The following is a 115,343-nucleotide window of genomic DNA, read 5'->3' on the forward strand; positions in this document are numbered from 1 at the left end:
GAAGATGTGGTTGCCGATTTGAAGCTTCTGCGGACGCGACCAAATCCATTTGCTTGTCGCTGTTTTTGGATTGAAATAATAAAGCGAACCGTAGGACGGATCCCAACCTCTGACCGCATCCAGTGCAGCTAGATAAGCCGTGCGGTCCGGTGTAAGCCAAATTTGTCCGTCATCGACCGCCGTAAAGGCGCCCGGTTGAAACACGACACCGTTGATTGTATCAGGGAATAAAGACGATTGAATCCGATTCATGACGACGGCACCCACCGCCACTTGTCCGGTATACGGCTCACCTCGAGCTTCACTATAAATCACTCGGGCCAACAGATCCATTTCGCTTTGATTTAGCGAATATTTTCTCAGCGCCGCCCAAGTCTGGGGGCCAGCCACACCGTCAACCTGAAGCCCGTAACGCGACTGGAACGTACGCACGGCTTGTTGCGTTTTTGTCCCGTAATATCCGGTAAGTTGTTCATTGAAGATGCCCAGCGCCTTCAGTCGGTATTGAAGATCCCAGACATCCCCGCTCGTGGAGCCCAGCTTCAGCGTCCCGGAGGCTGCCTGCGTTGGCGCTGCTCCGCCCAACAGGCCTACCGAGAGCACGATCACAAAGAGTAAAAGGAATCCTCGGAATTTGTTCATTTTGGGTGACCTCCTTTCCCTACAACATTGTAGGGAAGACTGTAGAGCGGGACAACCTACAACTTTTGGCATTCAGCGGGAAGTCAGGGAAGGGGTGAGAAAAAAATCCCCCTCAAAGGTTGAGGGGGAGACAGGTTTCCGGCTAACTGGAGCTATGTCTTCTCGATTTGTAATAACCGGATCCCATGTAGCCGTGGCGGTGCTTGTAGTCGGAGGAGGAGCGTCCCATCATCGGCCGAGTGTACCCGTGGCTGCTGCTGTAGCGCTTACCGTAATGTCTAGCCGAGCTGCCGTAATGCCTTCGATGGCTATGCGTAGCGGAATGAAGTAATTTATTCAGAAATCTTCTCAGCATGTCATGTCCCTACCTTTCTGATATGAAATCCTTACATTCTATTGTATTCGTTGTTGGACATAAAAGAAAACGGACGTTCCGCCGCCTGGGACAAAAAGACGCGCATGGCCTTAGCAGCTTCTAAAGCGTCCGCAAAGGGCTGGCGCAGTTGGAGCAGCCGCTCAATGATTTCGATCAGGGAGTGGGAGAGGGGCAGCTCTTCCTGCCAGCTTAGATCCTTAGCGTTTGTGGCGGAGCGAGAGGATTCAAAGGCAGAGTAGAGCAAGAACAGCATAAAATGGCCGACATCCACCAGATCCGATTGCGGCTCCGCCGGGCTCTGTAAACGAGTCACATATGGACTTGACCCGATGGACCCACGAAATGACTTAACTTCCAGCAGTGACAACGGTGGTTCACCCATCGCGCGGGCCAACCCAAAATCGATTAGGCTGAGTTGTCCCTCCTGCAGCAGGATGTTAGGCATTCGCAAATCAAGATGAACGAATCCCTGCTGATGGATGTACCCGATCAGCTCCAGCAGCTGCAGGGTGATTTGGGCACTATCTGCTTCGCCAAAGCGTTGTCCTTGCTCAAAAATCAAATCCTCCAGCGTTGATCCTTCCACCAAGGACATCACCAAAAAGGAATGACGTTTATTCGTAATCCATTCTTTAAAAACGGGGAGCCGCGGGTGATTTAAGGATTGCAGGATCCGTGCTTCTTGCTCCAACAGCTGCCCGGACAATGCGCCTTTGCTGGGCCTGGCTTGCTTCAAGACAACCGGCCGATGCTCCAGCTGATCGAGGGCGAGATAGGTGATTCCGTAGCTGCCTTCGCCGATCACGTCCTGGATCAGATAACGCTGTCCGATCAGCGTGTTCGGATCTGCTCGGTAATCCCGCCATGCTGCGACAAACTCCCGAATATAAGCTGGAAATCGCATGCCCGCGTCCCCTCCTTCCATAAAATCATTCCTAGACCTAAGTCTAGGTTGGATACAGACTATTGCACGTTTTTGACGTTCTGTCGTTTATACTATTATAAAAGATAATGGTCTTGGAAGAAGACAAAAATAAGCCGAGGGATGCAACGATGACGATAATGAAGGCGAACACGGAACAAGCGGATAGGTGGTATCAACGGGCCGAAAGCAAAGCCGCACGTTACTTGGACTTGTTGCAGGAACAGCTCCGCTCGAAGAGCTACGTGTCCAGACTGCTCGATGATTTCATATGGTGGAAAAAAAAGCACCTTCCACGTCAGAAATTGCTCCCGATCTGGCGACGCGGCGCCAAACCGCCCGATTCATCGGAGGGTTCCCGGTTTCTCGCATGGCTGGCCCGTGCAGGGAAGCTGGACGATTATTTGGAGCGGAGCGTTTCCTATATGTATCTGCGGGATCTCGGTCAGGATTTGTCCGATCCCCGAACCCGTGCCAAGATCCAACGCATGGCAGGCGGTTTGAAGAAGTCTCTCGTCTCACCGGATGAAGCAACGGTCGGAACGGGAATCATGGAAGAGATGATCAGCTTAGCTTCCGTCTATCGCTGGGCTCAGCGAGAGGGCGTGGAGGAAGCGGTGATTTGGGGGATGGAGCGGTTAAAGGGCGTTAGGTCCCATCTCCCGCCAGAAATGAATGCCGAGGAAGCCGAGCGCAAGCTCATCAAAATCATCTTGGGCGTCGTGATGCACGTCATGGACGAAATGGAGGGCCACAAAGGCTCTGCGGAGCGTTCCCGCTGGCTCGGAGAGGCAATCAAACTGGGATATTATTACGGGCTGACCTACCCGTTTATTGATGACCTGCTGGATTCCGGAGCCTTAAATGCCGAAGAGCAGGAACAATATTCCCGTATGATTCGCTTGACGATCCGAACGGGTATTGTACCCGAGCTTGGGGAGTGGAGCGGCCGCCATCAAGAGCTGGTTCGATATATCCATACTGAGCTTCGGGAAGCGTATGAATTTATCCGCGGTTATCAGAATCCGGGTACGCAGGACGTATTTTTCGAGCAATCGTATATCTTTTTTGAATCCCAGGACGCCGATCGCTGCAAAACATTACATGATGCGCATTATACCAATGAAGAGTTATACCTGCCCATTATTTTAAAATCCGCCTCGTCGCGGCTGATCGTTCGTTCCGTGATTTCTGCTCCCCAGGATGAGGGGTTTGACCAGCGTGTATTCTATTACGGCCTCTACAATCAGCTGGCTGACGACTTTGCGGACATGGCCGCAGACCTTGATGCAGGAGTGGTCACGCCTTATACGTATTATTTGACCTACCGGCATGAACGACCGGATTTGATCAATCCGTTTGAATTGTATTGGGCGGTCATTTCGCATTTGATCCACCATGTCTACCGTTCGGAGCCCCAAACCCGTGAAATCATTTTAGCGCGTGCCATCAATGGACTCAAACGATATCAAAGACGGGTTGGAGTAGAGCGGTTTCATGAAGTCTTGGCGATTTTTTCGATCGGTCATCCGGAGCTGGAGGATCTGATTCAGCTTCTGGTTCGTCGTGCGGCGGATGTAGATTTCTACGACAAATGGCTGCGGGACCAGTTGCTAATGGCGTTGCGAGCGAATCGGCAAGAGCAAGAAGCATTTGTTGAGCTTGTCCAAACCGCTCGAAAGCATGTAGATGCGATATTGCCAATTACAAGCACAGCATCGTCTTTGATTACGGAAGATCCCCTCCTGGTGGATACGGCCAATTACAGTCTGGAAGGCAGCGGGAAGCGGCTCCGCCCGATCTTAGCATGGGTGATGGGCGTGCAGGTATACGGACTGGATCCGGCTGCGTTATCCCCTTTGTTCCGGGCGCTCGAATACATGCATACCGCCTCTCTGATCTTTGATGACTTACCGTCTCAAGACAATTCTCCATCCCGCCGTGGCAAGCCAACGCTGCATGAAGTGCATAACAGCGCCATTGCCGAGCTTACGGGAATTTTCCTGATCCAGAAGGCGGTGGAAGAGCAGGCATCTTTGAAAGGCTTCGACAACGAGTCCGTGCTGGCGCTGCTGCAATACTTATCCCGGAAGGCCGGGGAGATCTGCATGGGGCAAGCGATGGACTTAAACGCCAAAGGCAAGGTGTTAACCGTAGAGGAGCTCGACCGGATTTGCTTCTACAAGACGGGAATTGCGTTTGAAGCCTGTTTGGTAGCACCGGCGATTTTGGCTCGGGCTAACGAGACGGAAATCGCCGTTCTGAAGAATTTTGCTTATCACACTGGCATCGCTTTTCAAATCAAAGACGATCTGCTGGATGGGGAAGGGGATCCGCGTTTACTCGGCAAACCAACGGGGAAGGACATTGAAAACGGCAGTTCCACCTATGTGACTGTACTGGGGACGGCTGAGGCAAACAAAGCGATGTGGGAGCATTATTGCCTGGCGATGGAAGCGCTCATGGAGCTCCCGAAACCTCCGGTTTTTCTTAAACACTTACTGCACTACATCATTAACCGGGAAACTTGAGCATGTCATCCTAAGATCGATTTGAATTGCTGTGGTGTGCCTTGCACTCATGTCAGCAGTATGTTAGAATACGACTATCTTAAATGAGGGAGCTGAAACGGATGGATATTTCTTGCTAAGAAGATGGAACCGTAATGCGAGCTTGAATCGCATGGTTTATTTCTTATGCAAGAAAGATACTTCATCCTTTCACTCCAATCGTATATATTCTAAATCCATCCCCGCCGGCAGGGTTGGATTTGTTGTATATTTTTGGGCTGCAGGAAAGGTATCTTTCTTGCAGCCCATTTTTTTATGCAGGAGGGATGTTGTTCATGTCATTAATTCATGTGAACCATCTAACGTTTGCCTATGAAGGCAGTTACGATAACATTTTCGAGGATGTGAGCTTTCGCATCGATACCGATTGGAGGCTGGGCTTTACCGGCCGGAACGGACGGGGGAAGACGACCTTCCTGAATTTGCTGCTCGGCAAATACGAATACAGCGGACAAATTTCCGCGGATGTCAGCTTCGATTACTTCCCGTTTGAGGTCAAGCATCCGGAGAAGAATACGCTGGATGTTGTAGAGGAAATTGTTCCGGTCTATGAGTTGTGGGAGCTCATGCGTGAGCTTTCTTTACTGCAGGTGTCCGATGATGTGCTGTACCGTCCTTTCGAGTCTTTGTCGAACGGGGAGCAGACCAAGGTAATGCTTGCCGCCTTATTTCTGAAAGAGAATCACTTCCTGCTGATCGATGAACCAACGAACCATTTGGACATGGAAGCCAGAGAGCTCGTGGGTGATTATTTAAACCGCAAGAACGGGTTTATCCTGGTTTCTCATGATCGCGCCTTTTTGGATCGCTGCGTGGATCACATCCTGTCCATCAACAAGACAAACATTGAGATTCAGAAGGGCAATTTCTCCGATTGGTGGGAAAATAAAAGGCGCCAGGACAACTATGAGTTAGCCGAAAACGAAAGGCTGCAGAAAGACATTAAACGCCTGTCGGAAGCGGCGAAGCGGACGAGCAACTGGTCGCATAAGGTGGAAAGTACGAAAAACGGCACACGAAATTCCGGCTCCAAAGTGGATAAGGGCTACATCGGTCATAAATCGGCCAAGATGATGCAGCGCTCCAAATCGATCGAGCAACGACAACAGAACGCGATTGAGGAAAAGTCGAAGCTGCTCAAGAACATTGAAACCTCAGAAAGCTTAAAAATCGCCCAGCTGCCTTACCATAAAACGCAGCTTGCCGAATTTGACCGCGTTTCGATCCACTACGGCGAGAAGCAGGTGTGCCGCGATATCAGCTTTACGATCGAACTAGGCGACCGGATCGTGCTGATGGGCCGTAACGGCTCGGGAAAGTCAAGCATTCTGAAGCTGCTTTGCGGGGAGGATATCCGCTATACCGGCACGGTACGTCAAGGGAGCCAATTGAAAATCTCTTATGTGTCTCAGCAAACCTCTTGGCTGCATGGGAATTTAACCGATTTTGCCAGAGAGCATGACATTGATGAAAGTTTGTTTAAAGCGATTTTGCGGAAATTGGATTTCTCCAGATTGCAGTTTGAGAAGGATATCGCGGATTACAGCGGGGGCCAGAAGAAAAAGGTGCTTATCGCGAAAAGCCTCTGCGAAAAAGCGCATTTGCTGGTATGGGACGAACCGCTGAATTTCATTGACGTGATCTCGCGTATGCAGATCGAAGATTTGCTGCTAACCTATGAGCCTACGATATTGTTTGTTGAGCATGATCGCGAGTTTTGCGAGCGGATTGCGACCAAACAGGTACAACTATAACATACTTTCAACCGCGTTCATCGCGGTTTTTTTATTTAAAAAATTTTCAAATTTCGGATTGTAATTTTATGAACAATGTCTTATTATCATATCTATGATAATGATTCTCATTATCATGATCATCGTTTTATGGGAGGTGAAATTCTGAATACTACAGCCGCGAATCAAAAAATGGGGAGTCTCTATTACCTCTTAATCCTCCTATTAATCGTACTGATTGGGGTATCCGCGGTTTATTCCGTATCCATTGGTCAAGTCCATATTCCATTTAAACAAGCAATAACCATTATGCTGAACTTCTTGTCACACGGTCGATGGGGGTCGCTGGAGCATATCGATAACCAATCCTACCTGAACATTATTCTGCAAGTTAGGATGCCTCGTGTCATCTTTGCTCTTCTTATCGGCATGGGACTCGCATTGTGCGGAGCCGTCATGCAGGCCGTGGTGCAAAACCCGCTCGCGGATCCATACATACTTGGCATCTCGTCCGGCGCTTCGCTTGGAGCCACCTTCGCCATACTGATCGGGTTCGGAAGCGGTGCGCTATTGTCCCAGTTCGGCGTAGCTTTTGGTGCCTTTGTTGGCGCGATGATCGCGTCGATCGCCGTGCTGATTCTATCCAGCATTGGAGGCAAAGCAACATCGGTGAAGCTCGTGTTATCCGGGGTTGTCCTCGGCGCTTTGTGCAGCTCCTTCTCCAGCTTGATCATCTATTTCGCCAACGATGCAGAGGGAATTAAATCCGTGACCTTCTGGGCGATGGGCAGTTTGGCTTCCTCCAGTTGGGACAAAACACCGATCCTGGCGGTGATTGTGATTCTAGGGTGCGGGCTGTTTCTATTTCAACATCGCGTGCTGAACACGATGCTGTTAGGCGATGAATCCGCGATTACCCTGGGGATTAACTTAAGCATTTTTCGCAAATTGTACATGGTCTTGACCGCGCTAATTACCGGTACGATGGTGGCTTACGCTGGGATGATCGGATTCGTAGGTCTGATCATCCCGCATATCACCCGAGGTCTATTTGGCGCAGACCACAAGCGATTGATGCCTGGAACCCTGCTTCTAGGCGGACTGTTCCTGATCTGGTCGGACATTTTGTCCAGAACGCTCATCCATAACGTCGAATTACCCATCGGGATCATTACTTCGGTGATTGGGTCGCCCTTATTTATCTATATGATCGTGAAAAAAGGCTACAATTTCGGAGGTTAAAGCATGGAATTGACCGCGAAACACTTGGAGATCAAGATCGGAAAAAGAGAAATCGTCAAAAATGTTTCGATCCACGTCAAAAACAAGCAGTTTGTTGGACTGATCGGCCCCAATGGATGCGGAAAATCGACGTTGCTAAAAAGCATCTACAAGAGCTTGGTCCCGCAGAACGGCACCGTTTTTCTGAATGATATGGATGTATTAAAGACTTCAGAAAAAAAGGTGTCGCAACAATTAGGCGTGGTCGGTCAATTTAATGAGATGCATTTTGATCTAACGGTGCAACAAATGGTGATGTTGGGCCGGACACCCCACAAAAAATTGCTGGAGTCCGATAAGCAAGAGGATTATGAAATCGTAGAGGAAGCCTTAAGAAGAACGAATCTGCTCGAATACAAAAACCGCAGTTATTTGTCTTTGTCCGGGGGCGAGAAGCAGAGGGTTATTTTAGCGAGAACCATTGCCCAACAGCCCAAGTTCATGATTTTGGATGAACCTACGAATCACTTGGATATTCGTTATCAGCTAGAGATCTTAACCTGTGTGAAGTCGCTGCAGATCGGTGTGTTGGCAGCGCTTCACGACTTGGAAATGGCCGCCCATTATTGCGATTACCTATATGCGATCAAGGACGGCGAGGTTTATGCACACGGAAGACCGGAAGAAGTTCTGACACCGGAAGTTATCGAGTCACTTTATCACATCAGATGCCAGACATATATCAATCCGATTACGAACGGATTAAGCTTCGCATATGGAATTTAGAAGGGGAGAACGAAGGATGAAGAAGAAAATATGGCTTGCCTTAAGTTTAACATTCCTGCTGACATTAACGGCTTGCGGAGGGGCAAACACGAGCACAAGCACAAGCAGCGGCACGGCGTCAGCGCAAAATCAAACTGAAAATCAAACTCAAAACCAAGCTCAAAATCAAGAAGCAGCTACCAGCCAGTATCCCGTAACGATCGTTAACTACGCGAAAGCGGAAGGCGGTACGGTGTGGGATGAGAAAGAGCAAGTCTTCGACAAAGCGCCTGAACGGATCATGGCAAATACAAGACCAGCCGCTGAATTGCTGTTGCATTTAGGGTTAGGCGATAAAATTGTTGGGGTCGGAGCAAACTTCGGTGCACCGGATCCATCGGTGGAAGAGGAATACAACAAACTGAACATTTTGAGCGATGGATACGTTGGGAAGGAAGTTACCCTTGGAACGGATCCGGATCTGGTCTTTGGGCGCGGCGGTTTATTTGAGAACGCCGATTGGGGTGTCGGCACCGTTGACGTATTAAATGATATGGGCATTAAAACTTATGTTTTAGAGTCTTCGATTACCGGAGGAACCTATGAATCAGTCTACAAGGATATCGAGAATTTAGGGAACATCTTTAATGTGCAAGATAAGGCAAATGAATTTATTCAAGAATTAAAAGCAAGACAAGAAGTCATTAGCTCCAAACTGGCGGGCATTACCGAAGAAAAAACCTTCGCTTTATTATTTATGAGCGATCCAAATGAAGTCAGCGTCTATGCCGCCCATGCTGAAACCTTCTTTAACGATGCGTTCCATATGGTGAAGCTTAAGAATGTCTTCGAAAATAATACCAGCGACGAGGTAAGTGTGGAATCGCTGATCGGGGCCGACCCGGACGTCCTGATCGTCCCGGATTGGAGAACCTATGACGGATCGGATCCCAACACGCTCAAAGAAGCGCTTTATAACAATCCGAAATTATCCAGCATGAAGGCGATCAAGAACAAACAGATCTACGCGGTCGACTACAACTATATGTTTGGCTATGGCTACAACACGATTGATGGGATGGAGCAGTTGGCGAAAGAAATGTATCCGGATTTGTTTAAATAAACGGTGGGATATAAAAAACAAGGCAAACCGCAAAAGCGGATTGCCTTGTTTTTTTGTTAATTATTGTAGCTTTCTACGCCTCGACGTTATCTAACTGCGCAGCTTTGGCAGCTTGTTTGACATGCATTGTTTTCATAACGAATCGAGCGATCGGTTGGGCGAGCAACATTTCGATCCAGAAAGCGATGCAGAAGTTTTTAGGCCAATGATAAAAGAACTCATGGATTGGATCTACACTGATATGACGCTGTACAACCCAAGATTCAATGACCCCTATATGATGACGACAAAGAAAGCTATTGGGTGCTTCCCGGCTATATGAAAGGAATCGAGGAGGGCGGTGGAATCCCTCGAAGGGAGAATAGGGGAGCGTCATCAGTCTCAAACCGCTTTTTTCAGGCTAAGGATGCAAGCTGGGCAGATGAGGCATATACATATAGTTAAGTTCATCGGAAAGGGGTGGCTCCATGAGATTTACGGTGCAATATATCCCTCTTAACAAGCTTAGACCCGGCATCTCTGTTCAACTTACCCAGCGAATCAAGTCGCTTCGAAAGGCCGCGCACGATTGCATGCATCTGATGGTTGTCCGCAAAAGCCGGAAGCACGGAGGATACATCATCGTTAGCGGAAATCACCATTACGAATTTTTGAGAAAGCATACGAAAAATACAGTGGCTCCATGCTTGGTGGACCAAGGTAAAACCTCCGAGCGCGTAGAATCGTTGATCCATTATTTTCGCAAACCCAATTTGCCCTATGAAGTCCCGCGTGTTCAACGGGATCGGACATCCGCGAGCAGCTGGTCCATCATCCGTAAATTTTTGCGACAAGAGCCTCGGTTCAGGCAATTATCCCGTACACAGCAGCTGAAGGTACTTCGGCTTGCAATCCAATACCGGAAAACGACCATCCAATCGATGAAAGCCAAGGTCGACGGTTACCTTCGAACCAAGAAAACTGGATAAACCTACCGTGGTGTGCACAGCTAACAAATCGTGTCGTGATTGCGATCCCGAAAGAGGATTTAGTATAATGTTCGTATTCTTTCTAATTCCAAATTTATCTAATCTTTGAAAAGGCAGGTGTATGCCATGAAATTTAGCGAATACCGATATGAACGGCCCGATGTCCAAGCTTTCCAACAGAGATTTAAGGAGCTTCTTCAGGCATTTACAAGTGCGGATTCTTATGAAGAGCAAGACCGGATTATGCGGGAAATCAATCAACTTAGAAGCGGCTTCGATACAATGCAGGAGATCGCCAGCGTCCGGCATACGATCAATACAAACGACGAGTTTTATAAAGCGGAACAGGACTTCTATGATGAAGTGGGCCCGGTTGTGCAGGAATCGATTACAGACTACTACCGGGCTTTAGTTCATTCGAAATTCCGCGGCCAGCTGGAGAAAAAATGGGGACATCAGCTGTTCCGGCTTGCCGAGCTGTCGTTAAAGACGTTTAGCCCGGACGTCATCGAGGATCTGCAGCGGGAAAACAAACTGACCACGGAATACGCCAAGCTGATCGCCTCCGCAAAAATTCCGTTTGAAGGCGAGGACCGCAACTTGTCCCAGCTCATACCGTTCCAGCAATCGACGGATCGGGGGGTTCGCAAGCGTGCGGCCGAAGCGGCGTACGGTTTTTTGGCCGAGCATGAAGATGAGCTTGACCGGATCTATGACGAGTTGGTCCAAGTGCGGACCAAGATCGCCAAGAAGCTTGGATTCCGCAACTTCGTGGAGCTCGGTTATGCCCGCCTGTCGCGGACGGATTACGATGCCGAGAAGGTAGCGAACTTCCGAAGCCAGGTGCTCAATCATATTGTGCCTGTGACCACGAAGCTGAAGGAGCGGCAAAAGCAGCGGATCGGCGTGGACCAGCTGCTGTACTATGATGAGAGCTTTGCTTTCAAATCCGGAAACGCGGTGCCGAAAGGCGATCCCGACTGGGTTGTGAAGAACGGGGCGAAGATGTATCGCGAGCTGTCTCGGGAAACGAATGAATTCTTCACCTTCATGACGGAAAATGGATTGATGGATCTCGTGTCCAAACAAGGTAAACAGGCTGGCGGGTACTGTACCTTTATCAGCGATTACAAGGCGCCGTTTATTTTCTCAAATTTCAACGGGACGTCCGGCGATATCGATGTGCTGACACATGAAGCAGGGCATGCATTTCAAATGTATGAAAGCCGGGGCTACGAGGTGCCGGAGTATCAATTCCCGACGCTGGAAGCCTGTGAAATTCATTCGATGAGCATGGAATTTTTCACCTGGCCTTGGATGGATTTGTTCTTTGAAGAACAGGCCGATAAATACCGCTTTGATCACTTAGCTAGTGCAGTCATCTTCATTCCTTACGGCGTGGCGGTGGATGAATTCCAGCATTACGTCTATGAGCATCCGGAGGCGACGCCGGCGGAACGCAAGCAAGCTTGGCGGGAGATTGAACGCAAGTATGTGCCTTACCGGAACTATGCGGATAACGCCTATTTGGAACGGGGCGGGTACTGGCACAAACAGGGGCATATCTTCAATTCGCCGTTTTATTATATCGATTATACCTTGGCACAGATTTGCGCGTTTCAGTTCTGGAAGAAGATGCATGAAGACCGCGAAGCGGCGTGGGCCGACTACTTGCGCTTATGCCAGCAAGGCGGCAGCCAATCCTTCACGGAGCTGGTCCAAACGTCCGGCTTGATTTCACCGTTTGAAGACGGCTGCGTCACTTCGGTGATCGGAAGCATCGAAGCGTGGCTGGACGGGGTGGACGACACCGTACTCTAAAGCGCAACCGAATTAGACGTTTGCAAGAGATTTGAATCGCAGACGTCTTTTTCTTTGATAGATAATAAAGAGGATCAGACTTCATCGCATGGAGGAATGAACGATGGATTATGTGAAGCTAGGGAATACCGGATTGGACGTCTCGCGAATTTGCCTCGGCTGCATGAGCTTTGGCGAAGTGGTACCAGGATGGCATTCCTGGGTGCTGAATGAGGATAAGGCCCGCCCAATCATTCAAAGAGCGCTTGAGCTGGGCATCAACTTCTTTGATACAGCCAACGTCTATGCAGCCGGGACCAGCGAAGCGATCACGGGACGAATTCTTAAAGAGATCGCGAACCGGGACGAAATCGTGCTTGCAACCAAGGTGTGGGGACGCATGCATCCCGGTCCCAACGGAGCCGGATTATCGCGGAAAGCGATATTGAGCGAAATTGACAAGAGCCTGAAGCGGCTGGGGACCGATTACGTGGACCTTTATATCATCCATCGTTGGGATTACAACACGCCTATCGAGGAAACGATGGAGGCGCTGCACGACGTGGTGAAAGCGGGGAAAGCCCGGTATATCGGTGCTTCTGCAATGTACGCCTGGCAATTCCAGAAGGCCCAGTATGTCGCTGAGAAGAACGGATGGACCCGGTTTGTTTCCATGCAAAACCACTACAACTTGATTTATCGGGAAGAGGAGAGGGAGATGCTGCCGCTCTGCAAAGACCAAAACATCGCCGTAACGCCTTATAGCCCGCTCGCTTCCGGCCGCTTGATTCGCGATGCATCGGTCACCACCCATCGCTCGGAAACCGATACGATTCAAAAATCCAAGTACGATCCCACCGCAGCGGCGGATCGTTTTATTATCGAGCGTGTGGCAGAAGTGGCGGAGAAACGCGGTGTTCCTCGCGTACATATCGCGCTGGCTTGGCTGTTGCAGAAGGAACAGGTCGCAGCACCCATCGTGGGCGCTACAAAACTATCGCATCTGGAAGATGCAGTTGGGGCGTTATCGGTCAAACTCAGCGTGGAGGAAATGGCCTATCTGGAAGAACCATACGTACCGCATCCAGTGGTAGGGGCGGAGTGAGGGTTAACTCGTCTGATCATTTAGTTTACGCAAGCGATACGCGTTCAGAAAACACCTTCGTGTCATACCCGTAGACATGGGCCAATTCGAACAGAAACTTCATTTTAATCGCAATGAATGCCGGAAAATCCACCGCATTCAACACAAGACCGCCAGCTCCGGTTCCTGCGCCTTCGGCAACCGCGATTTTTTGATAAAGGCGAAGCAGTTTGTTCGCTTCTTGAATGTTTGTCAGATTTGCTCATCTGTTTTGGCTGCCGGGCTTATCCTTTCTCCTTTTGCAGGAGGCATCTTGCCGGTGACATCAAAATAGAGATAAAAAAAGTGTGAACAAATCTTAAGAAATGAAAGAAAGAGATAATTTATTTTTTCCCTCTGTCGATATAATTCATATAATAAATATTTTGTGGAGAGGGAATTAAGTAAAATGGCAGAGCACAAGGGACAGGACAATGAAATCACGTCAAAGGATAAATATTCCACAACCCTAGAAATCACCTCATTATCTGGGGAGCGAACCTTCCGACAGATCTCCTTCTTTAAAGAAGTCGGACAAGCTCCAAATATGGGAGACTTTATCCAACTCATTAAAACAGAGCTTGGGGAAGAAGTCGAAATCGAAACTTTACAACCCTATTGGGTGTTTAAAACCGTTCTCGGGCATCCCACGAATATCAAGAATATTCGAGTCGTAAGAACGATGAAGGATAACACTTTTCAAAAGGTGACTTTGCTTTGAGATAATGTGATGATTTATAACCCGTGCGTGCACGGGTTATTTTGTTTTTATAGCCCAAAAACAAGAGCCCTTAAAAATGAGGAGTCAAACATAAGAAATCGAAAGTATCGGTATAATTCAGGCACTTTTATAATGAAATTGGAAGCCGAAGGTGAGAAGTTCATGAACTCTATTTTGCAACCGATTACAGCACGCCTGCGCAACCTGCGCCTGGTCCACAAATTGTTTATCGGCTATATCCTGCTGATCTGTATTCCGTTTGCCGTATTTGGATTGATCTTTTATAGACAAATGTACAATAATCAGCTGGATCACTTGAAAAGCGGCAAATCACAGATGTTAGAGCAGGCATACCGAAATTTGGAGGTTGATCTGACGAAAATCGAAGCGATGTATGCTCTTTTTCAAAACAACACCAGCCTGACGGAGTATTTGGGAGGATTCAGCGCAACCGATTGGGCGGAGGCGTACAGGTACAAGCGGGAGATCAGTCCCACCTTTTCCTTTGCCTACATTTCCAATCAGCTTATCGACGAAATCACCATGTATAAAGCGAATCCAGATCTTCCGATTCTATCCCCTGAAGTTCAGGATATCGCCAGATTTACGGATTCACCGCAGGCTGCAGACGTCCAGCGGCTTGCTCCTAACAAGGGGCTTTGGGCATACGAGAAGTCGGATTCGCCAAACGTGCTGCCCGCGATCCGTTATTTTCACAAGATGTACAATTACAGCTACACTCGTTCCATCGGCATCTTGCAAATCTCGTTAAACGACGGACTTTTTAAACAGTTCTTCGATGCCCAGCAGAGCCCGGAAGACGCATCGAAGATCGTTGTGGATGACAGCGGGAATCTGCTGTATGAAGAGCCGGATAACAAGCTGAATGAGCGGGAGAAAAGGGAGATTCTCAAGAAGCTGCCGCAAGCCGGCATGGCTACCTTATTCACAAAGAATCATCGGTACTTGATAGGTGCAGCGAAAATTGAACGTTTTAACCTGACGGTGGTGAAGGTTTACGATGTGCGGGACGCTTTGGATTTTTGGAAGACGACCGGATTTTCGCTTGGTATAGGGATCCTCCTGCTTACCGTGTTATCCTTGGTCTATTTTACGATTGCATCGTCCATTACTTTGCGAATTGTCCGGTTCTCCCGCCACTTGAGAAGAGTGGAGGATCCTAAGAAAGCCTTATACCCCGGGGAAGGGGGGGCGGATGAAATCGGATTCTTAATTTCTTCCTACAACTTGATGATCGGCCGGGTGGATGAATTGACACAGATGGTAGCGCAAACCGAATTGCTCAAGAAGGAAGCGGAGATCAAAATGCTGCAAGCCCAAATCAATCCCCATTTCCTGTACAACACGCTGGAAACGATGTGTATGCTGGCTACGCTGAACGATGATCATGAGGTTGCGGACATCGGTCAAAAGCTGGGAAAGCTTCTCAGGTACAGCTTGTCCAAAACGAAGGACGTCAGCACCTTAGGAGAGGAACTGGAAAACGTTCGACATTATCTGGATATCCATAAAGTGAGGATGGGGGATAAGCTCCAAATTGATTTTAGGATTGATGAGGAAGCGCTTCAGCTTCCTTGCCCAAGGTTCATTCTCCAGCCGTTAGTTGAAAACAGCCTTCTCCACGGGTTCAAAAACCTCAGAGGGCCCGCAAACCTGCGGTTGGAAATGATCGAGCAGGCAGCCGGTGTGATGTTAAACATATCTGACAACGGAACCGACCTGACGTTCATTGAAATCTCAATGGAAGATGAAGATGCAAATCCCGTGAGAAATGCGAACAATCGAGTAACCGTTGAAGTCGCGGGAGCCGGGCGGTTAATTGGATTGGATAACGGAGACAGCACGGACTATGATCCTTACAAGGGCACGAGTCGGAGATTGTTCAGCGGAAAAGCGATGGCCATCGTAGCAGCAAACACAACACCAGGCACGATTGTCGTGAAAGTCAGCTCGAAAGGGATGGAGAGTCAGAGCATTACTCTTAAATCTCGGTCGGTAGATCAGGGACTCACAGGTGTTTCTGCCCAATTTGGAAACCGTGAGATGCCGATTGTGATGGGAACCTCGGACGAAATTCCGGTGCGAAAAATTGAGATTATTTCTTTAGCTGGACAACAGCTGACTGCCGAGCATCCTGAAATCCAACTGGAAGCCAAGCTTTACCCAGCGAATACCTCCTACACGGAAGTGGAATGGAGCGTGGTTAATGATGCGGGCATACCATCTAACCTTGCTCAAATCGAGGCGGATGGGCATCGGGCTAGACTCCGTGCTTTGGGGGACGGGCGCTTCCGCGTGCGTTGTACGAGCCGCAACGGTACGGACAAAATTAAGCTGATCTCCGAGTTGGAATTTCAAGCAACAGGGCTGGGCGAGGCGCAGAAAGATCCGTATAGCTTTATCTCGGCGGGACTGTACGATTACAGCTTCGGGGAGATCGGAAACGGCAATGAAAGAGGCGTGGCTACCAGCAGAGATGGGGAATCTCGGATCGGCTTCCGGAATCTTGATTTTGGGCTTCAGGGGTCGGATGAAATCACGCTGCCGATTTTTGCGTTGACCAGCGAGCCTTACCTGATTCAAATCTGGGAGGGGATGCCTGGGGAAGAGGGCAGCGAACAGATTGCAGAAGTCATTTACCAGAAGGAAACGCGGTGGAACGTGTATCAGGAAGCAACATTTCGTTTGAATAAGCGCCTTCGCGGCATTACTTCAATTTGCTTTGTGCTGAAGCAGAAGATTCATCTCAAAGGGTTCTCATTCACACGCCAAAATCGGGCTTTGCTACGGAATGCGGCTGCGGATTGTGATCATATCTATGGGGACAGCTTCCGAATCGAAGGGAACAACGTAGAAGGGATCGGAAATAATGTATCACTGGAAATGAAGCAGCTGGATTTCGAGGGAGAGGGCGCATCAAAGCTGTTGATCTGCGGTCATTCACTCATCGATAAAAATACGATCCATGTGCAGTTCACAGCAAATGGCAAAGAAAACCGGCAGTTGATCGAATTTACACAAACCGACGGGTACGAGGTCAAGGAATTCCCATTAAATCGCGTGACGGGCGTTCAGGATGTAACGTTTATCTTTTTGCCGGGCAGCAATTTTGATTTCAGTTGGTTTCAGTTTGTGAAGTAAAAATGGTTATTGGGGGATATAGGCGACGAGAAATTCGAATGAAAGAAAAGGAGCAAAGTGAGATGAAAGTCAGTAAGGATTGGAATACAACGAAAGCGAACCAACCGCCAGTGAGTGTCATCGGCTTAGGTATGATGGGTTCAGCTCTTGCCCAAACGTTCCTGAAGGAAGGTCATCCGACGACCATATGGAATCGTACAAGGCGATATATTGGCCGGTCGAGTGATCGTAAATCTCACCAACACAGAACTCATTGATATCGTAAGCAACATAAGTATCATGGCACTTCAAAATTTCAAGAATCTCCTTCGTCGACAACCCAAGCTCTATATAAATTTGGATGGTTTTGATTCGCTTAATATCAGCCTCGTCGAATTCCCGATAATCATTTAATCATTATCTAAACGCTTTCCTTTCCATTGAAGTAATCCAAATTCTATTATATAGTATCATTACTAATCAATGGATCTAGGACTTCATTTTCTTGGGCTTAGGCTTGTAATATGATCTCATTTTTACAACCGATCTCTTTGATGAGAGCGGAGGGGAGGGGAGAGGGGATTTAAAATGACCGAGTACGTTAAGAAAATGAGAAAATTAATTGGACATGAACCGTTACTATTATGCGGTGCAAGTATTATTTTATTTAATCAGTTAAATCAAGTTCTAATGCTAAGAAGAAGTGATAATGGTTGCTGGTGTTTTCCAGGCGGAGCTGTTGACCTAGGTGAAAATACTGAATATTCGGTTCGAAGAGAACTGTTTGAGGAGACCGGTTTAAGTGTAGAAGAATTGAGTATTTTTGGTGTTTTCTCAGGAAAAGAGTTGCACTATATTTACCCTAATGGAGATGAAGTATATATCGTCGATATTGTTTACTCTAGCAATAAATTTTATGGAGAAATAAACATTGATAACGAAAGCAGAGAATACCGATTTTTTGATATTGAAGATATACCTGCCGAAATTAGTCCTCCCGTAATGCCAGTTGTAAATGAGCTAAAGAGAAGAAACCGGTCAAATAATGTGTAATCATTCCATAAAATAGGCATCCGTAAGTTTCTCACTTATCGCGTGTAATTCCTATTTTTACAGAGGTGATATTCATGACAAACAAAGTCACACTCAGTAACTATAGTGACCTTTGGGCACAGGAATTTGAGAAAGATCGTAATCGCATTCTGGCTTTGCTCGGTGATAAGGTGAAGCGAATTGAACATGTAGGTAGCACTTCAATTCCTGGCATGGCGGCTAAGCCGATTATAGATATTGCGGTGGCGGTAGATCATCTTTCCATTATCGATGATTGTGCGATCGCACTACTTAACCAAATCGGCTTTGAATACGTACCAAAAGAGGATTTCCCCAATCGTATGTTCTTTCGAAGGGGCGAATGGGGGAACGGCACACATCATCTACATGTGTACGAATATGAAAGTGAGGAATGGAAGAACATTATTTTCTTCCGGGACTATCTAATCAAGTATCCCGACGTTGCCGTTAAATACTTGAACTTAAAACGTGAAATGGCGGAGATCTGTCCTGACCGGCAATCATATACGTTGTGCAAGGCACCGTTTATTCAAAAAATACTTGCTCAAGCGAATGAAGAATTCAACAATACGCAGCAGTAACTAAAAGGAGAGAGAGACTTCTAAATCTCTAATCTTGCAGAGAGTTTTGATTCCTCGCCAAGTTATTGAAGCGGATTTAACCTAACAAGGAAAGGGCTTTTATTTAACTTATATACATATGTACAAAATACGGGTTTTGTGAAAAAGTCATACAGAAAAGACCGCAGGAACTGTTTTGACTGTTTCCAACGGTCTTGTTTCCTTATGGTCCTACTTGTCCATATTATTTACGGCTTTACGCATCTCTTCATCCGTTAAGTGCGTGTAAATCATCGTGGTTTGAATCGATGCATGGCCTAATTGATTTTTCAGTCGCGGCACGTCGTTATTCTCCTGGTGATAACGCGTTGCGAAGGAATGGCGTAATGCATGGACGGTCAAGGCGGGTTTGCCAAAAGCCGTTGCGTACTTCTCAATCAGTTTCTCAATCGATCTTGGCGTTAATCGCCGGTTTTTGCCTTTACGTCCGATCGGCGCACCCATAAATAAATATGTTTCTGATTTTTCCGGCTTATACCGCGCTTCGCGAATTTTGATATAATTTTCCAGATCTAACTTCGCTTGTTCGCTAAAATATACATATTGCTCTTTGTTGCCTTTGCGAATGACCCGAACCAAGCCTTTGTTCATATCGAGATCTTCCAGGTTGATGCCGGCAACTTCGGATAATCGCAATCCGGATCCTAGTATTAAGGAAACGATGGCCGTATCCCGTTCGCGGTTAAACTCGTGGAATTGAAATAATCGTTTATTCTCGCGGTTTTGCTCACCAAAATCATAAGCAACAAACTGCCGGAACAGTTCAAAATCATCGGCTCGTAAAATTTTGCCTTCAATCCGATTCGCGATCGTTTCCTGACTTTCTTTCAGCGCATTAAATTCAATCTTGGCCATAACATTTCGCTCAAGATAAGGCTTAAGATCAGCGGTTTCGGCTTTATTCTGTAAATAATCAAACAGCGATTTAAGTGCTGACAGCTTCCGGTTGATTGTTAATTTGGAGTTGCCTAATTGATATTCCAGGAACGTCAGAAAGCTTTCGATTTCTCGAACCGTTAATTTTTCAAGCACGGACAGTTCAACATCTTTACGGCTGGGAGCTGCGAATCGTTCAGCCACGAGCCAATCAAAGAAAATGATGTAATCATGACAATAATTCAGTAACGTGGTATGCGACAGTTTGCGTTTGCGCGTATCGATGAACTCGGTCACGTACCAAGGCAAATCCGTTAATTTCTCATCAATTCGGCTCATATAATGAGCTTTCGTGGTTTTATCCATGTTGAACGCGCACCTCCCGTTTTTAGAATAATCCATATCTATTTATTCGTCAAATTATTATTTTACGTAATAATAAATTTTCTGCAGCGAACTTTTGCGCGTATCATTACAGCCCCCTCAAGTATATTTAATGAGCCTTCTTTCGCTTCTGACGAGGCTTCGGATTCTTTACAGTTTGCTTTTGCTGTTATTCCAAAGTGAATATTTGAGCATTTTAATAGCCCTATCAATCAGTTAAGATTGACAGGGCTTTTTTCTGATTCTACTTTAGTAAATTAACTATATCACTGACAATTTCTTCCTTTTCATATAAGAACCTATCAATAGTTGAGAAAAAAAGTTTGTTTGAACTCTTAGGAATAATATGAATTGGTTGTTTGAATAGTAACATTATATAAAGGGAATTACCTTTAGCAATTGGAATATTCTTCTCGTAAAGCCCTCTATAAATCTGCTCTGTAACTTCTGGCATATATTGGTCTGTAAATTTCTCCATGTAGGCTTTAATACCGTAATCAGGCCACCACCACAACGTAAATGCGTTCCATACCCTTTCAGCTGTGTGGAAGACGGAATCATTTCTAAACAGACTTGCATAGTCATCTCTGAAATGAAGTGTGTCTAGAGGATTGTCCATGAATTGTTGCTGTTCGTACTCCTTCACAATCGTATTCCAACAAGCCTTTAAAGCAACAATAAAACTTTCTGGTTCAAGCAACTCTTGTTGATCTAAAATTAAGTATCTGCCTGGAAAAATCTCTTTTCTCCCAAAGTGGCACTCATAAATGTTTTCGATATATAATAGAAAATTCATATCCATAGGGGATATGTTACTTATTTGCAATTGCTGATAATTTCGAGAAATAGACATGTTAAAAACTAATCCCTATAGTACATGGTGGCACGATCCAACTAAAGAGCCCCGAAGCATCTCTTGCCGTCCCACTTATACTAACACTATAAGTGCCACTTGGTAAACCCAACTCCACGTAATCGCCACACGCCTCACCAAATACGCCGCTGCAAGATATCGGTATAGAATCGTAAAATACAGGAACACCGTTTTGATATCTTAATATTGTCAAAGACCCTGTAAAAACATGAGCCGTGGAAAAACGAGGATTTATCTCCCATCTGACTGCCCCACCCGTACCAAAGACTGAATCTAAACGAGCATATCCTCCATCTCCAGAACAAGTTGTAAGTGGCTTGAACTGTCCATCAACATTATCCACAGTATCATCAACACACACATAATTACCTTCGACAGTAATACTACTAGGAAGTGATGCAAAGTCTTCTGGAACTTCAACCTGCGCTGTATTTTCATTGGGATTATACGCAAAAGTTTGAAATGGAACTAAAAACAAAAAAACAAGAAGCAACCCAGCGACTTTTTTCATCATTCTATTTCCTCCACTTTTAATTTTTATATTTTACTCTTTTTATACCATATATTGCTATATTAGTCAAATAATATAGACAAACCATTCTGGTTTAGTGTCGGTGGAACTGCCTATCCAGCAGGAAAAGCGGCGGAATGGAATATGACCGATACGCTGCGGTTGGTTTTGGCGGAGAAAATATCAGAGTGGCCGGCCTGCATGTGGCGTTTATGGACACGGACATGACCGCCAATGTGAAAGGACCCAAAGCGAGCCCTGCTGAAAATGCGAAGCTTGCCGGCGTTCCCATGAATATAGTCCTTCAAAGTAACTCCTCGTTCCTCGGCTTTCGTCCGAGCCACCTCGAGATGTCGCTTGGACAAATCCAGCAACGTGACCTCATGCCCCTGCTCAGCCAAATAAATCGAATATCTGCCAGGCCCTCCCCCGATATCCAATACGCGTAATCGCTCGCCGGTAATGTATTCGTCGAAATAACGCCTTGTTATGTCATACTCGATTCGATGTCGAACTAACCGTTCCCATTCGTCATATTCCGTATCGTACCATCGCTCGATTTCTTCCATTTCCGATGCCCCCAAACCTGAGAATATTGAAAAGATTATAATCCCTATTCCCCGCAAACACCACAGCAAATATCGCAAGAATCGCCTCTCCGCAGGGGTGAATATTTCGTCTGGACGCGTCCCAAACTATCGCGGAGAAACGTTCATGTTCTTCACCGCACGAATGAAAGGGGGATGTTGATTTATGACCAAATCCAAACGATCAAAAATTAATGCCATGAAAAGTCGAAAGCAAGCGCAAAATCCACATGGTCCTATCAAATCATTGGAAGAATTGGCGGAAGAATACGATCAAAATCCACCACGCAAATCATAAACGGTTATACGGTTAAAAAATACCACCGCCTAACCAGTAACTGGGCTAGACGGTGGTAAACATTTGTGCAAGATTATTTCAGCGCGGATTGAATCAGCAATACCAGGTTGCTGCGCGTCACCTTGGCCTCGGCGGCAAGTCCAGCCAGATTGGCTTTTTTGCCGGAGAGAACAGCAATCGCTTCGGCAGCTTGTTTTGCGGTAAGCGTGCTTTTTGGTTGGAACGTTTCTTTACCAAGCACTTCGAGCGCCCCTGCTTTCTTGAGGGAACTTACCGCAGGCAGAGCCCAGCTTGGCACTTCCGAGATGTCGGTATATCCCGTGTCTTCAGAAGATTCCGATACCTGGAAGGCACGGCTGATCATGACCGCAAATTCAGCACGAGTTACCTCGGCTTGCGGTCGGAAGGTTCCATCCCCATATCCTTCAACAATGCCGGCAGCTGCAGCTTCATTGATAAGCGAAGCATTGGGATCTCCGGAAATATCCGTAAATGCAGGCGCTTCAGGGTTTGTGCTTGGGCCTGCTGGCGTACCTCCAGCTTCAGCTGGCAATGGAGCACCTTTCAGATCGGTAATCCGTCCTTGAGTGGTGGCTTTAACCGTACCCACTTTGTCGAGATACTCATGGAACACTTCATAATCCACGAGGTTCAGCTCATAGAACCGACCGTCGTCCTTCGCTTGCTTCATCGAAGCGTAAAAATCCCCGCCGCTCGCCATAAACGAGTTCGTCGCCACAATGTAGTATGCTTTCGGATCGATATCGGAGTAGGTTCCACCTTCGTTTTGGATTTGGACTTTCACGATGCGTTGTCCGGATTGCGTCTTCTCACCGGTCACATCGTCGATCACTTCACCCGGCTTCGTCGAATCGTAGTAGAAGCGCAGGCCCGAAACTTGCGGGAACCGCCCTTCCCCATTTTCGACACCGCTCACACCGTTCTCCAGTGCAGCCACAATTTCAGCGCCTGTCATCTTCAGTGCCGTTAAATTGTTCCCGAACGGCATTGTGGTGAGCAGATCACCCAGGGTAATATCCCCAGCTTTAATCGAAGCACGAATCCCGCCCCCGTTTTGGATGGTTACATACCCTTTAACATCAGGCACTTTTACGATGCTCATGACCTTCGAGCGCATGCCATCAGCGATCAAGTCACCAAGATTCGTCTCTTGCTTACGTACGCTGCCGCGTTCGCCGTCCAAATCCGTTTCGGTCTTCCCGATCACCGTTTTCTTCAGATCTTCTAGCGGAGCAGCATATTCCTTCAGCTTGGCTTCCGCTGCGGCATCGCTCTTAATCAAAAAGTTGCCGGCATCATCTTTGGCATCCAGGGCAATTAACTCGCCTTTCCAGGTGGTTAGTTTTCCGTCGTGATCAAAGGTGACATCCAGTTGGCCTAAATTTTGGTTATATTCGCCTGTCTGCACGATCAACGTTGGTTCTTCATCGGCATGATGGACTTCCGGGGCATTCAGAACGGTATGGGAGTGCCCCCCAACTATAATATCGATCCCATCGACGGCTTCAGCCAGTTGTTGGTCAACGGTATATCCTAAATGGGACAACACAATGATCTTGTTGATCCCTTCGGCTTCCAAAGCGTCGACTTGCTTCTGCGCGCTTTCGACTTCGTCAGCGAATTTGATGTCAGGACCCGGCGAGGATAACACGGAGGTTTCCGGCGTAGTTAAGCCAATGATCCCCACTTTCTCCCCGGCAATTTCCTTAATCACAGCCGGGTAAATTTGACCAGGCTCTCCCTTGCCTAGCTCGGAATGGCTTAACCCCTTCAGGTCTGCATCCGCACTAAAGTCCAGATTAGCGCTGACAAACGGGAACTTCGCCTGCTTAATGAACTCGGCTAAGGTACCTGGTCCTTTGTCAAACTCGTGATTCCCAAACGTCATGGCATCATACTTCAGCTCGTTCATAAAGAACAGATCGGCCAATCCGTTGAATTGATTGAAATATAACGTTCCCGAAAATACATCCCCCGCATCCAGCAACAACGTGTGATCATTTCTTGCTGTGTGAATGGCCGTCACCCTGCGAGCGATGTTATCCAGGTGCGCGTGCGTGTCATTGGTATGTAGGACGCGCAGCTCGAAGTCCTTGGCCCCTGTGCTTCCGGATTCGGCCGCATTTACGGGCAGCCCGACTGCTCCAGAAGCAAGCCCGACAACGAGGGTACTGATCGCCAGAAACTTGCCGAAAGCTTTGTTTCTCCAAACCATTAATCCGATTCCTCCTCTACCATTTTTTGATATACTACTCTATTAAATATAAGTAGAAGAGTTTTTAAAGTAAATCATTTAAACCAAATTAGCGATTATAATTTACAATTTTATGCGTTTCACGTCATGAAGAGAATAAAACCAGGGGGAACCGGGTATTTTATGATCGGCAGGAAGACTGAACTACATGACAATAGGAGGTTATCCGATGGACAGTCAACGCGCTAAAGAGATTGTCGCTTCCCCTACCATGGTCAACGTAACCTACGATGGCGAACCGGTTTACATTCAACACGTGGACGAAAAGAAAGAAACCGCACGGATCTATCCGTTAGGTCAACCGGAGAACGAAAAAGAAGTACCCTTATCCCAACTGAATGAACAATGAAAATAAAGGCAAAAGGCTCTTTATGAGAGCTCCTTCTGCCTCATTTTTTACGCACCGCTCATTTAGTTTACATAACATTTGTTATGTCGCTTATGGGCGCACCAGCTAATACCATCGCATTGATGCCGTTCACGAAGGCCTGACCGCTCGCTTTGATGATGTCAGTGTCCATGGCGCGTCCTGTGTAGGTTTTTCCTCCTGCTTCCAGCTGAATATTTACCCGACCAATCGCTTCTTTCCCATGGGAAATGCTGTTGATCTTATAGGAAGTCAGTTTGGCGTCGATGCCGGTTAACGACTTGATTGCACTGTAAAGCGCGTCGATCGGGCCATCTCCAATCGCGCTGCCCTTCCGCTCTTGTCCGTTGATCTTTAAGGTAACGGTGGCCGTTGGGCAAATGTCATTCGTCACGACTTGGAACGAAGTCAGCTCGAACAGCGGATGACAGGAATCGCTTTGTTCTTGATGTTCACTAATCAGGTAATATAGGTCATGGTCGTACACTTCTTTTTTCGCATCGGCCAATGTCAAAAACCGTTGGAATAACCGTTCAAACCCCACGGCATCCGACGTATCGAACCCCAACTTCTCCACCGCATGCTTCACCGCATGCCGACCGGAACGGGCCGTCAAAATCAGCTCCATACTTTCAGCCCCCACCTCTTCAGGGGACATAATTTCATACACCTGCTTATCCTTCAACAGACCGTCTTGGTGAATTCCGGAGGAATGGGCAAACGCATTGTCGCCGGTGATCGCTTTGTTCACCTGCACATCGAGTCCCGTCAAATGGGTCAGCAGCCGTGACGTGCGAATCAGCTCCTTCGTATCGATGTTCGTGCGACATCCGTACAGCGCCTCGCGTACCTTCAAGGCCATCACCGCTTCCTCCAACGAGGCGTTTCCGGCCCGTTCACCAAGACCGTTAATCGTGCACTCGATTTTCTCGGCCCCGTTCTTGATGGCGCTTAAGGTATTGGCGGTGGCTAAACCAAGATCGTTATGACAATGGACGCTGAGGATTACAGAATCGTCGAGATTTTTCAGCCGCTCGTGAATGCGTCGGATCAGGTGTCCAAATTCCTCCGGCTCCGCGTAGCCCACGGTGTCGGGGATGTTAATCATCGTGGCTCCGGCTTTGACGACCGCCTCGATCGTCTTCCACAAATACTCAAAATCCGCCCTCGAAGCGTCCTCGGTAGAATACTGGACCTGCGGCAACAGAGTTTTAGCATATTTCACCGCATCGACACCCATTTGCAGAACGGCATCTTTGGAGCGGTTAAATTTCTTTTCCACATGGACGTTCGAAGCGCCAAGCACAATATGGATCAACGGTTGTTCTGCCTCACGGATGCTTTCATATACGGCATCGATGTCGGATTTAACCGCCCGGGCCAACGCGGTAATGCCTACGCTGTCCCCTACACTTCGGGCAATTTGCTGCACCGCCTGAAAATCTCCTTGCGAGGACGCAGGGAAGCCGGCCTCAATAATATCGACACGGAGGCGCTTCAGTTGATGGGCAAACTCCAGCTTTTGCCGTACGTTTAACTTGGCTCCGGGGACTTGCTCCCCATCGCGTAACGTGGTATCCAGAACGATAATGTTGCGGTAACGGTCCATCTGAAAGTTCCTCCTTGATTTTGAAATTTGGATTGGATCTATGTGAAGCGGGGTTGATTAAACCCGGACTTTAATCAACAAAAAAACCCCGTCTCTGCTATAGAGACGAGGTTTAACCCGCGGTACCACTCTAATTCATTTCACATGATGAAATGATCTCTTTCGATGGCTAACACCATCTATCCTTGTAACGGCGGAATCCCGGCTTACCCTACTTATCAGGCAGCTGTTCATAGACGAGTTCAACATGACGGACACTGCCGTTTCGCACCACCCAACGGCTCTCTGAAAGGTCAAATCACGTTTACTATTTCTAATCAACACATTTGGCAATATGGAATTATTGGTTATTATATGCACCTAGTAACGGATTGTCAACATGACGTCATGAAATCCATCATTCTATCTCGAATTTACTTCGAAGCTCTTGGACCTTAAGAAGAGCCAACTGTAATTGTTCTTTGTAGGAGCTCCAATTTTTCTCGTCTTTGATATAACTTGAGGTGACGTTCAGCTCATCACACTGCTCAATCACTTCTTGAATAAGCTCTTGATTATCTTGTGCAACGGAAAGTTTATTATGCGCATCCAACGTTTCGTTCAAGGAATTTAATAACTGATTTGTCTCGCCTATGAGTTCATACATGGTGGAACGCAGTTCTGCAGGCACTGCCTGATCCAGGGACGGACTATCCGTGCGATTCATCGAGTAGAAAACAAACCAACTATTTTCGGAGTACCCGTCAATTTTCCCTTGAATATAAGCCAAATCAGCTTCACTTGGCTTGTTCGTTAAACTCCTAAAAATTTCTGTGAGAAAGTGAAGTTGATTCGAATATTGGTGATAAAAAATATTATTGTACAAGGTGTACGCCTCCGAATTAGGGTCATCCTTCATAGGCTGACTTGTACATGAGGTGAGAATGATCGATAAAACGAAGGCGATCATGAATTTGCGAAACATAGGATCACCTCATGATACCGAAGCGTGCATATGTTTGGGCGCCTCGTCCCACGGTACAGAATACGCTTGCCCCTTTGCACAAAAGATTGAAGACGAGGTATATGCCGGATCGGCATTTTTGTTATAGTTTTTCCGAGCGATGGTCGTCTCGGCTTGATGGCAAGGCTCATAACCGCCGAATTTCAGCATGATCGAACCTTTCCCGTGCGTCATCGATGCAAGCTCTGTCGGATAGTCCATAAACGTGGCGACCGGAACGACACCTGAAATCACCGCCGTCTCTTCTCCCGTCTCCGGTGGATCAAATCGGCCGTGCGCTTGCTGGATGTCGGTTAACACCTTACCGAGCTGATCTAATGGCACCTTGATTTTAAAATGGTACACCGGCTCCAGAAGCACATTCTCCGCCTGCTCCAACGCCTGCCGGATCGCGCGGTAAGTCGCCTCGCGGAAATCGCCTCCGCTGGTATGTTTATTGTGTGAGCGTCCGGTGAGCAACGTAACGCGAACATCCGTCAGCGGCGAGCCGGTCAACAGGCCGTGGTGCTCACGTTCCAACACATGTTGACCGATCAGGTTTTGATATCCTACGGACAAATCATCCGCATGGCAAGCATTTACAAACGTCACCCCGCTGCCCCGTTCCGCAGGCTCCAGCCGCAAATGGACTTCGGCATAATGCCCTAGTGGCTCGAAGTGACCGCAGCCCGTCACCGGTGTAGATATCGTCTCCTTATATAAAATTTCCGGTGGTCCAAACGTAATCTTCATCCCAAAACGTTCCTGCACTACCTGTTGCAAAATTTCCAATTGGATTTTGCCCATGACATGGATATGCAGCTCCTGCAGCGCTTCATCCCAACGGGTTCCTAAAGTCGGTTCCTCGGCGTCCAGCAGCTGAAATACCCGCAGGACTTCCTTCAGATGAAGCGGCGGTTCAAATTGCACCTTCGACTGCAACGTGGGAGCGAGCTCACGGCGAATCGGGTCTACCAATGCCCCGAGGCCTTCACCGGACGATACCGAGGTCAATCCGGTTACCGCGAACAGTTCCCCCGCTTGAACGAAATCCGTCTGCACAAATCGTTGACCGTTGTATTTGCGGATAGCGGTAATTTTCTCCGTCCGTTGCCCCCCTTCCGGGCCATAGGTTAGTTCATCCCTGACTCTTAACGTGCCTTGCAAGGCTTTGATGAAGGTGACCCGTGTCGCTTGCTCATCATGCCGAATTTTGTACACCCGCCCCGCAAACGGAAGCTCTGGATCATACCGAGTAACCGTTAAACGATCCAACGCCTTCATAAACACGTCGATCCCGATATCCAAGAGCGCGGATCCGCGCAGGCAAGGAAACACCTGGCCGTTTTGAACCATCTGAATGAGATGTTCGTTCCACGCTGCGTCGGATAATGTCCCTTCCAAAAATGGCTCAAGCAGCGCCTCATCCCGTTCCGCAAGCCAAGCCTTTTCCGTTTCGTCTAGTTGCTCGACGGCTGCCCAGGTAGTCAGATCCAGTACATTCGCGCTCAGCTCGCGGCGAATATCTTCCAGAACTCGATCCGGGTCAGCTCCGGTGCGATCCGTCTTATTGATAAAGAAAAACGTAGGAATCCCATATGCCCGCAGCAGCTGCCAGACCGTTTCCGTGTGGCCTTCCACCCCTTCCACCGCGCTGACGATGATCACCGCATAGTCGAGCACTTGCAGCGCCCGTTCCATTTCTGCGGAAAAATCGACGTGCCCCGGCGTATCCAACAAAAAGTAGGTGGAATCCCCAACCTTCATTTCCGCCTGGTCGGCGAATACGGTAATGCCCCGCGCCTTCTCGATCTCGTGGCTGTCCAGGAAGGCGTCGCGATGATCAACCCGACCGCGGCTGCGAATCGTTTGCGTATGGTAGAGCAACGCTTCGGCAAAGGTGGTTTTCCCAGCATCGACATGCGCCAGGAGTCCGATCGTTTTGAACATAGCCGCGTCCCCCGCCACTTAGTTCTTAAAGCTGTGGATCGGAGCCGGAATCCGGCCACCCCGCTCGATGAACGGAGCGCAGTTAAAGGCGTTGACCGGCATAATTGGCGCGTAGCCCAGCAACCCGCCAAACTCCACGATCTCGCCAACGTCCTTGCCGATTACCGGGATAATCCGAACCGCGGTCGTCTTGTTGTTGACCATGCCGATTGCCGATTCGTCAGCGATGATGCCGGAAATCGTCGCGGCGCTCGTGTTGCCGGGAATCGCGATCATATCGAGGCCAACGGAGCACACGCACGTCATCGCTTCCAGCTTCTCCAGCGTCAGCGCGCCGCGCTGCACCGCTTCGATCATCCCGTGGTCCTCACTGACCGGGATGAACGCACCGCTCAAGCCGCCAACGTAGGAGGAGGCCATGACGCCGCCTTTTTTCACGTTGTCGTTCAAAATCGCCAGCGCAGCGGTCGTTCCCGGCGCTCCCGCTTCCTCCAAGCCCATCACCTGGAAGATCTCTGCGATCGAGTCGCCGATTTCCGGTGTTGGAGCCAGTGACAAGTCGATAATGCCAAACGGGACGCCAAGGCGCTTCGACGCTTCCTGCGCAACCAACTGACCGACCCGAGTGACCTTAAACGCCGTCCGTTTAATCGTTTCGCACAACGTCTCAAAATCCTTGCCTTTGACTTCCTCCAGCGCGCGTTTCACAACTCCGGGGCCGCTGACGCCCACGTTGATGACGCACTCCTGCTCTCCAACGCCGTGGAACGCTCCCGCCATAAATGGGTTATCCTCGACCGCATTGCAGAACACAACCAGCTTGGCGCAGCCGATCGAAGCCCGGTCCGCCGTCCGTTCCGCGGTACGGAGGATGATGTCGCCCATCTTTTTCACCGCGTCCATATTAATTCCGCTGCGCGAGGAGCCCACGTTCACCGAGGAGCAGACCCGTTCGGTGACAGCCAGCGCTTCAGGAATGCTGTCGATCAGCACCCGGTCGCCGTTCGTAAAGCCCTTCTGCACAAGGGCCGAGAAGCCGCCGATAAAGTTGACGCCAACCTCTTTGGCCGCCCGGTCCAGCGCTTCGGCCACCGGCACGAAAGTATCGGTCTTCAGCCCGCCGGCAGCGATCGAAATCGGAGTAACCGAGATCCGCTTGTTGACGATTGGCACGCCAAACTGCTTCTCCAGGTCCTCCCCGGTTTTGACCAGGTTCTCGGCAGTGCGGGTGATTTTATCGTAGATGTTCCGGTTAAATACGTTCATATCCTCGTGAGCGCAATCCATCAGGCTGATGCCCATCGTAATCGTACGCACGTCGAGGTTCATCTCGCGGATCATCGAATTGGTTTCTTGTACTTCAACGCGTGAGATCATGGTGTCCCCTCCCTTCCTTAGATCCGGTGCATCGTATTAAAAATATCTTCGTGCTGCAGCTTGATTTCTACGCCGATGGAGAGTCCCAGCTCCTGCAGTTCTTCAACCAGCGTCTCGAAGTTTTTGGTGGGTGCAGAAATATCAACGATCATCATCATATTGAAATACCCTTGAATAATCGTCTGCGAAATATCAAGAATGTTCACATTATGATCGGCCAAATACGTGCAAACCTTGGCGATAATGCCCACTTTGTCTTTACCCAGTACGGTGATAATCCCCTTCAACCCAAGCTCCCCCTTTAATGTAAGACTCCCGCCAGCGCGGACGAGTCATCTGCTTCGATTTATTATGGCAAAAGAACGGCGATTCTTCAATAACGGCTTTTACTCGGTGACGCGGAAAAATAACGCCGCTCTGCCGTCGACATGGGCTTACCCGGCATTGCATCCTTCGCGCCGTCAGCACGGGTGCCGTTCATACCCTCCGTCTCACAATCCTCCGGACGGTAGCTCCCTTGCTTCACTCGGATATCCCGGTAAGCTCCGCAACTTGCCGCGGAGGGCATCGAGATTCGGAGTGTTGATCCAGGGAGCAACAACACGTTACGTAAAGGAAGACGCTCGGTTCTTCCGATCTGGCTGAAACCGGTGATGAAACTGTTCTTCTCCCCGCCGCCCCATGGAGCCGGGTTGCTATATGCCGCTGCACGGGGGCAGCATCGCGGGCAAACCGGTGTCTTTTTGATCAAGGATCAGATCGTGGATGTGAAATTCAGTGAACATGCTCAGACGGTGCTTCGCCAGGTTCACACCCTTCATCAAACGGAGTATCTTCGGGAGCGCCGCTAAATTTGCGGTGTTCCCCAGCCTAATTACGGCAATACGTTAATTTCACCTAACAAAAAAACAAGAAGTCCCAGCGTGGTCATTAACTAAAACCAGCCGAAACTTCCGATGGAAAATCAATTTGGAGGTTGCTCTACCGGAACTGCCGGTTCCGTTTCGCTTCATATTGCTTCTTCAGCAACGCGAAGACAACGGCATCCACAAATTGATTTTTCTCGAAGAACGTTTCCTTTAAATACCCTTCCTCATGAAAGCCCGTTTTCTCCAACAAGTACCTGGATCGAATATTATCGGGGTCGATATAGGCCTCGATCCGATTTAGCCCCAGATCCTCAAATCCGAAGCGCAGAATCTCCTGCAGCACTTCCGTCATGACACCTTGGCGCCAATAGTCCGGGTTGAGCTCGTATCCAACCTCTGCTTTGTAATGCTCCTTCGACCAGTTATGAAAACCGCAAGTGCCGATCACCCGGTCGCTTTCGGCCTTAACCGTAATCGCCCAGCGAAAGCCCCGCTTCTCCAAATAGCGGCTGTTCCACTTCTGGATGAGTTCCTCGGCTTCTCGGAGTTCCACGAAACGATCCAGATCGTAATATTTGGTCACTTCGTCGTTGGAGAAATAATGGAACAAATCGGCGGCGTCCTTCGTCGTCAGCCTTCTGAGTACAAAACGTTCCGTTTCCAATTGAGGGAACATTTTCATAACGACCGGTCCTTTCCTAAAATATACGTAAATCTATTATAGGTGAAGGACCGCGCCAAAAGGAAGAGTTAAAATCCGAAGGATCTTCCACTGAATGTTCACTCTTTAGGCAGCAACCGTTAGTCTAATTCCGATGCCAAAAGGATCACTTAGCCGCAGCTCATTCCCCTCTCGCACATAGGCCACCTTGGCTTCGTCCAACCGGCTTACGACGGCTTCCAAGGCCGGAACGTCCGGCAGTTCCACCGTGAAATAATGAATGCCCACCGCATCCTCCGGCGCTGGCGGCGCATCTTTGCCAGCCCACAGGTTCAGGCCGATATGGTGGTGGTAACCGCCAGCGGAGATAAATAAAGCCGAAACCCCAAAGTGGAGAGTGACCTCAAACCCCAATATTCCGCAATAGAACTGTTCAGCCTGCTGTAAATCCCCTACATGAAAATGCACGTGGCCCATGCGAGTACCTTCCGGCAAACCGTTCCACTGCGCACGCTCGGAGAGATGTAACAGGTTTTCGATATCCACCGGATCGGTCGTCATGTGAATTTCGCCGGACGCGGTTTTCTGCCAGGTGTCGCGGGGGCGATCGGCATAGATCTCAATGCCGTTCTGATCCGGATCGCTCAAGTACAGCGCCTCGCTGACCAGGTGATCGCCCTGCCCCACCGGGATTTGATGCCGGATCAAATTGCGAAGTACAAGGCCCAATGTCACTTGACCCGGAACTAAGATGGCAAAGTGGTATAAACCGGACACGGAACGCTCAGGCAGAATGCGATAACGGGGATCTGCCTCCAGAATCAGCAAGGGATGTTGGCCGTCAACGGTTAACTCGGCAACATTGCTGTTTTGGCGTAGCAGCCGAAGGCCGATCACCTCTTGATAAAAGGTGAGCGAGCGCTCCAGATCGCGAACTTTAAGTTGAACAACGCCAAGCTGCGTGGCGGGATGAATCGGCAAGGGATGAGCCATGATGGATTTCCTCCTTCAAAATAAGAACAAATTACAACCCCAGATGAAATAGCAGCTGTAACAGAGGATGTTACATTTAGTCGTTGTAATCAGTATAGTTACAGGGATTCCAGTTGTCAATTTCGGTACAAAAAAAGCCCCCTGCTATCGGGGGCTTCACTCCGCATACCGTCTAGATGCACTTGCGTTACACGGATGGGTTGTTGACCGTAATTTCGTTCACAACGTCCTGCAGCGTTACCGCCGCAAGCGTATTTTCCATCGCCTTTTGCGCCTTGGAGAAGATCGGTTCAATGGCCGATTGAATATTCTTACCGACCAAGCAATCGGGGTTGGTCTGATCATGGACGGCAAACAATCCGTCTTCCTCCACGACATGCACGGCACGGTATACATCAAGCAGCGTAATGTGATCCAGCTTCCGTGACAGCTTGGCTCCGGCTACCCCCGTACGGACTTCCACCAAGCCCGCTTTGCTTAGCATGCCCATAATGCGGCGGATGACAACCGGATTCGTGTTGACGCTGCCAGCAATATATTCCGAAGTGCAAATCTCGTCCTTGCTGATTTCAAGCAGGGACAAGATGTGAATCGCCACAGAAAATCTGGAGCTGATCGTCATGATAAGCCGCTCCCCCTTTTCATCATCATGTAACCATATTAGTTACTTGAGGAGCGGAATGTCAACCGCCTTTCTCACGAAGCAGACCGCGGACATCGCGCACTTCTGTTATCTTCCATCGAGCAGGTTGCCCAAGCCCCCGGAATGCACGAAAGCCAGCCCGTCACCTTCGATTTTCTGCATGATGAAGCCTTCTCCCCCAAAGAAGCCGGTGCCGAGCTTACGCTGGAATTCTATGCCGACGAACACGCCTTTGGCCGCACATAGGAAAGCGTCTTTCTGACAGATCACCTTCCCGCCGAGCATTTGCAGGTCCAGCGGGACGATTTTTCCGGGATAAGGTGAAGCAAAAGTAACGGCCTGCCGTTGATACCCGGCGTTGGTGAAGACCGTCGTAAACAGGCTCGCGCCGGTCAGCAGCCGCTTACCCGCCCCATGATCACATTGCTGAGATTAATGCCATAAATTAATTTTGCTTCAAAAGCGCTCGGATGACAGAATAACTGATCAGACTGCGATCCCGATAGACGGCGGCCACTGAATCGGGGTGCTCGCCGAGGATGCCTTTTTGCAAAATAGCCGCACCAAATCCGCGCTCCACCGCGCCGTTAAACGTAAAAGTGACGCAGTATTCGGCGGCAAATCCGCAGACCACGACGAAATCGGTGTCATGTTCACGCAGAAGCTCCTCCAGGTTCGTCTTCCAGAACGAGTTGCTCCATGCTTTGGAGATCCGCAGGTCCGATTCGAGTATTTTGACTTCTGGGATGACCTCGTATCCCGGAGTTCCAACGCCCCCATCCTGATCCTGAACTACCACAACCGGCCGGCCCGCTTCCCTGAACAAGTCAGCGACGGCATTAATGTACTCACAAACTCCCGGGATTTCACTTTGGATGCGAGGATGGTTCAAAAAGACTTGCTGCATATCGATGATTAATAAAGCCGGTTTCATGCCTGCTCCCCCTTTGCCGCCTGCAAGGCAGACGACCAATTTCTTACATTATACACGATCCCTGAACCGGCCGCCGTAGTTGCTGTGGAATAATTTTTGCAGTTGAACGAGTATAACATACAACCAGCCAGCCGCTGAAAGTTCAGACGACTGGCTGGTTTCTTTGTAAGCATCTTTTCATTCATAGACGAGAATATCGCGGAGTTGCTTCGCTTGCTCAATATAGGGTCCCTCCGCCAAATTGTTAAACGCTAAATGGGTGGCACGCAAGCTGAGCAGCCGGTCGCCCGGCTGGAGGCCAAATTGCTGCCAGGTTGACAGCGGCAGCGTAAAATACCCTTTGCTGTTCAAGTAAACCCAGCAAAACGTGCGTTCTTTAACGATAACCGGTTCCCCTTCCGGGATGGCGAATTGCTGAAGCTGAGGAATGCTGGCGAAGATCGGGGCCAGCGGCGAGTTGGCAATCAGTTCTTTGCACAGGACGCTAAAGCCTTTGGCCGTATTCCGGCCGGTCATCAGAATAATGTTGGAATCCGGTCGAATCTGGTACTCTTGCAGGGCTTGATCCGGAAGGTAAAACGATCCGTCGGGAAGAATCTTGCTCCATGCGTAAAAGTACTTCCCGCCTTTGGCTTGCACTGCCATGTACATCATCCCCCGAGCAAATTGATAGAATAATCATCGCCCAATCGCGGGGATGGGAGATATGATTTTCGTCACCTTGCAGGTTATATGGAAATTTATGGATTCGATTCGGTGAGCTCCTCAATTTTTTCAGCAAAATAAAGTTTATGTGCTTTGAGTACGATAATCTTCAGCATCATATAAACCGGAATCGCCAAGATCATCCCCAGGATGCCGCCAAAATCTCCGGCCACCAGCAACAAGACGATCGTGGTCAACGGATGAATATTGATCGTTTTGCCATAGATGTATGGGGAGATCAAGTTGCCTTCGATTTGCTGCGCAACCACCACGATAACGATAACCCAGAATACCATCGACGGAGACACGGTGAACGCCACGATGACACAAGGAATTGCCCCCAGCAGCGCCCCGAAATAGGGGATGAAGTTAAACAACGCGCCAACCACCGCAAGAAGCAATGGGTAGGGCAAACCAATCAGCCAAAAACCGATAAAGCTCATAAACGCCAGCAGCATCGCACTAATCATGCGGCCGGCGATAAATCCTTTGAGCATGTTGTCAATTTCATGGATGACGCTGGCTCCATCGCGGCGGTAACGACTGGGCAGCATCCGCACCAGCAATGGCGTGACCCGCTCGTCTTCCTTCAGCATGTAATAGAGCAGGATCGGGACGGTACCGACGACAATGACGAAATCGTTCAGGAAAGTCACCACATGGGACAAGTAACCGGAGATGGCTTCCATGGCCGAGTTCAAATATTCCGTGACTTTGCTCATCAGTTCCGGACTGGTTTCATTCGTCACCATGGAGAGATAACGATTGTCGCGGATGTCGTTGAATTGGGTCTGCAGTCCGTTGATCATCTTCGGCACATTGTTCATAAATTCGATGATCTGCCTCCGGAGCGGCGGCCATACAACGATTAAGAAGATCGTAATGACTCCGGCGAATAACACGTAGATCAGCAGGATCGACAGCACCCGGTTCAGTTTCTTCCGTTCCAAGAACTGTACGATCGGCCGCAGCAGATAATATAGAAATCCGGAGATCGTGAGCGGGACAATTAGAATGGACACCAGCGTCACCAGCGGATTAAAGATAAAGCTGACCTTGGACAACAAATAGATAATGGTCAGCACCATAATAATCCCAAGCGATGTGCGATAAAACGGATGTTGCCACACGGTTTGTTCCTCCTCCCCCACTCTTCCGTATCCAACGGAAGTTTACGGTTTAAACCTCCGGCAGCGTATCCAACGCAGCATCCAACAGGGTATCAAACCACTCGTCGTCTTCTTCGATCCGTGCGTCAACTTGAAGGAATTGCTCCTCAATGCCAGGTTCGTTGGCATAATGAAGGCTGTAATCCCAATCGGTTCCCTTCTCACTGTAGAAGGTAATTTCATAAGCTGCCTTATGCGAGCTCACTTCGAAAATGGTTTTGCCGATATAGGAGCCATCCTCCTCCCGGCGCATTTCTGCGTGAACAATGGTCAATTCGCTCATCATTTACGTAACTCCTTTTTATGGGACAGTCTCTTTGCAATATCGTACCATGTTTTGGGGGAATATCAAATGTAGAAACTAAGGATCGCCTTCGCACGGCATTCCAATTTCGCTGGCAAATGGTGTATGATTAAGCATGTAATTAATTCCTAAAGTTTGGAGGAAACCGTAGATGTCCGATTTTCGAAAGAAACTGGAAAAATATGCTGAACTCGCTGTAAAAATTGGCGTTAACGTTCAACCCGGACAAAATTTGATTATCAACACGACCATCGATAGCGCGGAGCTCGTCCGGCTTATTGTGAAACAAGCCTATGAAGCCGGCGCTCGCTTTGTTAAAGTCAACTGGAGCGACGATGTGGTCACCCGTCTTCGCTATGATATGGCTGCCGAAGAATCTTTCCTGGATGAACCAAAATGGTATGCCGGCGAAATGCTGGAATACGTAGAGAACGGTGCAGCGGTGCTGCATGTCATTTCCTCCGACCCTGATCTGCTGAAAGGCGTGTCCACCCAGCGGCTCACCAATCATCAGAAAGCGTACGGCAAAGCGATGAGCAAATACCGCGAAATGCAGATGTCCGATAAATTCAGCTGGTCGATCGTGGCCGTTCCTTCCAAGGCTTGGGCGGATAAAGTATTCCCTAACCTTCCTGAAGAAGAACGCGTACAAGCGTTGTGGGAAGCAATCTTCCGTACGGTTCGCCTGGATCAACCAGACCCGATCGCCGCTTGGCAGCAACATATCCAGAACCTGACGCAAAAATCCGATTACTTAAATGCGAAACGATACAAGAAGCTGCATTACAAAGCGCCTGGGACCGACCTCACCATCGAGCTGCCGGAAGGCCATCTGTGGGTCGCTGCGGAAAGCATCAACGCCCAAGGCAACACCTTCCTGGCCAACCTGCCAACCGAGGAAGTCTTCACCGCTCCGCTCAAAACTGGGGTAAACGGCACGGTCTCCGCAACGAAACCGCTGAGCTACCGCGGCACGATCATCGACCGTTTCTCGTTGACGTTCGAAAACGGCCGCATCGTGGATTACAAAGCCGAAGTAGGCGCCGATGTCCTTAAACAGCTCGTGGATCTGGACGAAGGTTCGCATTACTTGGGAGAGGTGGCGTTAGTTCCGCATAACTCCCCAATCTCGCAATCCGGTATTTTGTTCTACAATACGCTGTTTGACGAGAACGCCTCCAACCACCTGGCCATCGGCAATGCCTACGCCTTTAACCTGGAAGGCGGCAAATCGATGTCCCAGGAAGAACTGGCACAACGCGGTTTGAACTCCAGCTTGGCGCATGAAGACTTTATGGTGGGGTCCGCTGAGATGGATATTTTCGGCATCACTGCAGACGGCAAGGAAGAACCGATCTTCATTAAAGGCAACTGGGCATTCTAATCGAAAAACAATAAAACCGGATGCTCTCTATCAATGAGAGTCATCCGGTTTTATTTTTAAGCGCCCGCTTCTTCCAACGGCAAGAGCTGCTGGCGAATGAGCTTGACGCGAGAGATGCGTTTGTTGTCGGTTTCCTCCACCACGTACGTGATTCCGCCGTATTCTACGGTTTGCCCGACCTGCGGAGGCAGGATATCGATCCGTGAATATAACCAACCGCCAATGGTGTCATAATCGTCGGAATCCAGCTCCAGGCCAAATCGGTCATTGATGGACTCGATCAGCATAAGCCCGTCGATCGAATACACATTCGTGTCCATCTGCTCGATCCCAGGACGTTCCTCATCGAACTCATCCTGAATCTCGCCGACAATCTCCTCGACGATGTCCTCCAACGTAACCATTCCAGAGGTCCCGCCGTATTCATCGATCAAGATCGCGATTTGCGTTCGTCCCCGCTGCATGCGCTTCATCAAATCACTGATCGGGATCGATTCCGGGACGGCCATAATCGGACGAATTAAGTCACGGAAATTCCGGTTTTGGGAGCGGATCAAATCCTTAATATGAATAAATCCGATAATATGATCTTTATCATGATTGCAAACAGGATAACGCGTTCTTGTGCCTTCCAAGGCGATTTCCAGGTTCTCTTCCAGCGAATGCTGAGTATACAAACAGATCATTTCAGTTCGGGGGATCATAATCTCCCGAGCGGTTGTATCGGCAAACTCAAAAATATTGTCCACCAGCGACATTTCCGTGCTGTCGATCAAACCGCTTTCGCTGCTCTCCTTCATCATGACACGGATTTCTTCTTCCGTGTGAAGCGAGTCCTGCTCCGTTACTGGCGCAATGCGAAACAGTCGCAAGAGACCGGCGGAGAGCCCGTTTAACAGCCAGATGAACGGGTACATTAGCCGGTAAAAGATGCGCATCGGCCAAGCGAGCCATAACGTGATGGTCTCGGCTTTACGGACAGCGATCGTCTTGGGGGCCAGCTCTCCCAGCACGATATGCAAGATGGCGATCAGGAGAAACGAAACGGCTAACGAAATAATAAATCCCGGCCTTTCGCCAAAGCCCATCATTTCGAACATCGGCCCTAGAATTCGGGCAACAACGGGTTCGCCGAGCCAGCCGAGCCCAAGCGAACTGAGGGTTATCCCAACCTGGCAGGCTGACAAATAACCGTCCAGCTTGCTTAACAGCTCTTTCGCGATTATCGCGTTCCTTCGCCCCTCCTCGGCTAACGCCTCGATGCGGGAGCTCTTCACCTTCACAATGGCAAATTCAGCCGACACAAAAAGTCCGTTAAGCAACACCAATAACACCATGAATCCTACGGAATAAAGACTCGGTAAAGGGTCACTCAATACGTTTCCTATTCCCGCCGATCCGGCGGCGAATAGGTGCACCTCCTTCGTGGATTAAAATCATCAGTATTCCATTGCATTCCATATAAGAACGACAGCTTTAATTTCCCAAGGGATTCATCTCCTTTATTTCCAAACAGTTACATGCCATATATAAATTCATCTTAATTATATTATTATACACTACACAGTCAAACGCTGCGGTATTCCTAGCGAACAGGCGTGGCAGGCTGGAAAAATAAACAAAAAGGCCCCCTTGGAAGTGCAAGGGAACCTGAATGAATTTAACGAGTTGGCGGCGGGGAACCAATCACGCCAGGGTATTGATATATCAGCGGCTCGTCGAACGTAGCGTAGTCGAAATTGACCATCAGCATCACGGTCCGCACGCCAGTAACCGGATCGCTGATAATGATATGATCGCGTCCGGCGGCTTCCAGTACGCCTTTAAAGACTTTCGCGTTCCATTCGCTGTTGTTCTCGTAGGTCATGTAGAACGTGCCGACTTTGCCTAAATTCAGACGAAAAATATTTTCAATGTAAGATTGCTCAAAAGCCTGCTGCGGCAACGGCATCACCGTTCCACTGGGCGTAATCGGGCTCCCGCTGGCTACTTGCGGCGGCATGCCGGTTCCGGTTGTTTGTGGATATCCTCCTCCTATCGGCATCATCGGATAAGTACTATGGCCTGCGGGATATGCGGCTTGCCGGAATTGTTGAGTAAACATCTAATCCATTCCTCCTTATGATTAATCAAGCAAATGACAGAGTTAATAGACGGCTGGGCAATCTTCCGCGGATGGAGCAAAGAAGCAATGCGCCTTAAAGCGGCCGGTATTTTGTTGGTTGTACCAGGTGGCAGGACAATCTTCTGTCGGCCGGAAAAACCATAACGCATTGGTTGCCGGCCAAATGCGTTCCCCGTTGATCGCGCGCTGCGCCAAGCGGATATCCCGGTCGCGTGCGCGTTGGTAGAAATATCCCCTCACCGTGGCTTCGAACCCGCCGGGTCTCTGAAACACCATCCGATTCATGTCACGAATATCCCGAAAATCCAGGCAATTCGCCAGGATTCGGTTTACGCCGACATTGCCGACCATTAACATGCCCTGTTCGCCTTCTCCTTCCGCTTCCGCGCGCATCAGGCGCGCCAGCAGCCTCACGTCTTCGGAGTTTGCTTTAATGACGGCCAAGTTGGCTCCTCCTCCCTCTTTGCTGAACGGTATATTTTATGTGCATCTGCCTATTTTGGTGCTAGCATCTGGTAAAAATTCGGTGTCAAGTCGTGAATGCAAGGTTTTTACGTGAATGCGATTACAATATCGAACATTTCGTGTCTGTTTCTATGGACGCGCTTACATGAATAGCATATACTGTAGATAAATAATGTTTTTTTATACGGTTTTGCTTGTTTGTTTATAAAACGGTTGCTTCATTTTACCTTTTAGGAGGTTACCTCATGAAAATCGCGATTATTGGCGGCGGCCTGGCCGGGCTTACGGCTGCTGCATACCTGTCGGACAACGGCAATACGTCTGGTACCGTGTTTGAACGGAGCCCCCAGCTCGGCGGACGTGCTTTCACCTATGAGAAATCGGGATTTACTCTGAACTATGGAGCACACGCAGTATACGGCATCGACAGACATACGCTCCATGCTATGGAAGAAGAGCTGCATTTGAAATTCCAGAGCAAGCAGGTCGATAAGCGTAAAGTGATGTACGCAAAGCACGGACGGTTAACCCCTGCCCCGCTCGATTTCATGAACATTATGAAGACGAATGTGTTGACTCCTATGGAGAAAGTCCGGTTTGTCGCCGAAATCGCGGCCGTGATCGGTAACATCCATCATTTGAAGCAGTATCGCACGCTTGGCGAATATTTGGAGCATTCACACGCATCGGCAGACGTGAAAGAACTGTGGGAGCATCTGGTTTGTTCCAACTTCTTCATTACACCGGAGGAAGCGCGCAAGGTGCCGGGTTCGGTCATCTCTGAATATTACCATAACCTCTTCCTCTCCAGCCGGCCGGTCAGCTACATTCTTGGCAGTTGGGCGACAATTACCGACCAATTGATCCATAAAATCCAAGACAATGAGTCCTGGGAGATCACGGTTAAGGAGCCGGTCGAATCGATTACGATGGAAGACGGGAAATTCGTGTTGAACACGAAAACAAGACAGCAGCTTGTGTACGATCAAGTGATCTTCGCCATGCCAGTACAACAGGTGACCAAACTGCTGGAGGAAACGCCTTGGGCAAATGCACTGGAACCGTACAAGAACAACACCTCGACCGAAGTGCTGGTTTATGATGTGGGCTTTTCCAAAGTCGTTGCCCGTCCGTTCCACTATATCAGCGACATCGATCATAAGATCTTTATCAGCGATGTCTCTGCCACGGATTTTACGGTGGCTCCCGTTCATGGTCAGTTATTGCAAGGCATCGCCTACTTGAACGACGACTTCCCTGATGAGGAGCAGAAGAAGCAATACCTGGAACAGAAAACCCAGCAGATGGAAGCCCTGTTTGATACGTACTATCCGAATTGGCGCGAGTTTGTTGAGGTCAAACGCGTGTCGAAGAAAGCGATGGTCGCCAGCGTCAAAAATATTTACACCAATCAACTGCTGCCCAACCGTTTGGCAGGTGTTCCGTTCTTCTTCTGCGGCGACGGCTGTCAAGGGAAAGGTGAGTTAGCTGAACGCGCTTTCTCCAGCGGCCGGGCTGTTGCTCAGATGATCCTGGAACAAGCGGAAACCAAGGCCTTATCCATTTAATCCAAACAAAAAACAGAAGCGTACACAAGAGTCGGGATCGTCCGACGAATTGAGACGCTTCTGTTTTTGTGCTGTCCAGCCTTTATCAACCTTACTCTGCCTGCCTTTCCTGTGATTATCGTGGGTCTATCGATTTTCTCGCTTACCCGGAGCTATGAAATTTTCGGTATTCCTGCAGCTCAGTCCGATAGGTGCGAACAGACCGCTCGAACCCATGATAACGACGGCCCTGGAATGTCAGCTTGCCTTCGTCTCCTTCCGCACATTGCCCGTATTCCACTCCCGACACGGCAAACTCCAAACGGTCACCGCTTTCGACCTCGAAGGTCATATAATACTTCGTGTCAGAACGGTTCACCGAGGTGTCGGTGTCATGGCGGTGGCTGACTTCGGTCCGTTTTCCGACGATTACGGAATGGACGCTAAGTACAGGCTGCCGGTGGTTTCCGATCGCGCGAAGAAGCCCTCCTGCTGCTGTCGCAGCCAGGATTCCGAGGATGACAACAAACAAGATTGGCAGCGCCGTTTCCACTACCCCAAACATTTCCGTCCACGACTGCATCGCTTATCCCTCCTTCGAGAGGTTGCTCCGTACCGCTGTTCTCTCCTTTCCCCCTAAGTATATGCGGACCTGAAAAAAACTTGTTATTCATCGTGTCCGGAAAATATGCCACTCTTGTCCAAGATATCTTAGAGAAAAAGAAAAACCTCCGATTCGTGGTTACGAATGGAGGTTACTATGGTGTGAAGCAAGAACGATCTATATTAAGCATAGTACTCAAACAACAGTTGACGGGTCTCTTCAGCGCCATCGGCTTCCATTTCGAACGCCTCGTCAAGTCCTTTCTCTGCCCAACAAGCTTTGCAAGCTTCTTCTGTCGTGCACAGATGTGCATCTTCACAGGTGTAGCAGAACTGCAGGTAATTGCGGGTTACAAATTCTTCTTGAACAGTTTTCATAAGGCTCCACTCCTATCATTATGGGAGCGTTCGCTCCGATTTTGGCTTGCCTGTGATTGATCTTCCTTACAAGTTAAATATATCACAAAGTCCGAGAATAGTACGTGATAATTTTCACAATATAATGAACATTATCATTCTGCCCGTTTCTACACAAAAGAAGCATGGATCCCACGCCATGCTTGCTTTTATTATCCGTTTATAGCACCTGCCAGGTTCGTCCCCCATCCTTCGTTTGCATCAGGAGCGAACGCTTCTGATTCTCTTGGGCAACTAACAGCCACCCCACTCGGGAATTAAAGAACTGAAGCTTCACAATTTCAGGGTAGTCCTCCAGCGTTTCGACCAATTTTTTGTTTTCCGGCAACGGCTCCCAGCTCGCGCCTTGGTTTAACGTATGATAGACCGTTGAATCCAAAATCGTCCAACCTTCGTTAGGCGTTAAGAAAGTCGGAGCCAGCTTCTCGTTTAGACCGGTTTGCCAGGACAACTGAAACGGCGCTAACGTCCAAGTGCTGCCGGCATCTTCCGTAAAGTAACCGTTGAATTTGGTGGAATCCCCCCGGGTGCAGCCGACAGGAATCCAGCCCTCTTTCACGCTGCCGGAGAAGAAGGACACAGGCCCAACCGTAAAGCTGTCGCAGGTTTTATACTTGTTCGGATTAAAGAAATGAAGATTTTGAGTCCAGGTTAACCCGCCGTTTTGGGTCGTATATAACGTTGGAAGTCCTTGATTGATTTCGGTTACAAAACCGTGCAGCGGGCTCGTAAAGGCCATCGATGTTTGCGTGCCAGGTATCAATGAAGGGCTGTCCTCTGACAGGAGACGCATCGGATCCGTCCCCCCAAGCAGAACTTCAAAGGTTTGGGCTCCGTCATCCGTCTCATATAAAGACCGTGCTCCATTCTCCCGCATGTTAACCTCGGAGAGCAACCATCCATGATCCGGATCGGCAAATACCATGGCCTTCACTTCCCCTTCTCCAGGGAATGAAGTTACCTTCCAAGTGGTTCCGCCGTCGGTTGTACGCAGGACAATCGTATCTCCGGAACCGGCAGAATTTCGTACGATAAAGCCATGATTCGGATCTAGAAAAAAGATATCCTTGGCATACTCCGGCGTGGTAGCAAACGGTACGGAGGCGGCAGGTGAGATATTCGTCCACGTTTTGCCGTTGTCTGCTGTAATATAAAGCCGCAGCTCGTTACGCGTAATCCCCCACGCTAGTCCCGTCGTTTCACTGAGCAATTGAAAATCGGTGAGACGGGTTTGAATCTGGTAGCGGTTATTCGTGTTCTCCGCCGGAGCGGCGGCAGGATTTCCCTGGTTCTCGGAAGCTGCAGGATTAATCACTGTGATCGTTTGTCCATCCTCAGAAGGCTCGTCTAGTACCGGAGTGGCAGCCGGAGGCGGCTCGGAATTGCAAGCCGTCAGAAGCAGCACCATACCCAGGGCGGTTCCGGCAATCTTAAGCCACAGGCTCAACCTGAACCACCTCGCTTTCTGCAGTTAGATATGAATCATTATAACATAGATGTTTTTCTCGCCGTTATAAACGGGGATCGTTCCCAAAATTCACCGTGAAATGCTGATTGGGTTTATAAACGGCAAAGGCGTATCCTTTGCTTTGCAAATATTCGATAATTTGAGGCAAAATCTTTACCGTCTGCGCTTTCTCATGCAACAGAATCACCTCAGTATCCCGGTGCGTTTGACGCTTTACTTCTTTAAGGATTGTGCTCGGGCTGTTCGGGTATTTCCAGTCCATGGAGTCCACCGTCCAGTCCCACATCTTAAATCCCGCTTTCGCAATATCACCGCGGAACTTCTCACCGATTTCCGGTTTGCTGCCGTACGGCGCACGAATCAAGGTCGGGGAAGTGCCGGTAAGCTTCTCCATCAGCTTCTGTTCCTTCGTAAATTCTTCGATGAAGTGAGCCGATCCTTTGCCGTCATATAAAATCTTCTTGTTGTGCGTCATACTGTGCAGACCTATGTAATGACCTTCCTGCAAAGCCTGATTCACGATTTTCTCATTTTTGCTGAGCTGATTCCCAATCATAAAGAAAGTGCCATGTATCTGATAATGCTCCAAAATATCAAGCAACTGCTCCGTATATTTGCTAGGTCCGTCATCAAAGGTCAGATAAATTACTTTTGGCTTCACAGTCGATTTCGTTTTTTTATCCTGCTGCGCTGGGGATTTCGTTTCGACCGCAGGTTGTGCGGCAGGTGTAGCAGGTGCCGGGTCGGATTCAGCTGTCTGGGAAGCACCATCTTCCTTGCTCGGAGTCCCCTTCGGCTCCGCCTGGGTGTTACTTGATTCTGCCGGGGTACTGTTTGAATCCGCCGGTGTAACGGTAGGCTCCGTCGTTTGCTGTGAATTTGCAAGATTAACGCTCTGCCCCTTCTCCGTTTCCCCTGCGGATGCCAATTTTGCCGGGATAACCACCCGGGTTGACGACTTGTGCGGAAGGGATTTGTTGATCAGTGGGGCGACTGCCACCGCAGTCAATGCCAGGGAAGATGCCGTCAGCACGAGCGCAGCTGTGATGATCCATCTCGTACGCCGAATTATTTTGGATTGTGTGTTACGCTCTCCATGCTTTTCACTTCGTTTACCGTAAGGCGACATCTCATTCACCGGATTCCTCTCTCTCTTTTTCTATTTAATAGAATAATATAAAGCGAGAGTTTCGTCCTTACAGAATCGTTAATCGCTGGTTACAAAGTGATAACAACTTTTAAAAAGCGACATTTTGTTAACATAACATATATTATGTTTTAATTATTTCAAAGAGGATAAAAATAAACCGCCTCCCTAAGAAGACGGTTATCGTGCTGATAGATCCCCGTTTGCCTATTCATTATTATTTAAAATACGAACATTCCAGATTTTACTTTAAATTCAGAACTTTCTTCAGGTACAATGGGTGTAACCCAATACATACGCGCTTCATTCTTAAACGCAGCGAAGCGCCCAAGAGTGCTTGTATCACTTAAGGTTAAGAACCCAACCAACGGTGCAAGCTAAAGCATGGAGAACACGACAAGGAGATGAAAAAAATGAAAAACAAGATGAGTTCCAGCCGGGTTGTAATCATCGGCACAGGGGCGGTTGGTGCGACTACCGCTTATACGCTGCTCTTAAGAGAACGGGTGTCCGAGCTGGTCTTGATTGACGTCAATAAGGAGAAGGCGCTGGGCGAAGCCCTTGACATGAACCATGGTCTTCCCTTCACGGGAGGTGTGAAGCTGTGGGCTGGAGATTACAGCGATTGCGCTGATGCTGACGTCATTGTGATCGCGGCAGGCGCTTCTCAACGTCCCGGCGAGACCCGGATCGATTTGCTCAAACGGAATGCCGTCATCTTCGACAGTATCATTCAAAATATCGTGAAATACAATAATCACGGCATCATTCTCGTAGCAACGAACCCGGTCGATATCCTGTCCTACGTTACATTGAAGAAAAGCGGATTCCCGTCCAATCGCGTTATCGGTTCCGGTACCCTGCTTGACAGCGCACGTTTCCGTTACCTAATTGGACAGAACAAGAAAATTAACCCGCGTAGCATTCATGCTCATATCATCGGCGAACACGGGGATTCCGAGGTTCCACTTTGGAGCTTGGCAAACGTCGCCGGCATCGGCTTGGAGTTCTCTGATGAGGACCGTGAAGAGATCTTCAACAATACGAAAAACGCTGCATACGAGATCATCAACGCCAAAGGAGCTACTTACTACGCGATCGCGCTGGCGTTGGACCGCATCATCGTCTCGATCTTGCAAAACGAAGGCTCCGTTCTGAACGTCTCGACGTTGCTGACGGATTATAACGGCGTCTCTGATGTTTATCTTGGCGTACCGAGTATCGTTGACCGCTCTGGCGTCCGCGAAGTGCTGGATTTGAAGCTGGACAATGAGGAGCTGACTCGGTTCCATGCTTCAGCGAATAAGTTAAAAGCGGAAATCGCCAAACTTGATCTGTAATCACTCCCAAGATGCGCAAAAAAACGTCCGGAATGCGAATCTGCAGTACCGGACGTTTTTATGTTTATTTTATCCTATTAATCATTATAATTCACTTGGTTAAATGTTTGCTTTTATGCCTCTACTCCACACTTCTTCGCTGCATTCTATCGATGGATCAATGGCCTGCCTTCACTTCATCGACATGCTTTACATGCTATTGTTGTTCCCCAGCACCGCCCCGGCGGCGATGACTGCCGCGATAGGGACATAAAGACTCCTTTCCCGAGTTATAAAAATGATTTAAAGGAATGCCTGATCACATCTCCCCGGCTGATAATTCCGACCAGCACCCCGTTGCGTTCGACCGGGAGTTTCTTAATCTGCTTCTTCCCTAAGATCGCCGCAATGTTCTCAATTTCCTCATCCCACGACACGGTGTATACTTTCTTCTTCCCGATTTCCATGACGTTGAGGTCAAGCAGGCGCCGTATACGCTGTTCAAAGTCCTCCTGGTCCCCTTTAAACACAGCAACGTAATAAATCGAATCCACCACAACGTCGCGATGTTTACCGATGTAACGCATAATATCGCCGTCACTGATATAGGACACGATCTCATTGCGTTCATTCACCACCGGAAGTCCACTGATCCGGTATTCCATGAATCTTTCAATCACAGAACGTACCGTATCGGTCTCTTTGACTTTGTACACGTGTTTGATCATGATCTCATGCGCTTGCATGGTTATCCCCCTCATGCAACTATATAAATTGTTGTCAATTGCTTGGAATGCGTAAAAACGCTTTCTCCTTGTGAAAGCCCGCATTCATTTAATTTCCTCTCATTCTATGATACGATAAACTTATCCTATTTGGCTGTGAGGTATTCGTAATTATGGATGACAAATCGCTAGAAACGATTGAGCTGGAGATGGCCGTCCTTTATCGGCGGATGACCACTGTAACTGCTTCCCGAAAAAACGGGAATTTAGACCGTACCGCATACCTGCTGCTGCATCGGATCAATGCCCATGGCGCGGTAGGTGTCAAAGCATTGGCCGAAGGAAGACACGGAAGCGTTTGCCGCCTTACTGCAGAAATTTAATCACGCCCTGCTGAAATTGAAATCGAAATAGCATGTCGGTTAGTTTACATAATTTTTCTTTCGTCAACTTACAGGAGGTTACTCTGATGAATCATATCGATTTGCCTGTTGAAATCATCGAACGCGCCGAAACACCCCGTGGGGAAATCCAACTACAACGGCGCGGCGAGGAGTTCGAAATCATCAGCAACGGCACCTTTCTGATGGCGACGTATAACGGCGAGTCTGAACGCTTGCTGGTCCGCCGCGCACTGGAACGGGTCCCCTCCCCCGAGAAGGTTCTGATCGGAGGCTTAGGGGTTGGCTTTTCTCTGCAGGAAGCACTTCTCGATCCCCGCGTAAAGGAAGCGACCGTCGTGGAGATTGAAGCCAAGGTCATTGAATGGAACCGGACCGTTTTGGCGCATGTGAACGATCATGCCTTAGCGCATGCGAGAACGCGGTTGATTCATGCGGATCTTGTCGCCTGGATTCGTGAGACGGCAGAGACCTTTGATCTAATCTGTCTCGACATCGATAACGGACCGGACTGGAAAGTGTTTGACGACAATGCTTCGTTATACGATGAAGCCGGTCTGGCGGCGCTGCAACGCCGGTTGCGGCCCGGCGGCTGCCTCTCCTTCTGGAGCGCTACTCCTTCTCCGGATTTCGCGCGTCGGCTCAGGGAGGCGTTCGGAGACGTGGAGATCCGCGAGGTACCGCAAACGCACGGGGAACCAGATTATATTTTCTACGTTCGTGGCTCTCATCGATAATCAGCCATTCAGGAGGTACTCCCATGCAAATTCAAAAAGCGATCGACCGCAAGAAACTGGATGAGAAGGTTGTACATATGCCCTGGTTCGTGCAGCAGTTTATCGATTATAAGCTGCCGGATCTCTCCCCTTCTACACTTTTAGAGTATGTACGGGATTACGAACAGTTCTTCAGCTGGCTGCGGGCGGAAGGCTTAACTGCAGCGCAGACGAACGCCCAAGTCACACTCCACGATCTGGAGACTCTGCATATGGAGAGCATTGTGGGGTATCGGCTTCACTTAACCACACGAACCGAAAGCACCAACTCCAAAATTACGGTCTCGCGAAAAATGTCCTCCTTGCGCTCGTTGTTCCACTATCTCAGCCAAATTGCCGAGGACGAGAACTTTTACCCGCTGTTAAAACGAAACATTATGGCGAAGGTGGAAATCAAACGGATCCATAAACCGAAGGATACAGCGGCTAAACTCAAGGGCAAAATTTTGGAAGAAGACGAGTTAACCGAATTTATCGCCTACATCGCCGAAGGATATGGCCGGGATATTGCAGACAATAAACAGGCGCTTTATGCGTATGAGCTGAACAAGGAGCGCGATGCCTGCATCGCCAGCTTGATTCTGAATTCCGGATTACGCGTCTCCGAGGTCGTCAACCTGAATATCGATGATTTGGACCTGGCGAATAAGCTGATTTATGTTTATCGGAAAGGCAACAACGACGAGTCGTTCAAAACGCCGGTGTACTTCCGAGAGCAGTGCAGGGACGATTTGGCCGCCTATCTGACGCTTCGGCAGGCGCGATACCGTACGCCCAAGCGGGAGAAGGCCCTGTTTGTGGCCATACCCAACGGACAAAAAGAAGGAAAACGGATGACCAAACGCGCGATCCAAGCGATGATCATCAAGTACGCCAAACGTTTCGGCAAGCCGTACCTGACGGTTCATAAGCTACGGCATTCCTTCGCCACCGACTATTATTTGCAGAACGATATTTACAAGACCAAAGAGCAGCTCGGTCACGCCTCAACCGAAACGACCGAGGTGTATGCGCATCTTACGGACAAGACGATGTCCGAAGCGATTGAGCGCCGGGTCAGCGGTTAGCAGGTTGCATACAACAAGAGGACTTCCCGTCTCAACGGCAGGAAGTCCTCTTTGCATTAGCCTACATCCAGTTTTGTCGTATGTACTCCGCCATATGCTCGACCTCATCCCGTTGAAACCGGCGTGGCCCCGACTCGTTGGCGGGGAAGTCCGCCTCCTTCTGGACAATGGCGATGACTTGCTGCAGTTCCTGGATCAACGGCTCGTCCTCTGCGGAGCGCAGCAGGACCATTTTCGGATACGTTTCATGTTTGAAGCCTTCAACCAAGATCAAATCATATTCAGTAAAATGCTCAATCAGCTTCGCAAGCGATGTTTCCTGCTCCTCAAAAACGGCCGTTCGCCATGGCGAAGTAATCGCAGCCGCCGCCGCTCCCGCCTCTCGAAAGCGAAACGAATCGGTCCCCTCTCGATCGGCTTCAAATCCGTGCAGGTCATGTTTGATAACGGCCACGCGAAGATTCATGCCATTAAATATCTTCACCAGCCGGGTAATGAGCGTTGTTTTCCCGCTGTTTTTATAACCGACGATCTGTACTACCGGTACCACGCCCGTTTCCTCCCTCGTCCTGCCTATCAACAAACCGCATCAGAAATCGCTGCCTGGCAGCTTCAGTACCGTCACCTGTTCGCCCGCTTGCATCCCCGTGTTAGAAGGAGGAATCACGATTAATGCATCGCTATCCTTGATGGTGATCATCACGCCCGATTCATCCAGCTCCGCCGGAATCGCGTAAAGCTTGCCTTTCCGAACCTCCAACCGGCCGCGTACGAACCGGGTAAAATTGTTGATTTTTCTGTAAGGACGGGCCAGTTCGGCTGTTAACTCAGGCAAGAACGGCTTCGGAACCCCCATCATCCGGCCGATTGCCGGGCGGACAAACAGCTCGAAGCCAACAAAGCAAGCCCCGGGATTGCCGGACAACGCGAACAACAGCTTGCCGTCCTTCACTGCCGCAGACGTGACGCTGCCTGGCCGCATCGTGACTTTGTTAAACAACATCTCAACGCTGTCGCTCGACAACAGGTCGGCCATGATATCGTAGTTGCCCACAGACACTCCACCTGTGGTTACAACCAGATCGTAATTGGCGATGGCTGCTTCCACCTGCGCTTTGGCTTGGGTCAAGTCGTCCTCGATCGCCTCCAACAGGATCGGTTCGCCGCCCGCTTCGAAGATTTGACTGTACAGCATATAGGTATTGCTGTTACGGATACGTCCGTCCTGGAGCGGTTCATCGATCCGCAGCAGCTCTGAGCCTGTGGAGAAGACGGCAACTCGCGGCCGTTTCTTCACCGGAACGCGGTGAATGCCAAACGTCGCCAGCACGGAGAGTTCACCGGCTGACAGCCTGCGGCCAGGCTCGAGGATCACGTCTCCCTCCGACAATTCGAGGCCAACTGGCGTGATGTTCTTCCCCGACTCAATTTCACGAATCAATTGGATATAAGGCTTACCCTCCCGGATAATGGACTCGGTCATCTCAAACATCACCACAGCGTCCGCTTCATCGGGAACTTTCGCCCCGGTCATGATCCGGGCTGCTTGCCCTGGCTTCAATTTCACGGTTGGAACGGAGCCGGCAGGAATCTCGTCTACGACTTCCAAGAAGACCGGATGTTCGGAATGACAGCCCACCGTATCTCGGCTCAGAATGGCGAACCCATCCATCCCTGAACGGCGAAAATGCGGGTATGCATGCGGTGCAGTTACCCGCTCCGCCAAGATTCGACCTAGCGCTTCCGGCAGCGGAACGGTCTCCGATTCTGTCTCCTTAGCGTAGGGCAGAACGATTGCCTGGGCTTCAGGTACCGGCAACGCTTTGCGACGAAACTTCGCCTGGTCCGCTGACTTCATTGCCGGTCAACTCCATTCCCTTGCTGCTCCTGTAAATATTGATCCAGCATCTCGGAGGTTTTCTTTGCAATCTCCATAATTTCTTCTTTGCTTAAATTGTCGTAATGAATCCCCATGACCACAGTGACGGTTCGGCCGAGTGCCTCCGATGCGCGACGGGCATATTCCTCGGTTAAGGTGTGTTCTTTATGTCCCGGTACGGCGGAGGTCAATACTTCAATGTCTCCCCCTGCTTGATAAGCGGTGGACGCCGCTCCGATATGTGATACGCCACCGGTTATCAGCAGCAGTAAATCGCGGCCAACCGGGATCGCTTCCAGCTTAATATCCTCAAATGACAATTTCCGCAGCTCCTTCCACAACAGTATGCCCTTTATTTTATAGGATTCCGCGAATTTCGTCCAAGGTTTGAACCCCTTCAGCCTCCATCCAGGCCGTAAGGTCAGCGACCAGTTGCTCTCCCGCTCGAAGATGAACGAAGTTATGCGTCCCCACCTGAACGACGGCAGCGCCGGCCATAATAAACTCAACGACGTCCTCTGCGCAGCTGATGCCGCCCATCCCCATTACCGGCAGGGTTACGGCTTGACAGACTTGATGCACCATCCGCAAAGCGATTGGCTTAATTGCCGGACCGGACAGACCGGCATACAGATTGTCGAACACGCTCCTACGCTTGGTAATGTCGATTTTCATCGCCGAAAACGTATTGATCAGCGAAACGCCATCCGCTTGTTCCTCCTGGCACATCACCGCCATGCCCACGATATCCTCGGCGTTGGGCGACAGCTTGACGATCAGCGGCAGCGTCGTCGCAGCCCGAACCTCGCGAACGACCTGCCGGGCGATCTCCGTTTTGATCCCGTACGCCATGCCCCCGGCTTTGACGTTCGGGCAGGAAATATTCAGCTCGATCATGTCAACAGCGGTTCTGCCTTCCCGTCTTCGCCAAGCCGCATCCTCATCGATCAGCCTCGCACCTTCCACGTACTCTTCAATCGTATTCCCACCCAAATTCACGATCCGTACCAGATCCAGCTGCTCCCATCTCGGACATTCCTCACGCAGGAAGGCGTAGATGCCCGGATTCTCCAATCCAACGCTGTTTAACATCCCCGACGCTGTCTCAGCTACGCGAACGCCTTCGTTCCCTGCCTTTGGATGCAGCGTCAACCCTTTTCCGGACAACCCGCCTAGTTGATTGATATCATAAATCGCACCATATTCCTGACCAAAGCCAAACGTTCCAGAGGCCATCACGATCGGATTTTTAAAAAAGACTCCAGCGAGGCGACACGATAAATCCGTCATACAAACATCACCTCTTCCGCCAAAAATACCGGCCCGTCAGCGCAAGCCTTCTTCCGGACGTCTCTGCATTTCACGCTGCAGACAAGGCAAGCACCGATTCCGCATGCCATCCGATTCTCCAAGGAGACGTATACCTTGGCCTGGCCGCCGCTTTCCGCCTGTTTGCGCTGGACGGCATGCAACATCGGATGAGGCCCGCAAGCAATTACCGTATCGTACGCCCGAAAATCCACTTTCTCTAGAATCGAGCCGCCTACATCCACCGTCACGTTGCCGCGGGACATCGCACGGAACTCCTCTACCAAATAAGGCTCGCGGCTGTAACCGAGATATACGTCTGCCTGCGGTGCTTCCCTAAGCGCATAATAAAACGGAGCGATGCCGATGCCACCGCCTACAAAGGCGGTTCTTCCCTCCAGCGGCGGAAACCCGTTACCAAACGGCCCGTCCAAGGTCAATCGGTCGCCTTGCTTCAGTTCAGATAACCGGGTCGTACCTACCCCCGCAACCCGGATCAAGAAATCCAGCCGATCCTCTTCGAGATCAAAGATACTGATCGGTCGGGACAGTAACGGATAGCGTTCTCCTGCACGCAACATGTAGAATTGCCCCATTTTTCCCGTAAATCGCCCTTGTACGGACAGTTTGAACACCCCTGGTGATATTTCCTCGTTAGCCACTACGATTGCCATATGTTCACCCCACCCCATTTGATTACACTTCATCAAAGGATGCAATTTTTTAGCGGGATCGTCTGTGACATCTCTCACAGCGAATCATGAGAGGAAATCAGCGCAATTTTTCACAATCCATCATGATCTGAAAAAGTTAGGGGATACTAGAGAACATGTACAGTTTTGGGTTGAAGGGGGACTTCAAATTGCTTATTCAGCTTAAGAATGCTCTGGTCTGCTGCATGACCGCTTCTCTGATCATGGTGGGCGGGACGGAATTTTATCCCGTCAAAGCCGCCGCACTGGATCTCGAAAACAGAGGGCCAGAATCTCAGGGGGACCAGGCGGACAAGAAGGCGGCACTCGTGCCCGCAGGTGCCAAGCCGGCAGATCTTGGTGAGCTGCGGCGCAAATATTCAGAAACCTTCATCTTCCGGGGGCCGGAGGTGAAGCAGATTGCACTGACCTTCGATGATGGTCCGGATCCGCGGTTTACGCCGCAAATTTTGGACGTGCTTCACCGGAAAGGGGTCAAAGCCACCTTCTTTGTTGTTGGTGCACGGGCTAAGAAGTTTCCCGGCCTGTTACGGCGGATGCATCACGAAGGCCATCTCATCGGCAATCACTCCTTTAATCATCCGAACTTCCGCAACCGCTCCATTAAGCAGTTCCAGAGCGAGATTTTACGCACGGAGAAAATTATCCAGAACGTCGTTGGATACCGTCCCCAGCTGATTCGGCCGCCTTATGGAGAAATCAAGGAAGAACAGGTTCAATGGGCGAAAAAGAACGGCTACACCCTCGTCAATTGGAATGTGGATTCACAGGATTGGAAAGGGATCGACAAGAACAAAGTGATCTCCAACGTGATGCGCACGGCGGGGCCCGGCTCGATCATCCTTCAGCACTCAGGCGGCGGCGTTGGCTCCGACTTAACCGGCACCATCCAGGCTTTGCCGAAGATCATCGACGCCTTGCAGGCACAGGGGTATCAATTCGTTGATCTTTCCGAGCTGCTGCATACGACCAAATACCGCTGATGTATTGGGAATCTTCTGAAAATCAGGCACTTCGCCAGCAAGCACAAAAAGTCGGCCAGGATACATTCTGACCGACTTTTTTAAACAAGGTGTTTAATTTAATACGTAAAGCGTCACATCTTGGAAACCAAACGATTTCGCATTTGCTGCGCTGCCGGGAATAAAGATATCAATCCGGTTACCCTTGATTGCGCCCCCCTGATCGGTGGCCGTAGCTACAAAAGCCTGATCCGGCAGACCGTCATGGTTGTGGCCGGTCACCAGCACCTTTGTGCCCATCGGAATGACATTCGGATCAACAGCGATGGTACCAAGCTTCAGCGGGTTGCCGAAGTAGTCAACCGCGCCCCATTTTCCATTCTCACTAGCTGATGCCGAATACGCCGATGCTTTCACATTGATCGTTTTCGAGTAAGTAAAGGTTTTCCCCCATGCTTCAACCACGTTCCCGGTAGACATGACCTTGAGCTTGGAAGCGGAAGCAGTTGTCGTAGCTGCGCTCTCCTTCTTCGCCGGAGCAGCGGAAGCAACTCCCGTCGTTTGGGTTTGAACTCCCGGAATGGTGATTTTTAAACCAGCGTAAATATTTTTCGGATTGATGGATGGGTTGGCAGCCATGAGCTTATTCATATCTACGCCATATTTTTTGGCAAGAAGATAAAAAGTATCTCCTTCCACGGCTTTATGTACCGCGTCTGCATGGACGGAAGTCGTCTGCATCGGAATCGTAAGGCTTGCGGCGATCAGCGCCGTTGCTGCAATTTTAGACCAAATACGAGTATTCAAATGAATTGCCCTCCTTTTTACTGCGCCTGCGGAGTTAGTTGTCGGATTCGGGAAAAAGGATCATTCCCGGCGCATCGCTTCGATACGCTTCACCCCAAGAAAACAGTCAGCTAGGCAGCCCCTGTTTTCATCTTTCGTCCCCCGCACCTCAAGTTCAGGTTTCGGCCTACTTAATATATCACAATTTTGTAACCAATAGGTCAGGTAAATCCCACCAAACGGCGGAATTGCTTGATTGGACTGGTTACATTTTTGTGTTCAAAGGTAAAAAGAGTGTAAATTTAGATCGTACGTTCGATCCATCGGAGGACAAAAAACCGCCCGAATGGAAGCTCGGACGGTCCTTAAGATTTATAATACTTTGCTTAAAAAATCCTGCGTACGCTGATGCTTCGGCGCCCCAAACACCTCTTGCGGCGTACCTTGCTCCAGAATGACACCTTGATCCATAAACAGGATGCGGTCGCCAACCTCACGGGCAAATCCCATCTCATGCGTAACGATAACCATCGTCATTCCCCGTTCAGCCAGGTTCTTCATAACGTCAAGCACCTCTCCGACCATTTCCGGGTCCAGGGCCGACGTCGGTTCATCAAACAGCATCACATGCGGCTCCATAGCCAATGCGCGGGCAATCGCAATCCGCTGCTTCTGTCCGCCGGAGAGCTGCGCCGGATAGGCGTCCCGCTTATCCTCCAGTCCAACCGTGCGAAGCAGGTCCATGGCGATCGCTTCCGCTTTGCCTTTATCGAGCTTCTTCACGCGAATCGGCGCGAGCGTAATGTTGTCGATCACGGTCTTGTGCGGGAATAGATTAAAGTGCTGGAACACCATCCCCATTTTCTCGCGGGTTTTATTGATGTCATGTCCCTTGGCGGTGATCGAAGCGCCTTCAAAGGTGATCTCCCCTTCGGTCGGAACCTCTAACAGGTTCAGGCAGCGGAGAAACGTACTTTTCCCCGACCCGCTAGGACCGATGACGACGACAACTTCGCCTTTGGAGATTTCCAGATCGATCCCGCGCAAAATATGGAGTTGGCCGAATTTTTTATGCAAACCTTTAACGGTGATCACTGGTCTTCAACTTCCTTTCGAACACGCCCAAAATCCGAGACAGCGTGAATGTCAGAATAAAGTACATAATGGCGATGATCAAATAAGGCGTCATCCCATCGTACGTAATCGTCACGACGGACTGTGCTTGATAAATCAGCTCGGCCGTACCGATGATCGATACGATCGACGATTCTTTAATGATCGTAATAAACTCGTTGCCAATCGCGGGAAGCACCGATTTGATCGCCTGCGGAATGATGATATGGCGCATAGCCATCCCTTTGGTCATCCCCAAGGAACGGGCCGCTTCCCCTTGTCCCCGATCGACACCTTGAATGCCGGCACGGAAAATTTCCGCCAAATAAGCCGAACTGTTAATGGACAATGTAATCGCACCTGACTGAATCGGGGTGAAATTAATATCAAACATAAATGCGAACCCGTAGTGAATAATCAACAGCTGTACCATCATTGGGGTGCCACGCAGAAATTCAACCCACACATGCCCCAGAAACCGTAAGATCCCCCATGGCGACATGCGCAATAGTGCGATCAACAAACCAAGAAAGAAGCCGCATATCACGCTGATCGCTGCCAAGAGTAGGGTATACTGAACACCGGCCAAGAAGTAACTGCGGTATTCCATAAACATTGAAATTAAGTCCATAACGCCTTCCTTCCTCCTCCTTTACCTTAAACCCTTAAGCAAAAAAACAGAAAATAGCGAAAGCTTCGCTATTTTCTGTGGATGGATATCGTGATTATTTTTCGGCCAGTTCGCTAGCTTCGGCAACGAATTGATCGATGCTGCCTGCGCTAATCAAGCGATCGAGCGTCTTATTCACTTGATCCAACAGCTCTTGGTTGCCTTTCTTAATGCCAATCACGTAGCCTTCATCCTCAGTTACCGGCTTGGCATCGGTGATGACCAGGCCTTTAACGTTCTTAACGAACGATTCTGCGACAGGACCTTCCAAAATAGCAGCATCTACACGGTTGGAGTTCAACTGCATAATGATGTCATTGATTTTAGCCAGCGAGGTCAGTTTGGCATTCGGAATTTCCTTCGCCATTTCTTCTTGAATGGAACCTTGTTGAACGCCGATTTTCGCGCCCTCCAGCGATTCCATTGTGCTGAACTTGTCTTTGTCCGCTTCACGAGTCACCACAGCTTGCTCCGCTTTGTAGTAAATTTGCGACATGTCGATTTGTTCAGCACGTTCTGGAGTTGGGCTGAGTCCAGAAATGACGAGATCCACACGTCCGCTCGACAGCTCGTTCAGCAACGTATCGAATTTCAAGTCTTTAATCTCCAGCTCAGCGCCCAGATCCTTAGCGATTTCCTTAGCGATTTCTACGTCGAAACCAACGATTTCGTCTTCGCCTTTGTCGTTCTTAATGTGGAATTCATACGGCGGGAAGTCCGCACTCATCCCTACGATCAGTTTCTTAGCCGGTTCGGTTTGGTCTCCGCCCGCTTGAGTCTCATTTTGGTTCGCGGCTTGGCCGGCGTTGTTTGCCGCGTTGCCGCTGTTATTTTTTTCCTGACCACAAGCGGCCAGCACCATGGTTACCATCAAGACCGCTATGAATAACATGCCCCATTTTTTCATGCTTTTCTCTCCTATTCTGCTTTACTTATTACACTCGATGATTACTGGGCTAATTATAAATCAGAATGCATATATATGCAAAACAATTTTCATGATATACAAAAGTTTTCACAGATCTGCCCTATTGAACCTCGCAAATCCCTATTTATCATACTTTGGTCAATTCAATCCTGAATTATGTTTCACATTGGGTTCATGCTCCTTGCTGCCTTGGGGAATAATGAACATCATCACCATCCCTAGCGAATTTACGAGAGGAGGCGCCAATCCGTGCTGCTTGAAGCGCTCTACCATGTGCCCCGGGATAAATGGGCGTATGCCTATGATTCAACCACGATCCATCTTCGCATCCGGACCAAACGGGATGATGTGGAACAGGTTGTTGCGATGACCGGGGACAAATACGATTGGACGGGAACCTACCAGGAGCTGCCGATGGAAAAAACGGCCCATGACCGCATGTTCGACTATTGGGAGGTCGCTGTGCGTCCCAAGTTCAAGCGCCTTTCCTATGCCTTTAAGCTTACGGCGGGAACGGAAACGGTTTACCTGCTGGACACGGGGATTCAATCGGAGTCCCCTCAACCGCCGGGGGAATGCTTTGAATTCCCGTATATCCATGAAAACGAAGTAGTCCGGGTGCCGGAATGGGCGAAGCAAGCGGTCTTTTATCAGATTATGCCGGAGCGGTTCGCCAATGGAGACCCTTCCAATGACCCCAAGCCGGTCGAAGCCTGGGGAGGCAAGCCGACCCGTGAAAATTACTTCGGCGGCGATTTGCAGGGAATCATTGACCACCTGGACGATTTGACGGACCTGGGTATCACGGCGATTTATCTCACGCCTCTATTTTTGGCTCCGTCCAACCATAAATACGACACCGTCGATTATAAGCAGGTTGACCCTCACTTTGGGAACAACGACTTGCTGCGGGAGTTGGTTGAGCATTGTCATAACCGAGGGATCCGGGTGGTGTTGGACGCGGTCTTTAATCATTGCGGGGAGCATTTCCCTCCGTTCCAGGACGTCCTCAAACATGGAGAAGCCTCCCCTTATGCCGGTTGGTTTCATGTCAACCAATTCCCTGCCAGAGTAGAGAACGGGATTCCGACTTATGATACGTTTGGGTTCTTCCCCAACATGCCTAAATTTAATACAGCGAACCCGGAACTTAAGAAGTATTTGCTGGAAGTCGCCGAATATTGGATTAAGGAAATCAAATTGGACGGCTGGCGGCTTGACGTCGCTAATGAAATCGATCATTCGTTCTGGCGGGAGTTCCGGCAGGTGGTGAAACAGGCAAACCCGGAAGCCTATTTGATCGGAGAGGTATGGAGTGACTCACTAAACTGGCTGCTGGGCGATCAATTTGATTCGGTGATGAATTATCCCTTTGCGGATAAAGTGCTGGAGTTTTTTAACGGCGGTGTAGACGGGGCTGCCTTCTCCGATGAGATGGGTGCGCTGATCATGCGATATCCGCATCAAACGAATGAAGTGATCTTCAACATGCTGGGAAGTCATGATACCCCGCGCCTGCTGACCCGCGTCGGCGGCGACAAGCGCAAGCTCAAGCTCTGCGTGGTGTTTCTGTTTACGTATATCGGGACGCCTTGTTTGTTTTACGGCGACGAGATCGGACTTACCGGCGACGGGGATCCCGATTGCCGAAAATGCATGGAGTGGGATCGCAGCAAACAGGACCGTGAGCTTTACGATTTCTACAAGCTGATGATCAGGTTGCGCAAGCAGCACCCGGCGCTTCGTCACGGTCATTTTCGATTTTTGCATGCGGAACCGGGGGATCCGTGCATCGTATACGAACGAATGGATGAGAAAATGCATTTTACCGTGTGGATGAACAATACCCCGAAGCCAGTCACCCTCACCCATCCGATGCAAACGAGCGATTGGCGAGATGCCCTCACCGAGGAAGCGGTGGTGCCGACGAACGGGGTAATGAGCATTTCCCTGGATCCCTATGGCTTCCGAATTCTGTACCGGCACATTCAAAAATAACGAAGAAAAAAGCGGACGAACGATCGTCCGCTATTTCTTCAGGCTTTCGTATATGTGGAGGTATTGTCTTGCCGATGCATCCCAACCGTAATCGCCGGCGAACGCATTTGCTGTAATCCGGTGCCAATGCTCGGGCTGGCGGTAGAAGGACACCGCCCGGCGGAGCGTATACAACATATCGTGCGCGTTATAGTTGCGGAAGGTGAAGCCGTTGCCCTCCCCCGTAAATTCGTTGTAGGAGCGCACTGTATCGTTTAAGCCGCCGGTTTCTCGTACGACGGGGATCGTGCCGTACCGCAGCGCCAGAAGCTGGCTGATGCCGCATGGCTCAAACCGCGAAGGCATCAGGAAGATATCGCTGCCGGCATAGATGCGCCGGGATAACGCGTCGCTGAACTTGATTTGGACCGACAGCTTCCCGGGGTGACGCCATGCCGCTTCCCGGAACCAATCTTCATAAGCTCGGTCCCCTGTGCCTAGAAGCACAAACTGCACGTCATCCGTACTAAGCCATTCATCCATTACCCGAATCACCAAATCCAGCCCCTTTGGTTCAACTAGACGGGTAACCATCGAGATCAGCGGTGTATTTGGTGTCTCCGGCAGCCCGAGCTCCCGCTGAAGCACTGGTTTATTAGCCCGCTTCTGCTCTAGGTTGCGTCCATAACGGGCAAAGAGCTCCAGATCGGTCTCCGGATCGTAAGCCCGGGTGTCAATTCCGTTCACGATTCCCGACAACCGGCCGCTGATTGAGCGAAGCAGACCGTCCAGCCCATAACCGTAATGCTCGGTCTTGATCTCCTCAGCATAAGTTGGGCTGACCGTCGTTACATGATCGGCGTAGATCAAACCGGCTTTCATAAAGCTGACTTGATCGTAATACTCTACCCCTTCCGGCGTGAAGTAGTCCCAAGGGAGCCCCAACAGATCTCCCAGAATCTCTTTCGGAAAAATCCCCTGATATAACAGGTTATGTATCGTATAAACGGTCCAAATGTTCCGGTAATCGGGCCGATCGCGGTAATGCTCCCGCAGCAGCAGCGGGAGCATCGCCGTATGCCAATCATGGCAATGGATAATGTCTGGCATAAACCCGGTAAGGGGAAGCAGCTCCAGCACCGCCCGATCCAAAAACGCAAACCGCTCGCCGTCATCCCAATGGCCATAGATCCCTACTCTGTCAAAATAGTCCTCGTTATCGATCATATACACGGGGATCCCTTCCCAATCCAGCCGGGATATTCCGCCGTACTTGTTCCGCCATCCGACTGGCACCATGCCGGTGCCGAGATGATGCAGACGTTCACGGTAAACTTGCGGCAGCTCGCGATATCTTGGCATGATCACCCGTACATCATGGCCGGCTTCGATCAACGCCTTGGGCAGTGCCCCAATCACGTCAGCCAGGCCTCCGGTCTTAATAAACGGCGCGACTTCGGCCGCAGCAAACAAAATCTTCATCGTTTCGCCCTCCTTCTTGGCGCTTGACGCTTCCACACCGTCATGCTCAGCGGAGGAAGCGTAACGGTCAGGCTTTGGGGCCTACCGTTCCAAGCCGTTTTTTCGCTCAAATGCAGCTTGGGCTGCTGGTGCCCGAACCCGCCGAAATGAACATCATCACTGTTAAATACAAGATCGTACCGTCCAGGCAATGGAACGCCAACACGATACTCCCTTCGCTCCTCAGGCAGAAAATTCAGCAGCACCAGCAACAGCTCCTGCGGCTGCTTTCCTTTTCGCACATACGCAATCACACTTTGTTTGTCATCGTCCGGGATCATCCACTGAAACCCCTCAGGCGCATGATCCTGCTCCCACAGCGCCGGCTCTTGCAGATAAAAGCGATTTAGCGCCTGGCAATACCCATGAATCTGCCGATGTGACTCGTAATCAAGCAGGAACCAATCCAGCTCCCCTTGATCACGCCACTCGATAAATTGGCCAAATTCTCCGCCCATAAATAACAGTTTTTTCCCTGGAGTTGTCAGCTGATACCCAAGTAACAGGCGAAGTCCGGCGAATTTTTGCTCGTAGCTGCCAGGCATTTTGTCAAGCAGCGATTTTTTGCCGTGCACGACCTCGTCATGGGAGAGCGGCAGCGTAAAATTCTCCGAATAGGCGTACCAAATCGGGAACGTAAGCAAGTGATGACGGTGAGGTCTTTCGCTGAACGGAGTTTCAAAATAATCCAACGTATCGTTCATCCACCCCATATTCCACTTGTAATTAAAGCCAAGTCCACCCTGATGCGCAGGGGCGGTCACTAACGGCCATGCGCTGGACTCTTCCGCCATCATCAAAGCATGCGGGAAGTAGCGGAACACCGCAGTATTGAGCTGCCGCAGGAATTCTATCGCCTCCAGATTTTCGCTGCCGCCCTTTTCGTTACGCGCTGCCGCCCAGGACGGTTTCTCGAAATCGTAACGAATCATGCTGGTCACGGCGTCGACTCTCAGCCCGTCGAAATGATACTTTTCAAGCCAATATATCGCGCTGGAGATCAAAAAAGAACGTACCTCGGGTTTACTGAAATCAAAGCTGAGCGTCCCCCATCCCGGTTTCTCCGCTTTGGCCGGATCGGCGTACTCGAACAGGGGCGTTCCGTCAAAAAGACGCAGCCCGTGATCATCCTTCGTAAAATGGCCCGGCACCCAGTCGAGCAACACACCAATCCCGGCCTGATGACAGCAATCCACGAAATACATTAAGTCCTGCGGCTCCCCATACCGGCTGGTAGGGGCAAAATAACCCGTCGCTTGATATCCCCATGATAAATCATACGGATGCTCACATAGAGGCATGATTTCGATATGGGTGTAGCCCATCTCTTTCACGTAGGGGATTAACAAATCCGCCATCTCTCGGTATGTGTAAAAAGAACCGTCGGGCCGTTGCCGCCAGGTCCCGAAGTGAAGCTCATAAATGTTGATTGGCCGTGCGTAAGGTGCGCTGCGGTTCTGGATCCACTTCTCATCTCCCCAAACGTAGTTGTCCAATTCAGTGATGATGGAAGCTGTTTTTGGCCGCACTTCTGCATAAAAAGCATATGGATCTGCCTTCAAGCGGGTCTCCCCATCCGGCCCGGTCAAAGCATACTTGTAAAAACTTCCAACCGGAACATCCGGAAAAAAACGAGTCCAAATTCCCGAATCGGGTATCTTATATAGTACATCACGTGTCCCCTTCCAACCGTTCCAGTCGGCGACAACGGCGACTTGGCATGCATTCGGGGCCCAAACGGTAAAGCGAACTCCACGTCTTCCCCCTTCGGTTACGGGATGGGCGCCAAACGTGCGGTAGCTTTGATACAATGTCCCCTCGCGGAACAAGTAAATATCCGTGGGGGATACGGCGGAAGCCCATGCTGATTCGAACCTGGCATCAAACAAATCTGTCACCACCTTTACAACGGATGAAAGAACGTCAACTGTTTTTAGAAATTCAAAAAAATTTCAGTATTTACATCAAAAATGTGTAATACTTTCGGATATTTTCCATAATTTATTCCATCTACATTATATCCTAATGTATGTGCCTCACAGACCAAAACATGCGGGAGGGAAATGAAATGAGGAAAAAGGACTGTATTGCAATGCTTCTTGCCGGCGGAGAGGGGCGACGATTATCTCCGCTGACCACCAAGCAGGCGAAACCGGCCGTGCATTTTGGCGGACATTACCGGATCATCGATTTTCCTCTCAGCAACTGCGTCAACTCCGGAATTGATACGATTGGGGTTTTGACGCAATATGAAGCGGCTTCGCTCCATGAGCATATTGGCGAAGGAGAACCATGGAAGCTGAAGCACTCCGAGAATGGCGGGATTACTTTGCTGCCAGCGTATCGGGAAGGCGTTGAGGAATATACGGGAACGGCGGACGCCATATACAAGAACATGGCATTTGTCGATGGTCATTCGCCCAAATACGTCCTGATCCTTTCTGGAGACCATATTTACCATATGGACTACCGTCACATGTTGGATTTCCATCTCAGTCACCAGGCGAAAGCAACGATTTCGGTCATGCCGGTACCCTGGGAAGAAGCCCATCGCTTTGGCATCATGACGAAGGATGAGCACAACCGCATTACCGAGTTCGAGGAGAAGCCGGCGCAGCCCACTAGTAATCTCGCCTCGATGGGTATCTATTTGTTTGATTGGGAGTTCTTAAAGCGACAGCTCGAGGAAGATGCAGCCAATCCGAACTCCAGCCATGATTTTGGCAAGGACTTAATCCCGAAAATGTTGGCAGGCAGCGAGCCGCTGCACGCGTATGAATTTAAAGGGTATTGGCGGGACGTAGGAACGGTTCAAAGTCTATGGGAAGCACATATGGATTTGCTGGTTGAGTCCTCCGAATGGAAGCTTCATCGTGAGGATTGGCCGATGTTTACCCGAGAACGGCCGCTCATGCAAGGATGGGTTAAAAAACGTCACACCCACTTCCCTTCCTCCCTCATCCATGATCACTGTTCACTCGAAGGATATGTAGAACGTTCGGTTATTTTCGCCGGCACGGAAATTGGCCGGTACTCCCGAATCAATGACAGCGTCATTATGCCGGGCGCGAAAATCGGCCGTAACGTCGTGATCGAGCGGGCGATTATCGGTGAAGGCGCCATCATCAAAGACGGTACTGTCATCAAAGCGGAGCCTGGAGATATCAGCGTTGTGGCCCCTTACGAAACCGTGTATGCCAAACCGGTAAGCCGACCTCAGCCCTCCCGCTTGCTTCAGGAAGTGTACGATAACGCCCCTCGGCTTCGGGCCGAAGGCTTGCTCTCCTAACCAAAAAGGGGCCGCTTCGAAAGAATCCATGGATGATCTTTCGAGGCGGTCCCTTTCGGTTCTGTATGTGCTTTTAATCGGTGTTAAACTTGTGCATATAAATCAGCGTCCAGCTGATATAAATTGAATTCGCGTCCGTTATTGCTGCCCGTTCCTTGGAGCTGATACCCTAAGCCCTCGTATAACTGAGTAAGCTTCTGGTTCTGGTTCCAGCAGTCAAGCCGTATGCCGGGACGTCCCAGCGCCTTGGAACGTTTAGCAGCATAACGTAGAATTTCACTGCTCAGCCCGCGACCGCGGTAAGCCAAACGGATCGTGAGCCGGTGCAGGTAACTGTAACCGGGAACGTTCAGCTCGCCCCAATAATCGGGATCTGAATCCTGCAGCGTAAACAAGGCCACCGGTTCGCCTGACTCCTGCAGCAGGTAAATTTCACGATCTTCAAAATATGACCGAATCAGCTCCGGTGTAAATTGCTGCGGATTCCACTGATTCACGCCATTTTCTTGCATCCAAGTCGCGGCTTCTACCAGGACCTGCCGCACCGTCTCCAAATCATCTTCGCCTGCCAGTAAGACGTCAAGCGTTTCCTGAGCCGTTTCAAGTTTATCGATGAGCTGCTCCAAAGTAGGTTCCCTTCTCTCCATGAATTTCTAATCTCTATTTATTCTCTCTCTATTGAGGCTTTGTCTCCGTTTCGGCTGCAGCTTCTTCCCTTTGGGTGTCGCTTAACAGCGGCAAGATCACAGAGACGGTCGTCCCAACGCCAAGCTCGCTCTGAATTTCCATTTCCCCATGATGCAGCTCAACCAACTGCTGACTGATTGCGAGTCCCAGCCCGGTACCGCCGCCCTGGTGATTCACCTGGAAGAAACGATCTTTCACTTTGTTTAAATACTCCTCGCTAATGCCAATCCCCGAATCGATGACATCCACTTTCACACGTTCCGCATCCAGATGGTCGATGACCAGATGAATCCAGCTTTGTTCATGGGAAAACTTGATCGCATTGTCCACCACGTTCAAGAACACTTGCTTCAGACGGTTGCCGTCCCCGCTGACAATGGCGGTGCCGTCGGTTTTATCCTCGAGCTTCAACTGAATATGCTTCTGTTCCGCCTTTGCCCAGACGTTGAGCATCGTCTCCTGAAGCAGTTCTTTGAGGTTCACCTCTCCGATCACCAGCTTCATCTCGTTGGATTGCAGCTTCGAGAAATCAAGGATTTCCTCGACAAGTCCAATCAAGCGATCGGTTTCTTTCGCGATAATCCCTATCCCAATCTTCGTCTCCTCAGGATCGAAGCCGCCGGAGGTTAACGTCTCGCTCCAGCCCTTAATCCCGGTCAGCGGCGTGCGCAGCTCGTGTGAAATCGATGAGATAAAATCATCCTTGATCTGATTGCTGCGGACGATCTCTTCGGCCATATAGTTTAAGGTAGCCGCCAGCTCACCGAGCTCATAACGGTAATTGCCTTTGATTCGCGCATCGAATTTCCCTCTGGCCATTTGCGCCGATACGTCGCGAATATTATTAATGGGCTTAACGATCGAGTTCGCCAATCCGATGCTAAACAGCGTAACGATGGCCAATACGGCCACCGAAACCGCAATCGACATAAAGGTCAAGTTCAGCAGCTTGGAATTTACTGACTCCATCGAGGTGACGTAGCGGACGATGTATTGCGTATGTCCTTGGATCTGCAGCGGCCTTGAAACGGCCATCACCAGCTCACCGGTCGCCGGCTGCCGCCCGATCCATTTGCCGACGTTCCCGGCTAACGCTTGCGGAACATCGCTGGTCTGAATCGCTTTGTCGGCTTGAAACGGATTGGTGCTTGCCTTGACCTCGCCGTTGCGATCCAGAATCATCAGCTCGGTATTATCCAGCTCAAAGGTGCGGAGCATTTCCGTAAAATAATCCGGATCCCCCTCCGTATTCAACCGGACGAATTTCTGGAAGTAGTCCGAAGCCCACATCGAGTGATTGGACATGTGATTATAGATCGTATCGTAATAATACATGCGAATGGCCAACGTGAAAATAACCTCGACCATAAACAAGGTTACGAATACAACGATGAAATAGTGTAAGACGATTTGCCGTCCAATCCCTTTCTTGATCATTGTCCCTCGCCTTTCCACTTATAACCGTGCCCCCACACGGTTTGCAGGAAAGCCGGTTCGGACGGGTTCGTTTCAATCTTCTGCCGCAAACGGCGAATATTCACATCCACGATCTTTGGATCGCCCATATATTCCTTACCCCAGACGTGATCCAAAAGTACATCACGGCTCAGCGGGGTATTCTCCTTCTCCAGGAAGAACTGAATCAACGAAAACTCCGTTGGGGTCAGCTCAATCAGCCGCCCGTTCTTCTTAAATTGCTTGGAGATCAAATCCAGCGTAAACGGTCCGGACGTAAACGTCACCTTCGCACTGCTCTCGCGGTAGACATTGACCCGGCGCAGCAGAGACTGAATGCGGGCGATCAGCTCGGTTGGGCTAAACGGCTTGCTGACATGATCATCCGCCCCAACGGACAACGCATAGACCTTATCCTGCTCCTGCACTTTGGCCGTGAGGAAAATAATCCCGATCCGTTCATTCGTTTCGCGGATCCGCCGGCACACCTCAAAGCCGTCAATCCCCGGCACCATCACGTCGAGGAGCGCGATGTCAATGTCCGGAACGCTTTGCAGCTTGCTTAACGCTTCGGTGCCGTCCGCCGCTTCAAGCACATCGAAGCCGTTTCGTTTCAAGTTAATGACGATAAAACTCCGGATGGACTCTTCGTCCTCCAAAATCAGCACTTTGCTCAATTTGGTTGCCCCCTCTTTCAAAAAACGGCTTAACGTTTAATTTCCGTCTCGCCTTTATTGACTTTTAAATCTGTATGGCTGAGGAACCCGATGACCTTATCGGCATCCCGTGCAAGCAGCTCCCAATCCCCTTTATTGCGCTCCCATTCCGACAGCGTAAAGAAGCGGATTTCCGCCACAGGCTCATTCGTATCGATCTTGACGAAGATTAGGTGCTCATTTTTGTCGGATTTCGTATCGATCGTCACATTGCCTTGCCATTCTTTCGGGAAGTTGAAGTAGAAACGTCCAGCCATATCCATATATTGCTGCATGACGAATTTGAGGCCTTCGTTCTCATCCCACTGGTAATAGGAGAACAGCCATGGAATTTCATCAAATGAAATATACTCCCAGCCTTTGGGCTTCTCCAGCATACCGATTTCCAGCAACCCATCATTATTGACGTCACCGCTGAGAATCGGATACCCTTTGAGCGTCATATCCTGTGAAGGCAGCAGGTTGACGAGCTCCCCATCCTTCATCACGATCACCGTCGAGAAGGCGGAATGGGTTCCCACCGTTGCGTCAAGAATAATCCCTTTTAGGTTGGGCGTAATGTTACCGCTGACCGCATTATAATACTCGCTGATCGGATCGTCGAGTTCCAGATGGCTTAATTCCTTAAAAGATCCGTCATATTGATACGTTGTAACCGTTGTATACTGCTCGCGTTTTAAGTTCACAACCGTGATATCCGGAATGTTATCCTGATTCAGATCGTCCACCATAAAATAATTGTACGGCAACGCGATCGCCTTCTCGACTTCGCTGCCGTTATAAGTATATACGGTTAATCCTTTTTGCAGCTCATCGGAGCCGCTGGAGAAGCCAGCGATAATCTCCAGATTGCCGTCGCCGTTTAAGTCCAGCAGATCAAACGTTTCAAGGACCTGACCTTCGCCATCAAAACGTACCTTCAGCACCCAGGAGTTCCCCTGATGCTCTAAAATCATCCCGTGGATCCGCACCGCTTCATCCGGCGTCTCATAGAAGACCACCGCCTCCTTGATCCCGTCGTTGTTCAGGTCAGGCGTGCGAATAGAGCTGATATTGCGGACGTCCCGCGGCGAGACGATCTCTCCGCCTTTCAGCTCGGCCTTAATGACGCTGATTAGCGATGCACGGTCGGTGGAGAGCTGCGGCGTTTGCATCAAGGATTTCGGATCGCTGATCACGCTGCAGCCGCTTAGGATCAGAAGCAGGCAAGCTCCAGCCCAAGCGGATAATCCCCTCTTAGTCAACATGCTCATCACTCGTTTCATACCAGATCAATCAGGCGTTTCTCTTCCATCGAGAGCCGCCGTCCGGACACGTCAAGCTTGATCTTTCCTTCAGAAAGTCCCCAGATCCGGCTGCAGTAACGCTCCGCCAATTCCAGCGGCAACGCCGTAATGACGATCTTATTTTGTTGCGTGCAAAGCTCCTTTAACGTTTCCAGCACGCGTTCCGCCGACTTAGGGTCCAGCCCGATTACCGGCTCGTCCGCAGCCAGGAAGCTAGCTCCGTGAACCAGCGCCCGGCAGATGGCCACACGTTGGCGCTCACCGCCGCTCAGCTTACCGGCTTTGACGTGGGCTTTGTCCAGCAGGCCGTATTTCTCCAGCTCGTCCATCGCGCCCATGTAATCGTCCGACCGTACCATCCCGGTCAGCCGGCGAAGAAGCGGAGTTTGTCCCACTTGTCCGATCAGGACATTTTTTAGCGCGGTTTTCTCCGGATACAAGGAGGGGTTCTGTTCGAGATAAGCGCATTGGGAGCGATATTTCTGTGAGCCGCGTCCGCCGCCTTCAATCACTTTGTCCCCGTTCCATGTATAATCGCCCCGATTCCAGCGTTCACGCAGCGCCAAGCAACGAAGGAGCATGCTTTTGCCGCTGCCGCTTGCCCCGACAACGCCAATCATTTCCCCTGCACCAAACTGGACGGTAATATCGCGAAGCACCTTCTTCTTATTTCCATCCACCGATTTCTGCAAGTGGTTGACTCTGATCATGTCCGATTTCTCCTTTTACGATTAAGAGGTACTCAAAGTTGTTGTTCACCTTTTTTGAACTAACATGAAATTTGCAATACCCTTTCTTACCCTTTAGTGTATTGGAAAAATCAACGAAAATCCATTACAGCCTGTTCATATTTACGCTTTTTTTGTAAAGCTCCGGCCGGAATACCAGCCCGGATGCGGAAAACAACAGATAAGCCGAGCCCAGAAGGATGAATAACATCGGAGCCGCGCCTAGCTGCATGGCCGCTCCACCGAGGTTCGGGCCGATGATGCTGCCAAAGTTAAAATGAAAGGAAGCAATCACATTAGCGACCGGAAGTAAATGACGCGGAAGCAAATCCGCGGCATACGCCAGGCCCAGCGAGAAGAACGAACCCACCAAGCCGCCTGCGCCCATGAACAATAGAAGCAACGCCATAAAATGACTCCCAGCCAATGGAACAGCCAGAAACAGGAGTCCACCGGTGAGTCCTGCGGTCATCAGCACTTTTTTGCGGCCGAACCGGTCGCTTAGGATGCCAAGCGGGAGCTGAAGAATCAGGCCGCCGATGCCAAAGAACGGCAGCAATGCCGCGATATCCGCAGCGCTAAGCCCCGAACGTAAGCCGTAAATCGGAAAGTTGCTGTTCATGGAGGCTTCCATATATCCGTAAAGCAAGGCAGGCAGCAGTGCGAACCATGCCAGCCGGTAGATTTGCGGAACCTTGCGCGGAGCACCGGCTTCCTCCTGACGAACTGGTTCCGGCGCACGATCCGGCAAATACAAGGCGGCTAGGATCACGATGGTGAGGAACAGGATCGCCAGCAAAACGAACGGAACAGCCTGCCCGTATTCCAGCAGCCGGATGCCCAGCGGTCCAATGCTGAAGCCAAGCCCGTATGACATCCCGTACAAGGAGATGTTCCGGCCTCTTTTGTCCTGCGGCGATACAAGAATGATCCAGAGCTGCGAGGTAAAATGAATCGCACTATCCCCGATCCCGACAAGCAATCTCAGGATGAACCACAGCCGTAAATCCGATACCAGCGGAAACACCGGCAAAGCGAGCATAACGAGGACGACGCCGCTCAGCAGCAAGAGCTTAAACCCGGTGCGACGCAGCAGCTTCTCCGCCACCAGCGACATGGCAAACGATCCGACATAAAGGGCTGCAGCATGCAGCCCATTTACGGAGGAGGAGATCCCCCTTTCTTCCATAAATATGGACAACACCGGCAGCAGCAGCCCTTGACTGAGCCCCGCGATAATAATGACAGAGATCAGAATAAAGGTTGGGGTAAATACACGATGGGTCCTTCTGATCGAGCTTTCCAAAATGAAAACACTCCTTAAAAAACAAAGAAAAATCGTCAATATGTTGACGACTTTTCCCCAAATGATATTTTCCGAATAATCCTTTAACATTATAGTAGACAATCCACTACCGAACAAGCCATAATGAATCTGAATGCAAAGTTCTTTGGGAGGTTAGTTCAATCATGGCCTATGACGTGAAAGTGGACCATTCTTTGGTCTACGAACTGATCAGCAGCTTTATGATATATACGACACAAAAATGGGTGAATAATCTCGATGTCGGCCTGGAATGGATTGCCGAGGTTGACGCCCGCCTCGCGCCGGAGGAGCGGCAACAATTTGCCGAGGCGGCCAAGTACCCGTTCACAGACTATGACGTCTTGTACGTTTGGGCCTTGGAGCGAAACGGTGCGGTGGATATCCCGCAATTTCTGAACGACATCGCGGAAAGCTCTGTCGTGTCCCTTTACGACCGTACTAAATCCTACATTCCCACTGTGAGTAGTGAGACAATCGAACGGATTCAAAGCAGCTATATCCCGTTGCTGAAATGCTGGCACCGGCTTTATATGGCTTCCATCAAGAATCAATTCCTCCCGTTGCTGGAGGAAGATGCAGCCGAGAAGCATACGCTGCTGCAAAAGATGGACACCGACGCGCTGATCGAATACGCCTCCGGCGGGTTGGTGTTGGAGCCTTTGAAGCCAATCTCCTTGGTCGTGTTAACCCCATCGATCCATTTTCGGCCGATTAATACATACGTCTTCTACGAAAACGTGCTGTTCATCCAATACCCGCTCGATATTCCAGAGCTCGATGAGGATGAGCCGCCGATGGTATTAAAACGTCTGACCCGGGCCCTGGCCGAACCGCAGCGGTTGCGCCTCCTCCGCTACGTTGCCGATGAGCCTAAATCGATGCAAGATATGCTGAAGGATCTAGGGGAACCTAAAGATCAGTTGATGCACGACTTGATGCGTCTGCGGGTCGCTGGCTTGCTGCGCATCCATCTGCTCGCCCAGGATACGGAGAAGTTCAGTATCCGTCCGGACGGGGCGGCGGAGCTCCAAATGTTCCTGGAATCCTATATTCGGCTGTAGTTTGATTTTATCGTAGGGCAGTCTGCTTTGGCGGGACGCTTCCGCTTGTGTTAGGATAGAGCTATACGTAGAGACAAGCGTGTCTTGGATAAGGAGTGACCCGTGAGAAATGAAAACACCCTCGACTCAACAAGTTATTTTTGATTTAGATGATACCTTGATCCATTGCAATAAATATTTTGATCTGATCCTGGATCAATTCGCTGACCTGATGACCGATTGGTTTAAGACGTATGGCATCTCGACGAAAGAGATCCGGGAGAAACAAACGGAAATCGATGTTGCCGGGGTTCATCAAATCGGGTTTGCCAGCTCGCATTTTCCCGAATCGTTGGTGGACACCTACCGATATTACGCTAGAGTTACGGGACGGAAGGCTCTTCCAGAAGAAGAGGAGCGTCTGATGAAGCTGGGGCTCAGCGTCTATGAGCAGCCCATCGAACCGTATCCCGGTATGGTCGAAACCTTAAATCTGCTTCGCAGCCAAGGCCATGAGCTGCACTTGTACACCGGCGGCGACACTGTGATCCAACAACGTAAAATCGAGCAGATGCGGCTCGCCGAGTATTTTCAGGATCGGATCTACATTCGTCAGCACAAAAATGCGAAAGCTTTAGAGGAGATTCTCCAGTCGCGGCGGTTTGATCGTTCCCGAACCTGGATGATCGGCAACAGCCTGCGGACGGATGTCATGCCGGCCCTTTCCGCCGGGATTAAGGCGATTTACATCAAAATCCCTAATGAGTGGCTGTACAATATCGTGGAGCTCCAGCATGACGGGGATTCGGAAATGCACACCGTCACTTCGTTGGTAGAAGTTCCCCGTGTAATCTTTAACCATATTCATCAAACCCAACGGCAAAAACGGACCCTATAGAGGTCCGTTTTGTTCGTTTCACTTAAGTTCGGGAAGGCTCCGCCTCCATCAGCTCCAGCTTGCCGGTCGTGCGATCGACCAAGGAGATGCGGGCTTTTACCTCGCCCCCCTCGCGTTTGAAGGATAACAGCTGGGTTTGGCCTTTCGTCAAGAGCGCGTTTAACATGGCCGGCGAGATTTTCTTGCCGCCGAACTCCTTCCAGATGACGAAGCCGCAGCCCTGCTTGTAATGCGTGCAGCCATAGCCCTTGCGGCCTTCGATGATTTGACCGCCGCAGCCTTCGCGCGGGCAGGGCGCCAGCGGTTGCAGGCTGCCTGCCGGCAACTGCTTCGCGGCGGCTTGGGCTGTGCGGCGCTCACTCGCCCCCGAAGCGGCGGCGGATCGTCCCGTTTTACCGCCGCTGCTGCTTCGGCTTCCGCGCCGGTTGCCCTTCTCCGTCTCGGCCGTCGCGAACATGGAGGCGTCCGCTTTTTGCTGCGTTCGCACCTTCTCGATTATCGATATGGTGAATCGGCGCACGTTCTCCATAAACTGCTCCCGCGCCGCTTCCCCCTTGGAAATCTGATATAATCGGCGCTCCCATTGCCCCGTCATCTCCGGCGAGGTCAGCAGCTCGACGCCGGCGCGGCGGATCAGCTCTACGGCGGTCCGGCCTTTTTGCGTCACCGTAATCTTTTTCCCTTGCATCGTAATGTATCCGACGTTCTTTAACCGCTCAATTGTCGCCGCCCGGGTGGCTGGAGTGCCGAGTCCGGCATCCTTCATCGCTTCGCGCAGCTCCTCGTTCTCCAGGTTCTTCCCGGCGCTTTCCATCGCTTTAAGCAGCGTACCTTCGGTATAATGCTTTGGCGGCTGGGTTGCCTTCTCCTTTGCTTCAGCGCCTGTGCATTGCACCGGACGGTTACGGTCGATCTCGAACGGCTCGCTGATCAGCTCTTCGGTTTCGTCCTCCTCGTCCTTCTTCTTGCCGCGTCCTTTTCCGGCTTTGGCTCCGTCATCGCCAGGAAGACATACCTTCCACCCCAGCGACAGCAGCTCCTTCACGTTGGTTTTAAACGTTTCGCCTTCCACTTCAGTCAGCACGGTATGTTGCTTATACTCCGCCGCCGGATAGAAATGGGACAGGAAGCGACGGATCACGAGATCGTAGATGTTCTGCTCCTCTTTGCTTAACGTGCCTGGACGCCGAAGCGTCGGCAGGATTGCATGGTGGTCCTCCACCCGAGACGGATTGCACACGGCCTTGTTGCCGACATGCACCAGATTCGGACGACCGCCTTCCGCCAGTTCCTTGTAGCTCGACGATTTCAGCATGTGCAGCACCTTATGCATCCCGTCGATATTTTGCTCGGTCACATAGTTGGAGCTTGTCCGCGGATAGGAGATCACCTTATGGCGTTCATAAAGCGCCTGGGCGATATCCAGTGTCTTCTTGGCGGAATAGCCGAACTTGGCATTCGCTTCCCGCTGCAGCAACGTCAAATCGTACAGCTTATACGGATACTCCTTCGTTTCTTTCACTTCGTATTCGGTGATCCGCCCTTCCTTCCCGCGAACCTTCGTGGCAATGGCCTCAGCCTTCTCCTTATCCGTCATCCGGTCCCCCTGCCAGCTGCCGGTATACTTCCGGGTATCCTGCTCAAATTCCGCTTTGATCTCATAGTAGGTCAGGGAATCAAAGTTCTCGATTTCCTTCTGCCGGTCGTAAATCAGCGCCAGCACCGGAGTTTGTACCCGTCCAACGGACAGCAGCTCCCGATGTTTGGTCGTAAACGCACGCGTCGCGTTCATCCCGATCAGCCAATCTGCTTCGCTGCGCGCCCGCGCGGCCTGCGTTAGGTTCTCGAACTCGGACGCATCATGCAGCTCGGCAAACCCTTTGGCGATACTCTCATTGGTCAAGTCAGAAATCCATAACCGCTTGACGGGCTGGGTTAACTTTAACTGCTGCTGGATCAACGCAAATATGTACTGTCCTTCGCGGGCGGCATCGCACGCATTAACGATCATATTGCAGCGTTTCGCGAGCTCGCCGATGGTTTTCAACTGATCCTTCGTGCGCGGATTCGGCACAATCTTGAACCGATCCGGCAGAATCGGCAGGTCGTTGAAATTCCAGCGTTTGTATTTTTCATCATAGGCATCCGGTTCGGCCAATCCTAACAAATGGCCTATCGCCCAAGTAATGATGTAGCGCTCTCCCTCCAGGTAGGATCGGTTGTTTTTCGCCTTCGGCTCAATCACGGCGGCGATCGTCCGTCCCATATCCGGTTTTTCGGCTATTACGAGCGTTTTCATGCTTAAGGGCCCCTCTTCCTCTGTCTCTTAAATCTAAAAAAGAGCCGCGCTACGCGCAGCTCTAGTAAGCTAGTACCTATTATAGCATATTGACCCAGGATCGTCCTGTCAAAATGTTGTGGTTCGTAAGCGGGATTATACCAGCACCGTCGAACCCATCAGATATTTATCCACTTCACGTGCCGCCGCTCTGCCTTCATTGATCGCCCAAACGACCAAGCTTTGGCCCCGGCGCATATCGCCAGCCGCAAACACTTTCTCGACATTGGTTTTGAATTGACCGTATTTCGCCTTCACGTTCGTACGGCGATCTCTCTCGAGTCCCAGCTCATCCGCGATCGTCGATTCCGGACCGTCAAACCCGATCGCAATCAGCGCCAGTTGCGCTGGGAAGACGCGCTCGGTTCCCGGAATCGGCTTGTAGATTTTGCGTCCGGTCTCGTCGACAATCCGCTGAATTTGCACGGTGTGCAGTTCCTTCAGGTTGCCGTTTTCGTCGCCGACAAATTTTGTCGTCATGATCGAGAATTCCCGAGGATCTTTACCAAACAATGCTTTCGCTTCTTCTTGGGCATAATCGAGCGTGTACACGTTCGGGAATTGCGGCCAAGGGTTGTTGATCGGATCCCGTTCCAGCGGAGCTTTCGCGTGGGTACCGAATTGTGTGACACTGCGGCAACCGTGGCGCAGCGCCGTCGCTACGCAGTCAGAGCCGGTGTCCCCGCCTCCAATGACGATAACATCCTTCCCTTCCGCGGACAAATAGTTCCCGTCGGTTAATCCGGAATCCAGGTAGCTCTTAATCGTGCCGTTCAAGAAGGGCATCGCATAATGTACCCCGTTCAAATCGCTGCCTTCGATATTAAATTCACGTGGTTTGGTTGCCCCTCCGCAGAGCACCACAGCGTCGTATTCATCGACAAGCTGCTTAGCTTTGATATCTTTGCCGATTTCCGTGTTCGTAACGAATTTCACGCCCTCGGCAGCCAGCAAATCCACGCGGCGCTGGACAATCGCTTTATCCAGCTTCATCGTCGGAATCCCGTACACCAGGAGACCGCCGATTCGGTCTGCGCGCTCATAGACCGTCACTTCATGGCCCGCTTTGTTTAATTGAGCGGCACAAGCAAGACCGGCTGGTCCGGAGCCGACAATGGCTACTCTACGGCCTGTCCGCTTCTCCGGAGGTTCAGGAACAACCCAGCCTTCTTCGAACCCTTTATCAATAATCGCCTGTTCAATCGTCTTGATCGTGACTGGCTCACCGATCAGACCTACGGTACAGGAGCCTTCACAAGGCGCAGGGCAAACCCGTCCCGTAAATTCCGGGAAGTTGTTGGTTTTGTGCAAACGGTCCAGCGCTTCTTTCCAGAGATTACGGTAAACCAGGTTATTCCACTCCGGAATCAAGTTGTGTACTGGGCATCCCGCTGTCCCGCCGGCCATATCAATGCCCGTGTGGCAATAAGGCGTGCCGCAGTCCATGCAGCGTGCGCCTTGGATGCGCAGATCCTCCTCAGACATATGTTTATGAAATTCTTCCCAATCCTTCACCCGTTCGGACGGGCTCCGGTCCCCGGGAAGTTCGCGCTTGAACTCCATAAATCCTGTTGGTGTAGACATCACAAGTTCCCCCATCCGTTATCATGTCACATGATATAAAAAGTCGGCGAGTCACCCCATACGGGCGATCGAAAACTTTTCATACGCCGTCATCAATGTATCTTGATGTTAGCATTCGGGGGGAATGTTATTAATGGATTAATGATATGATAATTTGTACTTATTATCACATCATTTGCGGCGTTCATAAGTGAGAAAGCGGTAATCATAGGGATTCTTCTCGTCCTGTACTCCCTGCTCCTCATGGACTAATTCAAAATCTTCCCATGAGAAGTCAGGGAAAAATACGTCCCCTTCGATATCCTCTTCGATTCGGGTCACGATCAGCCGATCCGCGAGCGGCAGGAAATGCTTGAACACGCCCGCACCGCCGATAATCATCAGTTCTCCCCGCTCCGCGTAGGTTAACGCTTCCTCCACGGAATGGACGACATCCGCGCCTTCCGCCTTGTAGGACGGATCCGCGGTCATCACGACACTGTGCCGGTTCGGAAGCGGCTTGCTGCCCATGGATTCCCAAGTCTTGCGGCCCATCACGATCGTTTTTCCTGTCGTATTCGCTTTAAAAAACTTTAGATCCGCCGGCAGCCTCCAGGGCAGCTGATTGTTCCGGCCAATGACCCCATTTCTGGACATCGCCCAAATTAGCGTGATCATCCCGATCGATCCCTCCATCCTCCGTAAATTTTATACAGCAACCGTTGCTTTGATCGTCGGGTGATACTGGTAATCGATAAATTCGAAATCCTCGTATTTATAGTCGAAGATCGAGTCCGGTTTCCGTTTAATCACCAGCTTTGGCAATGGATAAGGCTCGCGTTCCAATTGGGTTTTTACCTGCTCGATATGGTTGTTGTAAATATGCACGTCTCCGCCGGACCAGATGAACTCGCCAACCTCAAGGTCGCATTGCTGGGCGATCATGTGGGTGAGCAGCGCGTAACTAGCGATATTAAACGGCAGGCCAAGGAAAGTGTCCACCGAACGCATCGTCAGCATACAAGACAGCTTGCCGTTTGCAACATAAAATTGAAAAACGAAATGGCATGGCGGCAGCTTCATTTGATCTACCTCAGCTACGTTCCAGGCGCTTACCAGGTGGCGGCGAGAATCCGGATTTTTCTTGATCGCTTCCACCACGTTCGCGATTTGATCGATTTTCCGGCCGTCCGGGGCTTCCCAAGAGCGCCATTGCGACCCATACACCGGGCCGAGGTCGCCGTTCTCATCCGCCCACTCGTCCCAAATCCGAACGCCATGTTCCTTCAGATAAGCGATATTCGTATCGCCGCGCAAAAACCACAGCAGCTCGTGGATCACCGATTTCAAATGAATCCGTTTGGTCGTTACCAGCGGAAAGCCTTCGCTTAAGTCAAACCGCAGCTGCCGGCCGAAGACCGAGCGTGTCCCGACACCGGTCCGATCCTCTTTGGGCGTTCCGTTCTTCAGAACATCCTCCAGCAAATCCAAATATTTTCTCATGATTCTAACACCCCGTCACATTGGTCTACTAATCCATCCTATTATAGCAGACTTCCTCGGCTTTTGAATGAGTTGATGCCCAATCGGTGTCACCCTCTCCGATTTATTTACGGCTTTCCGTCTGCAGCAAATCTAGCAAGTAAGCCTTTAAATCGACGATACGCAAAAAATCCGGCCTCTTCTCCGTTCCGTAGATGATCAGAGGCACCAGCGAAGCTGACGCATCCAGGCCCCCATGAGCCCCGCCTCCAGCATGCGTGGGCGCTCCGGCTTCCGCGAGCTCATAACCCGGTTTGGCGGTGACGATGAGAAATCTCCCTTCATGGGATTGCAGGGCGCCTTGTAAGCGACGCAGTGGATCTGGATATTTTCCATACGTAATCCGGAGTGGCCCGGCATGCCCGGTGCCGTTCTCCCGCTTCAAATCGAGAATCCGTTCCACCCCTTGCACGGTCCAGGATTGATTGTAGGGATCCTGCAAATCCCCGCCTGCTTTGAATCTCATCGATGCCGGATCCCCTGCTTTCACACAGTGAATCCAGCCATCTTCCTGCCAGGTAATGATGTCGATTCGCGGGTCGCTCCTCAGCACATCGGCGATTTCCTTCAGCGGCATCTCAGGTTTCAAAATGTAGACATAGGCCATCGTATCGTTTACAGCAAGGGCAATTTCCGTAGACTGGTCGATGGCTTCGCCAGTCGGCAGCACGTGATACCGCTGTAACAGCTTGGGCAAATAAATCACCGGCTGTTGGTCTTTGGGCAACACTTGGCTCATTCCACTATCTCCCGCAACGATCAGAATCGTATCGTTGGGCGCTTGCGCTTGAGATTCGTAAGCCTCCAGCAACTCGCTTAGGCGCTGGTCCGTCTCCTTGATTCCTTCACGATCTGTAAGGCCGTGTTTGTGCAACTTTCCATCCAGGTCAGGCAAATAAATCAGCAAAAAATCCGGCAGTTGACCGGTTTGGATCAAGTATTTTGCAACTCCAATTGCATATCGATCATTAAAGCCCATCCGGTCCGCAGGCCCGTCAGGCAAATCCGTCACCCCGTCAAGAGGGTTCGACAATGCCCCGAAAGCCAGAAAATCCGGCCCTTTCACTTGAAAAGGCAATGCCAGCGGAACAAGCCCGCGGAACGGTTGCGGCAAGTCGATTTGGTGTTCCGTCATCCCTCGGTAAACCAATCCGTTAACCGACCCGGAGGTGAAGCCCCTCCGCTTCAAATCCTCATATAGGGTCGACAGATCGGGATTCAAGTGCTTTCCATTCAAATCCTTTAACGCATGAGTCAAAACCGATTTCGTTCCGCGGCGCAAAACTTCAAAGGGACCAGAGCCATAACCGATAACTCTCTTGCCATGATGCGGATACCAGGTTAAGCCCGGCACATGATGAGCATCCGGATAGCGTCCGGTAAGCAGCGTACTGTCGATCGATATCGACATAGTCGGAAAGGAGCTAATCATATCAGGATAATATTGGCCATGCTGCATGAGATATTGAAAGGTGGGAAGCTCATTGTGCTCAATTCCGCGTTGAATCGATTGGTCCATGAGGGAGTCGACCAGAACAAAAATGACCTTTTTCTTGCCAGTGGAGGGTTCGTTTATCGATTGGATATGTAGTAGATCCGGTTCTTTAGGAATGGGGGTTGGACGGCATCCGCCCAACAGCAGACCTAAAACAACGAACGGAAGCCAGAAATAGCATCGCCCGCACCGCGAGAAATTGCATAGCATGTTGCTCACCAGCCTTAAAGTTTAAACATAGTATGTCATTTCTTCCTATGTAAATACCTCGAACCCGTTCATCTAGAACGTGAGTTCGTATAGAGGATTGACTTTTGGTGCCTGGTAGTTTATAGTTAAATATGCCAAAATCATATAGATTCAAGCGAGTGAAGCACCTCGCAAGTCAGGCGAAATCGCCTTTCTTGCCAGGTGCTTTTTTGCGTTCCTATGAGGATGGCAAATTCGTATAGGTGGGAGTTGACGGTTTATGAAGTGGAGAAATTCGATCAGACTGCTGTTGCTGGCGGTAATTACGATTTCGCTGATGATGAGCGGAACCCGACCAATGTATGCCGCAAGCTCTTGGGAAGCGGCCTTGAGCGGGATTGATGCGATGTATGATGGGTTAACCGCTGTACAAACGCTGGTCAAACAGGAAAGCCTTGAAATTTCAGCACTGCGCAAGAAGAATAATGACGCTTTGGCAGCAATCAATGCGAAGCTCAAAGCCATCGATCAAGCCACAATCACTCGCCTGACTCAGGAATCCGAATCATTGCAGCGGAAGCATGCCTCACTGTTGGAAGAGTACAAATCTTTGGGCAAGCAGGTTTCGGCAGCCAAGATACGCAAAGATAAGAAATCGGCGGATCTGCTGGAATTGAAGCGCAATCAGCTGAAGCCCGCAGCAACGGCTGCTTCAGCGGAAATCAAAGCGAAGAAGGATGCGCTGGCCGCTGCGAAGAAAGCGAAAGCCGCCAAAGTCAAAGTCGTTAAAGACGCGCTCGCCCCCGTACAAACGTTAAAAAAGCAGATCACCGCCGAAAACAAATCCGTCGCCGCCGCGCGAAAACACCTTTCGGCGGCTGATAAACGATATAAGGCCAGCGTCAAGCGAGGCGACGCCATTGTTGCAGCATTGGAGCTCAAGATTGTGTATGATCAAACGAAAACCATTCACACCTCTTTAACGAAAGTGTACGATTGGGAAAAACAAATCTCCCGGACCATCACCAACGCTTCTGCGAAGCTGCCTAAATAGAGGCGGGTCACGATTCAGCAGTTAAGCTAAGCTCCAGAGTTCCGCGGACTCCTTCGTCTTCGTATCGGATTTTGATCATTAAGGTTTCATTGATTATATCGGTAACCGGAACGTCATATTGCTCCGTCGTAGATGAATGTTTGTAAATTCCCATGGAATATACGGCGGCACATATGCGGTCCTCGGGAGGCGGCTCCTTACGAACAATGGTGATGGAGCTTCCACAGTCGGCAATAATATTTACCATCGTTCCCGTTTTGTTCGTTAAGGTGACTTCCAAACGATATTCCGACCCGTCCTCCGATCGGGTTGCGTTGGCCGTGACTTTCAGGATCTCGTCCTCGATTTGTCCGGCCAACCGTTCGGGATACACTGGGGCTGTTTCCTCGTGTGGGGCTAGCGTCCGGTTCCCCATCAACAGGCTGAACAGCAGGTAGATCAGATAAAAGATAGACGAGCTTCGAGCGAGCATGGGCAATCCTCCAAACTTTTCCTTCATTTCTCCTGTCGGTTCTATTGACGATTAACAAAGCCAATAGGTTGCCGACAGGAGAAGACGGAGGAACTTTGTTTGGAATTATCTCATAGATGCTTACAAAGGAGCCGTATATCTACCGTATCGGGTTTCAAGTTCGATTAACCGATCTTTCTCTCCATGCAGGAATAACACATTGATCCCTTCCGCCCCATACCATTCCAACCCTATTAATATCCCTTTACCGGTAGTTTGGGCCGCAAACAGAAAGGAAAACATCTCCGGGGTCACTTCCCCCTGGTCATCTACCCGCCAGACGCTATTCGTATCCTCGGCAACAGCGGGATAGTCTAGGACGACAACTCCATGGTCCCGCACGAGGACGAAACTAAACAACTGGTTCTTCCCGTCCGGCTGAAATAACGCCAAATACAGTTTCGCATCCGAACCAACCTCCACTAGACTCCAGAGTTGCCGAATTGTTCTGTCCTTCTCGGATTCAAGCTTCTCGCGTAGAGGTTCATCCATTACCGAGCGTCCATCGGTAACGACGTTCAATAAGGAATCCAGCGGGATGTCCTGCGGTTGGAAGAGATAATACGTCGCATTCGGTTGTGCCGTACCTTCGGTCACAGTGAAGATATCCCCGGACAAATGCGCGAAATTGTAGGAAGTGTCTCTTCCTGAACCTGCGCCGTCTCCTCTTTGCCATGTATCGTAGGTGACGGGTAGCACAACTCCGTTCTCGCCAATTGCATAGGTGATTTGAGCCAGCTGCTCCTGCTGCCCCTCTTCCTCCCCGGCCACGATGATCCGGCTTCCAGTTTCGTCAGCAAATCCGAAGATCCCCTTCAATTGATCCGGATCTACTTCAGCAGGAAGCACCGGAGTAGACGATAATTGACCTTCCCCATTGTGATCTTGTTTGGTCATGGACGGTTGCTCCATCTCTGTGCCTGTATAACCCCCATTGTCCTGTGCTTCTGGATCACAACCAGCCACAATCAAAGTCAATAGCATGAATAAGAACCTACCTGCTTTTTGCATGCAAAAGGCACCTCCGGGTTTGACGTACTCTCTAACTACTGTATCTAACGCATGTTGTACTTATAAGTTGCAAAATGCATTGTTATATCGTAATATTACGATATAGTGATTGATAGGATATTAATGAGGTGAACCTACATGGATTACAATTTCAAAGCCTATCAGGAAACAGCAGAAATGCTGAAGGCCTTGGCGCATCCGGTTCGGTTATGTATCGTCCGCGGTTTGTTGGATAAGAAGCAATGCAATGTGACGTACATGCAGGAGTGCTTGGATCTGCCGCAATCGACCGTATCCCAGCACCTGCAGAAGCTGCGCAGCTTAGGTATCGTTGAAGCTGAACGCAACGGATTGGAAGTCAATTATCATTTGGCGAATGAGCGAGTCATTAAACTGGTTCGCCATCTGTTCGAGGAGGAACAATAATCCGATGAGCAAAAAGGTAATTATTGTCGGAGGCGTTGCCGGCGGAGCCTCTGCGGCCGCAAGACTTCGCCGTCTGGATGAAGAAGCGCATATCATCATGTTTGAACGGGACCCCTATATTTCGTTCGCGAACTGCGGGCTCCCCTACTACATCGGCGATTCGATCAAGGAACGCTCGAAGCTGTTGGTGCAAACACCGGAAGCGATGCAGCGCCGTTTTAACATCGATGTCCGCACGGAAAGCGAAGTGATCGGGATCGATCCGGCGACCAAAACCGTGCTGGTCCGCAGCAAAGAACGCGGCGAATACCGCGAAAGCTACGATGCCTTGATTTTGTCGCCCGGCGCGAAACCCATCCGTCCGAATCTTCCCGGCATCAATAGCAGCCGTATTCATACACTGCGGAATATACCGGACACCGACCGCCTGAAACAAAGGGTTGTGGATGAGCACGCAGGTTCGGCCATTGTGATCGGCGGCGGTTTTATCGGCGTCGAAATGGCCGAGAATTTAAGAGAAATCGGGCTTGAAGTGACGTTAATTGAAGGCGGTCCGCAAATTCTGGCACCGTTTGATCCCGAAATGGCGGGAGTCCTAGCCAAAGAGCTGGAGAATCACGGCGTGAAGCTGCGATTGTCGCAGACCATCACCTCGTTTACGGAGCAAGGCAACCGGATTACGGTGCACACTTCGGACGGGCGCGAAAGTACTGCTGATTTCGTTGTATTGGCGATTGGCGTAAAGCCGGATACCGCTTTTCTGAAGGATACCGGCATCGAACTTGGACCAAGAGGACATATTCTCGTAAACGATAAGCTGGAAACGAGCATTCCTGACATTTATGCCGTGGGGGACGCTGTTGAAGTCGTTGATTTCGTCAATGGCTCGAAAACAGCGATCCCGCTCGCCGGACCTGCCAACAAGCAAGGACGGATCGCTGCGGACAACGTCTGCGGTCTAGGAACCACCTATAAAGGCTCGCAAGGCACGTCCATTATCAAAGTATTTGGACTTACCGGAGCGGCTACCGGGAACAATGAGAAAACACTCCAACGGATGGGCATCCCATACCATGTCACCGTGGTTCATCCTAACTCCCATGCCTCCTATTATCCCGGCGCTACCTCGCTCTCGATCAAGCTGTTGTTTCAGCCTGACGGAACGGTACTGGGCGCGCAAGCCGTTGGGTATGACGGGGTAGATAAACGGATTGACGACATCGCCACGGTGATACGATTCCGCGGAACGGTAGCGGATTTGGCCGAGCTGGAGCTGGCTTATGCCCCTCCCTACTCCTCGGCAAAGGATCCGGTCAACATGGCGGCGTATACCGCCGAGAACATCTTGAGCGAAAGAGTTCGCGTGTTTGTGCCTCAGGATTTGGCGACCCGGGATGAACAAACCACCATGTTGGTTGATGTTCGTTCAGAGCTGGAGCATGCCAACGGACATATTCCCGGCTCCCTGCTGATCCCGGTCGATGAGTTACGTGATCGCTTGAATGAGCTGGACCCGAACAAGGAAATTTGGGTCTACTGCCAAGTAGGGCTGCGCGGATATACCGCTTCTCGGATTCTGCAGCAAAAAGGTTATAAAGTACGCAACCTAACCGGCGGTTACAAGCTGTATCAAATGGCCAATTACCAGCCTGGTCAGGCAATTTCACAGGAGCTTCCCGCAGATCATACGGCAAAAATGGAGGTCGCCGCTGCGGAGACAGTCCCGGCCGAACCACAGACTGAGCGGCATTCGGCCGCGCCAAGCGAAGCCCAAGCCAAGCAGCATGCCGATGCGGAGCTCGACGCCTGCGGGTTGTGCTGTCCGGGTCCGTTGATTCAGGTCAAACAAGCGATGGACCGTTTGGAAGCCGGACAAATTCTGCACGTAACCGCATCGGATCCGGGTTTCTATGAGGATGTGCAGGCATGGGCCGCCATGTCCAAACATCAGATGCTCCAGGTCGCCAAACGTGCGGATGGCATCATCGAAGCCTATTTGCGCAAGGAAAACCCGGTTCAGCCTGAGGCTGCTGCGGCGCAGCCGGCGTCCTCGCCGGAAGGCTCGACGATGATCGTATTCAGCGGTGATCTGGACAAGGCGATCGCTTCGTTTATTATCGCCAATGGCGCAGCGGCCAGCGGCAAAAAAGTCACGTTGTTCTTCACCTTCTGGGGACTGAACATTCTTCGCAAGACGGAAAAAGTTCCCGTCGCCAAAACCTTCATCGGCCGCATGTTTGGCATGATGATGCCGCGCGGCAGCCGCAAATTGTCCCTTTCCCGCATGAACATGCTCGGACTCGGGGCGAAGATGATTCGGGGCGTGATGAAACAGAACAACGTCTCGTCCTTGGAGGAATTGATGGCCAGCGCCATGGAGCAAGGGGTTGAAATCGTGGCCTGCCAAATGTCCATGGATTTGATGGGCATACGCCAAGAAGAGTTGATCGACGGGGTCAAAATCGGCGGAGTTGGCTATTATTTAGGTAAGGCCGATCAATCGGGCATTAATTTGTTTATTTAAATGCAAAGGGTTCTTGGTCTACGCGGCCGAGAACCTTTTTTGTGCTAGGCTTTTTTGCGGTATAATCGGTATAACCTTCGTCTTGCGTATGAAAAAGGAGAGTTGTCTAATGAGCGAACAAATCCGTCAAAACAACATTGAACGTTTCAGCGGGTTCAGTGATCTGTATGACCAGAGCCGACCCAAGGCTCCGGTTGATTTAATTGGCATCCTCACGATGTATTTAGGCCGCAGCCCGGAGGTCATTGCAGATGTCGGTTGCGGTACCGGTCTCTCCTCCTTTATCTGGCTGGATCATGCGAAGCAAATCGTCGGGATTGAACCCAACGATGATATGCGCGCCGTAGCGATGAACCGCTGGCAGGAACTCGGCGGTCCAAAGCAGCTTCAATTTGTTAAAGGCTTGTCTTATGAACTGCCTTTGGAAGACTCCTCCGTTGATCTGGTCACTTGCTCGCAATCCTTTCACTGGATGGACCCGCAACCGACACTGCAAGAATTCGCCAGGGTATTGCGTCCTGGAGGCATTTTTGCCGCATACGATTGCGATTGGCCGCCGGTCGCCTCGCCCCAGCTTGAGCAAGCCTATGAAGAGCTCATTCAACTGGGTGACAAACGAGCCAGCGAACTAAGTGAAACCGGGAAGGAAGCCTATAAATGGCCCAAAGATCAGCATTTACAGCAAATCCGCAAGAGCGGCCTGTTCCGATATTCCCGTGAGATCGTCTTTCACCATTGGGAGGACTGTGATGCCGATCGGTATGCGAACTTGGCCCTCAGTCAAGGCGGATTGCAAACCGCCTTGAAATTAGGCGCGGACGAAATTGCTGCCGCTGCCGAGCAATTTCGCGCACGAGTGAAACAGGGATTTGGCGGAGAAAGTCGACGTATCCTGTTTGGCTATCGGATGCGGCTTGGAGTGAAATGAAGTCAAAACCAGCAATAAAAAAGGGGCAAGACCGTAACATCGGTCTTGCCCAACATATTTAGGAGATGAACCACTTTTAGAAGAAGTGGGATAAACGTTCGCTAATTTTAGCGTGAAATGACGTGGATCGGATGACCTTCAACCAGTTCTGCAGTTTCCATCACGATTTCGCCCAAAGTTGGGTGAGCGTGAATGGTCAGCGAGACATCTTCGAGCGTTGCGCCCATCTCAACCGCCAAGCCCAGCTCAGCAATCAGGTTGGATGCTTCGATCCCGACGATTTGCGCGCCGAGAACGACATGGTTATCAGCGTTAGCAACGATCTTGATGAAGCCGTCAGGCTGGTTCAGAGAAGTCGCGCGACCATTGCCCGCAAACGGGAACTTGCCGGCTTTGACTTTGTAGCCCTTCTCTTTCGCTTCCGACTCCGTCAGACCTACGCTGGCGCATTCCGGATCGGTAAATACGACCGCTGGGATCGCTTTGTAATCCACCACGGAAGGAAGTCCCGCGATGGCTTCTGCCGCAACTTTCCCTTCATAGGAAGCTTTATGCGCAAGCGCAGGGCCAGCTACGATATCGCCGATCGCAAAGATTTTCGGGTTGCTGGTGCGGCCTTGATGGTCAACTTTAACCAAACCGCGGTCAGTCAACTCAACGCCGGCCAGATCCAGACCCAAATCGCCGTCGGTGTTCGGACGACGTCCAACCGTTACCAGCAAGTAATCGGCGGTAACTTCTTTGCTTTCGCCGTTTACGGAATATTTCACCGTAACGTTCTTATCGGTTTGTTCTGCACTTTCGGCTTTAGCATTCGTCACGATTTCAATGCCGGTTTTCGCCATGTTCTTGGCAACCAGACGAGTCATGTCTTTATCAAAGCCAGGTAGTACCGTATCCATACCTTCAATGATCGTCACTTTCGTGCCGAATTTGGAGTACATTTGGCCGAGTTCGGCACCGATATATCCACCGCCGATAACGATGAGGCTGCTTGGAACTTCTTGCAGCTCCAGCGCTTCCGTCGAGGACAGGATGCGTCCGCCAAACGGGAAGGCTTTCAGCTCGATTGGACGGGAGCCGGTTGCCAAAATGCAATGCTTGAAGCGATAACGCGGCGATTCATGATCGTTGAAGCAGCGAGCTTCGTTTTCATTGATGAACATCACTTCACCGTTGAAAACTTCGATCTTGTTGCCTTTCAGCAGGCCGGTAACGCCTTGGGTCATCTTCTTAACGACACTGCTTTTGAATTCCTGGGTTTTCTTGAAGTCTACGGTCACCTTCTCCGCTTTTACCCCAAACACCTCTGCATGTTGAGCAGATTCGTATTGGTGAGCTGCCGCGATCAGCGCTTTGGACGGGATACAACCACGGTTCAAGCAAACACCGCCAAGCTCGGCTTTGTCGACGATGAGCACTTTTTGCCCGAGTTGGGCGGCACGAATGGCCGCCACATATCCGCCGGGACCTGCCCCAACAACTAATGTATCAATATCAATAGAAGCATCTCCTACTACCATTGACGATTACACCTCCATAACGAGCAGCTCTGGGTTAGCGAGCAGCTGTTTGATATAGTTCATAAAGTTCTGTGCTGTTGCACCATCGATCAGACGGTGGTCGAAGCTAAGCGACAAGGCCATAACCGGTGCAGCAACGATTTCGCCGTTCTTAACCACCGGTTTTTCGGTGATGCGGCCGGTACCAAGGATCGCTACTTCAGGGTAGTTGATAATCGGCGTAAAGAACATACCGCCAGCAGAACCGATGTTCGTGATCGAAATCGTGCTGCCCTTCATTTCGTGAGGTGCCAGTTTGCCTTCGCGGCCGCGGGATGCCAGGTCTTTGATCGCTTCGGCGATCATCCATATGCTCTTCCGATCCGCATCTTTAATGACCGGAACGATCAAGCCGTTATCGGTGTCGGTTGCGATCCCGATGTTGTAGTATTTCTTATAAACGATCTCATTGTTCGCTTCATCGATCGAAGCGTTCAGAGCCGGGAATTGACGGGAAGCGGCCACCAGCGCTTTAACGATGAATGGAAGATAAGTGACTTTAATGCCTTTCTTCTCGGCGATTGGTTTCATGCGAGTACGGAAAGCAACCAGTTCCGTAACATCCACTTCATCCATAATGGTGACATGCGGAGCCGTGTAAGCCGATTTCACCATCGCGTTGGAAATCGCTTTGCGGATACCCTTGAACGGAACGCGTTCTTCTTCGCCCTCTGTTGCGATCGCTGTTGGTGCAGCGGCAGCAGGTGCTTTTGAAGTTTGGGCTGGCGCAGCGGCTTGTGCAGGTGCAGCAGCTTGAGCTGGAGCAGCGGCGGCAGCTCCGCCTTTCTTGAAGTTGTCAACGTCTTCCTTCGTGATTTTACCGGCTTTCCCTGTCCCTGGTACCAGCGACAAGTCAACGCCTTGCTCGCGAGCATATTTGCGTACGCCAGGCGTAGCGAGGATCTCACGGTTTGGAGCTGCAGGAGCTGCGGCTGCGGCCGGTGCGCTTGCTGCAGCAGCAGGAGCGTCATGACCTTGTGCAGGTGCTGCGGCTTGTTCAGGCAGATCGCCTTCGGCATCGATGATGGCGACGACTTCGCCTACGCGGAAGATCGCACCGTCTTTGCCGAACACTTCAAGAACCGTACCGTTAACTGGACATGGTACTTCAACGACCGCTTTGTCGTTTTGGACTTCCATAATGATGTCTTCGTCCGTTACCTTGTCGCCCGGTTTAATATGCATTTTGATAATTTCGCCTTCATGCAAACCTTCGCCAAGCTCAGGGAAGCGGTACTCAAATTTAGACGAAGAAGCTGCTTGCGGAGCCGGAGCTGCTGCTGGAGCGGCTGAAGCGCTTGCTTCAGCCGCTGGAGCTGGAGCACCTTCTTGTTCAGGAATATCGCCTTCAGCTTCGATGACGGCAACAACTTCGCCTACACGGAACACGGCACCGTCTTTACCAAACACTTCTTGTACAACACCGTTCACAGGACATGGTACTTCAACGATCGCTTTGTCGTTTTGTACCTCCATGATGATATCTTCATCCGTTACTTTGTCCCCTGGCTTGATATGCATTTTGATGATTTCACCTTCATGCAAGCCTTCGCCTAGTTCAGGGAACCGATATTCAAACTTCGCCACAGGAAAGACCTCCTATTTGTTCTTCGATTTAGAATTCCAGCACTTTGTTAACACCATCGATCACGCGAGCCGGAGACGGCAGCCATTGATCTTCGATTTGCGCGAACGGATAAACGGTATCCGGTGGAGCGATACGCAGTACAGGAGCTTCCAGGTGCAGAATCGCTTTCTCGTTAATTTGCGCGATGACTTCCGCAGCGATACCGGCCGATTTTTGCGCTTCTTGAACGATGATAGCGCGATTCGTTTTCTTCACAGAGGCAATAATCGTATCGATGTCGAGCGGTACGAGGGTGCGCAGGTCGATCACTTCAGCTTTAATGCCTTTGGTTTTTTCCAATTCTTCAGCAGCTTTAACTGCGGTATGAACCATAAGACCGTATGCAAGAATCGTAACATCGGAACCTTCGCGAACGACTTTGGCTTTGCCCAGTTCAACGGTATATTCACCTTCCGGCACTTCTTCGCGGAACGCATGGTACAGGTTCAAGTGTTCCATGAAGAATACAGGATCGTTATCGCGGATCGCAGAGATCAACAGACCTTTCGCGTCATAAGGGTTCGAAGGAACGACCAGCTTGATCCCCGGAGTTTGGGCGATCAGGCCTTCCAAAGCGTCGGTATGCAACTCAGCCGCTTTAACGCCGCCGCCAAACGGAGTACGGAACACGATCGGGGAATGATAACGTCCGCCGGAACGGTAACGCATCCGGGCCGCTTGTACAAGAATTTGGTCCAATGCTTCAAAAATAAAGCCAACAAACTGAATTTCCGCAATTGGACGGAAGCCTTGAATCCCCAAGCCTACCGCCAAACCGCCAATAGCGGATTCTGCGAGCGGCGTATCCATTACGCGCTCTTCCCCGAATTCTTTTTGCAGACCTTCTGTTACACGGAACACCCCGCCGACATTACCTACGTCTTCGCCGAAAATCAGAACATTTGGATCGCGTTGCAGTTCGACGCGCAAGGCGTCGCGAATCGCTTCTTTCATATTCATTTGTGCCATTGCTTGTATCCTCCTCTATAGAACGATCAGACTAATTTACACGTACGTTTATTGAAAATCGGCCTTTTGCTCTTCCAGGTGTTTAGGCGTTACTTCAAACATGCTGTCGATCAGGCCAGGAATTGTCATTTTTTCCGTTTGTTCTGCTTTCTTAATATGCTCGTTTACTTTCGCTTTCGCTTCTTCTTTCACACGAGCGGTATCTTCTTCGGTCCAAAGACCCTTCTTCTCCAAATATTTAGCCAGACGAGCGATCGGGTCTTTCTCGCTCCATTGACCTTCTTCTTCCTTCGTCCGGTATTTCGAAGTGTCGTCAGACAGGGAGTGTGGACGGAAACGATAAGTTACGGCTTCAATCAAAGTAGCGCCTTCCCCGTTGCGGGCACGTTCAGCAGCTTCACGCACGGCGCTGATAACTGCAAATACGTCCATCCCGTCGATTTTCACGCCGCGGATCCCAGCAGCAACTGCTTTGTGCGCGATCGACAAAGCTGCAGTTTGTTTGGAGAACGGTGTCGTGATGGCATAACCGTTGTTTTGCACGAAGAAAATAACCGGCAGTTTAAATACGCCAGCGTAGTTCAATGCTTCGTAGAAATCGCCTTCGGAAGAACCGCCGTCACCGGTGTAAGTGATAACGACTTGTTTTTGTTTTTTGAGCTTGTAGCCCATGGCGATCCCCATTGCATGCAATACTTGTGCGCCGATGATGATTTGCGGCATAAGTACGTTAACGCCTTCCGGAATTTGTCCGCCATGTTGATGGCCGCGGGAATACAGGAAAGCTTGATACAGTGGAAGTCCATGCCATACGAGCTGCGGCATATCGCGGTAACCCGGGCAGATGAAGTCCTCTTTATCCAGCGCAAATTCACTACCTACCATTGTCGCTTCTTGCCCGGAAACTGGAGCATAAAATCCGAGGCGGCCTTGGCGGCCCAAGTTGATCGCACGTTCGTCCCAAGTACGGGTAAATACCATGCGATACATCAATTCTTTTAATTCATCGTCGGACAGAGCCGGTACTTTATCTTTGTTAACGATTTCACCGTCTGGCGAGAGCACGGTCAAAGCTTCTACTTCTTCCGTGTATACTTCATAAGGAATCTTGCTCATTTTTTTCACCTCGACTGAATATTTGATTAACTTGTTCCTCTGTTATAGAATTATTATACTCCTGTTTCATTCTAGAAGTCAAAGGAATTAAGGGTTGTTGTGTTATATTTTTATCTTTGTGTATGTAACAGTTTTGGGAAATTAGTATAACACAGATCTATTTTGTGGTAAGCTAGCGATATCCTGCACCATGCTAAATGTTACTTGATTCAACATCCAAAAGCAAAATCTATCGTACGGAGTGTGTAGAACTATGACAGATTCGAAATATTTGAAACGAACCGTTGTCAAAGAGGAAATCCATAGCCAGTTCTTAGGAGAGAAACGTTATCTGCGCGTGTATCTGCCTCCTGGTTATAACGAAATCCTCAGTTATCCTGTCGTTTACTGTCAGGACGGCGAGGAGTTCTTCAATTTCGGACGAATTGCGACACATGCCAATCGACTGATCTTAGATGAAGGGATCGAGCCGTTCATCATTGTTGGCATTGAAGTAAATACTGCAGTGCGCACAGAGGAATATGCCCCGTTCGGAAACCGTTTTGAGGCCTATACCCGCTGTTTCACGGAAGAAATTATTCCCTTCATCGAACGCAATTATCCGGTTCGTCGTGAACCCGAGGAAAGGGTGCTGGCTGGTGACTCTTTAGGGGCAACTGTCTCCCTTCATCTGGCTATGAAAAATCCGAAACTGTTTTCCAAAATCATCAGCTTGTCCGGCGCCTACTATGAACCATCTCTGAAGATTCTCGCTCAAGAGACCGATCTCTCCTATTTGTCGCTCTTCATGATCGTGGGGTTGCAGGAGGATCATTATACAACGGATACAGGCACCTATAATTTTGTTGAGTTAAATCGCAAAGCCAAGGCCTTACTTGAAGAACGCGGAGCCCGCGTCACCTATTTCGAGAAGGACGGGAAACATTTATGGGGATTTTGGCAGCAAGAGCTGCCTGATGCGCTGGTACACTTCTTAAAATAACGCTTTCATATCCAGAAAAATGGGAGGCTGTCCAAGGTAGAACCTTCATCTACTTCGGACAGCCTCTCTTGATGTCTTTCTGCATGGTCTCTTATGCGCGTTAAGGAGTCTGATCCTGCACAATAGCCCGCTCAGAACTGGACTTTGTTTTAGTCTTAGGCTTCGCTTCCGTTCCAATATAGATATCCCCTGTTGTTAGTGACCGTCTAGGCAGCTTCCATTTATAATGGACGGATAACATCCGGAAGAAGACGACAGCCGCAAACAACAAAATCAATTCCACAGTTGAAACGAACCACCCCATCCCAACTGCCAGCCCTGCCAGCATCGCCCATACCGCATAGATTTCGTCGCGCAGCACCAGCGGTTTACGCCCGGCCAGCAAATCGCGGATAATACCGCCCCCGATACCGGTCAACACCGCCGCCACCAGCACCGCGCTCATCGGATGCTTCATGTCCGTGGCATACAATGCCCCTTGAATTGCAAAAGCCGACAAACCAATCGCATCGAACAGGACCTCCGTCCGTTTCCAACGACGAACCCATGGCATCGGCAGCACGAAGGCAACAAACACGGACATCACGGCCAACATAATTAAATCCCCTTGCCCCCATAACGTCGTTACCGGGACGCCGATCAAGACATTGCGGATGATCCCGCCGCCAAACGCCGTCACCAAACCCAGCACCAGCACGCCGAGGATGTCGTACTCCTCTTCCATCGCCACGAACGCGCCGGACATCGCAAACGCTACCGTCCCGATGATGCTAAAAATCTCAAAGATGTGCATCTCTTCCGTCCTTCTCTGCCTTTCATTGTCAGCTTTTTATTTATCAATCCCCATTGTAGGCCCACAAGTGGAAATTGTGCAACCCTAAAATCTGAATTATACTAACGAAAGCAGAAGATATTGTTCGGGAAAGGAAGAAAATCGAAATGACTGTGAACCGGGTGCTCATTTTTGCAGGCGGAGGTTTAGATCCGGGAATGCTTCGTGAGGTGCGTTCGGATGATTTTTTGATCGGCGCTGACCGCGGGGCCTTATTTCTGGTGGAGCACGGGATGAAACCGCATCTGGCAGTGGGCGATTTCGATTCCGTGAACGAGGAAGAGCTGGATCGGATTCGTAGCTGCAGCAAAGAGCTGGTCATCTGCGATCCGATTGATAAAGATCTGACGGATACGGAGCTGGCCTTTGACCTTGCCGTCCAGCGAAACCCGGCAGAAATTGTATTAACCGGCGTAATCGGAACCCGCTTGGATCATACGTTGGCCAATATACATATGTTGCTGCGTGCAGCGGAGCAAGGCATTACCTGCGCCATATGGGATGAACATAATTACATTACGTTGTGCGGATCGGTCTGCCAGGTTGAGGATCGTGGATATACGTATGTTTCTCTGCTCCCGCTGACCCCTGTCGTAACCGGAATTACGTTAGAAGGATTCATGTACCCGCTAGATAATGCAACACTCCGAATAGGTCAATCTCTAGCGGTGAGCAATCAATTGGCGGCTCCCGTCGGAACGGTGCATGTGAACGAGGGCTGGTTGCTCATTATTCATAGCCGCGATTAGCCATTTGATTCGTTTTTTAATATGTATCATTTTTGTAACCTTTAGTTGACCCTTAGAAGAAAAGATGAAAGAAAAGCAGAACCCTTGTTTTTCAAGGGTTTTTTCATTGATTTTCATATGTAAAGGTGTAAGGAAATTCTCTATATCTTAATAAAATGTAAACTTTAATGTTATTTTAATAATTGCCTCCAAACCGTTGTGGCCCAAGGTTTTTAGGACATTCTACCAAAATATAGGAGATTACAAATCTGTTATACTCCAACTAACGAACCGGTCAAATCACAAATTGGAGGTACTACAACATGATTAAACGCAAACTATTCCAAAAAGTATTGACGGTTGGACTGGTGTCCGCCATTGGTTTCGGTACGCTGCTTGCTGGTGGTGCTGAACCAGTACAAGCCCAATCGGCAACAAGCACTGCCGTATCTAAAGGCACGCAGGTTGTAAACTACGCGAAGAATTTCCTGGGCACTCCTTACAAATTCGGAGCATCGACTTCGACGACTAAGGTATTCGACTGCTCTTCCTTTACGAAATATGTATTTAAGAAATATGGCGTTGATTTGCCGCGCACTTCCGCTGCACAAGCTAAAGTGGGATACGCTGTGTCGAAGTCCAATCTGAAAGCGGGCGATTTGGTCTTCTTCTCCAGCGGCAGCCGGGCAAACGGTAAGAACGTAACCCATGTAGCGATCTATATGGGCAACGGAAAAATTATTCATACTTACGGGAAACCAGGGGTAACGATTTCCAATTTGAACTCAGGCAACTGGAAAAGTACTTATCTGAAGGCTCGTCGCGTCCTTTAGTCGGACAAGCCCCTCTCTTGATATAAGAAGTCGTTGCATAGATCAGTTGATCGCAACGACTTTTTCCTTTGCCATGGGATAAACGGCTGGCTTACGTTTAACCAAACATATATCCGGTGCCGCGAATCGTATGGAGCAGCTTTCTCGAATGGCCTTTATCGATTTTTTTGCGTAAATGCCGAATATAGACATCCACCACGTTGGTTCCGGTTGAAAAATCATACCCCCAAACCTGCTGCAGGATCAAGTCCCGTCCGCACACCTTCCCAGCCCGCTTCATCAAAAAGAGCAGCAGATCGAATTCCTTCGGCGTCAATCGAATGGACTCCCCGTTTCTCCAAGCCTTGCGGCTGCGCAGCTCGACTCGTAAATCCTCAAAGGTCAACTCGGTTAGGGAGCCATCCCCCAGCCGTTTGAACAGTGAAATCAAATGACCAACCCGAGCATACAACTCAGCCATGGGGATCGTGATCGGAACGACATCGTTGGCTCCCCCGGCAAAGCCGGCGACAACGTCATCGGTGTTCCACTCCTTAAGCAGAAGGATCAGCGGAAACGGAGCGAACCGCCCAATTTCCTCCAGAAGGACCTGGGAAGCATCATCCGGCAAATCCATACCCAGCAGCAGCAAATCCGGAAGCTCTTCTTCTATTATACGAAGCACGCCGGAGCCGCTTTGCTTCCAATCGACCTGATAGCCGGCTTCCTCTAATCCAGCCTTGATTCGCTCCCCTTGAGCCTGATCCTCTAAAACAAGCATAATGTAACCTTTCATCGCGCGACCACCTTACCTGCATCTGCCAATCCATTAATAAGATGGTCATTCCACCGGGAAATCATTCGGTCACCCGGAAAGGATCATGTTGATCCTTAACCTATATAGCGATCATAGATGGTTTTGGCTTCTGAAGGATCTTGCGTACCGTGAATTAACGCTCTCCCGTCCGCAAACAAGACCAACCGCTTTTCATCGATTGTAAAAGAGAGCAAGAACGGATTTACCTCCACCTTCCCCTCTTGCAATCGTTCCAGCCTCATTGCCATCTCCTGCAGTTCAAGCTTCCGTTTTGTTGCCGGACGAATCTGCACCGTGTCCCTGCCACAAAGCACCTCCGTCTTTCGGTTGCCGGCCGCAGACAGATACGGGTAGGTGGCTTCGCTTCCGCAAGAAAGGCAATCGTTCCGTTTGGCTGTGCCCACTTTAATTGAGGTTTGCTCGTTTCGCCACAGGTCAAAGGTCAGCAATGTGCCCCGTAACGCCTCCGTATTTCCGGTGAGCAGCTTTAATGCTTCCGTTGCTTGATGGGCTACAACCATTTGTACGGCCGGCGGGATCACCCCTACGGTGTCGCAAGTATCTCCGCCGAGCGGTACAGTCCCTAGTAAGCAGTTCAAGCAAGGCGTTTCGCCGGGCAAAATCGTGTAAGTTATTCCGTAACTGCCTACGCATCCGCCGTAGATCCAGGGAATGCGATATTTTTGCGAGATGTCGTTAATCATCAATCTCGTATCGAAATTATCCGTAGCATCCATGATGAGGTCAACGCCATGAATGAGGTCTTCTAATTCCTCCGGATCAACATCCATCACATGGGCATCGATGCGCACCTGACTATTGATTGCATTTAACCGTTGCTTGGCCGCGATCGCTTTCGGTACTCGTCCGGCCGCATCCGCTTCAGAAAATAGCTGCTGTCGCTGCAGATTGCTCCATTCCACGTAATCCCGGTCGGCGATCACCAGATGTCCGACACCTGCGCGAACGAGCGTTTCAGCGATCCCTGTGCCAAGCGCCCCAGCTCCAACGACTAACACCTTCGCTTGTTCAAGCTGGTCTTGGCCCGCATGACCTATCGGTGCAAACAATCGCTGCCGGGAATATCGATCCGGTTGCTGGCGTTCATGCTGCAGTTGTTGCTCAGCATGCGTTCTCTCCAATTTCCGCACTCCCCTCGCCAATGCTTGTCTTCTTATCGAATCCGGTGAAACAACCGCTTCGATGGTTTGTTTCAAGCATAGTACAGATAGGGCAAGAATTCAAAGGAGTTCCCCTCACTCTTCAGGTTCGAATGCTCTACAATCCAGCGAAAAATACCCGTTTTCGGCCGCAGCACGTTCATTCGGGAAGATCTCCTCTTCGCGATAACCTAACTCCGAGGCACGAGCACAGGTCTTTCGATAGTAATATTTTAACCCCGTGGTCGGATCAACTGCTCCAACGATCGCCGGTGCCAGGTCTAATCTTCCCCCGCCGAATGCATAGTTGTTATAGTAGTGATCACCTACCGGAATGCCTTGCAGAAACACCAGGATTCCGACATCATCTAACGTATTATTCCACTCCTCCTGCGGGATCACCGGCAGCGTAAACGTATAATCCACTCCCAGCTTTGCCGCAATCCGATTATGAGCGCGAATCGCCCGGGCCAGATCCTCTTCAATCCGGCGGACGATCGTTGCACGCCGAACGGCATCAAAGGTTTCCTCATTCTGCAGCAGCGGAATGGAGATCTCGGACTTAATCTCGGTTTGCAGCCCGCTGAACCAGTGGTTCGCCGCTGCATCGTAAGCCGTCACGTTCCTATCCAACGTAAACGCGATACTGTTCCCGCTTGCGTCTAAATATGTATAGGGCTTTTTGTCCTGCCACCGGTAAGTCCACGTATCACTGCTCAGATCCATGTCCGCTGCATACAGAAAATAGCCGTCATAGTCCATGACAACGATCGCCGGGATATAAGCTAGAAGCGACTGCTGTCCCGCCGGATCGTCAGCTACGCCGAAATTCAAGGACAAGCTCCGAAGCAGTGCGGCAAGGGCTTGCTCTTTATCCGCCCGCATCCATTTCGAGGATCCGTACCCGCTCTCGAATTGCTGCAGCTCGTTCCGGTTTAACGAAGCCGCTGCATCCTGAACCGCCGTGCGCAAGGCGGCCGTATATCGGGTCTCAAGCCGGTTAACCTCCCGTAAATTTTCCGCTCGCAGCCCGCCCAGCCAAACAACTGGAGCAATAATGATGACAAAGATCACGGCCCAGTCAGTAATCTTCATTGAGCACCATACCTCCGTAGGTGAGTAAAGACGGTCCCTTCTTCCCTTCACTGTTATATAGAAACTCCGATAGAATATCCAGCGGGCTCCGGGAGCGGTCGTAGGCTGTAACGGTGAAGAAGTCCCCTTCCTCTAGCTTGTACGGGACACCTTCTTGCCCTGTTCCGGATGGAAACAGGACCTTTAAAATATCTGAGGTATAGTAAGCATTGTATACGACGCTGAAATCACCTAAGAAAGTTCCCGGGTCAGCCGGATCGCCGTATTCCGGGTGATAGATCTTATGACGATGCTCCAGCTCAACCTCATACCATCCTCCGGATAACTCCAGTTCATGGACAAAATCCTCGTACATGTCCGGCGTGACGAACCCTTTGTTCCGCACGGCATCCGCAAACTGTACCAACGTATGGTACGCCGCCAAATATCGGAGATCCTCCTGGCGCTGCGCAGCCTGCAACGCTGGAAACAGAAACAGGAGCAGCACGGCAAGCAGCGCAGCCGTTATTTTCGACAAGGCGTTTACCATTCACTGCAACCTACTTTCTTTGAATAATCACCCGAACTTCTTTCCCTGATGAATCAAACCTATGTTCAATGCTGTAATTCGCCCGTAAATCCAATACTTCCAGAGCGCGTTTACGGCTTTGCTCCAACACATCCTCCAATAGACCAAATGGGACGGTATTCAAAACTTCCCCATTCACCTCGATCTCTACGCCGAGCTCAATCCAATCCGGAATCCGATGAAGGAGATCATTCCCGCTAAATCCGCCGCTTGTGTCCCCCAGAGGATCATCATCGCGGGATCTCTCCCCTGTTTCGCTTGTGAGCACACTTCCTTCAAGCGCGTAGACGCTGCGTCCAACGCCGTGTAGCTGCACCGCGAGCGCGTCATAGGATGCGTTCTGATTCGCTCCGATGTCCAGCATATAGATGGCAACGGCCAAAAAAGAGCTGACGGAGAAAAGCAGCCATACCAGACTTTTTACATGATTGATCACCTTAAATGATGCCTCCAGCCTTTCCCATTACGGAAGTAGCGTTGTCTGTGTAAATATCAATCCTCGAACCACATTCGAGCTGTCCTTGACCACCTTCGCCTTGAACTTGCCGCTCGGATTGACATATTCATTTAGCCGCTCGTCCCAGGCATTACTAATCGGCGCATTGCTATGATTGATCACCGCACCGTAATATTCCGAAGACTCAGATTCATTAACGTTCAGGATATCTCCATACCATTCCCCGCCTCTGTTCTTCCCGGTTTTCACCAAGATGCCAAATTGATCGCGATCCTTGAATTTCCGTAATGCATTGGTAACCTGCGAACCGCTGACGGTCGTATCGTCATAGACGGTAAACGAGGCTTGGGACAGCTCCGTCTGGATATCGGAGAAGCTGTTTTGCGCCGTTTTGGTCGCTTCCTGAGCAGAAACAAACAAGATAACTACAATCGTAATCAAAGCTATTGTCAAAAAGATCCCGGCCGCAACCTTTAGTGCGGATGAAGCGTTGTTCATGGATAAATGCCTCCTTAAATTTTTTTAAAATTTTTGAAGCTGTTCAAAATATAAGTTCATTTGTTCAAAGCTCATCCAAATTAGAGGAATCACCAAATAAGCGAAGACCAGAGCATACATGGGAGTAAAGCCAATCATACGCCCCCAATTCGCTTTGATATCCAGCGATTTCTCGTAATCCAACCGTCTCCGCTCAAATTGATAGGACAGATCGCTGTCAAGATCGTCAAAGGCATCGGCAACCAACAGCTTCTCCGACGCCAGCAGCAGCTTGTCCGCCAGCCGTTGGAATTCCTCCAGAACGACCTCCCGCTTCAGCTCCAGCAGCGCTTCCTCAGGGCTAAAGCTGTAGTTCAAGAGGCATTTATGCAATGGCTCCCGAAAGATCACCGCGTAAGAGGCCAGCCATTCTAGGATTTCTTCCACGGAGATCCGCTCCAGTTCCCGCAGGATCGCAATCATCGCCAAAAACTGATACACCTCATGCCGCATGTCCATCAATCGCATCCAACGCTGGAAGTAAAGCATCCATAGCGGCAGGTAGTATCCGGCCAATCCGGCTAGTAAGGCCAAACCAAACTCCCACCATTTGAGATATTCCTGATTCCAGCGCTGCAATTTGTCTAGGATTCTGTGGGTAGCTTCTGATAACTCTTCATGGGCCTTCCCCTCTTCTGCATCCTCCAGCATTTTGGAGACGGAGCGGAAGACTTCATCGTAGCTAGCCTTTGCTGACATGCCCAATTGACGCATGACCGCAGCATCTCGTGCAGCCTCCTGTCGTCCGGCATCAACGGTGTCCTTCGGCAAAGCGCCAAAAAAGGTGGATACGGCTGGAGGCTCCGTCAAAATCCGCTGCTTCGTAAGCTGATGAAGCACAAGGAATCCCCCGAGTGCAAGGACGAAGCTTAATCCCAAAATGCTGATTCGTCTGACCTGAAACGCTTCGATCCGAAGCCGATGATTCGTCTCCTTTAGCAGCTGAGAAATTCGATGATAGGCTACGGATTCGGGCGACGGAACGAACTGGCGGCAAAAACGGCCAAGGATTCGGTGCGCATAGACCCTGGCTTCCCACGATAGGTTCGTAGGCTTGGCTCGATAAGCTGTTTCTTCTTCATTCTTCAGCTTCTGCAGCAGAACATAACTGAGCAGAATGGTCAGAAATAGGACCGCTTTGATTAACATCCCTGCTTTGCTTAAATAGAACGCATCCATTAACGGGAAATGTCCCCTGGCCCACATCTCAACCGGCTTCGTAAAAAAGACCGGCACTAAAGCGATGACATGCAGTCCTTTCAGCAAATAATCCAACCGTCTTCTGCGGATGAGCTCCAATTGAACTTCTCCGGTCAGGCGGCTGATGCCGCGCAGGTACATGGAACCTTCCGCGCGTTTCCGGTCGCCGTACTCCGATACCAGCCGGGAAATGCCGGCAAAGGCCTTCAAATACCGGCTGGGAGCCTTCTCATAATATTTTTCCAAAGCGGTGTCCGGGTCAGCATCAACCAGCGCCTCGCTAATCCAATAGGCATGAACCCCGATTTCACGGCCCGTCGCTTCGCCGGCTTCCTCAATCGCATCAGGTACCATGCCATGCCGGTGAAACGCATGCCGAACGGCAGCGAAGAAATCAAGCAGCTGCTCCAGCAGCTTGACTTCTAATCGATTGACGTAACCATCGATCAGCAGGTCTTGCAGGACGACAGCGGTGATCAGCAGCGACAGAACAAACAACACGTCGGGATGCATCGCAGTTAAGATGGCGATCGATCCAGCGAATGACCCTGTGATCCCATAAGCGAGCTTCATCGTTTGTCGCCTTAGCTTCAGCTCGTCCTGGGGATAACTAAGCGCGAGCCGCATACGGATTTTTCCCGCATAATACCTTAACGGAGGCACCTTCATCCAAGCGGCATACGACTTAAGCAGGAACGCTGTAAACCATTGCCGAATCCCGCCCAGCGTTTGCTTAGGAGAGGCACCAACCGTACTCCCAGCATCTACCCATAACGGATTTTCCTTTCTTCCGAGCCATTGACCGACAGCATACAATCCGATGCCACCAAGGACTGATGCTCCCAACACGATCAGCAGGATCGACTTAAGCTCCAACCTTCTCCCCCCAATACGAGCCAACAAACCGTTCAAATTCCGCGGCGTCTTCCGGCAGCATCTCCCGGGCCATAGCCTCTCGGGTCTGGCGAGATATCGGTTGCACAGCAACATAACGGCCATTTCGGTATTCCATGATCACCCGTTCCTCATAATTGGCATGATGAACTGAAGTCAATTGACCTCCCGCCGCTGGTTGGAAACCCTGCCCTTCCTGCCCCGCCCTGTTCTCTGACTCCCGGCGGCAGCATTCAGTGATCCGCTCGATATATCGCCGTCCCGTCATATCGCGGCGCAGGTGCACGTCAAAGTCAATAACGGTAGCAACCTGCAGCTCAGCGACTCGTTCGTCGCGAAACACACCGGTTTTCAGCAGCGAATTGCGCAGCGACTCGATTAGATCGCGAAACGTCTTGGCATGGTGCGTAAAAATAGTGAACAAGCTGGCTACCTGCGCCATCTGCACCATCCAGGCGGCAACCTCGTCCGTGGCGACCTCCCCTAGGATGTGGACGGTACCGTCTGTCTTTTTCTGCAGATCCAATGCTGCTTGCCCGCTCACGTAATCGGTCTCCCGAAAGCTTAAAATGTTGCGTCCGCTGTACAAGCGGCGCAAATGCAGCTCAAAGGACATTTCCTGCACACGCAACGTATATACGGCATAGATATACTTGACCATCGCCATCAACAGCGTTGTTTTGCCTGATCCCTGCGAACCCGTAATGGAAGTAATCCGGCTGCCCTTCATGAAATATTTCAGCAGCCCGATCGGCAGCTCGGCGTTCTCCCCCTGGATCAAGTGCTCCAACGAGGTGCCAATCATATCGAATTTCCGCACGAAAAAAGCCCACGTCTCTGCAAATGGCGGCCGGACGACCACAATCCGCGAACCGTCCTGCATCTCGTTCACCTTATATCCGTTAACCTCTGATAGTTGGCCTGGCAGATTAAATTTATAGATGTTCTGACAAACGCGTTTTAACTCCGCTTCGCTGCCAAAGGAGAGAAATGACAGGCGGATACTCTTACCTCGATAGAAAATCCAGACGCTCTCCCAAGAACGGGTCAGTTGCTCCCCATCCTCATCCACAGCAAACAAAAACCTGTCGTTCCCCTCGTACCTATGGCCAATGCCAGAGGAAGGCTCAACCGCCCCATATCCGCTTGGAATCCCGCTTACACCGCCGCTCAGTCCGTCGATCCGCATCTCCCGCAGCTCGTCCACCACCGAGAAGCCCTTATACATTTGGTAAACCCGCTGGACGACGAGATCCAGCTTCTCCTGAAACGTCAGGGGGCGATACTCTAAGAAAAAGATACGGTCAATGTCCTCACCGGTAATTTCGTATACGGGGGAACCCTCAGACGTTTTTGACGGTTTCGCTTCATCCAGCGCATAGTCTTCGATCATTTGCGCTAGACCGTCGGCGCCATACTGCTGCTTGTAAAGGTACAACAAGATATCGAAGCGGTCTTGGGCTGTTAACAGCTCCTGGCGATGAAAAGGCAAGATCCGGTCGATATTGTGTTCGTTGATTCCGTAATCTCCTGCCAACATGTCGCGGATAAACGACTTAATATATTGCTTGTCCTTCGGATCCCCATACGCGCAGCCACGAAGCGCTTGACGAAGCTCCGCACGCGCTTTCGCTTTACGGTTCCATGCTTCCTCGCTTAATCCCCAATCCAATCCGCTCGTACGGCTAAGTTCATGCAACCGTTCTTTGATGTAGGTTACAATAGCTGACCATTCGAAGCGATCCTGCCCATTTGGACGCTCCACTCTCCCAGGTCCCGTCATGTTGGCCTTGCGCCACAAAAAGATCAGTACCGCCAGGACAAGAAGCGTGATGATTAACCCGTTCATCAGCCCATTCACTTTACGCCCCCCTTTCCTTCGGTGAAATGGATGCACTAGTAGTTCCTGCCGCCATTTCCATCAGCATGTCTCCGAGCTCGTAGTATCCTTTCAGTAGAAGCTCACGCTCTCCCCTCCGTTTCGACCAGATCGGAGTTTGGCGAAAATACGCTAAGATGTTCCGGGCATTCCAGGCATCCGAGAACCCGGTATGATACGGAATCCCGATCAGCCTTTGCACGCCGGAATAGCGCCGCTTCAGATTGTTTAGTCCCCAGCGGGACCGGGGATCAAAGGGCGAAATGACGAAAAGCAATTTTCTGTTCGGTTCGCCAAGATAAGAAGCAACATCCGCAAACCATTCATCCATGATTCCCAGTCGATGCGGCAACACAGCGACTAGAACATCTCCTTCGCGCTGCTCCTGCAGCACCTCGCTTAATCGCCGGTTTTGTGCCTGAAGGATCACGCATCCGTACGATTGTTCGGCAATCGCCAATATTTCAGCGATGCCCTCGTTATCTAGTTCCTTCCTAGCCGAGTCCGCTAACCGCGTCCCGCACACTAGATCAAGGCGTCCGCGCAGCAGCGGAACGGTATAATCGCTCAAGTTGCTCGCCGTTAATCGTCCGCTTGACTGCAAACGCAGCAGCGCATCAAGACCATGCTCTGGGACAGCCCCCTCTCCGAAGGTATCGCTGTGCAAACGTACGGTTTGTCCGATCCCTTCCTCCAAGCCGCGTCCAGTTGGCCCTTCATTCAGCAGGAGCAGTCGCTGCGGAATTCGCAGCCCTAACGTAACGGCGGTAGACACAGCAGCTTCGGCGGCGCCGCCAAGACCGCCATCCCAAAACACAAAGCGGCTCATGCTTGTCTCCTTTCCGCTTTGCGCACAGCACGTTTAGCGACGGTGTGATCCCAGCCTGCCAGCTCACGAAGCAGTTGGCGAAGTGCCCTTTTGTAGGAACGGGAGAAGCTCCGGAGGCGCAACTGCTGCAAATGTTCGTTTTCCAAGTGAGCAGCCCAATTTGACTCGTCCCACGGGATACAGAGTGCTTCGGAGCGCCATTCCAGCGGGAGGTCTTCTAACAGGCCCAGAATATAATGGCTGTTCACCCCGCTGTCGACCGTGCGGATAAAGACCGGTCGAACGGTCAGCCCCCGCAGCTCCGGCCAAAGTTGAAACAAGCTGCGGAACCACTGCGCACTTACCTCGACCTCGTAACGGTCGAAAGTGGTGACCCATACAATTTCATTTGCGGACATCAACCGTTCAGGAGTGAGGCCATTTAGCGTGTCGATGTCCAGCAATTCGTAATCGTATGCTGCAGATGAGTCTTCGCTGCTCGTCTTCATGGAGATCGTGCTCATAAAGCCCGACGTTCCAGTAGCGACATCAAAGCCGTAAAACTCCGTTAACGGAAGATATGAATCTCCATCCCCGATCGAATATCGGTACTTACTGTTCTCCGTGCCGTCCGTTAGCAATACTTTAGAGCCGGACGCAGCCAAAACGCTGCTTAAATAAAGTAACAGGTCACGTTTATCGCTCTTCCCTACGAACAACCATCTTTTCATGCCAATTCATTTCCTCCTCTCATTTCGCTGGATCGAGCTCAAACCGGTCACTGTCCCCAGATGTTCCATCCGAAACGATGTTGCCAGCGGGTTGATCAGCGCCCCGAACCTCTGTTTGCGAACGCGAAACGGTTGTCTGACTATGTGCAAATTCGCTGGCACGCTGTGGTGACATGACGGATAGATCCCGTTCCAAGCCGCTTCGGGCCATATTGCTGAGATTCAGCGTCTGTTCCGCTTTCTGCACGATATTCGGATCTTTGCGAATCAGCTCCATAACGCCTTCGTTCACTGGATATGTCGGGACCGGCTTGCTCTGCAAATTTGGCTCGACATAAGCGAGTGCGTATATCGAGGCCTTATGTAAATAAGCGTCTACAATCGCGCTGGATAACGAGAGAATTTCCGCTTCATCCAGCGTCACCGTGATCGTATCGGAACTGAGGTCCGCTACTTTCTTCTTGGACAGCAAAATATAATCGTGGCCCGTCGGGAATTGAATGCGAATATCAATGACATCGTTCACCTTCAAAACTTGCGGAAGCTGAACAAACGCCATTTCCCGCCAGCGTAAATCGTCCGGGACCGGGGCCTCTTCATAGACGAGTGCCTCCGTCAGTGGTGTCATCGAACGCAGCGCTATCTTGGCGTACTTCCCTGCAATGGCTTCCTGCGATTTAAAGAGGTCCGCTGGCACGCTATTTGCAGGAAGCTCCACCCGTTTTAAGTCGCTTGCCGCAATGCGGTTGCCGGCAGGAATATCCCGTGTAGGTACCCATCCCTGAACTGTCCGCTGCTGTGCCTGATCACGTAAGCTGGCCAACTGGGCTTCATAATCCTGAATAAGGGCTTTCCTCTCAGCATGAACATGTCTTTCCCGCACGAAGGTATACCCCGTAAACAGCGCGCCTGCCGCAACAACACCAACCAATCCGGATAACAGCATTTGCTTCGTTTTTTGCCTTAATCTGGGCATTAGTCTAAAGCACTCCCTTTCTATGGTTTAGCTTTCATTCGCAGTCTGAGTCCTGGCCGTTTGCTCTTCATGAGCAGATGCTCGCAAACCTCCTGCAGAGCAGCCGAAATCGACGGCCCGGGATCAAACGGATTAGGATCCGCAGGAAGGGCATACACGCTCTTAAAGTGAAGTTCCCTGCGAATCCGCCGCAAGCTGGCGGCCGAAGCGAACGGCACACAGATCCTCCAAGATACAGGGATCTGACCTTTGACGTTGAAGGCTTCGACGAAGCGTTCGAGCTCCCCGTACCTCCATTCCGCGCCAGCACCAACGACGATGGACAAGTCTGCGCGGCGGAATTCCTCCAGTAGCTCCTTGCTGCGGGCCGTCCCCAGGTCACAGATGATGCATCCGAAACCTTCCGACAGCATGGAGAGATAGTCGGCACGGGAGGTCAGCTTGGCATAAACCACTTGACCAATGTGAAACCGCCCTCGCTTGTTCAGATCAACTGCGTATTCATCCCCTTCCAGAAGTTGAGCTAACCGAACAAAGGCTGATGATTTAGGATCCATCTCCACGACCGCAACCCTCTTCATGCTGCGCGCCAGCGTGTGGGCGAGTGCAATGGCGGTATGGGTTGCACCGGCCCCGGCTGAGGCAGCGATGACACTGACCAATGCCGGGCGACCGTTGTACGCTACGACTTCAGCCATTCGGGCATTCGAACCTGAATTCGCCGAAGTCGCATCTGATAACCCCCGCAACAATAAGGCCAAGGCCTCACTTACCGCCTCAGCCGAGGCAAACCGGTCCTCCGGGCGAACCTGCAACAGTTTGGACACGATAGGACGCAGCCGTTCGCGGCCATGTTCCCGTAATGCCGCCGCCGCATCGGATGTCCACACCGTATGTCTGCCCCCCGTTCCCATATAAAGTAGAACTGCCCCCAAAGAATACAGATCGGTACGCGCGTCGCTTTGGCGATCACCATATTGCTCCGGCGCCGCGAAGCCAACCGTTCCAAGCTGCACCGTATCTTCCGTTTTCCTAGCCGAATAGGTTCTAGCGATGCCAAAATCTACAAACCGCAGCTCGCCTTTGTCGTCAACCAGCAGATTGGCCGGCTTGACGTCGCGGTGGATCACTGGAGGCTCATGCCGATGTAGATAACGCAGCCCTTCCGCGATCTGCAGACCAAATCGGATAATCAACTCCAGCGGCAGCCGCCCTTCTCTTGCGCGAATAAATTGATCTAAAGGTACGCCCTGGATATAGTCCATCACGATATAGGAATGTCCGTCCCGGTCGGGGTCGATAAAGTCAACAATGCGCGGCAGCCGATGATGATTTAGCGTTATCAGCAGCTTGACCTCCTTAGCGACGGACACCGGTGCTCCTGGTACGTTCAAGCATTCTTTGACCGCCCAAGTCTTTCCCGGTAGCTTGATGTCCTCTGCGAGATACACCCGGCTCATGCCCCCCTGACCAATCAGTTGTTCGATCCGGTAACGTCCGGCCAGTAAGTCGCCAGGAACGAGTTTGGAAACGAACCTCGCCATAACTCCTCCTTTCCTGAACGCAAAAAAAGGAAAGCCTCCTCTCCGTCATTTCCCGGCCATGCGGCCGATAAAAAATGACTGGGGATGCTTTCCCTAATCGCGTTCAATGTATAATTTTGGAATTAGTATAGAACGGCTGGCGACAAATGTAAAGCTTTTTTTAAAACCATTAATTTATTCCATTAATATTTAATCATATACAGCGTGATTTCATCCCGGTTATGAAACAACTGCTTTGCTCTTTGCACTTGCAGCCGGGCCTCCTCAAACTGAGTGATAACCTCCTGAATCAATGCCATCGGTTTCTTCGTCAGCAGCTTCACCGTCACGATGGCAGTTCCCCCCGGAACTAACGCGTATAGCAGCTCGGTCACGAGCTTGGCCGTCAATTTCGGACTCCAGCTCATGTCGCAAACCAACAGATCAAATTGATTTTCCTTAAATTTCACCCGGTTCGCATTGCGCTGCAAAAATGTCAGCTTAGGCGAAGATAACAATGACGGATGCAGCTTCGCCGTATCCACCGCCGTGACGTTCAAACCCCGTTCCAGCAGGAACGAAGTCCAGCCCCCGGGTGCCGCGCCGATATCCAGCGCTTCGTGGAACGATTCAAACGGGATTCCAAACGTAGCTTCAGCTTCCAGCAACTTGAACTTCGCCCGCGAGATCTGTCCCTCCTCCTTCCGGAAGCGGATCGCACCGCCGTTCCAGTCGGAGAGGTTATCCTGCGGATGCGCGACACCGGCAAAAATCCGATCCTGCCCCGCAAACACCGAGATGATCCAATCGGCATCCCGCACCACGAATTCCCCAACAGACACGTCTTGCAGTAATTCCTGCAGACGGTCCTTCAGCTCCGGCGCGGTTCCCGGCCATAGCCCGCCGTCCGATTTGCGTGCTTGCACGGCAATTTTCGCACCCGGAAGCCGGAAATCCGCCATCAAATACTTGCGCAGCGGTTCCAGCCATTGCTCTGGATTCACCTCTTCCGATTCCCCCGGACACCATTCCCAATCAACTAGAAATACATGCCGCAAAAAAATCGGCGGATCCTGACGTAGCCGCTGCTGCACGTCCTCCGGCATCGCCTGCAGCGAAGCGGCAAAAACTTCGCCGGGAACCAGCATCGTGCTCTTTACGCTGCCAAATATGCGGCGCAGCTCCTCCTGGGCATACGGAGCAAAGCCGTGATTCGCCGTGCATATCCATTTCGATTGCGGCGGCACCTTGCAATTTCGGGCGATTTCCTCCAACCGTTCGAACGGAATTGGCCCATTATGCAGCTTCACATGCTCCGGCAAGCCTTGATAGAGGATTTCGTACATGCTCTTTTTTCCGGACATGCTGGAGGTATGAAGATAAATTTCACTGGGAAAAAGCCCTTCCCGCACCATAGCAGCCGCTAATTCCGTACCGTTAGGTTCATCCGGCCCCATATCGTAATCCAGCGATAAGATGTCTACCTCCGTCAAGCGAAGCAGCTCCAGACACTCCTCGACGGTGCGCGCTAATGTAAATCCCTGCGGACATCGGCGAAAATCGTCCATATATACATGAATCAATAGTGTTCTTCCTTTCCCGCGGTATTTCACTCCAAGCGGAGTCCAATTATCTCTAGGCCTCCGCCCACCGTCTCACTCGCTCCATATCCTCTTTGTAGGTCCCGTCTTCCCCGGTTTCGCTCTCAAAGATAAGCGGGGTTCTCCGAATCGCGTCGATCTGCAGCAGCCAGCGAAAGCCGGCTTCGCCGATATGGCCCTGGCCCACACGGGCGTGACGGTCCTTTCGCGATAATACCGGGTATTTTGAATCGTTGAGGTGAACGGCGCAGAGACCGTCCCAGAACTTTAGCTCCTTGGCTTTGGCCGCAAAGCTCTCATCCCCTTCACCCCGCCACATCCCCGCCCCAAAAGCATGGCAGGTGTCGAGGCAAAAGCCGATGCGCTCCGAATCCCGGCACAATTTGCGGATTTGGACCAATTCCTCGATCGTCATCCCCATGTCGCCGTGATCACCGGCCTGGTTCTCAATTAACAGCTTCGCCGAACCCTGCCAGCCGGATAGCACATCATTAATACATTGTATAATATTTTGGTATCCTTGTAAGGGGTTTCCTGCCTTAAATGTGCCAAAATGTACCACAATCCCAATCGACCCGCACGCTTCAGCGATTTCCAGATCATTTCGCAACGACTGTACGACTCGACTGTACGCCTCGCCGTCGGCGTCCTTGCTGATCGCGAGATTGCTGGGATAAGGGGTATGCGCGATGGACACCAGTCCGTGTTTTTGGCATAGTGTTCGGCATTGTTCCGCGTCCCGCGGATCAAAGCTTTTGACCGCAAGGCTCCGCGGATTTTTGGGAAAATACTGAAAAGCGCCGGCCCCCATCTGCAGCGCGGCTTTGGCAGCCCCAAGGTAACCGCTTCGTATGCTAATGTGTCCCCCAACCTTCACCTTATCGGTCATGCTGACAGCCCGGGCTGTAAAACACTTTGCGCCCGTTCATTTCCGCTTTGACGATGGTATCTCCGCAGCGTGGACAGGTCTCTCCCTCCCGGTCGTACACCCTGCAGATTTCGTTCGCCCCCCCGGTCAGCTGATCGTCCCGGGTTAACGGCATCTCCATATAACCGCCAGCCTCCGTTGCCTCGATAAGCACATCCCGAACCGCTTGATACAATCGTGAAAAATCTTCATCGCTGAAATTTTGCAGCTTGGCCATCGGCAACAGCTCGGCTGCGAACGCAATTTCATCCGCGTAACAGTTGCCAATGCCGGCAATGACGTCCTGATTGACAAGGGTCGTCTTAAGACTCCCCCGCCGCTTGCGCAGCAGGGCGGTAAACCGTTCTTCGTTCATCCGCCGGTCTAGCAGCTCCGGCCCCAGATGCGAAAGCAGCTCCTCTGCCTCCTTGGCGCTGTGCAAGTGTAAATGACCAAGACGCAGCCCGATGAAGTACAGGACAAGCTTCTCACCAAAGGTGATTTCCACCTGAGTGCTCCGCTCCGGACGGTCCTCCTTGGAGCCAAGGTACAGCAATCCGCCAAGCATTAAGTGGAGCAACAATCTTCGTCCATTATCCAGATGGAACAACAGGTTCTTGCCTCGACGCTCAATGAAGATGACCTGTCTTCCCATCAGTTCTCGTGCAAAGTCTGCAGCCGGCAAATTCACGGATTTCTCCCGGCCGACGTTCACTCCCGTAATTGGGAGGTCCAAAATATGCTGAGACAGCTGTATTCGATAATTTTCCATCTCCGGCAATTCCGGCATGGTACATCTTTCCCTTCATCCGTATAAGTTCGTTCATTAGTTCATCTCATAAAATAAAACTTGGTCATCCGCTATTTCCGCAAATTCGTTCACGGACTTCCGCAAGATCGCGGCACACCACATCCGCCTCTACACCGGAGGACTTCACGTAATCTGGCAGGTTATCAGCCGTGGTGACGCCGGTTAAGGTCAGAATGGTACCGCAGCCGGCATGCTTCCCTGCAGCGATGTCGGTATTGAGGTTGTCCCCGATCACCGCTACTTCCGAAGCCTCCAAGCCTAGCCGCGCGATGGCAAAATCCATGAGCGGTGCAGCCGGTTTGCCAATCACCGTCGGCTTTACGCCCGATGCAGCTTGAATCGCTGCAGAAATCGTTCCCGCTCCGGGCATTAAGCCCTCTTGAGAGGGCAGCAGCAAGTCCGGATTGGTTAGGATATAACGTGCCCCGCCCCGAATCCAGCGGGCAGCCCGGGTTAACGTTTCGTATGTAAATTGGCGGTCGATGCCTTGCACCACCACGTCCGGATGTTCCAGAACTAACTGCAATCCGGCTTCCTCCAACGCCTTTGTAAGACCCGCCTCACCGATGGCTGCGACTTTACAGCCAGGCTGTTCTTCGGCAATATACTTGGCTGCAGCCACGGCCGATGTACAGACCTCTTCCGCCTGGGCCGATATGCCCATCGCTTCCAAATGCGCGGCGACCTCATCCGGTGTCCGCGAAGAATTGTTCGTCACGAACAGAAAAGGGATTCGCTGCGCGCGTAAGGCGGAGATCAGCTCGTCCGCACCGGGAATCATTTGGGGACCATGATATAACGTGCCGTCTAAATCAATGAGATAGGCCTTCCAACCCTTTGGCAAAATCCTCATCCTTTCGATACGACCGTGTCTCTATTTATTGTACCTAGGAACCCCGGGGCAGGCAAATTTTCCCGTTCTAGAACTGGGGGAAATGTCAATTCAGAGTTTGACCCCGCCGTTTGGCGTCGAACGATCGCGAACAGTGACAAAAACCGGACTTGTTCCCCTTGGCAAACTTTGAAATGCCCTGTCAGTTCCTGCGCTTTCCCGGAAAATATTTATTTCCGCCCGCAGCGCCGTGCCACCGGATATAGGACATGCTCCCGGGCTAGGTGCGAGTCAGGGAAGACGGAACGTGCCTCTTCTTCTAATCGCTGCAGCTGATCGTCTGATTTATAACGCGAGCTAAAATGGGTCAGCAGAAGCTGCTGCACACCGGCTTCCTTGGCGGCTGCTGCCGCTTGCTTTGCCGTGCTGTGGTGATAGTCATGAGCCGTCTTCGCCAGTTCATGCAAAAAAGTCGCCTCATGCACCAGCATATCGGCGTTTTGAGCCAAGGTTAACACGGACTCACACGGACGCGTATCGCCGAGTATGGTGACAATCCGGCCGGCTTTGGGCATTCCCAGCACATCCTTCGCATGAACCGTCTCGCCATTTGGTGCAACCACGCTTTCACCGCGTTTGAGCTTGCCGTACAGCGGGCCTGGACGAATGCCGCAGCGCTCCAGCACAGCGGAGTCTAGCTTCCCCGGCAGATCTTTTTCGATCACCCGATACCCGTAACTGTCAATCCGGTGCTCCAGCAGCGCCGCTTCAACCCGAAACGAATCGTCCTCGAAGAGGACTCCGCCCTGGTGCTCCACAAGCTCGAGCTTATAGTTAATCCGCGATTCGCTGAGCGACAGCGCCGTTTCTACGAATTTTTTCAGTCCTTTGGGACCGTAAATGACCAAGGGGGTATCCCCGCCCTGATAAGCACGGCTCGAAATGAGCCCGGGCAGGCCAAACAAATGATCACCATGCAGATGGGTGATAAAAATATATTCCAACTTGCTTAATTTCAGCGGCGAACGCAGGATCTGATGCTGGGTGCCTTCACCGCAATCGAACAGCCAGAGCGAACGGCGCTCCTCCAGCAGACGCAACGCCACTGAAGTCACGTTCCGCTCCAAGGACGGTACCCCTGCATTTGTCCCTAAAAAGTAAAGTTCCATGCCATTTCGTCCTTTACGCTAGAATGGTTCATCGATTCATATACAGATTGCCAAAACCCTCCGAAGTTCGGAGGGTTTTGCAAAGGGTTGTTTACGGGCTTAAATCCCGGCTTTGTCCACATTGAAATATTGCGCTTCAGGGTGTGCAAAGACCATCGCCGAGACGGATGCCTCCGGTTCCATCATGAAGCCCTCCGTCAACGTGACGCCAATGTCTTCCGGATGCATTAAGTCAAACAGCAGCTGCTGGTCTTCGAGGTCCGGGCAGGCCGGATAACCAAACGAGACGCGAATCCCTTGATAACGCGCTCCATGCCGCTGTTTCATCGTCATATTCGCCGGATCTGGGAAGCCCCACGTATCCCGCATAATATGGTGAACCCGCTCCGCCAGCGCTTCAGCCAGCTCCAACGCTACCGCCTGCAGCACGTGGGAGCGCAGATACTCGCCTTCATTCTTCCACTTCTCAGACAATTCACGAACGCCTTGTCCCGCCGTTACAACCAGGAAACCAACGTAATCCATTTGCCCGCTGTCCACGGACTTCAGGAAATCCGCCAAGCACAGGTAAGGCTCGACCTTCTGTCGAGGGAAGCTAAACCGCTTGATCACCTTGCCAGGTTCAGCCGGATCGTAGATCAGAATATCGTTACCGGACGATTGCGCCGGGAAGAAGCGATACATCGCCTGCGTGCGAATGATGCCGTCCGTGACCGCTTCGAGCAGGATTTGATCCACCGTCTCCTTCAGTTGAACTGCCTTTGCCTCACCTGCCGCCAGCTGCTGCTCCACCGAACCGCGGAGTCCAAGGTGATGACCTAACAGCATCTGCATGTTGATATAAGGCGTAATGTGACCAATCGGATAATCGCGCAGTACGTGACGTTCCAGATCTGGCGGAATAAATACCGGCGCATCGGTGGAAATCTTGGAACGCTCCACGCGCGTAAGCTCCGGCAGCGGCTCTGCAACGGCTACAACGCGATCCGCTTCTTTCTCCGCATCCACTTCAAGGCGCATCTGCTCCCGTGCGACCGGATCCATCAGCTTATTGGCCAAATCGAGGCCGTCCATCGCATCTTTGGCGTACAGGACCAAGCCGTCGTACTCCGGCCGGATCCGCGTCTTGGTAAACTTGCGGGTGAGTGCCGCGCCGCCCACAAGGATCGGGACGTCGATGCCTGCATTCCGCAAATCCTGCGCCGTCGTGACCATTTGCTGAGCCGATTTCACCAGCAGACCGGAGAGTCCGATCGCATCCGCTTTCTCTTCCCG

General features: G+C 50.7%; 109 protein-coding genes, 2 pseudogenes, 1 riboswitch and 1 other annotated feature (1 of these 113 running past the window's edge). Of the genes and pseudogenes, 34 read left to right on the top strand and 77 right to left on the bottom strand.

What is annotated here, in order from left to right:
- From sleB to M3G15_RS05030, 3 genes are all read right to left on the bottom strand, one after another.
- Positions 1-642: spore cortex-lytic enzyme (sleB, locus tag M3G15_RS05020; RefSeq protein WP_260070259.1), on the bottom strand; the 642-nt coding region annotated here is incomplete at its 3' end.
- Positions 643-784: 142 nt separating this feature from the next.
- Complete coding sequence (locus tag M3G15_RS05025) at positions 785-997, bottom strand: hypothetical protein (RefSeq protein ID WP_260070260.1); 213 nt, start codon at positions 995-997, stop codon at positions 785-787.
- A 31-nt stretch (positions 998-1,028) separates the two neighbouring features.
- A complete protein-coding gene (locus M3G15_RS05030; protein WP_260070261.1) occupies positions 1,029-1,922 on the bottom strand; it encodes a serine/threonine protein kinase in 894 nt (297 codons plus the stop codon).
- Positions 1,923-2,071: 149 nt separating this feature from the next.
- Between M3G15_RS05030 and M3G15_RS05035 the strand changes: the two genes are divergently transcribed.
- From M3G15_RS05035 to M3G15_RS05070, 8 genes are all read left to right on the top strand, one after another.
- A complete protein-coding gene (locus M3G15_RS05035) occupies positions 2,072-4,471 on the top strand; it encodes a polyprenyl synthetase family protein (RefSeq protein ID WP_260070262.1) in 2,400 nt (799 codons plus the stop codon).
- Positions 4,472-4,785: 314 nt separating this feature from the next.
- The gene (locus M3G15_RS05040) at positions 4,786-6,264 is read left to right on the top strand and encodes an Lsa family ABC-F type ribosomal protection protein (protein ID WP_260070263.1); all 1,479 of its coding nucleotides are present in this window, start codon (positions 4,786-4,788) and stop codon (positions 6,262-6,264) included.
- A 129-nt stretch (positions 6,265-6,393) separates the two neighbouring features.
- Positions 6,394-7,485: a FecCD family ABC transporter permease gene (locus M3G15_RS05045; protein ID WP_260070264.1), complete on the top strand. Its 1,092-nt coding sequence runs from the start codon at positions 6,394-6,396 to the stop codon at positions 7,483-7,485.
- Between the two features lie 3 nt (positions 7,486-7,488).
- Complete coding sequence (locus M3G15_RS05050; RefSeq protein WP_260070265.1) at positions 7,489-8,250, top strand: ABC transporter ATP-binding protein; 762 nt, start codon at positions 7,489-7,491, stop codon at positions 8,248-8,250.
- A gap of 16 nt (positions 8,251-8,266) precedes the next feature.
- Positions 8,267-9,352 carry an ABC transporter substrate-binding protein gene (locus M3G15_RS05055; protein ID WP_260070266.1) on the top strand — a complete coding sequence of 362 codons (1,086 nt, stop codon included), beginning with the start codon at positions 8,267-8,269 and terminating at the stop codon, positions 9,350-9,352.
- A 467-nt stretch (positions 9,353-9,819) separates the two neighbouring features.
- Complete coding sequence (locus M3G15_RS05060) at positions 9,820-10,320, top strand: hypothetical protein (RefSeq protein WP_260070267.1); 501 nt, start codon at positions 9,820-9,822, stop codon at positions 10,318-10,320.
- Between the two features lie 126 nt (positions 10,321-10,446).
- Positions 10,447-12,141: a M3 family oligoendopeptidase gene (locus M3G15_RS05065; protein WP_260070268.1), complete on the top strand. Its 1,695-nt coding sequence runs from the start codon at positions 10,447-10,449 to the stop codon at positions 12,139-12,141.
- Between the two features lie 103 nt (positions 12,142-12,244).
- Complete coding sequence (locus M3G15_RS05070) at positions 12,245-13,225, top strand: aldo/keto reductase (protein WP_260070269.1); 981 nt, start codon at positions 12,245-12,247, stop codon at positions 13,223-13,225.
- 37 nt (positions 13,226-13,262) lie between these two features.
- On the opposite strand, the pseudogene M3G15_RS05075 reads toward M3G15_RS05070, so the two are convergent.
- Positions 13,263-13,448, bottom strand: a pseudogene (locus M3G15_RS05075) (EcsC family protein); the annotation flags it as partial.
- Between the two features lie 204 nt (positions 13,449-13,652).
- On the opposite strand from M3G15_RS05075, the gene M3G15_RS05080 reads away from it, so the two are divergent.
- The 5 genes from M3G15_RS05080 to M3G15_RS05100 all read left to right on the top strand — a co-directional run bounded on the left by M3G15_RS05080 (position 13,653) and on the right by M3G15_RS05100 (position 18,760).
- Positions 13,653-13,964: a hypothetical protein gene (locus M3G15_RS05080; RefSeq protein ID WP_009223317.1), complete on the top strand. Its 312-nt coding sequence runs from the start codon at positions 13,653-13,655 to the stop codon at positions 13,962-13,964.
- A gap of 162 nt (positions 13,965-14,126) precedes the next feature.
- Positions 14,127-17,126, top strand: coding sequence for a histidine kinase (locus tag M3G15_RS05085; RefSeq protein ID WP_260070270.1), 3,000 nt, complete (start codon positions 14,127-14,129; stop codon positions 17,124-17,126).
- 62 nt (positions 17,127-17,188) lie between these two features.
- Positions 17,189-17,383, top strand: coding sequence for an NAD(P)-binding domain-containing protein (locus tag M3G15_RS05090; protein WP_260070325.1), 195 nt, complete (start codon positions 17,189-17,191; stop codon positions 17,381-17,383).
- Between the two features lie 310 nt (positions 17,384-17,693).
- Positions 17,694-18,158 carry an NUDIX hydrolase gene (locus tag M3G15_RS05095; RefSeq protein WP_009223322.1) on the top strand — a complete coding sequence of 155 codons (465 nt, stop codon included), beginning with the start codon at positions 17,694-17,696 and terminating at the stop codon, positions 18,156-18,158.
- Between the two features lie 74 nt (positions 18,159-18,232).
- On the top strand, positions 18,233-18,760 hold the full coding sequence (locus tag M3G15_RS05100; RefSeq protein ID WP_260070271.1) for a GrpB family protein: 528 nt from the start codon (positions 18,233-18,235) through the stop codon (positions 18,758-18,760).
- Between the two features lie 210 nt (positions 18,761-18,970).
- Here the strand turns inward: M3G15_RS05100 and xerS (M3G15_RS05105) are convergent, their stop codons facing one another.
- The 4 genes from xerS (M3G15_RS05105) to M3G15_RS05120 all read right to left on the bottom strand — a co-directional run bounded on the left by xerS (M3G15_RS05105) (position 18,971) and on the right by M3G15_RS05120 (position 22,013).
- Positions 18,971-20,041, bottom strand: a complete 1,071-nt coding sequence (gene xerS / locus M3G15_RS05105; protein WP_009223324.1) for a tyrosine recombinase XerS — start codon at positions 20,039-20,041, stop codon at positions 18,971-18,973.
- Positions 20,042-20,303: 262 nt separating this feature from the next.
- Complete coding sequence (locus M3G15_RS05110) at positions 20,304-20,912, bottom strand: hypothetical protein (protein WP_260070272.1); 609 nt, start codon at positions 20,910-20,912, stop codon at positions 20,304-20,306.
- A 1-nt stretch (position 20,913) separates the two neighbouring features.
- Complete coding sequence (locus tag M3G15_RS05115; RefSeq protein ID WP_260070273.1) at positions 20,914-21,447, bottom strand: hypothetical protein; 534 nt, start codon at positions 21,445-21,447, stop codon at positions 20,914-20,916.
- A gap of 110 nt (positions 21,448-21,557) precedes the next feature.
- The gene (locus M3G15_RS05120; RefSeq protein WP_260070274.1) at positions 21,558-22,013 is read right to left on the bottom strand and encodes a class I SAM-dependent methyltransferase; all 456 of its coding nucleotides are present in this window, start codon (positions 22,011-22,013) and stop codon (positions 21,558-21,560) included.
- A 184-nt stretch (positions 22,014-22,197) separates the two neighbouring features.
- On the opposite strand from M3G15_RS05120, the gene M3G15_RS05125 reads away from it, so the two are divergent.
- Positions 22,198-22,329 carry a DUF6254 family protein gene (locus M3G15_RS05125; protein WP_232282204.1) on the top strand — a complete coding sequence of 44 codons (132 nt, stop codon included), beginning with the start codon at positions 22,198-22,200 and terminating at the stop codon, positions 22,327-22,329.
- A gap of 73 nt (positions 22,330-22,402) precedes the next feature.
- On the opposite strand, the gene M3G15_RS05130 is transcribed toward M3G15_RS05125, so the two are convergent.
- Complete coding sequence (locus M3G15_RS05130; RefSeq protein ID WP_260070275.1) at positions 22,403-24,565, bottom strand: 5'-nucleotidase C-terminal domain-containing protein; 2,163 nt, start codon at positions 24,563-24,565, stop codon at positions 22,403-22,405.
- A gap of 208 nt (positions 24,566-24,773) precedes the next feature.
- Here M3G15_RS05130 and M3G15_RS05135 point away from each other — a divergent pair, with 208 nt between their 5' ends.
- Positions 24,774-24,953, top strand: a complete 180-nt coding sequence (locus M3G15_RS05135; RefSeq protein ID WP_036646017.1) for a small acid-soluble spore protein H — start codon at positions 24,774-24,776, stop codon at positions 24,951-24,953.
- 67 nt (positions 24,954-25,020) lie between these two features.
- Here M3G15_RS05135 and M3G15_RS05140 read toward each other — a convergent pair whose 3' ends face one another.
- The 5 genes from M3G15_RS05140 to M3G15_RS05160 form a co-directional block, all read right to left on the bottom strand.
- Positions 25,021-26,580, bottom strand: a complete 1,560-nt coding sequence (locus tag M3G15_RS05140; protein WP_260070276.1) for a 2-isopropylmalate synthase — start codon at positions 26,578-26,580, stop codon at positions 25,021-25,023.
- Positions 26,581-26,678: 98 nt separating this feature from the next.
- Positions 26,679-26,910, bottom strand: a binding site (T-box leader).
- Positions 26,911-26,977: 67 nt separating this feature from the next.
- A complete protein-coding gene (locus tag M3G15_RS05145; RefSeq protein ID WP_260070277.1) occupies positions 26,978-27,445 on the bottom strand; it encodes a hypothetical protein in 468 nt (155 codons plus the stop codon).
- Positions 27,446-27,553: 108 nt separating this feature from the next.
- On the bottom strand, positions 27,554-29,512 hold the full coding sequence (locus tag M3G15_RS05150; protein ID WP_260070278.1) for an elongation factor G: 1,959 nt from the start codon (positions 29,510-29,512) through the stop codon (positions 27,554-27,556).
- Between the two features lie 18 nt (positions 29,513-29,530).
- Positions 29,531-30,889, bottom strand: coding sequence for a PFL family protein (locus M3G15_RS05155; protein WP_397376591.1), 1,359 nt, complete (start codon positions 30,887-30,889; stop codon positions 29,531-29,533).
- A gap of 17 nt (positions 30,890-30,906) precedes the next feature.
- Positions 30,907-31,176, bottom strand: a complete 270-nt coding sequence (locus tag M3G15_RS05160; RefSeq protein ID WP_260070279.1) for an ACT domain-containing protein — start codon at positions 31,174-31,176, stop codon at positions 30,907-30,909.
- 363 nt (positions 31,177-31,539) lie between these two features.
- Here M3G15_RS05160 and M3G15_RS05165 point away from each other — a divergent pair, with 363 nt between their 5' ends.
- Positions 31,540-31,740, top strand: coding sequence for a hypothetical protein (locus tag M3G15_RS05165; RefSeq protein WP_260070280.1), 201 nt, complete (start codon positions 31,540-31,542; stop codon positions 31,738-31,740).
- Between the two features lie 130 nt (positions 31,741-31,870).
- On the opposite strand, the gene M3G15_RS05170 is transcribed toward M3G15_RS05165, so the two are convergent.
- The 8 genes and pseudogenes from M3G15_RS05170 to M3G15_RS05205 form a co-directional block, all read right to left on the bottom strand.
- Positions 31,871-32,440: a GNAT family N-acetyltransferase gene (locus tag M3G15_RS05170; protein ID WP_016312123.1), complete on the bottom strand. Its 570-nt coding sequence runs from the start codon at positions 32,438-32,440 to the stop codon at positions 31,871-31,873.
- A 105-nt stretch (positions 32,441-32,545) separates the two neighbouring features.
- Entirely contained in the window at positions 32,546-33,412 is an 867-nt protein-coding gene (locus M3G15_RS05175; RefSeq protein WP_260070281.1) for a VOC family protein, read from the bottom strand.
- Positions 33,413-33,599: 187 nt separating this feature from the next.
- Entirely contained in the window at positions 33,600-34,034 is a 435-nt protein-coding gene (locus M3G15_RS05180) for an Rrf2 family transcriptional regulator (RefSeq protein ID WP_260070282.1), read from the bottom strand.
- Positions 34,035-34,169: 135 nt separating this feature from the next.
- A pseudogene (locus M3G15_RS05185) lies at positions 34,170-34,469 on the bottom strand (AIM24 family protein); the annotation flags it as partial.
- Between the two features lie 31 nt (positions 34,470-34,500).
- A complete protein-coding gene (locus M3G15_RS05190; RefSeq protein WP_260070283.1) occupies positions 34,501-34,989 on the bottom strand; it encodes a cysteine hydrolase family protein in 489 nt (162 codons plus the stop codon).
- 177 nt (positions 34,990-35,166) lie between these two features.
- The gene (locus M3G15_RS05195) at positions 35,167-35,634 is read right to left on the bottom strand and encodes a hypothetical protein (RefSeq protein ID WP_036646024.1); all 468 of its coding nucleotides are present in this window, start codon (positions 35,632-35,634) and stop codon (positions 35,167-35,169) included.
- A gap of 95 nt (positions 35,635-35,729) precedes the next feature.
- The gene (locus M3G15_RS05200; RefSeq protein ID WP_260070284.1) at positions 35,730-36,824 is read right to left on the bottom strand and encodes an AI-2E family transporter; all 1,095 of its coding nucleotides are present in this window, start codon (positions 36,822-36,824) and stop codon (positions 35,730-35,732) included.
- A 49-nt stretch (positions 36,825-36,873) separates the two neighbouring features.
- On the bottom strand, positions 36,874-37,149 hold the full coding sequence (locus M3G15_RS05205) for a hypothetical protein (RefSeq protein WP_397376592.1): 276 nt from the start codon (positions 37,147-37,149) through the stop codon (positions 36,874-36,876).
- Between the two features lie 169 nt (positions 37,150-37,318).
- Here M3G15_RS05205 and M3G15_RS05210 point away from each other — a divergent pair, with 169 nt between their 5' ends.
- Positions 37,319-38,551 (top strand): aminopeptidase, encoded by a 1,233-nt coding sequence (locus M3G15_RS05210; protein WP_260070285.1) that lies wholly within the window; start codon positions 37,319-37,321, stop codon positions 38,549-38,551.
- 56 nt (positions 38,552-38,607) lie between these two features.
- Here M3G15_RS05210 and M3G15_RS05215 read toward each other — a convergent pair whose 3' ends face one another.
- The 3 genes from M3G15_RS05215 to M3G15_RS05225 form a co-directional block, all read right to left on the bottom strand.
- Positions 38,608-39,888 (bottom strand): hemolysin family protein, encoded by a 1,281-nt coding sequence (locus M3G15_RS05215; protein ID WP_260070286.1) that lies wholly within the window; start codon positions 39,886-39,888, stop codon positions 38,608-38,610.
- A gap of 323 nt (positions 39,889-40,211) precedes the next feature.
- Complete coding sequence (gene gerQ, locus M3G15_RS05220; RefSeq protein ID WP_009226138.1) at positions 40,212-40,655, bottom strand: spore coat protein GerQ; 444 nt, start codon at positions 40,653-40,655, stop codon at positions 40,212-40,214.
- A gap of 42 nt (positions 40,656-40,697) precedes the next feature.
- Entirely contained in the window at positions 40,698-41,120 is a 423-nt protein-coding gene (locus M3G15_RS05225; protein WP_009226139.1) for a cell wall hydrolase, read from the bottom strand.
- A 266-nt stretch (positions 41,121-41,386) separates the two neighbouring features.
- Here M3G15_RS05225 and M3G15_RS05230 point away from each other — a divergent pair, with 266 nt between their 5' ends.
- Positions 41,387-42,709 carry a phytoene desaturase family protein gene (locus M3G15_RS05230; RefSeq protein WP_009226140.1) on the top strand — a complete coding sequence of 441 codons (1,323 nt, stop codon included), beginning with the start codon at positions 41,387-41,389 and terminating at the stop codon, positions 42,707-42,709.
- 142 nt (positions 42,710-42,851) lie between these two features.
- On the opposite strand, the gene M3G15_RS05235 is transcribed toward M3G15_RS05230, so the two are convergent.
- From M3G15_RS05235 to M3G15_RS05250, 4 genes are all read right to left on the bottom strand, one after another.
- The gene (locus tag M3G15_RS05235) at positions 42,852-43,271 is read right to left on the bottom strand and encodes a DUF2500 domain-containing protein (RefSeq protein WP_009226141.1); all 420 of its coding nucleotides are present in this window, start codon (positions 43,269-43,271) and stop codon (positions 42,852-42,854) included.
- A gap of 203 nt (positions 43,272-43,474) precedes the next feature.
- Positions 43,475-43,669 carry a hypothetical protein gene (locus M3G15_RS05240; protein WP_009226142.1) on the bottom strand — a complete coding sequence of 65 codons (195 nt, stop codon included), beginning with the start codon at positions 43,667-43,669 and terminating at the stop codon, positions 43,475-43,477.
- 199 nt (positions 43,670-43,868) lie between these two features.
- The gene (locus M3G15_RS05245) at positions 43,869-45,155 is read right to left on the bottom strand and encodes a WD40/YVTN/BNR-like repeat-containing protein (RefSeq protein WP_232282337.1); all 1,287 of its coding nucleotides are present in this window, start codon (positions 45,153-45,155) and stop codon (positions 43,869-43,871) included.
- Between the two features lie 64 nt (positions 45,156-45,219).
- On the bottom strand, positions 45,220-46,305 hold the full coding sequence (locus M3G15_RS05250) for a polysaccharide deacetylase family protein (protein ID WP_260070328.1): 1,086 nt from the start codon (positions 46,303-46,305) through the stop codon (positions 45,220-45,222).
- 431 nt (positions 46,306-46,736) lie between these two features.
- On the opposite strand from M3G15_RS05250, the gene M3G15_RS05255 reads away from it, so the two are divergent.
- Positions 46,737-47,663, top strand: a complete 927-nt coding sequence (locus tag M3G15_RS05255) for an L-lactate dehydrogenase (protein ID WP_260070287.1) — start codon at positions 46,737-46,739, stop codon at positions 47,661-47,663.
- Between the two features lie 269 nt (positions 47,664-47,932).
- On the opposite strand, the gene M3G15_RS05260 is transcribed toward M3G15_RS05255, so the two are convergent.
- A complete protein-coding gene (locus tag M3G15_RS05260) occupies positions 47,933-48,388 on the bottom strand; it encodes a CBS domain-containing protein (RefSeq protein ID WP_009226146.1) in 456 nt (151 codons plus the stop codon).
- A gap of 152 nt (positions 48,389-48,540) precedes the next feature.
- Here M3G15_RS05260 and M3G15_RS05265 point away from each other — a divergent pair, with 152 nt between their 5' ends.
- The 3 genes from M3G15_RS05265 (at position 48,541) to xerS (M3G15_RS05275) (ending at position 50,611) form a co-directional block, all read left to right on the top strand.
- Entirely contained in the window at positions 48,541-48,750 is a 210-nt protein-coding gene (locus tag M3G15_RS05265; protein ID WP_260070288.1) for a hypothetical protein, read from the top strand.
- Between the two features lie 86 nt (positions 48,751-48,836).
- The gene (locus tag M3G15_RS05270; RefSeq protein ID WP_036646029.1) at positions 48,837-49,505 is read left to right on the top strand and encodes a spermine/spermidine synthase domain-containing protein; all 669 of its coding nucleotides are present in this window, start codon (positions 48,837-48,839) and stop codon (positions 49,503-49,505) included.
- A 23-nt stretch (positions 49,506-49,528) separates the two neighbouring features.
- Complete coding sequence (gene xerS / locus M3G15_RS05275; RefSeq protein ID WP_009226149.1) at positions 49,529-50,611, top strand: tyrosine recombinase XerS; 1,083 nt, start codon at positions 49,529-49,531, stop codon at positions 50,609-50,611.
- A 61-nt stretch (positions 50,612-50,672) separates the two neighbouring features.
- On the opposite strand, the gene mobB is transcribed toward xerS (M3G15_RS05275), so the two are convergent.
- From mobB to M3G15_RS05300, 5 genes are read right to left on the bottom strand one after another with little or no spacing between them, the layout of a single operon-like run.
- A complete protein-coding gene (gene mobB / locus M3G15_RS05280; protein ID WP_260070289.1) occupies positions 50,673-51,161 on the bottom strand; it encodes a molybdopterin-guanine dinucleotide biosynthesis protein B in 489 nt (162 codons plus the stop codon).
- A 39-nt stretch (positions 51,162-51,200) separates the two neighbouring features.
- The gene (locus M3G15_RS05285) at positions 51,201-52,469 is read right to left on the bottom strand and encodes a molybdopterin molybdotransferase MoeA (RefSeq protein WP_260070290.1); all 1,269 of its coding nucleotides are present in this window, start codon (positions 52,467-52,469) and stop codon (positions 51,201-51,203) included.
- Positions 52,466-52,810, bottom strand: coding sequence for a prenylated flavin chaperone LpdD (lpdD, locus tag M3G15_RS05290; RefSeq protein ID WP_009226152.1), 345 nt, complete (start codon positions 52,808-52,810; stop codon positions 52,466-52,468). The genes M3G15_RS05285 and lpdD overlap by 4 nt, the downstream gene beginning before the upstream one ends.
- Positions 52,811-52,847: 37 nt before the next feature.
- A complete protein-coding gene (locus tag M3G15_RS05295; protein WP_009226153.1) occupies positions 52,848-53,780 on the bottom strand; it encodes a dihydroorotate dehydrogenase in 933 nt (310 codons plus the stop codon).
- A complete protein-coding gene (locus M3G15_RS05300; RefSeq protein ID WP_260070291.1) occupies positions 53,777-54,472 on the bottom strand; it encodes a dihydroorotate dehydrogenase electron transfer subunit in 696 nt (231 codons plus the stop codon). Before M3G15_RS05300 ends, M3G15_RS05295 begins: the two co-directional genes overlap by 4 nt.
- Positions 54,473-54,660: 188 nt before the next feature.
- On the opposite strand from M3G15_RS05300, the gene M3G15_RS05305 reads away from it, so the two are divergent.
- Complete coding sequence (locus tag M3G15_RS05305; RefSeq protein WP_232282338.1) at positions 54,661-55,494, top strand: polysaccharide deacetylase family protein; 834 nt, start codon at positions 54,661-54,663, stop codon at positions 55,492-55,494.
- A gap of 93 nt (positions 55,495-55,587) precedes the next feature.
- Here the strand turns inward: M3G15_RS05305 and M3G15_RS05310 are convergent, their stop codons facing one another.
- The 4 genes from M3G15_RS05310 to M3G15_RS05325 all read right to left on the bottom strand — a co-directional run bounded on the left by M3G15_RS05310 (position 55,588) and on the right by M3G15_RS05325 (position 58,949).
- Positions 55,588-56,280, bottom strand: a complete 693-nt coding sequence (locus M3G15_RS05310; protein WP_009226156.1) for a 3D domain-containing protein — start codon at positions 56,278-56,280, stop codon at positions 55,588-55,590.
- Between the two features lie 8 nt (positions 56,281-56,288).
- Positions 56,289-56,457: riboswitch (cyclic di-AMP (ydaO/yuaA leader) on the bottom strand.
- Between the two features lie 174 nt (positions 56,458-56,631).
- A complete protein-coding gene (locus M3G15_RS05315; RefSeq protein WP_009226157.1) occupies positions 56,632-57,354 on the bottom strand; it encodes an amino acid ABC transporter ATP-binding protein in 723 nt (240 codons plus the stop codon).
- Positions 57,341-58,003, bottom strand: a complete 663-nt coding sequence (locus M3G15_RS05320) for an amino acid ABC transporter permease (RefSeq protein WP_009226158.1) — start codon at positions 58,001-58,003, stop codon at positions 57,341-57,343. Before M3G15_RS05320 ends, M3G15_RS05315 begins: the two co-directional genes overlap by 14 nt.
- 94 nt (positions 58,004-58,097) lie before the next feature.
- On the bottom strand, positions 58,098-58,949 hold the full coding sequence (locus tag M3G15_RS05325) for a transporter substrate-binding domain-containing protein (protein ID WP_009226159.1): 852 nt from the start codon (positions 58,947-58,949) through the stop codon (positions 58,098-58,100).
- A gap of 270 nt (positions 58,950-59,219) precedes the next feature.
- Here M3G15_RS05325 and M3G15_RS05330 point away from each other — a divergent pair, with 270 nt between their 5' ends.
- Positions 59,220-60,968, top strand: a complete 1,749-nt coding sequence (locus M3G15_RS05330; RefSeq protein WP_260070292.1) for an alpha-glycosidase — start codon at positions 59,220-59,222, stop codon at positions 60,966-60,968.
- 30 nt (positions 60,969-60,998) lie between these two features.
- On the opposite strand, the gene glgA is transcribed toward M3G15_RS05330, so the two are convergent.
- Positions 60,999-62,429, bottom strand: a complete 1,431-nt coding sequence (gene glgA, locus M3G15_RS05335; protein WP_260070293.1) for a glycogen synthase GlgA — start codon at positions 62,427-62,429, stop codon at positions 60,999-61,001.
- Complete coding sequence (gene glgB, locus M3G15_RS05340; protein ID WP_260070294.1) at positions 62,426-64,357, bottom strand: 1,4-alpha-glucan branching protein GlgB; 1,932 nt, start codon at positions 64,355-64,357, stop codon at positions 62,426-62,428. Before glgB ends, glgA begins: the two co-directional genes overlap by 4 nt.
- A 179-nt stretch (positions 64,358-64,536) precedes the next feature.
- Here glgB and M3G15_RS05345 point away from each other — a divergent pair, with 179 nt between their 5' ends.
- The gene (locus M3G15_RS05345) at positions 64,537-65,757 is read left to right on the top strand and encodes a glucose-1-phosphate adenylyltransferase (protein WP_260070295.1); all 1,221 of its coding nucleotides are present in this window, start codon (positions 64,537-64,539) and stop codon (positions 65,755-65,757) included.
- An 83-nt stretch (positions 65,758-65,840) separates the two neighbouring features.
- On the opposite strand, the gene M3G15_RS05350 is transcribed toward M3G15_RS05345, so the two are convergent.
- From M3G15_RS05350 to M3G15_RS05375, 6 genes are all read right to left on the bottom strand, one after another.
- Positions 65,841-66,404, bottom strand: a complete 564-nt coding sequence (locus M3G15_RS05350) for a GNAT family N-acetyltransferase (RefSeq protein ID WP_260070296.1) — start codon at positions 66,402-66,404, stop codon at positions 65,841-65,843.
- 28 nt (positions 66,405-66,432) lie between these two features.
- Positions 66,433-67,881 (bottom strand): sensor histidine kinase, encoded by a 1,449-nt coding sequence (locus tag M3G15_RS05355; RefSeq protein WP_260070297.1) that lies wholly within the window; start codon positions 67,879-67,881, stop codon positions 66,433-66,435.
- Positions 67,878-68,576, bottom strand: a complete 699-nt coding sequence (locus M3G15_RS05360) for a response regulator transcription factor (protein ID WP_260070298.1) — start codon at positions 68,574-68,576, stop codon at positions 67,878-67,880. Before M3G15_RS05360 ends, M3G15_RS05355 begins: the two co-directional genes overlap by 4 nt.
- A 29-nt stretch (positions 68,577-68,605) precedes the next feature.
- Positions 68,606-69,862 (bottom strand): hypothetical protein, encoded by a 1,257-nt coding sequence (locus tag M3G15_RS05365; protein WP_260070299.1) that lies wholly within the window; start codon positions 69,860-69,862, stop codon positions 68,606-68,608.
- 14 nt (positions 69,863-69,876) lie between these two features.
- The gene (locus tag M3G15_RS05370) at positions 69,877-70,611 is read right to left on the bottom strand and encodes a phosphonate ABC transporter ATP-binding protein (RefSeq protein ID WP_260070300.1); all 735 of its coding nucleotides are present in this window, start codon (positions 70,609-70,611) and stop codon (positions 69,877-69,879) included.
- A 124-nt stretch (positions 70,612-70,735) separates the two neighbouring features.
- The gene (locus tag M3G15_RS05375) at positions 70,736-72,025 is read right to left on the bottom strand and encodes an MFS transporter (protein ID WP_009226169.1); all 1,290 of its coding nucleotides are present in this window, start codon (positions 72,023-72,025) and stop codon (positions 70,736-70,738) included.
- Positions 72,026-72,099: 74 nt separating this feature from the next.
- Between M3G15_RS05375 and M3G15_RS05380 the strand changes: the two genes are divergently transcribed.
- Entirely contained in the window at positions 72,100-73,017 is a 918-nt protein-coding gene (locus tag M3G15_RS05380) for a helix-turn-helix domain-containing protein (protein ID WP_009226170.1), read from the top strand.
- 109 nt (positions 73,018-73,126) lie between these two features.
- Entirely contained in the window at positions 73,127-73,894 is a 768-nt protein-coding gene (locus tag M3G15_RS05385) for an HAD family hydrolase (RefSeq protein ID WP_009226171.1), read from the top strand.
- Between the two features lie 22 nt (positions 73,895-73,916).
- Here M3G15_RS05385 and M3G15_RS05390 read toward each other — a convergent pair whose 3' ends face one another.
- The 5 genes from M3G15_RS05390 to M3G15_RS05410 all read right to left on the bottom strand — a co-directional run bounded on the left by M3G15_RS05390 (position 73,917) and on the right by M3G15_RS05410 (position 80,856).
- The gene (locus tag M3G15_RS05390; protein ID WP_260070301.1) at positions 73,917-76,193 is read right to left on the bottom strand and encodes a type IA DNA topoisomerase; all 2,277 of its coding nucleotides are present in this window, start codon (positions 76,191-76,193) and stop codon (positions 73,917-73,919) included.
- A gap of 135 nt (positions 76,194-76,328) precedes the next feature.
- Entirely contained in the window at positions 76,329-77,816 is a 1,488-nt protein-coding gene (locus M3G15_RS05395) for a glutamate synthase subunit beta (protein ID WP_260070302.1), read from the bottom strand.
- A gap of 171 nt (positions 77,817-77,987) precedes the next feature.
- Positions 77,988-78,473: a dihydrofolate reductase gene (locus M3G15_RS05400; protein WP_009226174.1), complete on the bottom strand. Its 486-nt coding sequence runs from the start codon at positions 78,471-78,473 to the stop codon at positions 77,988-77,990.
- A 30-nt stretch (positions 78,474-78,503) separates the two neighbouring features.
- Positions 78,504-79,298: a thymidylate synthase gene (gene thyA, locus M3G15_RS05405; protein ID WP_009226175.1), complete on the bottom strand. Its 795-nt coding sequence runs from the start codon at positions 79,296-79,298 to the stop codon at positions 78,504-78,506.
- Positions 79,299-79,401: 103 nt separating this feature from the next.
- Positions 79,402-80,856: an alkaline phosphatase family protein gene (locus M3G15_RS05410; protein WP_260070303.1), complete on the bottom strand. Its 1,455-nt coding sequence runs from the start codon at positions 80,854-80,856 to the stop codon at positions 79,402-79,404.
- A 445-nt stretch (positions 80,857-81,301) separates the two neighbouring features.
- Between M3G15_RS05410 and M3G15_RS05415 the strand changes: the two genes are divergently transcribed.
- The gene (locus M3G15_RS05415; RefSeq protein ID WP_260070304.1) at positions 81,302-82,075 is read left to right on the top strand and encodes an MreC domain-containing protein; all 774 of its coding nucleotides are present in this window, start codon (positions 81,302-81,304) and stop codon (positions 82,073-82,075) included.
- A 7-nt stretch (positions 82,076-82,082) separates the two neighbouring features.
- On the opposite strand, the gene M3G15_RS05420 is transcribed toward M3G15_RS05415, so the two are convergent.
- Both M3G15_RS05420 and M3G15_RS05425 read right to left on the bottom strand, forming a co-directional pair.
- The gene (locus tag M3G15_RS05420) at positions 82,083-82,547 is read right to left on the bottom strand and encodes a hypothetical protein (protein WP_036646035.1); all 465 of its coding nucleotides are present in this window, start codon (positions 82,545-82,547) and stop codon (positions 82,083-82,085) included.
- 120 nt (positions 82,548-82,667) lie between these two features.
- Positions 82,668-83,483, bottom strand: a complete 816-nt coding sequence (locus M3G15_RS05425; protein ID WP_260070305.1) for a hypothetical protein — start codon at positions 83,481-83,483, stop codon at positions 82,668-82,670.
- A 252-nt stretch (positions 83,484-83,735) separates the two neighbouring features.
- On the opposite strand from M3G15_RS05425, the gene M3G15_RS05430 reads away from it, so the two are divergent.
- The 3 genes from M3G15_RS05430 (at position 83,736) to M3G15_RS05440 (ending at position 87,475) form a co-directional block, all read left to right on the top strand.
- Positions 83,736-84,023, top strand: coding sequence for an ArsR/SmtB family transcription factor (locus tag M3G15_RS05430; RefSeq protein WP_009226180.1), 288 nt, complete (start codon positions 83,736-83,738; stop codon positions 84,021-84,023).
- Positions 84,024-84,027: 4 nt separating this feature from the next.
- A complete protein-coding gene (locus tag M3G15_RS05435; RefSeq protein WP_260070306.1) occupies positions 84,028-86,547 on the top strand; it encodes an FAD-dependent oxidoreductase in 2,520 nt (839 codons plus the stop codon).
- Positions 86,548-86,656: 109 nt separating this feature from the next.
- On the top strand, positions 86,657-87,475 hold the full coding sequence (locus M3G15_RS05440) for a class I SAM-dependent methyltransferase (RefSeq protein ID WP_260070307.1): 819 nt from the start codon (positions 86,657-86,659) through the stop codon (positions 87,473-87,475).
- Between the two features lie 107 nt (positions 87,476-87,582).
- Here the strand turns inward: M3G15_RS05440 and lpdA are convergent, their stop codons facing one another.
- From lpdA to pdhA, 4 genes are read right to left on the bottom strand one after another with little or no spacing between them, the layout of a single operon-like run.
- Positions 87,583-88,998, bottom strand: a complete 1,416-nt coding sequence (lpdA, locus tag M3G15_RS05445; RefSeq protein ID WP_260070308.1) for a dihydrolipoyl dehydrogenase — start codon at positions 88,996-88,998, stop codon at positions 87,583-87,585.
- A 6-nt stretch (positions 88,999-89,004) separates the two neighbouring features.
- Positions 89,005-90,624, bottom strand: coding sequence for a 2-oxo acid dehydrogenase subunit E2 (locus tag M3G15_RS05450; protein WP_260070309.1), 1,620 nt, complete (start codon positions 90,622-90,624; stop codon positions 89,005-89,007).
- A 28-nt stretch (positions 90,625-90,652) separates the two neighbouring features.
- Positions 90,653-91,633, bottom strand: coding sequence for an alpha-ketoacid dehydrogenase subunit beta (locus tag M3G15_RS05455; protein ID WP_260070310.1), 981 nt, complete (start codon positions 91,631-91,633; stop codon positions 90,653-90,655).
- A gap of 48 nt (positions 91,634-91,681) precedes the next feature.
- On the bottom strand, positions 91,682-92,749 hold the full coding sequence (gene pdhA / locus M3G15_RS05460; protein ID WP_260070311.1) for a pyruvate dehydrogenase (acetyl-transferring) E1 component subunit alpha: 1,068 nt from the start codon (positions 92,747-92,749) through the stop codon (positions 91,682-91,684).
- Positions 92,750-93,002: 253 nt separating this feature from the next.
- Here pdhA and M3G15_RS05465 point away from each other — a divergent pair, with 253 nt between their 5' ends.
- Positions 93,003-93,731, top strand: coding sequence for an alpha/beta hydrolase (locus tag M3G15_RS05465; RefSeq protein ID WP_260070312.1), 729 nt, complete (start codon positions 93,003-93,005; stop codon positions 93,729-93,731).
- A 100-nt stretch (positions 93,732-93,831) separates the two neighbouring features.
- Here the strand turns inward: M3G15_RS05465 and M3G15_RS05470 are convergent, their stop codons facing one another.
- Positions 93,832-94,524, bottom strand: a complete 693-nt coding sequence (locus tag M3G15_RS05470) for a trimeric intracellular cation channel family protein (RefSeq protein ID WP_260070313.1) — start codon at positions 94,522-94,524, stop codon at positions 93,832-93,834.
- A 146-nt stretch (positions 94,525-94,670) separates the two neighbouring features.
- Here M3G15_RS05470 and M3G15_RS05475 point away from each other — a divergent pair, with 146 nt between their 5' ends.
- Both M3G15_RS05475 and M3G15_RS05480 read left to right on the top strand, forming a co-directional pair.
- The gene (locus tag M3G15_RS05475) at positions 94,671-95,312 is read left to right on the top strand and encodes a thiamine diphosphokinase (RefSeq protein WP_260070314.1); all 642 of its coding nucleotides are present in this window, start codon (positions 94,671-94,673) and stop codon (positions 95,310-95,312) included.
- A gap of 302 nt (positions 95,313-95,614) precedes the next feature.
- On the top strand, positions 95,615-96,124 hold the full coding sequence (locus M3G15_RS05480; RefSeq protein WP_260070315.1) for a C40 family peptidase: 510 nt from the start codon (positions 95,615-95,617) through the stop codon (positions 96,122-96,124).
- Positions 96,125-96,221: 97 nt separating this feature from the next.
- On the opposite strand, the gene M3G15_RS05485 is transcribed toward M3G15_RS05480, so the two are convergent.
- The 18 genes from M3G15_RS05485 to metH form a co-directional block, all read right to left on the bottom strand.
- A complete protein-coding gene (locus tag M3G15_RS05485) occupies positions 96,222-96,899 on the bottom strand; it encodes a response regulator transcription factor (protein ID WP_009226191.1) in 678 nt (225 codons plus the stop codon).
- Between the two features lie 95 nt (positions 96,900-96,994).
- Positions 96,995-98,062 (bottom strand): thiazole biosynthesis adenylyltransferase ThiF, encoded by a 1,068-nt coding sequence (locus M3G15_RS05490; protein ID WP_260070316.1) that lies wholly within the window; start codon positions 98,060-98,062, stop codon positions 96,995-96,997.
- Positions 98,063-98,176: 114 nt separating this feature from the next.
- Entirely contained in the window at positions 98,177-99,175 is a 999-nt protein-coding gene (locus M3G15_RS05495; protein WP_260070317.1) for a hypothetical protein, read from the bottom strand.
- Positions 99,162-99,704, bottom strand: a complete 543-nt coding sequence (locus M3G15_RS05500; protein ID WP_260070318.1) for a hypothetical protein — start codon at positions 99,702-99,704, stop codon at positions 99,162-99,164. Before M3G15_RS05500 ends, M3G15_RS05495 begins: the two co-directional genes overlap by 14 nt.
- A 10-nt stretch (positions 99,705-99,714) precedes the next feature.
- Positions 99,715-100,179, bottom strand: a complete 465-nt coding sequence (locus M3G15_RS05505) for a hypothetical protein (RefSeq protein WP_260070319.1) — start codon at positions 100,177-100,179, stop codon at positions 99,715-99,717.
- Positions 100,180-100,206: 27 nt separating this feature from the next.
- Positions 100,207-100,698, bottom strand: coding sequence for a hypothetical protein (locus M3G15_RS05510; protein ID WP_009226196.1), 492 nt, complete (start codon positions 100,696-100,698; stop codon positions 100,207-100,209).
- 24 nt (positions 100,699-100,722) lie between these two features.
- On the bottom strand, positions 100,723-102,813 hold the full coding sequence (locus tag M3G15_RS05515; protein ID WP_260070320.1) for a hypothetical protein: 2,091 nt from the start codon (positions 102,811-102,813) through the stop codon (positions 100,723-100,725).
- A complete protein-coding gene (locus M3G15_RS05520) occupies positions 102,803-104,680 on the bottom strand; it encodes a P-loop NTPase family protein (protein WP_260070329.1) in 1,878 nt (625 codons plus the stop codon). Before M3G15_RS05520 ends, M3G15_RS05515 begins: the two co-directional genes overlap by 11 nt.
- 13 nt (positions 104,681-104,693) lie before the next feature.
- The gene (locus M3G15_RS05525; protein WP_260070321.1) at positions 104,694-105,539 is read right to left on the bottom strand and encodes a hypothetical protein; all 846 of its coding nucleotides are present in this window, start codon (positions 105,537-105,539) and stop codon (positions 104,694-104,696) included.
- Positions 105,536-106,249, bottom strand: a complete 714-nt coding sequence (locus M3G15_RS05530; protein ID WP_009226200.1) for a hypothetical protein — start codon at positions 106,247-106,249, stop codon at positions 105,536-105,538. The genes M3G15_RS05525 and M3G15_RS05530 overlap by 4 nt, the downstream gene beginning before the upstream one ends.
- Before the next feature lie 19 nt (positions 106,250-106,268).
- Complete coding sequence (locus M3G15_RS05535; protein WP_009226201.1) at positions 106,269-107,225, bottom strand: SAF domain-containing protein; 957 nt, start codon at positions 107,223-107,225, stop codon at positions 106,269-106,271.
- 20 nt (positions 107,226-107,245) lie between these two features.
- Entirely contained in the window at positions 107,246-108,769 is a 1,524-nt protein-coding gene (locus M3G15_RS05540) for a serine/threonine-protein kinase (RefSeq protein ID WP_009226202.1), read from the bottom strand.
- Between the two features lie 182 nt (positions 108,770-108,951).
- Entirely contained in the window at positions 108,952-110,331 is a 1,380-nt protein-coding gene (locus M3G15_RS05545; protein ID WP_311202256.1) for a cyclic-phosphate processing receiver domain-containing protein, read from the bottom strand.
- Between the two features lie 52 nt (positions 110,332-110,383).
- Positions 110,384-111,238: a deoxyribonuclease IV gene (locus M3G15_RS05555; RefSeq protein ID WP_009226204.1), complete on the bottom strand. Its 855-nt coding sequence runs from the start codon at positions 111,236-111,238 to the stop codon at positions 110,384-110,386.
- On the bottom strand, positions 111,228-112,046 hold the full coding sequence (locus tag M3G15_RS05560) for an Fpg/Nei family DNA glycosylase (RefSeq protein ID WP_260070322.1): 819 nt from the start codon (positions 112,044-112,046) through the stop codon (positions 111,228-111,230). Before M3G15_RS05560 ends, M3G15_RS05555 begins: the two co-directional genes overlap by 11 nt.
- A 64-nt stretch (positions 112,047-112,110) precedes the next feature.
- Positions 112,111-112,911, bottom strand: coding sequence for a TIGR01457 family HAD-type hydrolase (locus M3G15_RS05565; protein WP_009226206.1), 801 nt, complete (start codon positions 112,909-112,911; stop codon positions 112,111-112,113).
- A gap of 218 nt (positions 112,912-113,129) precedes the next feature.
- Positions 113,130-114,068 carry a ribonuclease Z gene (gene rnz / locus M3G15_RS05570; RefSeq protein ID WP_260070323.1) on the bottom strand — a complete coding sequence of 313 codons (939 nt, stop codon included), beginning with the start codon at positions 114,066-114,068 and terminating at the stop codon, positions 113,130-113,132.
- A gap of 99 nt (positions 114,069-114,167) precedes the next feature.
- A protein-coding gene (metH, locus tag M3G15_RS05575) for a methionine synthase (RefSeq protein ID WP_260070324.1) crosses the window boundary here: on the bottom strand, positions 114,168-115,343 show its end. It continues 2,268 nt past the right edge of the window; 1,176 of the gene's 3,444 nt are visible here — the last part of the coding sequence; the start codon falls outside the window, past its right edge; it ends in the stop codon at positions 114,168-114,170.

This window comes from Paenibacillus sp. p3-SID1389, from assembly GCF_025151705.1.
GTDB classification, from domain to species: Bacteria; Bacillota; Bacilli; order Paenibacillales; family Paenibacillaceae; genus Fontibacillus; species Fontibacillus phoenicis.

Coding starts and splice junctions, on each gene's coding strand:
- M3G15_RS05175 (WP_260070281.1), bottom strand. CDS start 33,412: ATGGCTCATCCCTTGCCGATTCATCCCGCCACGCAGCTTGGCGTTGTT.
- M3G15_RS05525 (WP_260070321.1), bottom strand. CDS start 105,539: ATGAGCCGCTTTGTGTTTTGGGATGGCGGTCTTGGCGGCGCCGCCGAA.
- M3G15_RS05375 (WP_009226169.1), bottom strand. CDS start 72,025: ATGTTAAAGGATTATTCGGAAAATATCATTTGGGGAAAAGTCGTCAAC.
- M3G15_RS05040 (WP_260070263.1), top strand. CDS start 4,786: ATGTCATTAATTCATGTGAACCATCTAACGTTTGCCTATGAAGGCAGT.
- M3G15_RS05125 (WP_232282204.1), top strand. CDS start 22,198: ATGACCAAATCCAAACGATCAAAAATTAATGCCATGAAAAGTCGAAAG.
- M3G15_RS05495 (WP_260070317.1), bottom strand. CDS start 99,175: ATGAAGATTACTGACTGGGCCGTGATCTTTGTCATCATTATTGCTCCA.
- M3G15_RS05300 (WP_260070291.1), bottom strand. CDS start 54,472: ATGGCAATCGTAGTGGCTAACGAGGAAATATCACCAGGGGTGTTCAAA.
- M3G15_RS05080 (WP_009223317.1), top strand. CDS start 13,653: ATGGCAGAGCACAAGGGACAGGACAATGAAATCACGTCAAAGGATAAA.
- M3G15_RS05530 (WP_009226200.1), bottom strand. CDS start 106,249: ATGAAAAGATGGTTGTTCGTAGGGAAGAGCGATAAACGTGACCTGTTA.
- M3G15_RS05385 (WP_009226171.1), top strand. CDS start 73,127: ATGAAAACACCCTCGACTCAACAAGTTATTTTTGATTTAGATGATACC.
- M3G15_RS05060 (WP_260070267.1), top strand. CDS start 9,820: ATGAGATTTACGGTGCAATATATCCCTCTTAACAAGCTTAGACCCGGC.
- M3G15_RS05420 (WP_036646035.1), bottom strand. CDS start 82,547: ATGCTCGCTCGAAGCTCGTCTATCTTTTATCTGATCTACCTGCTGTTC.
- M3G15_RS05210 (WP_260070285.1), top strand. CDS start 37,319: ATGTCCGATTTTCGAAAGAAACTGGAAAAATATGCTGAACTCGCTGTA.
- M3G15_RS05485 (WP_009226191.1), bottom strand. CDS start 96,899: ATGAAAGGTTACATTATGCTTGTTTTAGAGGATCAGGCTCAAGGGGAG.
- M3G15_RS05045 (WP_260070264.1), top strand. CDS start 6,394: ATGGGAGGTGAAATTCTGAATACTACAGCCGCGAATCAAAAAATGGGG.
- M3G15_RS05320 (WP_009226158.1), bottom strand. CDS start 58,003: ATGGACTTAATTTCAATGTTTATGGAATACCGCAGTTACTTCTTGGCC.
- M3G15_RS05355 (WP_260070297.1), bottom strand. CDS start 67,881: ATGATCAAGAAAGGGATTGGACGGCAAATCGTCTTACACTATTTCATC.
- gerQ (WP_009226138.1), bottom strand. CDS start 40,655: ATGTTTACTCAACAATTCCGGCAAGCCGCATATCCCGCAGGCCATAGT.
- M3G15_RS05365 (WP_260070299.1), bottom strand. CDS start 69,862: ATGTTGACTAAGAGGGGATTATCCGCTTGGGCTGGAGCTTGCCTGCTT.
- rnz (WP_260070323.1), bottom strand. CDS start 114,068: ATGGAACTTTACTTTTTAGGGACAAATGCAGGGGTACCGTCCTTGGAG.
- M3G15_RS05390 (WP_260070301.1), bottom strand. CDS start 76,193: ATGAAAACGCTCGTAATAGCCGAAAAACCGGATATGGGACGGACGATC.
- M3G15_RS05380 (WP_009226170.1), top strand. CDS start 72,100: ATGGCCTATGACGTGAAAGTGGACCATTCTTTGGTCTACGAACTGATC.
- M3G15_RS05415 (WP_260070304.1), top strand. CDS start 81,302: ATGAAGTGGAGAAATTCGATCAGACTGCTGTTGCTGGCGGTAATTACG.
- M3G15_RS05110 (WP_260070272.1), bottom strand. CDS start 20,912: ATGTCTATTTCTCGAAATTATCAGCAATTGCAAATAAGTAACATATCC.
- M3G15_RS05260 (WP_009226146.1), bottom strand. CDS start 48,388: ATGCAAGCGCATGAGATCATGATCAAACACGTGTACAAAGTCAAAGAG.
- M3G15_RS05025 (WP_260070260.1), bottom strand. CDS start 997: ATGCTGAGAAGATTTCTGAATAAATTACTTCATTCCGCTACGCATAGC.
- M3G15_RS05265 (WP_260070288.1), top strand. CDS start 48,541: ATGGATGACAAATCGCTAGAAACGATTGAGCTGGAGATGGCCGTCCTT.
- M3G15_RS05480 (WP_260070315.1), top strand. CDS start 95,615: ATGATTAAACGCAAACTATTCCAAAAAGTATTGACGGTTGGACTGGTG.
- M3G15_RS05030 (WP_260070261.1), bottom strand. CDS start 1,922: ATGCGATTTCCAGCTTATATTCGGGAGTTTGTCGCAGCATGGCGGGAT.
- M3G15_RS05205 (WP_397376592.1), bottom strand. CDS start 37,149: ATGATGAGCGAATTGACCATTGTTCACGCAGAAATGCGCCGGGAGGAG.
- M3G15_RS05255 (WP_260070287.1), top strand. CDS start 46,737: ATGAAAAACAAGATGAGTTCCAGCCGGGTTGTAATCATCGGCACAGGG.
- M3G15_RS05400 (WP_009226174.1), bottom strand. CDS start 78,473: ATGATCACGCTAATTTGGGCGATGTCCAGAAATGGGGTCATTGGCCGG.
- M3G15_RS05135 (WP_036646017.1), top strand. CDS start 24,774: ATGGACAGTCAACGCGCTAAAGAGATTGTCGCTTCCCCTACCATGGTC.
- M3G15_RS05285 (WP_260070290.1), bottom strand. CDS start 52,469: ATGAAGTCAGCGGACCAGGCGAAGTTTCGTCGCAAAGCGTTGCCGGTA.
- glgA (WP_260070293.1), bottom strand. CDS start 62,429: ATGAAGATTTTGTTTGCTGCGGCCGAAGTCGCGCCGTTTATTAAGACC.
- M3G15_RS05465 (WP_260070312.1), top strand. CDS start 93,003: ATGACAGATTCGAAATATTTGAAACGAACCGTTGTCAAAGAGGAAATC.
- M3G15_RS05150 (WP_260070278.1), bottom strand. CDS start 29,512: ATGTTCAAAACGATCGGACTCCTGGCGCATGTCGATGCTGGGAAAACC.
- M3G15_RS05475 (WP_260070314.1), top strand. CDS start 94,671: ATGACTGTGAACCGGGTGCTCATTTTTGCAGGCGGAGGTTTAGATCCG.
- xerS (WP_009226149.1), top strand. CDS start 49,529: ATGCAAATTCAAAAAGCGATCGACCGCAAGAAACTGGATGAGAAGGTT.
- M3G15_RS05325 (WP_009226159.1), bottom strand. CDS start 58,949: ATGAAAAAATGGGGCATGTTATTCATAGCGGTCTTGATGGTAACCATG.
- M3G15_RS05100 (WP_260070271.1), top strand. CDS start 18,233: ATGACAAACAAAGTCACACTCAGTAACTATAGTGACCTTTGGGCACAG.
- M3G15_RS05140 (WP_260070276.1), bottom strand. CDS start 26,580: ATGGACCGTTACCGCAACATTATCGTTCTGGATACCACGTTACGCGAT.
- M3G15_RS05510 (WP_009226196.1), bottom strand. CDS start 100,698: ATGAACAACGCTTCATCCGCACTAAAGGTTGCGGCCGGGATCTTTTTG.
- M3G15_RS05270 (WP_036646029.1), top strand. CDS start 48,837: ATGAATCATATCGATTTGCCTGTTGAAATCATCGAACGCGCCGAAACA.
- M3G15_RS05350 (WP_260070296.1), bottom strand. CDS start 66,404: ATGGAGAGAAGGGAACCTACTTTGGAGCAGCTCATCGATAAACTTGAA.
- M3G15_RS05085 (WP_260070270.1), top strand. CDS start 14,127: ATGAACTCTATTTTGCAACCGATTACAGCACGCCTGCGCAACCTGCGC.
- M3G15_RS05190 (WP_260070283.1), bottom strand. CDS start 34,989: ATGAAACCGGCTTTATTAATCATCGATATGCAGCAAGTCTTTTTGAAC.
- M3G15_RS05470 (WP_260070313.1), bottom strand. CDS start 94,524: ATGCACATCTTTGAGATTTTTAGCATCATCGGGACGGTAGCGTTTGCG.
- lpdA (WP_260070308.1), bottom strand. CDS start 88,998: ATGGTAGTAGGAGATGCTTCTATTGATATTGATACATTAGTTGTTGGG.
- M3G15_RS05455 (WP_260070310.1), bottom strand. CDS start 91,633: ATGGCACAAATGAATATGAAAGAAGCGATTCGCGACGCCTTGCGCGTC.
- M3G15_RS05065 (WP_260070268.1), top strand. CDS start 10,447: ATGAAATTTAGCGAATACCGATATGAACGGCCCGATGTCCAAGCTTTC.
- M3G15_RS05170 (WP_016312123.1), bottom strand. CDS start 32,440: ATGAAAATGTTCCCTCAATTGGAAACGGAACGTTTTGTACTCAGAAGG.
- M3G15_RS05215 (WP_260070286.1), bottom strand. CDS start 39,888: ATGGTGTTATTGGTGTTGCTTAACGGACTTTTTGTGTCGGCTGAATTT.
- M3G15_RS05295 (WP_009226153.1), bottom strand. CDS start 53,780: ATGACGGATTTATCGTGTCGCCTCGCTGGAGTCTTTTTTAAAAATCCG.
- M3G15_RS05535 (WP_009226201.1), bottom strand. CDS start 107,225: ATGCCCAGATTAAGGCAAAAAACGAAGCAAATGCTGTTATCCGGATTG.
- M3G15_RS05130 (WP_260070275.1), bottom strand. CDS start 24,565: ATGGTTTGGAGAAACAAAGCTTTCGGCAAGTTTCTGGCGATCAGTACC.
- M3G15_RS05555 (WP_009226204.1), bottom strand. CDS start 111,238: ATGACCGATAAGGTGAAGGTTGGGGGACACATTAGCATACGAAGCGGT.
- M3G15_RS05155 (WP_397376591.1), bottom strand. CDS start 30,889: ATGATCTCACGCGTTGAAGTACAAGAAACCAATTCGATGATCCGCGAG.
- M3G15_RS05520 (WP_260070329.1), bottom strand. CDS start 104,680: ATGAACGGGTTAATCATCACGCTTCTTGTCCTGGCGGTACTGATCTTT.
- M3G15_RS05055 (WP_260070266.1), top strand. CDS start 8,267: ATGAAGAAGAAAATATGGCTTGCCTTAAGTTTAACATTCCTGCTGACA.
- M3G15_RS05235 (WP_009226141.1), bottom strand. CDS start 43,271: ATGCAGTCGTGGACGGAAATGTTTGGGGTAGTGGAAACGGCGCTGCCA.
- M3G15_RS05050 (WP_260070265.1), top strand. CDS start 7,489: ATGGAATTGACCGCGAAACACTTGGAGATCAAGATCGGAAAAAGAGAA.
- M3G15_RS05250 (WP_260070328.1), bottom strand. CDS start 46,305: ATGTCGCCTTACGGTAAACGAAGTGAAAAGCATGGAGAGCGTAACACA.
- M3G15_RS05345 (WP_260070295.1), top strand. CDS start 64,537: ATGAGGAAAAAGGACTGTATTGCAATGCTTCTTGCCGGCGGAGAGGGG.
- M3G15_RS05370 (WP_260070300.1), bottom strand. CDS start 70,611: ATGATCAGAGTCAACCACTTGCAGAAATCGGTGGATGGAAATAAGAAG.
- M3G15_RS05425 (WP_260070305.1), bottom strand. CDS start 83,483: ATGACCAAACAAGATCACAATGGGGAAGGTCAATTATCGTCTACTCCG.
- M3G15_RS05430 (WP_009226180.1), top strand. CDS start 83,736: ATGGATTACAATTTCAAAGCCTATCAGGAAACAGCAGAAATGCTGAAG.
- M3G15_RS05095 (WP_009223322.1), top strand. CDS start 17,694: ATGACCGAGTACGTTAAGAAAATGAGAAAATTAATTGGACATGAACCG.
- M3G15_RS05090 (WP_260070325.1), top strand. CDS start 17,189: ATGAAAGTCAGTAAGGATTGGAATACAACGAAAGCGAACCAACCGCCA.
- xerS (WP_009223324.1), bottom strand. CDS start 20,041: ATGGATAAAACCACGAAAGCTCATTATATGAGCCGAATTGATGAGAAA.
- M3G15_RS05410 (WP_260070303.1), bottom strand. CDS start 80,856: ATGGACCAATCGATTCAACGCGGAATTGAGCACAATGAGCTTCCCACC.
- M3G15_RS05500 (WP_260070318.1), bottom strand. CDS start 99,704: ATGGTAAACGCCTTGTCGAAAATAACGGCTGCGCTGCTTGCCGTGCTG.
- M3G15_RS05070 (WP_260070269.1), top strand. CDS start 12,245: ATGGATTATGTGAAGCTAGGGAATACCGGATTGGACGTCTCGCGAATT.
- M3G15_RS05035 (WP_260070262.1), top strand. CDS start 2,072: ATGACGATAATGAAGGCGAACACGGAACAAGCGGATAGGTGGTATCAA.
- M3G15_RS05435 (WP_260070306.1), top strand. CDS start 84,028: ATGAGCAAAAAGGTAATTATTGTCGGAGGCGTTGCCGGCGGAGCCTCT.
- M3G15_RS05240 (WP_009226142.1), bottom strand. CDS start 43,669: ATGAAAACTGTTCAAGAAGAATTTGTAACCCGCAATTACCTGCAGTTC.
- M3G15_RS05560 (WP_260070322.1), bottom strand. CDS start 112,046: ATGCCGGAATTGCCGGAGATGGAAAATTATCGAATACAGCTGTCTCAG.
- M3G15_RS05120 (WP_260070274.1), bottom strand. CDS start 22,013: ATGGAAGAAATCGAGCGATGGTACGATACGGAATATGACGAATGGGAA.
- M3G15_RS05115 (WP_260070273.1), bottom strand. CDS start 21,447: ATGATGAAAAAAGTCGCTGGGTTGCTTCTTGTTTTTTTGTTTTTAGTT.
- pdhA (WP_260070311.1), bottom strand. CDS start 92,749: ATGAGCAAGATTCCTTATGAAGTATACACGGAAGAAGTAGAAGCTTTG.
- M3G15_RS05195 (WP_036646024.1), bottom strand. CDS start 35,634: ATGGCAGTGCAAGCCAAAGGCGGGAAGTACTTTTACGCATGGAGCAAG.
- M3G15_RS05540 (WP_009226202.1), bottom strand. CDS start 108,769: ATGGCGAGGTTCGTTTCCAAACTCGTTCCTGGCGACTTACTGGCCGGA.
- M3G15_RS05230 (WP_009226140.1), top strand. CDS start 41,387: ATGAAAATCGCGATTATTGGCGGCGGCCTGGCCGGGCTTACGGCTGCT.
- M3G15_RS05180 (WP_260070282.1), bottom strand. CDS start 34,034: ATGACGATCAGCTCCAGATTTTCTGTGGCGATTCACATCTTGTCCCTG.
- thyA (WP_009226175.1), bottom strand. CDS start 79,298: ATGAGAAAATATTTGGATTTGCTGGAGGATGTTCTGAAGAACGGAACG.
- M3G15_RS05395 (WP_260070302.1), bottom strand. CDS start 77,816: ATGTCTACACCAACAGGATTTATGGAGTTCAAGCGCGAACTTCCCGGG.
- M3G15_RS05440 (WP_260070307.1), top strand. CDS start 86,657: ATGAGCGAACAAATCCGTCAAAACAACATTGAACGTTTCAGCGGGTTC.